The sequence below is a fragment of the Geodermatophilus sp. SYSU D00700 genome, from assembly GCF_054050255.1.
On record NZ_JBJGZA010000010.1, the window covers coordinates 1 to 114,318 of the forward strand.

Genomic DNA, 114,318 nt, shown 5'->3' on the forward strand with positions numbered 1-114,318 from the left:
CCCCCCCCCCCCCCCCCCCCCCCCCCCCCCCCCCCCCCCCCCCCCCCCCCCCCCCCCCCCCCCCCCCCCCCCCCCCCCCCCCCCCCCCCCCCCCCCCCCCCCCCCCCCCCCCCCCCCGGAACCCGTGGTGTGTCAGGAGCGGTGCACCTCGTCGTAGCCGAGGTCGCCGCCCGGGTCGTCGCCAGCCCGGGCCGGCGGCTCCGCGGGCGCCGGGGGTGCCGGCTGCCGCCCTGCCCCGGCGGTCGCCTCGTGCACGAGGTCGTAGCCGTAGTCGCCGTCGGACCGCTCACCTGACTGTGTCATGACCCCTCCTGGCCGCGCGTGGGCCCGATGCTGCGCGCCCGGCCGGGACGCGCACAAGGCCCCGCGCCGGTCCTCCCCGGGAGCGATGGTGGGCGTGACACGATCCAGCAGGCCACGCGCACGTCCAGGACGTCCTCGAATCCGCGCTCGTCGTCCGCGAGTCGAGCACGGTCTTCTGCGACAGGGAGGGGTCCCGGTGAGGGTCGCGTTGTTCGCCACCTGCCTGGTGGACACCCTGGTGCCGCAGGTGGCCCGGGCGACGGCGGTGCTGCTGCAGCGGCTGGGTCACGAGGTGGTCGTGCCGCCGACCCAGGCCTGCTGCGGGCAGGTGCACGTCAACACCGGCTACCGGCGCGAGGCGGTGCCGATCGTGGCCAACCACGTGCGCGCCTTCGCCGGCGCCGAGGCGGTCGTGGCGCCGTCGGGGTCGTGCGTGGCCTCGATCCACCACCAGCAGGCCGCCGTCGCCCGCCGGGCCGGGGACACCGGGCTCGCCGAGGAGGCGGAGGCGCTGGCCGCGCGCACGTACGAGCTGTCGCAGTTCCTCGTCGACGTGCTCGGCGTGACCGACGTCGGCGCCTACTACCCGCACCGGGTCACGTACCACCCGACCTGCCACTCGCTGCGCCTGCTGCGGGTGGGCGACCGGCCGCTGCGGCTGCTGCGCGCCGTCCGCGGGCTGGACCTGGTGGAGCTGCCGGGCGCCGAGTCCTGCTGCGGCTTCGGCGGCACCTTCGCGGTCAAGAACGCCGACACCTCGACGGCGATGCTCACCGACAAGATGGCCGACGTGCTCGCCACCCGCGCCGAGGTGTGCACCGCCGGGGACGCGTCCTGCCTGATGCACATCGGCGGCGGCCTGTCGCGGCTGCGCTCGGGCACCCGCACGGTGCACCTGGCCGAGATCCTCGCCTCGACGGAGGACGACGTGAGCCCCACCCAGACCACCCGGCCGGCGGTGCGGGCATGACCGTGCACGTCCGCGGAAGTGCACGGAGGAGAGCCGCGTGACGACGACGCCGCGGGACGACCGCACCGACCCGACGCCGCTGGCGCCGGGGGCTCCCCGCTCGGGCACGACGTTCCTCGGCCTGCCCACCGCGCCCCGCGGCGTGGGCCACCTGCGCGGCGACGTCCCCTTCCCCGACGCCGCGCGCACGGCGCTGCGCGACGGCCAGCTGCGCGCCAACCTCGGCCGCGCGACGACGACGATCCGCGGCAAGCGCGCCGCCGTCGTGTCGGAGGTGCCGCACTGGGAGCAGCTGCGCCAGGCCGGGAAGGCGCTGAAGGCCGCGACCATGGCCCGGCTCGACGAGCACCTCGAGGAGCTCGAGCGGCAGGTGGCCGCGCGTGGGGGCACGGTGCACTGGGCGCGCGACGCCGCCGAGGCCAACCGCATCGTCACCGGGCTGGTGCGGGCCACCGGCAGCGACGAGGTGGTCAAGGTCAAGTCGATGGCCACCCAGGAGATCGGCCTGAACGAGGCGCTGGAGACGGCGGGGATCAGCGCGGTCGAGACCGACCTGGCCGAGCTGATCGTGCAGCTGGGCGAGGACACCCCGAGCCACATCCTCGTGCCGGCGATCCACAAGAACCGCTCGGAGATCCGCGAGGTCTTCCGCCGCACCATCCCGGGCGTCGACCCCGGCCTCACCGACGACCCGCGGCAGCTGGCGATGGCCGCCCGGGCCCACCTGCGCGAGCGGTTCCTGCGCGCCCGGGTCGCGGTCAGCGGGGCCAACTTCGCCGTCGCCGAGACCGGCACGCTCGCCGTCGTCGAGAGCGAGGGCAACGGCCGGATGTGCCTGACGCTGCCGCAGACGCTGATCACCGTCATGGGCATCGAGAAGGTCGTGCCGCGGTGGACCGACCTGGGCGTCTTCCTGCAACTGCTCCCCCGCTCCTCCACCGGCGAGCGGATGAACCCCTACACGTCGCTGTGGGCCGGCGTCACCCCCGGCGACGGGCCGCAGGAGTTCCACCTGGTGCTGCTCGACAACGGCCGGACGGCGGTGCTCGCCGACGAGGTGGGCCGCGAGGCGCTGCACTGCATCCGGTGCTCGGCCTGCCTGAACGTGTGTCCGGTGTACGAGCGCGCCGGCGGGCACGCCTACGGCTCGGTCTACCCCGGTCCGATCGGCGCGGTGCTCTCCCCGCAGCTCACCGGGGTCGAGGACAACGCCTCGCTGCCGTACGCCTCGTCGCTGTGCGGTGCCTGCTACGACGTCTGCCCGGTGGCCATCGACATCCCGTCGATCCTGGTGCACCTGCGCGCCGAGCACGTGGAGGCGCAGCAGCGGCCCACCGCCGAGGCGGTCGCCTTCCGCGGGCTGTCCCGCGTGATGAGCAACCCGCGGCTGTGGCACCTCGCCCAGCGCGCCGCCGGGCTGGGCCGGCTGCTCGCCAGGGGGAGGCCGACGCTGCCGGCCGCGCTGCCGCCGCCGGCGAGCGCCTGGACCCGAACCCGGGACCTGCCCGCCCCGCCCGGGAGGACGTTCGTGCAGCAGTGGAACGAGGAGCACGGCCGATGAGTGCGCGGGAGGAGGTGCTCGGCCGGATCCGGACGGCGCTCGGGAGCGACCGGCCGTCGGTCGACGTCCCGCCCGTGCCCGGGCCGCGCGCGCTGCCGGCCGGTGAGCTGCTCGACCTGCTCGCCGAGCGGGTCGAGGACTACCGCGCCAGCGTGCTGCGCTGCGCCCCCGGGGAGGTCCCGGCGACCGTGGCCCGCGGCCTCGACCAGGCGCTGGGCGCGGGATGGGACCCGGCCGGCGTCGTCGTCGCCCCCGGCGTGCCGGCAGGCTGGCGGCCGGTGGGGTCGAGAGAGGACGACGGCCGGCCGGCGGTCGAGCTGGCCGCGTTCGCCGCGACGCTGACCGGCGTGGCGACGGCGATCGCCGAGACCGGCACGCTGGTCCTCGACGGGTCGCCGCTGTCGGGCCGGCGGGCGCTGTCGCTGCTGCCCGACGTCCTGGTCTGTGTCGTCGAGGCCGCGCAGGTGGTGCCCGACGTGCCCGACGCACTGGCCCGGCTGGACCCCGCCGCCCCGCTCACGATGGTCAGCGGCCCCTCGGCCACCAGCGACATCGAGCTGCAGCGGGTCGAGGGCGTGCACGGCCCGCGGACCCTGGTGGTCGTCCTCGCCGGCTGGTGAAGGACCCTCGTGCCCCCCAGCCCTCAGGTCAGAGGCTCGGGATAGGTGGCGCGCACCGCGCGCATGTCGAGGTCGCGGACGGTGGCCACGAGCAGGTCCACCGAGTCGGCGGGCATCCAGCCGGGCTCGGCGAACACCAGCACGCCGTCGCGGTAGACCATCAGCGTGGGCGCCGACCGCACCCGCAACTCCGCGACGAGCGCGGGCTCGACCTCGGTGTCGACGGCGGCGAAGACCAGGTCGGGGTGCCGCTCGGCGGCGGCGTCGAACACGCCGGCGAAGGCCCGGCTCGAGCCCGACCGCGACGTGCGGAAGTCGACCAGCACGATGCCCGGCGCGGAGACCGCAGCCGCGTAGTCGCGCCCGCGGAGAGGAACCGTTCCCATGCCTGCACCTCCCGTCCGCCGCCCAGTGTGCCCCGACACCGCGCATCGGCAGCAGCCGATCCGGAGGGATCCTGGGTGCCCCAATGATTGGTGCGCCACGGAGTTACCATGGGGAGGTGCAGTACCTCGACACGGCCCCGGCCGACGCCGGCCCGGACGTCGCCGACCCCCTCGCCCTCGAGCGGCAGGTGTGCTTCGCGCTGTCGGTCGCCGCGCGCAACGTCGTCGCCGTCTACCGCCGGTTCCTGGAGCCCATGGGGCTCACCCATCCCCAGTACCTCGTGATGCTCGCCCTCTGGCAGTCCGGGCCGCTCTCGGTCAAGGACCTCTCCCGGCTGCTGCAACTCGACCCCGGCACCCTGTCCCCGCTCCTCAAGCGGCTGGAGTCCGCAGGGTTGGTGCGGCGCGACCGCGACCCGCGCGACGAGCGGGCGCTGGCCGTCGCGCTCACCGACCGCGGGCGGGAGCTGCGCGCGCAGGCGGAGGCCATCCCGGCGGGCATCGTGGAGCACCTCGGCATGCCCCTGGACGAGCTCCAGGCCCTGCACGGCGCACTGACCCGGGTCATCGACGCCTCGCAGCACGCCCTGGTGGACCAGCCGTGACCGCGCCCACGGGAGCCAGGCAGCCCGACGCCGGCGCCGCCCCGGCACCGCCGCGGGTCCGCCCCGGTGTGCTGCGGTGGGTGGCCTACGCGATGGGCGCCGGGCTGCCCGAGCGGCACCGGACGTGGGTCCTGTACGACACGACGACCGGGACGTGGGTGCTGCGGCACGTGGCGCGCACCCTGGTGCAGCTCGCCGTGCCGATCGCCCTGGTCCTGCTGTTCGTGCCGGGCGCCTTCTGGATCCGCGGGCTCGCCGCGCTCGGCGGGCTCATCCTCGGCCTGGCGTTCTCGCTGGCCTACATGACCGAGGCGGTGGAGAACCGGGTGAAGAAGGCCGGCTACGCCCCGGGCTCGGCGCAGGCCGTCCGCGACCTGGCCGGCCGGGAGCGCGAGGCCCGCGACTCCGAGCGCCGCCGCGCCGCGGCCGCCCGGCGGGCCGCCCGCTACCGCGAGCGCCGCGGCGGCTGACCCGCCTCGCGGAACCGCTCGCCGGAGCCCCGGCCGAGGGTGCCCGCTCGCGTACGCTCCGTCCCCGACGCCCGGAGGACCTGGGCCGGGACGGAGCCGAGGTGAGTGGACCCACCCGGGACGACGCGCGCTCGGACGAGCGCGACCGCTACCGCTTCCTGGCCGAGGTCACCGAGTCCCTCGCGCAGAGCCTCGACACCGGGACCGCCGCCGAGCAGCTCGCCCGCCTGGTGGTGCCGCGGCTGGCCGACTGGGCCACGGTCACCGTCCTCGAGGGCGACGGCGCGCCCGGCACCGTGGCCCGCGCCCACCGCGACCCGGCCCTCCTCGACGCCGTCGACACCTACCTGGCCGGCCGGGTGACCGCGCCGCGTGACCACGCCGCCCTCGCCGCCACCCTCTTCGCCGGGGAGCCGGTGCAGCTGACCGCGGTCGAGCCCGACCTGGGCCCGGAGTCCCTGCCCGGGGGCGCGGTACGCCGCGCCTGGGACCGGTTGGACCCGCGGTCGAGCCTGTTCGTCCCGCTGCACGCCCGCGGTTCGGGGTTCGGTGTCCTGTCCCTCGTGCGCTGCGGCGACCGCCCGCCCGCCGGACCCGAGGAGATCGCGCTCGCCGTCGAGGTCGCCCGTCGCGGCGCGCTGGCCCTGGACAACGCCCGGCTCTACGGCCGGCAGGTGCGGGTCGCCGAGACGCTGCAGCACAGCCTGCTCACCCCGCCGCCCCGGCCCGCGGGCCTCGAGCTCGCCGTCCGCTACCGGCCCGCGGTCTCCCAGGACCTCGTCGGCGGTGACTGGTACGACGCCGTCGTGCTGCCCGACGGCGCCACGCTGCTGGTCATCGGCGACGTCGTCGGCCACGGCGTGGAGGCCGCCGCGGCGATGGCCCAGCTGCGCAGCGCGGTGCGGACGCTGGCCTACGACTCCCCCGGCGGGCCGGCCGCCACCCTCGACCGGGTCGACCGCGTGCTCGCCGGGCTGCACGTCGGCACGCTGGCCACCGCGCTCGTCGCCCGGCTGGAACCCGCGGCCGCCGGGGACGGAGGCCGCCTGCTGCGGTGGTCGTCGGCCGGGCACCTGCCCCCGCTGCTGCTGCGGGCCGACGGCGCGGTGCGCCTGCTCGTCACCCCGCCGGAACGCCTGCTCGGCACCCAGGAACCCGGCGAGCGCACCGACCACGTCACGACGCTGGCGCCCGGCGAGACGCTGCTGCTGGTCACCGACGGGCTGGTCGAGGTCGGCCGACGCGGCATCGACGAGGGCCTGGCCCGGATCGCCGGCGCCCTCCGCGGCCTCGAGCCGCTCGCGGCCGACGCGCTGTGCGACCGGCTGCTGACCCGGGTGCTCCCCGACCGCACCGACGACGACGTCGCGGTGCTGGCGGTCCGCGTCCTGGCCTGACGGCCCGCGCCGGGACGGCGTCGCGTGTCGACCTGGTGCGGTCTCGGGGCCTCGGAGACCGCACCAGGTCGACACCGGGTGCTCACCCCCAGAAGGCGCGGACCTCCCCGGCGACCCGCTCGCCCTGCGCCCGCCCGGCGCGCGCGGAGGGCGCGCGGCTGGCCGGGTCGAGCGGGTTGGGCCCGAACGCCGCCAGCGCGGCGTCGTCGGCGAGGACCGCGTGCGCCTCGCCGTCGCGGCGCAGGGTGGCCAGCTGCTCCTCCAGCGAGGGACCGAGCGGGCTGCCCGGGAACCCGCCGAAGGGCGCCACCACCAGCACCCGGTCGCAGCCGGCGGCGAGGTCGGCATTCGTGAGCGAGCGCAGGCCGCCGTCCATGAACCGCCCGCCGCCGACGGTGACCGGCGGGTAGACGCCGGGCACCGCGCAGGAGGCGGCGACGGCGTCCACCAGCGGCCAGCCGGTGTCGCGGTCGATCGCCAGGAACTCCCCGTCCGCGGTGTCGATCGCGGTGACGACCAGCCGGGCGGCCGGCCACTCCGGCGAGCCGATCCGCGCGCCGATGACCGCGAGCCGCTCGGACTCCGGCACCGTCTGCGCGCGCAACGCCAGCGCGCCGACCCGCGCCCGCGCCTCCTGCTGACCGGTCACGCCCTCCAGCGCCCGGGCCAGCGCTGCGGCGAACGCCCCGGCGTCGAAGTCCGCGACCCGCTCGGTCGCCGGCACCGGTCCGAGCTGGGCGGCGTAGGCCTCCTCCGGGTCGGCGCCGGTGCGCAGCAGCGTGCCCACGACCGAGCCGGCCGAGGTGCCCACCACGAGGTCGGCGTCGTGGACGTCGACGCCGGCCGCGGCCAGCCCGGACAGCAGCCCCAGCTCCCAGGCGATGCCGGCGACCCCGCCGCCGCCGAGGACGAGCGCGCGGCTCACCCGGCGTCTCCGCGGGTACGGGGCGCCGGCGACCGGCAGGAGGGGGTCGGTCATGCGGGCCAGTGTGCACGCGGGGCCCGGACGCGATACGCAGGACGCATGAGCCGGGACGTCACGACGACGGGCGCACTGCCGGAGGGGCTGGCCGACGAGGCGGTCGCCGCGCTGGGCGAGGCGGACGCCGACGCGTTCCTGGCCCGGGTCGAGCTGGCGCTGCCCGACGTCACCGCCGCGCTGGCCGCCCTCTACGGCGAGCCGGCCGGCGGGCTGCTGGACCGGGCGCTGCGGATCGCGCTGCAGGCCGCGGCCGGGCGTCCGGAGCCGCTGCGCCGGCTCGACCGCCGCCGCGAGATCGACCCCGGCTGGTTCCTGCGCTCCCGGATGCAGGGCTACGTCTGCTACGTCGACCGCTTCTGCGGCACGCTCGACCGGCTGCCCGACCACCTCGACCACCTGGCCTCGTTCGGCACCACCTACCTGCACCTCATGCCGCTGCTGCGGCCGCGCGAGGGCGAGAACGACGGCGGGTACGCGGTGGCCGACTACCGCTCGGTGGACCCGCGGCTGGGGACGATGGCCGACCTGGAGGCCGTGGCGACCGCGCTGCACCGGCGCGGCATGAGCCTGTGCGTCGACCTCGTCCTCAACCACACCGCCCGCGAGCACCCGTGGGCGCAGGGGTGGCTGGCCGGCGACCCCGCGTACGCCGGCTTCTACACCGCCTTCCCCGACCGGACCATGCCCGACGCCTACGACGCGACCATCCCGGAGGTGTTCCCCGACCGGGCGCCGGGGTCGTTCACCTGGGTGCCCGAGGCCCGCGGCGGGGAGGGCGGCTGGGTGTGGACGACGTTCTGGCCCTACCAGTGGGACCTCGACTACACCAACCCCGAGGTCACCCTCGCCATGCTCGGCGAGATCACCTGGCTGGCCAACCGCGGCGTCGACGTGTTCCGGATGGACGCCGTGCCGTTCATGTGGAAGCGGCTGGGCACCACCTGCCAGAACCAGCCCGAGGGCCACACCCTGCTGCAGCTGCTTCACGCGCTGACCCGGGTCGCCGCTCCGGGCGTGGTCTTCAAGGCCGAGGCGATCGTGGCGCCCGACGACCTGGTGCCCTACCTCGGCGCGCACGAGCGCTTCCGCCCCGAGTGCGAGCTGGCCTACCACAACTCGCTCATGGTGCTGATGTGGAGCAGCCTGGCCACCGGCGAGGTCCGGCTGGCCCGCCAGGCGCTGGGCCGGATGCGGCCGATCCCGCCGGGCACCACGTGGGTCACCTACGTGCGCGGCCACGACGACATCGGCTGGGCGGTCACCGACACCGACGCCGCCGCGGTCGGCCTCGACGGCTTCGCCCACCGGCGCTTCCTCAACGACTTCTACTCCGGGCGCTTCCCCGGCTCCTTCGCCCGCGGCGCGCTGTTCCAGGAGAACGAGGTCACCGGCGACGCCCGCATCTCCGGGTCGGCGGCGTCGCTGTGCGGCATCGAGGACGCCCTCGACCGGGGCGACGAGTCGGCCCTCGAGGCGGGGCTGCGCCGGCTGGTGCTGCTGTACTCGGTGGCCTACGGCTTCGGCGGCATCCCGCTGCTCTACATGGGCGACGAGCTGGCCCTGCGCAACGACACCGGCTACCTCGACGACCCGCGGCGCGCGCCCGACAACCGCTGGATGCACCGCCCGCCGATGGACTGGGCGGCGGCCGCGCGCACCGCCGTCCCGGACACGCTCGAGGGCCGCGTCGCCGGCGCGCTGCGCCGGCTGGGCGACGTCCGCCGCGCGCTGCCCGCCCTCGACGGCGGCACCGACACCGAGGTGCTCGACGCCGGCGACGACGCCGTCCTGGTGTGGCGGCGCCGGCACCCGCGGCACGGCACCTTCACGGGTCTGGCCAACGTCGCCGCCACTCCGCGGGCGGTCGACGCCGACACCGTCACCGGGTTCGGCGGCTTCGCCTTCGTGCACGGCAGCGACGGCCCGCTCGGGGTCGAGGACGGGCGCCTGGTGGTGCCGGCCCTCGGCTTCGCCTGGTTCGCCGAGCCCTGACCGGGCGGCGCCGCTCACCCGGACGGGTCATGCATCCCGGACGCCCCGGTGTCGATCAGACAGGGAACCCGCCCGCTCGACGGAAGCAGACCGGCATGGCCCCGTCCCCCACCGCAGCCCGCACCCTCGGCGCGCTGCTCGTCGGCCTCTGCACGGCCGGCGTCCTGGTCACCGCGGCCCTGCCCCCCTCGGGCGCGGCGCTGGTCTCCGACCTCACCCAGGCCCTGGCCTCGGGAGCGGCCGCCGCGGCCACCGCCGCGCACGCTGCCCGGTGCGGCGAGCTGCGGGTGCGCGTCGCGTGGTGGCTGCTCTCCGCGGCGTGCGCGGCGTGGTCCGCCGGGCAGGTGTACTGGACGGTCCTCGCGGTGCGCGGCGAGGCGCCCTTCCCGTCGCTGGCCGACGTCGGCTTCCTCGGCTTCTCCGTCCTCGCCGTGCTCGCGCTGGTCGTGCACCCGGCCCGCGGCGGGCGCACCGGCCCGTGGCAGCGGTTCCTCGACGCGCTCATGACCGCCGGCGCCGTGGGCCTGGTCAGCTGGCAGACGGCGCTGGGCGCGGTGCTGCGCGAGGACACCGGCCACGACGTCGCCGTCCGGATGCTGCTGGCCGCCTACCCGGTCGCCGACACCGCGCTGGTCGTGCTGGCCGTCCTGCTGGTCACCCGGACCTCCGGTGACCGCCGGTCGCTCAACCTGGTCGCCGCGGGGGTCACCTCCCTCGCCGTCGCCGACAGCGCCTTCACCTACCTCGCCGCCACCAGCAGCTACGACGGCGGCACCGCCGACGTCGGCTGGACGCTGGCCTTCGTGCTGCTGGCCGTCGCCGGGCTGTGCCGCCCGGGCCGCCCGGCGGAGGCCACGACCGCGGACCGCCGGGTCGGCCGGGCCGGTGCGGCGGCCTCGCTGCTGCCCTACGTGCCGGTCACGGCCGCGCTGGCGACCACCCTGGCGCTGAGCCTCGCCGGCACGCCGCTGTCGCGCGGCGAGATGACGGCGTCCACGGTGGTCATCGCCGCGCTGATCGCCCGGCAGTACATGACCGTCCGGGAGAACGTCCGCCTCGCCGACGACCTCGCCGCCCGCGAGGCGCAGCTGCGGCACCTGGCCTTCTCCGACCCGCTCACCGGCCTGGCCAACCGCTCGCTGTTCCTCGACCGGCTCGGGCACGCCCTCGCGCTGCACGCCCGGGACATGCGGCCGGTCGCGGTCGTCTTCCTCGACCTCGACGACTTCAAGTCGGTCAACGACACCCTCGGGCACGCCGCCGGCGACGAGCTGCTGCTGCGGGTCGCCGAGCGGCTCACCGGGGCGCTGCGCGGTGGCGACACGGTGGCCCGGCTCGGCGGGGACGAGTTCGCCGCCCTCCTCGAGGACGGCGGGGACCCGCTCGAGGCGGCCGCGCGCATCACCGCCGCGATGGCCGTGCCCTTCACCGTCGCCGGCCGCACCCGCGCGGTCGGGGCGAGCACCGGCGTGGTCGCCCTCGGCGCCGGGGACGCCGCGGTGGGCGCCGACGAGCTCATGGCCCGCGCCGACGCGGCGATGTACTCCGCCAAGCGCGCCGGCAAGGGCCGCGTGGTGCAGCACGGCTCCTCCGCTCTCGGCTGATCCGCCCGGGGCGACGTCTGCGGGCGGGACCCGGGGGTGCGACGCTGGCCCGGTGACAGACACAGCGAGGGCGGTGGCGCACCGCGACGGCCGCCGCACGGAGGCGGTCCGCACCTACCAGGGGCACGGCATCCACGCCGCGCCGGGGGTGCACGAGTACGCCGCCGAGCTGGTGCGCACGCTGCTGCCCGACGGCGGGCGGGTGCTGGAGGTGGGCTCGGGCTGCGGCGCGCTGGCGCTGCGGCTGCGCGACGCCGGCATCGACGTCGTCCCCACCGACCTCGACCCGCCGCACGAGTGGATCCACCGGCTCGACCTCGACGCGCCCGTGTGGACCGAGGAGACCCGCGGCCCGTTCGACCTCGTCGTCTGCGTGGAGACCCTCGAGCACGTGGAGAACCCGCGGCAGGTGCTGCGCTCGATCCGCGCGCTGCTGCGCCCCGGAGGGCAGCTGCTGGTGAGCACGCCCAACGTCACGCACCCGCACTCGCGGCTGCTCACCCTCGTGCGCGGCGCGCCCTACATCTTCGGCCCGCGCCACTACCACTCCCCCGGCCACATCACCCTGCTGCCGGACTGGATGCTCACCGAGCACGTCCGGCTGGCCGGGTTCGGCGGCATCGAGGTCACCACCGCCGGCGACACCCTCTACGCGGGGCCGATGCGGGCGGCCTACCGGGTGGAGATGGGGCTGCTCTGGCTGGCCGGCATCCGCCAGCGCGCCACCTCCGGCGACGGCGTCTGCACGTTCGTCACGGCCACCGCCGTCTAGGCACGGACCCTCCAGCCGCTCACCCGGGGTCGGCCGGCACGGGCAGGAACGGCGCCCACGACGTCGCGGTGCACGAGCCGTACCGGTGCGCGGTCAGCTCGCCGGCGAAGAGCTCGAGCGCGCTGGCGACCAGCCGCACCGTGCCGTCGGAGTGCGGGCACGCCCCGCGGGCGGCGACCGGCCCCGACCAGCGGGTGAGCTCGTCGAGCAGCCCCGGCGGCGGGGTCGCCGGCGCGGCGAGGACCGCCAGCGCCGCGGCGATGCGGGGCAGCCCCTCGAGGCAGGACCCGCACCGGCCGGCGGAGTCCCGGGCCAGGTGCTCGACGACGCGGGCGGTCTCCAGCAGGCCGCAGCGGTCGGCGGGCAGCGCGGCGAGCACGCCGGCGCCCAGGTGGACGCCGGCGACGGCGAGGTCGGCCGCGTCGAGGGTCAGGGACCGCGCGGTGGGGAGGGACACCCAGGTGCCGCGGTAGCCGCCGACCAGCACCGCCCGGGCCCCGGTCAGCGGCAGCACGTCGGCCAGCCGGCTGCCCGGCTCGACGTCGACGACGTCGGCGCGCGCGACCCCGGCGGCCTCCCAGCGGCGGGTGACCAGCGCGCGGTCCGCCGCGTCGGGGCACCCGCGGGCCAGCAGGGCCAGCCGGGCGAGGGTCTCGACGTCGAGCACGAGCGTCGGCCGGCCCTCGACGCCCTGGACGCGCACCGGCGGCTCCTCCTCGCAGGGCAGCGCCGGCCGGCCCTGCAGGCCCGCCACCAGCGCCGACTCCTCCCCCGCCACGAACGACGGCGCCACCGGGTGCAGCCGCACGGTGTCCCCGCGCTCGGCCAGCGCCCGCGCGACGGCGGGCAGCGTGGCCGGTGCGGCGGCCAGGACCAGCGTGGTCGCCCCGAGGGTGCGCCCGGCGAGCGCGAGCCCGTCGAGGACCAGGTGCGGCGCGCGGGTCAGCAGCACCCTGTCCTCGAGCGCGGCCGGCTCGCCCTCCGCCCCGTTGGCCACCACGACCGGCGCGCGCCGCGCACGCGCGACGGCCCGGGCGACCGAGCGGACCTTCACCGCGGTGGGGAAGGCGGCGCCGCCGCGCCCGGTCAGCGCGGCGGACTCGGCGAGCGCGGCGACGTCGGCCACCGGCAGCGGCCCGTGGGTGACCAGGTGGTCGGCGAGCGCCGGACCGGGGGCAGCGAGCAGGCCGGGAGGAGCCGGTGGAGCGGCCACGACGGGCGCCGGTACCACCGGGCGTGGCAGGGGCCGGTCGCGCCGCAGCACGGCGGTGGGTGCGGACATCGGTCCCTCCTCGGGACGTCCCGGGAACGGACGTCACGAGCAGACTGGGGAGCGCACCTGCCGTCCACCCGGGTGCTCCCTGGCAATCGCCTGGGAGCGTCGGGGGCTGCGCCGCCCGCACGGGTGCGCCATCGTTGGGCGCGGGCGCCCGCGCGGCCCGCACCCCGGTCCCCGGCCCCGGAGGTCGCCCCGTGTCCCTCGTGACGGTGCTCGCGACCGGCGGCACGATCGCGACCCGCGCCGACGCACGCGGGGTCTCGACCGCGCAGGACAGCGGCGCGGACCTCCTCGCCCGGCTGCCGGGCACCCACCACCCCCGGCTCCGGGTGCGCGACGTGCTGCGCGTCGGCAGCTACCGGATGACGCTGGAGCTCGCCCACGCCGTCGCGCTGGCCGTCGGCGAGGAGCTGGCCGACCCCGAGGTCGACGGCGTCGTCGTCACGCACGGCACGGACACCACCGAGGAGACCGGCTACCTCCTCGACCTGTTCCACCGCGACCCCCGGCCGGTCGTGCTCACCGGCGCCCAGCGGCCGGCCGACGCCCCCGACGGCGACGGGCCGCGCAACCTCGCCGACGCGGTCACCGTCGCCGCGAGCCCGGCCGCCCGGGAACAGGGCGTCCTGGTCGCCTTCGCCGGGCGGGTGTTCCCGGCCCGGGGTACGCGCAAGGTCCACACGCTGGCGGCCGACGCCTTCGGCGCGCCGGACTCGGGCCCGCTGGGCTGGGTCCGCGACGGGGTCCTCCACGTCGAGCGCGCGGTGCGCCGCCGCGAGCCCCTCGACCTCGCCCGCTTCGACCCCGCCGGGGTGCGGGTCGACGTCGTCGCCTGCCACCCCGACGCCGACGCCACCGCGCTGCACGCCTTCGCCGGCGCGGGCGCCCGCGGCCTCGTGCTGGAGGCCACCGGCGCCGGCAACGCCAACCCCGGCATCTGCCGGGCCGTCCGCGAGCTCACCGACGCCGGCCTCGTCGTCGCCACCTCGACCCGGGTGCCGGCCGGCCCGGTCGCCGCGCTGTACGGCGACGGCGGCGGCACCGACCTGCTGGCCGCCGGGGCGCTGCCCGCGGGCCTGCTCCGCCCGTCCCAGGCGCGCGTCCTGCTGGCCGTCCTGCTGGGGGTGCACCGCGACCCGGACGCCGTCCGCGCCGGGTGGCGGGCGCACACCTCCGGCTGACCGGCGCCGCCGGCCCGGAAGAGCCCGGAAGAGCCCGGGAGAGCCCGGACGAGCCCGGTCGCAGGTCGCGGCCCGGCAGACCCGAGAGGAGAAGGGCATGCCCAAGGAGATCCTCTGCGCCTTCGGCGTCGACGTCGACGCGGTGGGCGGCTGGCTGGGGTCCTACGGCGGCGAGGACTCACCCGACGACATCTCGCGCGGCCTGTTCGCCGGCGAGGTCGGCGTCCCGCGCATGCTGGAGCTGTTCGGCCGCCGGGACCTGCCGAGCACCTGGTTCTGGCCGGGCCACTCGATCGAGACCTTCCCCGAGCAGTTCGACGCGTGCGTCGCGGCCGGCTCCGAGATCGGTCTGCACGGCTACAGCCACGAGAACCCCATCGCGATGAGCCGCGAGCAGGAGTCCGCGGTGCTCGACCGCTGCATCGAGCTCGTCGAGCAGCGGGCCGGCCGGCGGCCGACCGGGTACGTCGCCCCGTGGTGGGAGTTCTCGCCGGTCACCAACGAGCTGCTGCTGGAGCGGGGCGTCAAGTACGACCACTCGCTCATGCACCGGGACTTCGAGCCCTACTACGTCCGGGTCGGCGACCGCTGGACGAAGATCGACTACTCGCAGCCGGCCGAGACCTGGATGACGCCGCTGGTCCGGGGCCGGGAGACCGACCTCATCGAGATCCCGGCGAGCTGGTACCTCGACGACCTCCCGCCGATGATGTTCGTCAAGGCGAGCCCGAACAGCCACGGCTTCGTCAGCCCCCGCCACCTCGAGGAGATGTGGCGCGACCAGTTCGACTGGGTCCACCGCGAGATGGACTACGCGGTGGTGACCTTCACCGTGCACCCCGACGTGTCCGGCCGGCCCCAGGTGCTGCTCATGCTCGAGCGGCTGATCGACCACGTGAGCGCCCACGAGGGCGTCCGGTGGATGACCTTCGACCAGATCGCCGACGACTTCGCGGCCCGCTCCCCGCGCCGGGCCTGACCACGGGCGGCCCGGCCGGGGTGCCGTCCCCGGCCGGGCGGGCACCTCAGGCGGGCTGGACGCCGAACGTGCGGGCCAGCCGCTCGATCTTGCGGGCGCGGCCGAGCCGGGGCAGGTCGCTGCCGTCGCGGATGACCTGGCCGCGGGCCTCGAAGTCGGCGAGGAACGCCTGGGCCCAGGCGACGTCGGAGGGCGCGGGGCTGATGACCTCGTTGATGACCGGCGCCTGCTCGGGGTCCAGGCAGAGCTTGCCGGTGAGGCCGAGGGAGACGGTGACCGCCGACTGCTCGCGCAGCACCGGGTGGCTGGTGCTCACCGTCGGCCCGTCGATCGGCCCGGGCAGGTCGCCGATGCGGCTGGCCACCACCAGCCGCGACCGCGGGTAGGCCATCGCCAGGTCGTCGGCGCTGGTGCCGGTGTCACGCCGGTAGTCGCCGCTGCCGAACGCCAGCCGGAACGTGCCGCGCGCCCGGGCGACGTTCACCGCCTCCTCGATGCCCAGCGCCGACTCCACCAGGGCCAGCACCGGGGTCGCGCCGCCGAGCCGGTCGAAGGTCTCGGTGACGTGCTCGGCGGCCTCGGTCTTGGCCAGCACCACACCGGCCAGCCCGGGCAGGCCGGCGAGCGCGGCCACGTCGTGCTCCCACCACGGGGTCGAGTGGTCGTTGATCCGCACCCAGGCCCGGCGGCCGGCGTCCCCGAGCCAGGCGACGACGCCGGCGCGCGCCTCGTCCTTGCGCGCCGGGTCGACGGCGTCCTCGATGTCGAGGACCACCTGGTCGGCGCGGGAGGCGTACCGCTCGTCGAAGAGCTCCGGGCGGGCGCCGTTGACCAGCAGCCACGACCGTGCGTCCGCCGGACCGACCCTCGTGCGTGTCGTCATGACGTCATCCTCGCGCGGCGCGCCGCGGCGACCGAGCCGACTCCCGGTGGGCGGGACGTGATGCACCCCACCCGACCGGATCGGACGGTCGACCGACCGGATCGGTCGGTCCCGGCGTAGCGTCGCGTCCCGTGGCACGCCCCTTCCGGCAGCAGATCGACGAGGGCATCCTCGACCGGGCCGCCGGCCTGTTCGCCCGCCGCGGCTACGCGAAGACCTCGCTGCAGGACGTCGCCGGTGCCGTGGGCCTGTCCAAGGCCGGCCTGCTGCACCACTTCCCGAGCAAGGACGCGCTGCACGAGGCGGTCCTGGCCCACGCCGACGCGCTGGGCCAGCAGGTGCTCGCCGCGGTGCGGCACCTGCCGCCCGGGCCCGCGCGCGACCGCCGCGCCGTCGACGTCCTCGTCGACGTCGCCCTCGGCCACCCCGGCTTCGTCGCCCTGCTGCTGGCCCCGGTGACCGAGCTCGCCGACGGCGGCGGGCGCGAGCCGGGCGCTCCGGAGAACGCGGTGCTCGAGTGCTTCGGCGTCCACCCCGGCGACGACGGCGCCGACCCCGAGCGCCTGGTGCGGGTGGTCGGCGCCCTCGCCGCGCTCGCCGTCCTGACCCTGACCGCCCAGCAGGCGGACCGGACCACCGCGTGGCGGCCGCTGGTCGTCGCCACGTGCCTCGACGCGCTCGGACACCGGCGTCCGCGCGCGCTCCCTTCCCACCCCACCCAGGCGGAGGCCTGATCGTCCATGGCAGTCCTGTTGTCCCGTCTCGGGACCTCCTCCGCGCGGCACCGGTTCGCCGTCCTCGCCGTGTGGCTGCTCGTCCTCGTGGCCGGCGGCGCCGGCGCGGCCACGCTCGCGGGCGAGACCTCGACCGAGTTCGCCATCCCCGGCCAGGAGTCCACCACCGCGCTCGAGCGCATCGACGAGGAGTTCGGCGCCGCGGCCGGCGGGGTCACCGCGCAGGTCGTCGTCGCCGCCCCCGAGGGCGCGCAGCTCACCACGCCGGAGAACGCCGCGGCGCTCGCCGAGCTGGTCGGCACGCTCGCCGCGCTCCCCGGCGTCACCTCGGCGACCGACCCGCTGGACCGGGCCGCCCCCACGGTGAACGCGGCGCAGGACACCGGCTACAGCACCGTCACCTACGGCGGCGACGGCGGGGTCACCCCCGAGCAGCGGGAGGCGCTGCTGTCGGCCGTCGAGGACGCCGGCGCGGACGCCGGCGCGGGCGGGCTGACCGTGGAGGTCACCGGCCAGGCGGTCGAGGAGGTGCCGGCCGTCGGCGGCCCGTCCGAGGTGGTCGGCGTCGTCGTCGCCCTGCTCGTCCTGGCCGTCACCTACGGCGCGCTGGTGGTCGCCGGCATGAACCTGCTGACCGCCCTGGTCGGCGTGGGCGTCGGCGTCCTCGGCATCACCATCGCGACCGGCTTCACCGAGCTGTCCTCGACGACGCCGATCCTCGCCGCGATGCTCGGCCTGGCCGTCGGCATCGACTACACGCTGTTCATCGTCACCCGACACCGGCAGGAGCTGCTGCGCGGCACCGACGTGCGCACCTCGATCGGCCTGGCCGTCGGCACCGCCGGCTCCGCGGTGGTCACCGCCGGGCTGACCGTCGTCATCGCGCTGGCCGGGCTCTTCGTCGCCGGCATCCCCTTCCTGACCCAGATGGGCCTGGCCGCGGCCGGCACGATCGTCGTCGCGGTGCTGGTCGCGCTGACCCTGGTGCCGGCGGTGCTGGCGCTGCTCGGGCACCGGGTCCTGCCGCGGCGGGCCCGCGCGGCGGTGGCGGCGTCGGCCCCGGCGCCGGCCCGCGGCCGCGGGTTCCTCGCCGGCTGGGTCGCGACCGTCACCTCCCGGCGGGTGGCCTCGCTGCTGGTGGCCGTCCTCGCCCTGGGCGTGGCCGCCGTCCCGGTCGCCTCGCTGCGCACCACGCTCATCCAGTCGCCGGCCGGGGACAGCACCGCCGCGCGCGCCGACGCGCTGATCGCCGAGGGCTTCGGCGAGGGCTTCCGCGGCCCGATCACCGTCCTGTTCGAGGGCGACGGGGCGGTCGAGGCGGCCGCGGGGGTCAGCGCGGAGGTCGCCGGGCTCGACGACGTCGCCGTGGTCTCCCCGCCGGTCCCCGCTGCCGACGGCACCGCGGCGCTGCTCACGGTGGTGCCGGAGTCCGGCCCGGCGAGCGAGGCCACCGAGCGGCTGGTCACCGACCTGCGCGCCGCGCTGGCCGACCTCGACGGCGTCGAGGCCTCGGTCACCGGGGCGACGGCGGTCAGCGTCGACGTCGCCCAGAGCCTGGACGAGGCGCTGCCGGTGTACCTGCTGCTCGTCGTCGGGCTGGCGCTGGTGCTGCTGGTCCTGGTGTTCCGGTCGCTGCTGGTGCCGCTGGTCGGCGTGCTGGGCTTCCTGCTCACCATCGGCGCCGCGCTGGGCGCCACCGTGGCGGTGTTCCAGTGGGGCTGGCTGGCCGGCGCGCTCGGCGTCGACAGCACCGGACCGCTGCTGAGCCTCACGCCGATCCTGGTCATCGGCATCCTGTTCGGCCTGGCGATGGACTACCAGGTGTTCCTGGTGTCGCGGATGCACGAGGCGCACAGCTCCGGCACCCCGCCGCTGGAGGCCGTCCGCACCGGGTTCCGGCAGGCGGCGCCGGTGGTCGTGGCGGCCGCGCTGATCATGTTCTCGGTGTTCGCCGGCTTCGTGCCGGGCGCCGAGCCGACGATCACCTCGATCGCCTTCGCGCTGGCCGTCGGGATCCTCGTCGACGCCTTCGTCGTCCGGATGGTGCTGGTCCCGGCCGCGCTGGCGCTGCTCGGCGGGCGCGCCTGGTGGCTGCCGCGCTGGCTGTCCTGGCTGCCGGTGCTCGACGTCGAGGGCGCGGCGCTGGAGCGGCACCCGGGCGCGCCGGCCGAGCGGGAGCTGGTCGGCGACCCGCGCTGACCCGGCGCCTCCCCGCGGCCCGCCTCCCCTCCCGGGGAGGCGGGCCGTGCTGTCTCATGTCGGGGTGGTCACGCCTCCGGTCACCCGTCCCCAGGTCCTGCGCTACGTCGCCTTCAGCGACGACCCGTCCGGCGGCAACCCGGCCGGCGTCGTCCTGGACGCGACCGGGCTCACCGACGAGCGCATGCTCGCCATCGCCGCGGAGGTCGGCTACTCCGAGACGGCGTTCCTGGTCCCGCAGCCCGACGGTCCGGTCGCGCGGTACTTCAGCCCGCTGGCCGAGGTCACCTTCTGCGGGCACGCCACGATCGCGGCCGCCGTCGCCGCCGCCGAGCGCTCCGGCGGCGGGACGCTGCACCTGCACACCCTCGCCGGCGAGGTGCCGGTGCGCACCGAGCGCACGCCCGACGGCGCCTGGACGGCGACCCTCACCAGCGTCGCGCCCCGCACCGCCGCCCTGTCCGACGACGACCTCGACCGGCTGCTGGACCTGCTGCGGATGTCGCGCGGCGACCTCGACCCGGCACTGCCGCCGCGGGTGGCCTACGCCGGCGCCTGGCACCCGGTGCTGCCGCTGGCCTCCCGCGCGCGGCTGGCCCTGCTCGACTACGACGTGCCGGGGCTCGGCCGGCTGATGGCCGACCGCGACTGGACGACGGTGGCGCTGGTGTGGCGCCAGGACCCGACCACGTTCGTCGCCCGCAACCCCTTCCCGCCCGGCGGCGTCGTCGAGGACCCGGCCACGGGCGCGGCGGCCGCGGCCCTGGGCGGCTACCTCCGGGAGGGCGGGCACGTCCCGGCGCCCTCCCGGCTGACCGTCCTGCAAGGCGCGGACATGGGCCGGCCGAGCACGCTGTCGGTGTACGTCCCCGCGGAGCCGGGCAGCGGCATCGAGGTCGGCGGCCGCGCCGTCCGGATCCCCGGCTGAGGTCCCCCGCGATCGGGGGTGCCGTCGCGCTCCTCCACGCGGCACAGTTCTCCTGAGCGCTCCCGGACGAGAGGACCAGCAGTGACCCAGCCAGCTCCGGGCCCGGCGACGGCGCCGGCCCTGCCCTCCTACGCCAGCGGCACCTCGACCCTCCCCCTGATCGGGGACACCATCGGGGCGAACCTGGACCGGACGGCGGCGCGGGTCGGCGACCACGAGGCGCTGGTGGAGTGCGCGACCGGCCGCCGGTGGACCTACCCGCAACTGGTCGCCGACGTCGACGCCTGCGCCCTCGGCCTCGACGCCCTGGGCGTGGCCACGGGCGACCGGGTCGGCATCTGGTCGCCCAACTGCGCGGAGTGGGTGTTCGTGCAGTACGGGACCGCCAAGCTCGGCGCGGTCATGGTCAACATCAACCCCGCCTACCGCACCCACGAGCTGGCGTTCGTGCTGCGCCAGGCCGGCATCTCGGTGCTGGTCGCCGCGCCGTCGTTCAAGACCAGCGACTACCGGGCGATGGTCGCCGAGGTCCGCGGCGAGTGCCCCGAGCTGCGCGAGGTCGTCTTCCTGGGCGACCCGGAGTGGGAGCAGCTGATGAGCACCGGCCGGGCCGCCGACCGTTCGCTGCTCGAGTCCCGCGCCGCCGAGCTCTCCCCCGACGACCCGATCAACATCCAGTACACGTCGGGCACGACCGGCTTCCCCAAGGGCGCCACCCTCAGCCACCACAACCTGCTCAACAACGGGTTCTTCGTGGGCGAGGGCTGCGGCTACACCGAGGCCGACCGGATCTGCATCCCGGTGCCCTTCTACCACTGCTTCGGCATGGGGATGGGCAACCTGGGGGCCACCAGCCACGGCGCGACGATGGTCATCCCCGCGCCGGCGTTCGACCCGGCGGCCACGCTGCGCGCGGTGCAGGACGAGCGCTGCACCTCGCTCTACGGCGTCCCGACGATGTTCATCGCCGAGCTCGCGCTGCCCGACTTCGGCACCTACGACCTGTCCAGCCTGCGCACCGGCATCATGGCCGGCTCACCGTGCCCGGTGGAGGTCATGAAGCGGGTCGTCGCCGAGATGGGCATGACGGAGGTGACCATCTGCTACGGCATGACCGAGACCTCGCCGGTGTCCACCCAGACCGGCGCCGACGACGACCTCGACCGGCGCACCTCCACGGTCGGCCGGGTGCACCCGCACCTCGAGGTGAAGATCGTCGACCCGGCCACCGGCATCACCGTCCCCCGCGGCACGCCCGGCGAGTTCTGCACCCGCGGCTACTCGGTGATGCTCGGCTACTGGGACGAGCCGGAGAAGACCGCGGAGGTCATCGACCGGGCCCGCTGGATGCACACCGGCGACCTCGCGGTGATGGACGACGAGGGCTACCTCAACATCGTCGGCCGGATCAAGGACATGGTCATCCGCGGCGGGGAGAACGTGTACCCGCGCGAGGTCGAGGAGTTCCTCTACACCCACCCCGACGTCGTCGACGCGCAGGTGATCGGCGTCCCCGACGAGCGCTACGGCGAGGAGCTGATGGCCTGGGTGCGGCTGCGCGAGGGCGCCGAGCCGCTCACGCCCGAGGCGCTGCGCGAGTTCTGCGCGGGCAAGCTCGCCCACTACAAGGTGCCGCGGTACGTGAAGGTCGTCGAGTCCTTCCCGATGACCGTCACCGGCAAGGTGCGCAAGGTCGAGATGCGCGAGGTGTCGGTCGAGGAGCTCGGCCTGCAGCAGGCCGCCGCGGTCCGCAACGCCTGACCCGCCACCCGCGAGGGAGTGCGCCGGCGCCGGGTCCCACGGCCCGGGACGCGGCGTCGGCGCACACCCTCGGGCGGCCCGGCGGCGATGACTCCCGGCGCGGTCCCCGGTCTGCACCCCACACCGGTCGACCGCACCCGAGGAGCGCCCACCGTGACCGCCACGTACACCTTCGACGTCCTCTGCACCCTCGACGGCTTCGCCTCCTTCAGCGGCGGCGACTGGGGCGGCTACTGGGGCAAGCACGGCCCCGAGTTCCTCGACCGGCGCCTGGCCCAGTACGAGCAGGAGCAGCGGATGGTCCTGGGCGCGACCACCTTCCGGCAGTTCGTGGAGTACCTGCGCCCGGCCTCGGAGGACCCGGGTGGCGGTGACCCGGTGAACACCGCGATGAAGAACCTGCCGACGACGGTGCTCTCGACGACGCTGGAGGGCCCCCTCGACTGGCCGGACGCGACCCTCGCGCGCGGCGACGCCGTCGACGTCGTCGCCCGGCTCAAGGAGGAGTCGGCGGTGCCGCTGCGCTCGCACGGCAGCCTGTCGCTGAACCGGGCGCTGATGGCCGCGGGCCTGGTCGACCGCGTGCAGGTGACGATCTTCCCCGTGATCACCGGCCGGACCGGGACCGAGCCGGTCTTCGCCGGCGCGGCCGACTTCGACCTCGAGCTGGTGGAGAGCCGGACGCTCGACGGCTCCACCCAGGAACTGGTCTACCGGCCCACCCTGCACGGCTGAGCGCGTGCGCCCCGGGAGCGTGTGCGCCGACGCCGTGTCCGAGCGCCCGGAACGCCGCGTCGGCGCACCCGCTCAGGCGGTCGCGGCGGCCTCGGCCATGGCGGCGAGCAGGGCGGCCATCTCGGCCCGGGACACCCGCCCGGCGCTGTGCGGGGTGGAGTTGACCAGCCCGAAGACGGCGTGCGCGCGGGCCCGGCTGGCGGCGGTGCCCTCCTCCGGGCGCAGCCGGGCGAGCACCTCGACCCACACCTCGACGTAGCGGCGCTGCAGCCGGCGCACCCGCGCGGCGTCGTCGACCGGCAGCGAGCCCAGGTCGCGGTCCTGCACGGTGATCAGCGCCGGGTTGTCCAGCGCGAAGTCCACCTGGAAGGCCACCAGCGCGCGCAGCTGGGCGGCCGGGTCGGGGCCGGCCGCGGCCGCCCGCTCCCGCGCGCCGTCGAGCAGCCGCCGGCTGATGCCCTCGAGCATCTCGGCGAGCATCGCGTCCTTGCTCGCGAAGTGCCGGTAGATGGCCGGGCCGGTCACCCCCACGGCGGCGCCGACGTCGTCGACCCCCACCGACCGGGAGCCGCGCTCGGCGAACAGCTGTGCGGCCGCCCGGAGGATCTGCTCGCGCCGCGACGGGCGGGCGGCGTCGGCGGACAGCGCGGTGTCGACCTCACCGCCGGTGACCGCGCCCGTCATGGGGGGATGGTAGCGGCGGGAGTGAACGTCGGTTAACGTGACCACCGTGACGTTAACTGCGGTTAACTCGACGGAGAGCGCCCTGGCAGGTGTCGACACCGGCGCGGTGCTGACCTCCCGGGTCGACGTCCGCGGCGAGACCTTCGCCCGCAACGCCGCCACCCAGGAGGAACTGCGCGCGCAGCTGCACGACAAGCTGGCGGCCGCGGCCCTGGGCGGGCCCGAGCGCACCCGCGAGCGGCACGTGGCCCGCGGCAAGCTGCTCCCCCGCGACCGGGTGGACACCCTGCTCGACCCGGGCAGCCCGTTCCTGGAGCTGTCGCCGCTGGCCGCCGACGGCATGTACGACGGCGACGCGCCGGGCGCCGGGATCATCACCGGCGTCGGGCGGGTCAGCGGCCGCGAGGTCGTCGTCGTGGCCAACGACGCCACCGTCAAGGGCGGCACCTACTACCCGATGACGGTGAAGAAGCACCTGCGCGCGCAGGAGGTGGCGCTGCAGAACCGGCTGCCCTGCGTCTACCTCGTCGACTCCGGCGGCGCCTTCCTGCCCATGCAGGACGAGGTGTTCCCCGACCGCGAGCACTTCGGCCGGATCTTCTTCAACCAGGCCACGATGAGCGCGCAGGGCATCCCGCAGATCGCCGCCGTCCTGGGCTCGTGCACCGCCGGCGGCGCCTACGTGCCGGCGATGGCCGACGAGGCGGTGATCGTCCGCGACCAGGGCACGATCTTCCTGGGCGGCCCGCCGCTGGTGAAGGCCGCCACCGGCGAGGTCGTCAGCGCCGAGGACCTCGGCGGCGGGCTGCTGCACAGCCGCACCTCCGGCGTCACCGACCACCTCGCCGACGACGACGCGCACGCGCTGCGGATCGTCCGCGACATCGTCGGCACCCTCGGCCCGCGCAGCCCGCGCCCGTGGGACGTGCGGCCGGCCGAGGAGCCCGCCCTCGACCCCGCCGAGCTGCCCGGCGTCGTCCCGGCCGACCCCCGCACCCCCTACGACGTCCGCGAGGTCATCGCCCGGATCGTCGACGGCAGCCGGTTCAGCGAGTTCAAGGCGCTCTACGGGTCCACGCTGGTCTGCGGCTTCGCGCACGTGCAGGGGCACCCGGTCGGCATCGTGGCCAACAACGGCGTGCTGTTCGGCGAGTCGGCGCTCAAGGGCGCGCACTTCATCGAGCTGTGCGACCAGCGCTCGATCCCGCTGCTGTTCCTGCAGAACATCACCGGCTTCATGGTCGGCCGCGACTACGAGGCCGGCGGCATCGCCAAGCACGGCGCGAAGATGGTCACCGCGGTCGCCTGCGCCCGGGTGCCCAAGCTGACCGTCGTCATCGGCGGCTCGTTCGGCGCCGGCAACTACTCGATGTGCGGCCGGGCCTACTCCCCCCGCTTCCTGTTCACCTGGCCCGGCGCCCGCATCTCCGTCATGGGCGGCGAGCAGGCCGCGTCGGTGCTCGCCACCGTGCGCCGCGACCAGCTCGGCGACGCGTGGAGCGCCGAGGACGAGGAGGCGTTCAAGGAGCCGATCCGCGCGCAGTACGAGCACCAGGGCAACGCCTGGTACGCGACCGCGCGCCTCTGGGACGACGGGGTCATCGACCCCCTCGACACCCGCACCGTCCTCGGCCTGGCGCTGTCGGCGTGCGCGAACGCGCCGCTCGCGCCGGTCTCCTACGGCGTCTTCCGGATGTAGTCGTGGCCATTGTCGCGGTAATGGCACCTCCTGAGATGAGCAGGTGAACGTGTTCGACACCGTCCTCGTCGCCAACCGTGGTGAGATCGCCGTCCGCGTCGTCGCGACCCTCCGCCGGCTGGGCATCCGCAGCGTCGCCGTCTTCTCCGACGCCGACGCCGGGGCCCGGCACGTCCGCGAGGCCGACGTCGCCGTGCGGCTGGGCCCCGCCCCGGCCGCGCAGTCCTACCTGTCGATCGAGCGGCTGCTCGACGCCGCGGCGCGCACCGGCGCCCAGGCCGTGCACCCCGGCTACGGGTTCCTCTCGGAGAACACCGCCTTCGCGCAGGCCTGCGCCGACGCCGGGCTGGTCTTCGTCGGCCCACCCGCGAAGGCGGTCGAGATCATGGGCGACAAGATCCGCGCCAAGCAGACCGTCAGCGCGGCCGGCGTCCCCGTCGTCCCCGGGCGCACCGACCTCGGCATGACCGACGACGACCTCGTGGCCGCGGCCGCCGAGGTCGGCTACCCGGTGCTGGTCAAGCCCTCGGCCGGCGGGGGCGGCAAGGGCATGCGGCTGGTGCACGCCGCGGCCGACCTGCCCGCCGCGCTGGTCTCCGCCCGCCGCGAGGCGGCCGCGAGCTTCGGCGACGACACGCTGTTCCTCGAGCGGTTCGTCACCGACCCGCGGCACGTCGAGGTGCAGGTGCTCGCCGACACCCACGGCACCGTGCTGCACCTGGGCGAGCGGGAGTGCTCGCTGCAGCGCCGGCACCAGAAGATCGTCGAGGAGGCGCCCTCCCCGCTGCTCACGCCGGAGCAGCGGGCGCGGTACGGGGCGCTGGCCTGCGAGGTCGCCCGCGCCGTCGACTACACCGGCGCCGGCACCGTGGAGTTCATCGTCGCGGGTGAGGCGCCCGACGAGCCGTTCTTCATGGAGATGAACACCCGGCTGCAGGTCGAGCACCCGGTGACCGAGCTGGTCACCGGCGTCGACCTAGTCGAGCAGCAACTGCGGGTGGCGGCCGGCGAGCGGCTCGCCCTCGGCCAGGACGACGTCGCGCTGACCGGGCACGCCGTCGAGGCGCGGCTCTACGCCGAGGACCCCGCGCGCGGCTTCCTCCCCACCGGCGGCACCGCGGTGGTCCTCGCCGAGCCGGCCGGGCCGGGCGTGCGCGTCGACAGCGGCCTGCTCGAGGGGCAGGTCGTCGGCACCAGCTACGACCCGATGCTGGCCAAGGTGATCGCGCACGGCCCCGACCGCGCCGCCGCCCTGTCCCGGCTGGACCGGGCGCTGGCGGGCACCGTCGTCCTCGGCGTCGGCACCAACACCGGCTTCCTGCGCGCGCTGCTCGCCCACCCCGAGGTCCGCGCCGGCCGGCTGGACACCGGCCTGGTCGAGCGCGAGCTCGACGCCCTGACCACCGCCGAGGTCCCGGTGGCGGCCTACGCCGCGCTCGCGCTGTCCCGGCTCGCCACGCTGCGCCCGGCCGGCCCCCTCGTCGACCCCTGGGCGGTGCCCAGCGGCTGGCGGACCGGCGGGCGCCGCGCGCCGCTGCGCTGGGACCTCGCCGGGCCCGGCGGGTCGCGGCTGACCGTCACGCTGACCGGCGGCACCCGGCTGCGGGTCGGCGACGGCGGCGAGCACGAGGTGTCCGGCGAGGCCGTCGAGGGCGGACTGCTGCTCACCGTCGACGGCGCCACCACGTCCGCGCGCACCGCCGTCGAGGGCGCCACCACCTGGGTGCACGTCGACGGCGGCACGTACGCGCTGACCGAGCTGCCGCCCGCGCGGCTGCACGCCGGCGCCGACACCGCCGACCGCACGGTGCGCAGCCCGCTACCCGGCACGGTCGTCGCCGTGCACGTCGCGTCCGGCGCCGAGGTCGCGCAGGACGCCCCGCTCGTCGTCGTCGAGGCCATGAAGATGGAGCACACGCTCACCGCGCCCGCCGACGGCACCGTCGACGTCTCCGTCCGCGTCGGTGACCAGGTCGCCCTCGACCAGGAGCTCGCCGTCGTCCACCCCCGCACCACCGACAGCACCGCGCCCGAGGAGTCCTGACGTGCTCGACACCCGCCTGACCGACGAGCAGCAGCAGCTGCGCAAGACCGTCGAGGAGTTCGCCCGCGAGGTCGTCGCGCCGGTCTCCTACCAGCACGACCGCGACGAGACCTTCCCGTACGAGGTGGTCCGCGGCATGGCCGAGATGGGCCTGTTCGGGCTGCCCTTCCCCGAGGAGTACGGCGGCATGGGCGGGGACTACTTCGCCCTGTGCCTGGCCATCGAGGAGCTCGCCCGGGTCGACCAGAGCGTCGCGATCACCCTCGAGGCCGGCTGCTCGCTGGGCGCGATGCCGGTGTACCGGTTCGGCACCGAGGAGCAGAAGCAGCAGTGGCTGCCGCTGCTGACCAGCGGCGAGGCCCTCGGCGCGTTCGGCCTGACCGAGGCCGGCGCCGGCAGCGACGCCGGCGGCACCCGCACCACCGCGGTGCTCACCGACGGGCAGTGGGTCATCAACGGCAGCAAGGCGTTCATCACCAACTCCGGCACCGACATCACCCGGCTGGTCACCGTCACGGCCGTCACCGGGGAGCTCGCCGACGGCCGCAAGGAGATCAGCTCGATCCTCGTGCCGGTGCCCACGCCGGGCTTCACCGCCGAGCCGGCCTACGACAAGGTCGGCTGGCACGCCAGCGACACCCACCCGCTGTCCTTCGACGACGTCCGGGTGCCCGAGGAGAACCTGCTCGGGCAGCGCGGCCGCGGCTACGCCAACTTCCTGTCGATCCTCGACGAGGGCCGGATCGCGATCGCCGCGCTGGCGGTCGGGGCCGCCCAGGGCTGCGTCGACGAGAGCATGAGGTACGCGCGGGAGCGCTCGGCGTTCGGCCGGCCGATCGCGGCGAACCAGGCGATCGCCTTCAAGATCGCCCGGATGGAGGCGCGGGTGATGGCCGCGCGGGCCGCCTACTACGACGCCGCGGCCAAGATGCTCGCCGGCCTGCCGTTCAAGAAGGAGGCGGCGGTGGCCAAGCTCGTGGCCGGCGAGGCCGCCATGGACAACGCCCGCGACGCCACCCAGGTGCACGGCGGCTACGGGTTCATGAACGAGTACCTCGTCTCCCGGCACTACCGGGACTCGAAGATCCTCGAGGTCGGCGAGGGCACCACCGAGGTGCAGCTGATGCTCATCGCCCGCCAGCTCGGACTCTGAGCCCCGCGCGCGACGGCCGCCGATCCCGCGGGGTCGGCGGCCGTCGGCGTCTCAGATGGGGAACTCGACGCCCTGCGCCAGCGGCAGCTCGCCGGAGAAGTTGATCGTGTTGGTGGCCCGGCGCATGTAGCCCTTCCACGCGTCGGAGCCGGACTCCCGGCCGCCGCCGGTGTGCTTCTCCCCGCCGAAGGCCCCGCCGATCTCCGCACCCGAGGTGCCGATGTTGACGTTGGCGATGCCGCAGTCAGAGCCGTCGGCGGCGAGGAACCGCTCCGCCTCGGCGTGGTCGGAGGTGAAGATCGTCGACGACAGCCCCTGCGGGACGTCGTTGTTGAGCGCGACGGCCTCCTCCAGCGTGCGGTAGGGCAGCACGTAGAGCACCGGGGCGAAGGTCTCCTGCCGCACGATGTCGGTCTGGCCGGGCATGCGGACCAGCGCCGGCTCGACGTACCAGGCGTCGGGCGCCTCGTCGGCCAGCCGCCGGCCACCGCCGACGACGACCTCGCCACCCTGCTGGCGTGCGGCCTCCAGGGCGTCCTGCATGCCCTTGTAGGCGGCGTCGTGGATCAGCGGGCCGACGAGCGTGCCGGCCTCCAGGGGCGAGCCGATCGGCAGGTTGCGGTAGGCGGCGGCGACCCGCTCGACCAGGGCGTCGACGACGTCGACGTGCGCGATGACCCGGCGCATCGTGGTGCAGCGCTGGCCGGCGGTGCCGGCGGCGGAGAAGACGACGCCGCGGGTGGTGAGGTCGAGGTCGGCCGACGGGGTGACGATGGCGGCGTTGTTGCCGCCGAGCTCGAGCAGGGATCGGCCGAAGCGGTCGGCCACCCGGGGGCCCACCGCGCGGCCCATGCGGGTGGAGCCGGTGGCGCTCAGCAGCGCGATGCCGGGCGAGTCGACCAGCGCCTCGCCGACGTCGGCGCCGCCGATCAGCACCTGGCTCAGGCCCTCCGGCGCACCGGTCTCGGCGATCGCCCGGTCGAGCAGCGCGGCCGAGGCCAGCGCCGACAGCGGCGCGAGCTCCGAGGGCTTCCACACGACCGGGTCGCCGCAGACCAGCGCGATCGCGGTGTTCCACGACCACACCGCGACCGGGAAGTTGAACGCGCTGATGACGCCGACGACGCCCAGCGGGTGCCAGGTCTCCATGAGCCGGTGGCCGGGCCGCTCGGAGCTGATCGTCTTCCCGTAGAGCTGCCGGGACAGGCCCACGGCGAACTCGCAGATGTCGATCATCTCCTGGACCTCGCCGGCCGCCTCGGAGGTGATCTTCCCGACCTCGATGCTCACCAGGGTGGCGAGGTCGGCCTTGTGCTCGCGCAGCAGCTCCCCGAGGCGGCGCACGAGCGCGCCGCGCACCGGCGCGGGGACGGTGCGCCACTCGCGGAACGCCTCCCCGGCCCGCGCGACGGCGGTCTCGACGTCGGACGCGGTCTGCCGCCGCACCGACAGCAGCCGCTCCCCGTTGACCGGGGAGGTCACCGGGTGGTCACCGGCGACGGCGTCGAGGTCGACCCCGCAGCGGCGGGCGGCGTCCTCGGCCAGTCGACGGAGCTCCTCGGCGGTGGGCAGGCTGGTCACGGTTCTCCTCTGTTGTGTCGGCCGCCCCGCAGGGGTCCGCCGCGAGCGTGCGAGGGGCGGGGGCGGGGTGGTCCTCCGTCTAGACGACGTTGAGCTCGGGGCGGGCGCCCGCTCCCCGGAAGCGTGCCGCACCCAGTCCGGACACGTCGACGAGGGTCTCCCGGCCCAGGTACAGGTCGCGCACCACCTCGCCGACGGCCGGCCCCATGAGGAAGCCGTGCCCGGAGAAGCCGGTGGCGTAGAGGAACCCCTCGACCTCGTCGGCGCGGCCGATGAGCGCGTTGTGGTCCGGCGTCATCTCGTACAGCCCGGCCCAGCCGCTCGCGACGCCGACGCCGGCCAGCGCGGGGGCCCGCCGCTCGATCGCCTCGCCCAGCCGGGGCAACCAGGCGTCGGAGCGGGTGAGCCGGAAGCCGGGGGTCTCGTCGGGGTCGGACATGCCCATGAGCAGGCCCCGGCCCTCCCGGTGGAAGTAGAAGGAGGTGTCGAAGTCGATCGTGAACGGCGTGTGCGGGTCGAGGCCCGGCACCGGCTCGGTGACCAGCACCTGCCGGCGCAGCGGGCTGACCGGCAGGTCCACCCCGGCCCAGGCCCCCACCTCGGCCGACCAGGCGCCCGCGGCGCAGACGACGGTGTCGGTGCGGACGGTCCCCGCGGCGGTGTGCACGGCGGTGACCCGGCCGTCGGTGACGTCGATGCCGGTGGCCGGGCAGTTCGGCAGCAGCGTCGCGCCGGCGCGGCGGGCGGCCGACGCGTAGCCGAGCACCACCGACTCGGGCGTGCAGTGCCCGTCCGTGGGCGACCAGGCGGCGGCCAGCAGCCCGTCCGGGGAGATGAGCGGCGAGAGTTCCCGCGCCTCGGCGACGTCGATCATGCGGCTGGGGACGCCGAGGTCGTTCTGCAGCGCGACGGCGGCCTCGAAGGCGGCGACGGCCTCGGGCGTGGACAGCAGGAACAGGTAGCCGACCTCGGCGAAGTCGATGTCCTGCCCGAAGCGCGCCGGGAAGTCGCGGAAGGTCTCCAGGCTGCGCGCGCCGAGGGTGATGTTGACCGGGTCGGAGAACATCGCCCGCACGCCGCCGGCCGCCCGGCTGGTCGAGCCCGCGCCGAAGGCGTCCCGGTCGACCAGGACGACGTCGCGCACCCCGGCCCGGGCCAGCTCGTAGGCCGTGGCCAGCCCCATGACGCCTCCGCCGACGACGACCACTCGGGCCGACGGCGGGAGCTGACGGGACGGTGCGGTCATCGAGGTCCTCCGGGTCACGGGGCGGGACCCCCCATCCTGGGCGAGGACCCCGCCCGGCACCATCCCCCGCGCCGGGCTCAGCCCCCGAACGCCGCGACGACCTCGCCGGTCGTGCAGCGGTGGGACAGCAGGCTGTAGTCCAGGCTCGCCAGCGACCGCTGCGCCGCCTCCTCGTCGACCACCCCGCAGGCGTCGTCCACGACGACGGGCAGGAAGCCGAGGTCGGCGGCGTGCCGGGCGGTGGGCTCGATGCCGATCTCCAGCACCGCCCCGACGAGCACCAGGGTGGTGACGCCGCGGTCGCGCAGCACCGTCTCCACCGGCGTGCCGACCAGCGCCGACATGCCGAGCTTGTCGAACACCGGCTCGCCGTCGGCCGGCGCGAGCTCCGGGGTGATGCCGGTGTGCTCGGCGCCGGGCGGGAACGCCGAGCGCACCGCGTCGGCCCGGTCGAGCCGCTGCCAGGCCATGGCGGTGCGCAGGGCGGCCACGCCCAGGTGCGAGGGCGGCAGCGACACGTGCCGCACGTAGAGGACGGGGACGCCGGCGGCCCGGGCGGCGTCCAGCACCCGGCGGATCCGCTGCACCAGCCCCTCGCGGTCGCGGACGTGGCGCAGGATGCCCACCTGCGCGTCGTAGACCACGACGGCCGCGGCCGCCGGGCGGCACATCTCGGCAACGGTCTCGGGCACGTCCAGGCCGAAGGCACGCTGCACGGCAGGAGCCTCCCAGCCGCAGGCCGCCGTCACCAGGCGCGGCGTGCGGTCCTCACCGCGGTCCGCCGTGGACCGGGTGCCGGTCGTACTCGTGCCGGGCCCGCTCGACGTCGGCGCGGTGCCGGACCGCCCAGCCGGTCAGCGCGTCCAGCGGCCCGGCGAGCTCGCGGCCGAGGTCGGTGAGCGCGTACTCCACCGACGGCGGCGTGGTCGGGTAGACCGTGCGCGAGACGAGCCCGTCGCGCTCGAGCAGCCGCAGCGTGCGGGTGAGCATCCGCCGGGACACCCCCTCGACCCCGCGCAGCAGCGCGGAGAAGCGGGCCGGCCCCTGCTGCAGGCGCACGACCAGCAGCACCGACCACTTGTCGCCGACCCGGTCGAGGACGTCGCGCACCGGGCAGGGGTCGGCCGCCCGCCGCGACGTCGCCGGCGCGGTCACACCCGTGTTCCCAGGCGTCACGGACGTGCCTCCTTGTGGCCGCCGACCGGGCCATCGACGATGACCTGGTTCCCGATCGTAACCAGAGAGGAGACAGCATGGACCTCACCGGACGCACGGTCCTCGCCTTCGGCACCGCGGGCTCGCAGAGCGCCGCCCTGCCCGCGGCGCTGCGACGGGCCGGCGCCGTTCCGCGGCGCGCGACGACGGACCCCGGCCGGGCGGCCGGGTGGACCGCCGCCGGCGAGGACGCGGTCGTCGCCGACCTGACCGACACCGCCTCGGTGCTCGCCGCCGCCGACGGTGCGGCCGCGGTCGCGGCCCACCTGCCGCTGCGGGTCGAGCCGGGCATGCCCGCGGTGGCCGCGTCGCTGGCGGCCCTGCGCCGGACCGGGTTGCCGGTCGCGGTCAACACCGGCACCCCGGTCCCTCCCCCGGGCACGCCGGACCCCTACGGCGCCCGGCCGCTGGCCGAGGGGCTGCTCGACGCCGGCGTCGCGGTGCTCACGCCCACCGCCTACCTCGAGAACCACGCGGCGCCCTGGGCCCTGGACGCGCTGCGCGGAGGCCGGCTGGTGTACCCGCGCCCGGCCGGCGACCGGCTCACCTGGATCGCCTCGCACGACATGGCCTCGGCGCTCGCCGCGGCCCTCGTGCGCGACGTCACGGGCGAGCTGCTCGCGCTGGCCGGGCCGGAGGTGCTCACCTTCGACGGGCTCGCCACCGAGATCGGCCGGGGCCTCGGCCGAGAGGTCGTCTTCACCCGGGTGACGCCCCAGGAGTACGGCGACCTGCTCCGCCCGGTGCTCGGCGACGAGGCGGCCGCCGGGGTGGCCGGTGCCTACGGGGCGATGCCGGAGGAGCCGAACCCGCTGATGGCGCCGGACGCGGCACCGCACTGGGCCCGCCTCGGCCTGTCCCCCACGCCGGCAGCGGTGTGGGCGCGGGAGGTGCTCGCCCCACTGCTCTGACCGGCCGCGCTGCCGTGCCGGGGCGCCCCGTCGTCGCACTGCCCGGGTTCCTCGTGCACTGCCGGTGCTGCGGCACCCGCACGGCGCGAGGAACCCCGGCACTCCTGGCTTCCGTCCCCTGACCCGCACGGCTCGAGCAACCCCAGCACTGCCGATGCGGACGGGCGTACGCATCGGTGTGTACGCTCGTCCGCATGACCTCGACGTCCGCCGCGGACGACACCCGGACGATGCGGGAGAAGTGGGAGGCCGCGGCGCCGATCACCATCGGCGACGACGTCTGGCTCGGCGGCGGGGCGATCGTGCTGCCCGGGGTGACCATCGGCGAGAACACGGTCGTCGGCGCGGGCTCCGTGGTCACCCGCGACCTGCCGGCCGACGTCGTGGCCGTCGGCAACCCCGCCCGGGTGGTCCGGACCCTGGAGCGCGGATGAGCACGGCCCCGGCGCCCGCCCGGCGACCGCGTCGGCACGACCCGGGACGCCGCGAGCGGCTGGTGGCCACCGCGCTGGACGTCATCGCCGACGTGGGCGTCACCGGCGCCACGCACCGGGCAATCGCCCGCGCGGCCGACGTGCCGCTGGGGTCGCTGACCTACCACTTCTCCTCGCTCGACGAGCTGCACGCCGCCGCGTTCACCCGGCACGTCGACGAGGTCGCGCCGCGCTTCGACGAGCGGATGCGCGGCGCCGCGGACCGCGCCGGGGCGATCGAGGCGCTGGTCGGCCACCTCACCGGTGACCTGCTCGGCTCCGGCCACGACTTCGTGCTCGCCGTCGAGCTGTACGTGGCCGCCGCCCGCCGGCCGGCGCTGCGCGCGGTGACGCAGGACTGGATGCAGCGCAGCCGGCGCAGCCTGGAGCGGCACTTCGACCCCGTGACCGCGCGGGAGCTCGACGCCCTGGTCGAGGGGCTGGTGCTGCACAGCGCCCTCTCGACCGACCCGATGGACCACGACCAGATCCGCGCGGCCGTCCACCGCTTCGCGCGCTGACCCCTCCCCTTCGACCAGGACAGGACCCCGTGTCGGACACCCTCCCGGCGACCGTCCCCGCGCGCCTGCGCGCCGCCCGGGCCGCGGTCGCGGCCTGCTTCTTCTCCAACGCCGTCCTCTACGCCAACCTCGTGCCCCGGCTGCCCGAGGTGAAGGACCGGCTCGACCTGACCAACGCCACCCTCGGCACCGCGCTCGCCGCCCTGCCCCTCGGCGCCCTGGTCTCCGCCCTGGCCTCGGCCGCCCTGATGCGCCGGTTCGGCTCGGCGCGGGTCGCCTCGTGGGGACTGGTCGTGCTGGCCGCCGCGGTCTGGGCTGCCGCCGTCGCGCCGTCGTGGTGGCTGCTCGCGGCGGCGCTGTTCGTCGCCGGTGCGCTCGACGCCGTCGTCGACGTCGCGCAGAACGCCCACGGGCTGCGGGTGCAGCGCGGCTACGACCGGTCGATCCTCAACGCCTTCCACGGTCTCTGGAGCATCGGCGCGGTCGCCGGCGGGCTGCTCGGCTCGGCCGCGGCCGGGCTGCGGATCCCGCTGGGGGTGCACCTGGGCGTCGTCGCGGTGGTGTTCGCGGGGGTGTCCCTGGCCGCCTACCGCCGCATGCTGCCCGGCCCGGACCACGAGGACACCGCGGCCGGCGCCGGCCCGCAGCAGGTCACCCGGGGCTCCGTGCGCGCCGCGCTGCCCGCGCTGGCGGCGCTCGGCGTCCTCGCCACGGCCGGGGCGTTCGTGGAGGACGCCGGGGCGTCGTGGGCGGCGCTGTACCTGCGCGGCGAGATCGGCGTGGGCGCGGCCACCGCGGGCCTGGGCTTCGTCGCCCTGCAGGGGGCGATGACGGTGGGCCGGCTGACCGGCGACCGCGTCGTCGACCGGTTCGGCCAGCGCCGGGTGGCCCGGGTCGGCGGCGCGCTCATCGCGCTCGGCACGGGGCTGGCCCTCGCGCTGCCGTCGCTGGGCACCACGCTCGTCGGGTTCGCCCTGGCCGGCCTGGGTGTGGCGACCCTCGTCCCCGCGGTCTACGCGGCCGCCGACGACCTGCCGGGCCTGCGCCACGGCGTCGGCCTGACCGCGGTCAACTGGCTGCTGCGGGTCGGGTTCCTCGCCTCCCCGCCGCTGATCGGCGCGGTCGCCGACGCCACCAGCCTGCGCGTGGCGCTGACCGCGGTCGTCGTCGCCGGCGTCGTCACGCTGGTGCTCGGCCGGGTGCTGCCCCGGACGGTGACCCGGTCGGCCTGAGCTCGGCCGACCGCCGTGCACGGGCGGCACGTCCTGGACACCGCTTCTTCACCCGCCCGACGCCCGCCGCGCCGGGTCGCTCCCTACGGTGCCGCCATGGACGCAGCGCACGGGTCCGGCCTGCGCGAGCGGCGGCTCGCCGAGGTCGACGGGCTGCTCACCGCTCGCGACGGCGCCGTCGGCGGTCCCACCGGACACGGCCTGTCGGCCCTGCGGACGCGGCTGCGGCACGTCCACGCGCGGTGCGAGAGCGTGGACGCGGCGGCCTGGGCCGGCTACGTCACCGACCTCGACCGCGGCATCGACGCGCTGCACGCCGAGGTGGAGAGGGCGGCGCAGCAGCCGGTCCCCGGGCCGACCGTCGACGACGTCCTCCTCGCCCGCACGGCGGAGCTCGAACTGCGGGCCTGGCGGGTCACCGTCGACGCCGGTCCGGACCGCCCCGGGGTGCGCGCGGCCCTGGCCGACGCCGAGGCCGCCCTCGCCGGGTACCGGGAGGAGCTGCGCTCGGCGAGCCCTCCGTCGCGGCCCGGGCTGGAGACGGCGATGGACCGGCTGCGGCGCGCCGGCTACGCGGTGCCCGCGCCCGCCCGGCCGGTCGAACCGGCTCCCTGAACCCCTCCGCGCTGCCCGACCCTCTGCCGGCAGTCCGTGCTCAGCCGTGGACGAGGGCCCGCACCGCCGCGAGGACCCGCTCGTGCGCGGCCGCGGGCCGGTCCCGGTCCCGCCAGGTCGCAGCCAGGCCGACCGCGGCGACGCGCCCGGTCGCCAGGACCCGGCCGACGGCCCCGAGGACCTCGTCGAGCGCCGGGCCGCCGGGAGCGGGGAAGAGCAGGTCCGGGAGGTCCCCGGGGTCGCACACGTCGAGGTCGACGTGCAGGTACAGCTCCCCGTCGGGGAGGTCCGCGGCGGTGAGGCCGGGCACCGGACGGCGCCGCACGCCCGCGCCCTCGAGCAGGTCGTGCTCCGGCGGGTCGGTGTCGCGGGCGTCGACGAGCACCACGCGCGAGGGCGGTGTCGGGCGCAGCCCGAGCGCGTCGGGGAGCGTGGGGGTCCCGACCCCTGCGGCCAGGGCCAGCGGCATGCCGCCCAGGTAGCCCGAGGTCGTCGTGGCCTCGGTGTGGAAGTCGGCGTGCGCGTCGAACCAGACGATCCCGACGTCCCGGCCGGCCCGCTGCAGGCCCGCGAGCACCCCCAGGCTCGTGGTGCAGTCGCCGGAGACGACCAGCGCCGGGGCCCGGGCTCCGGCCACCTCCCGGGCGACCTGCTCGTAGAGGACCGCCATGCGCTGCCACGGCGTCCCCGGGGGCAGGTCGGCGCTGAGCTCGCGGTCGACGGGGAAGCCGGTGGTCAGTCCGGGCAGCCGCTCGTCGAGGTGGTAGGGCACCACGAACGTCGTCATGCCGGGATCCTCTCTCCCGGCACGGGACGCGCGGTCTCAGTCCCGGCGCCGGCCGGTGACGATCTGCCGCAGTCGCTCCACCGGCAGCTTGGGCTGCCGGTACTCGTCGAGCAGGCCGTTGGCCTCCTGCATCGTGTCGGTGAGCTGGGTGTAGCAGAACCCGGCCAGCACGGGTGAGGCGTGCACGGCGGACAGCAGGTCCTCCAGCCGCCGGGCGAAGTCCTCGGCGTCCTCGGCGGTGGAGTAGCCCCAGGTGCGCTCCGCGGGGACCTCGTGGGGCGGCACGGGGGTGTACCGCACGCCGCCGAACTCGGTGAGCATCAGCGGCTGCTCCCGGTCGACGGCCCCGGGCAGCAGCACGCGGCGCCCCGCGGGCCAGAAGTCCTCGAGCGCCGTGAGCAGGTCGGCCGATCCGTACCGCTCGGCGAGGACCGCCCCGGTGTCGGCGTAGTCGTGCACCGTCCACAGGTCGCTGTCGGTGTGCTCCCAGCCGTCGTTGCTCACCACCGGCCGGCTCGGGTCCACCGCCCGGGTCAGGGCGGCGAGCGCGACGGTGTAGGCCTGCTGGGCCGGGTCGGTGGCGACGTCGTGCACGCCCCAGCTCTCGTTCATCGGCACCCACGTGACGATGCAGGGATGGCTGACGTCCCGGTGCACCACGTCCAGCCACTCCGTGGTGAGCCGCCGCACCGCCTCCGGGGAGAAGGCGAAGGCGTTGGCCGTCTCGCCCCACACGAGGACGCCGAGCCGGTCGCACCAGTACAGGAAGCGGGGGTCCTCGACCTTCTGGTGCACCCGCACGGCGTTGAATCCGAGCTCCTTGACCAGCTCGACCTCGCGGCACAGCGCCCCCGCGTCGGGTGCGGTCAGGTGGGACTCCGGCCAGTACCCCTGCCCCAGCACCGAGCGCACGTAGTACGGCAGGCCGTTGAGCAGGAAGGCCCGCCCTCCCACGGCGGCGGTGCGCAGCCCCAGGTAGCTGGCGACCTCGTCGAGCACCTCGCCGTCCCCGTCACCGGCGAGCACCCGCACGACGGCGTCGACCAGCCGGGGCGTCTCCGGCGACCAGGTCATGTCCTGCCGGGCCTGCCCGTTCTGCAGCGCGGGCACGGCCACGGTGGTGCGGGTGCGCTGCTCCGCCACGCGCACGCGGTGCTCGGCCAGCAGCTGCCCGTCCAGCTCCAGCCGCACCGCCACCGTGACCGGTTCGGCCGGTGTCTCGCGCAGCGTGATGCCCAGGTGCACCGCGGCGCCGGCGACGTCCGGGGTCCAGGCCAGGTGCTCGACGGAGACCGCCGGGACGACCTCGCACCACACCGGCTGCCAGATGCCGCTGGTCCGGGAGTACCAGATGCTGTGCGGCTCGTCGAGCCAGTCCTGCTTGCCCCGGGGCTGCGTCACGTCGCGCGGGTCGTCCTCCGCCCGCACGACCAGCACGTGCTCGGCGTCGGCGTCACCGGCCGCGAGCAGTGCGGTGACGTCGAAGGAGAACGGCGTCTGGCCGCCCTCGTGCTCACCGAGCAGCCGGCCGTCCAGCCACACGCGCGCGGTGTAGTCGACCGCGGCGAACCGGAGCACGACGCGGTGTCCCCGCTCGCGCACCGCGTCGGCTCCCGCGACGTCGGCCAGCCGCAGGCTCCGCCGGTACCAGACCACCGGGTGCGGGCGGGGGTCGGCGACCCCCGACGCCTCGGACTCCGGCGGGTAGGGCACCGTGACGTCGCGGTCGAAGACGGCGCGGTCGCCGAGGTCGGTCAGCTCCGCCCAGCCCCCGGCGACCCCGGCGCGGTCGTCGTCGAAGGCCAGCTGCCACGTCCCGCAGAGGTCCGTCCACTCCTCACGCAGCAGCTGCGGGCGGGGATGGGTGCCGTCCTGCTGGGTGGCGCGTGCGGGCATGGTCACTCCTCGGGTTCGGGTCGACGAGCGGGTCCCGGGGTCCGGGGGCGGGCTCGCCGCGGATGACCGGGTCGGTGGGCGATGGACACGCCGCTGCCGTCGATGCTGTCAGGTGCGAGACCGCGCCGGGCACCGGCGGGTCCGTCCCGGGGTCGTCGTGCACCGCGTACGGCCGGTCGGATGCCCGCACGGGTGGACCCCGTGGCGGCTCCCGGAACGAGCTCTCCAGCAGCTGTGCAGAACACCGAGTCGTCGTGTGCCTGCAATTCCGGAAATACGCTTCGGTCACGCCTGCCGATCGACGAGAAATCCTCGACTTGCCGTTGATCAGAAAGGCGTGAAACAGTCCTCGGGTCCGGCATTCCCGGCTACGACTGGACGTACCTCGATGACTGGTTTCTCGCGTCGCCAGTTCCTCGCCGCGGGGGGCAGCGTCTCGCTGGCCGTCGCGATGTCGGGGTGCGCGTCACCGATCGCCTCCAGCCTCACCGGGGCGCAGCCGAGGACGGCCGACGTCATCTTCTGGCACCTGTTCGGCGGCGGTGACGGCGAGAACATGGCGACCATGCTGGACACCTACCGCGAGTCGTCCGGCACGTCGGTCGAGTCCGCGCTGCTCTCCTGGGGCAACCCCTTCTACACCAAGCTCGCGCTGTCGACGTCGAGCGGCCGCCCGCCCGACGTGACCGTCGCACACCTGTCCCGGCTGCCCCTCCTGGCGCAGGCCGAACTGCTCGAGCCCGTCGCGGACCAGTTCGCCGCCGCGGGGATCACCGAGGACAGGTTCACGCCGGCCGCCTGGGAGAAGGCCACGGTGGACGGCACCACCTACGCGGTGCCGCTCGACACCCACCCGTTCGTCCTCTACTACAACACCGAACTGGCCGAGCAGGCCGGCCTGCTCGACGAGTCCGGCGAGAACCTCAGGCCCATGAGGAACAGCGACGACTTCGTCGCCGCCCTGCAGGCGATGAAGGACTCGACCGGCAACGAGTACGCGGCGGTCGCGTCGATCACGGTGGACCCCTCGACCTGCTGGCGCCTGTTCCTCATGACCTACTCCGGTCTGGCCGGACCGATCGTCGAGGACCTCGGCACCAGGGTCACGATCGACCGCGCCGCGATGGAGGAGTCGTTCGCCTTCCTGCAGGGCCTCACCGGGCAGCAGCTGATGCCGAGAACCGCCACGTCGACGACGGCGTCGACCCTCTTCAGCAACGGCGAGGTCGGTTTCCTGTTCGACGGCGTCTGGCAGATCCCGACGTACCGGGAGGTCGAGAGCCTCGACTTCAACGTCGTGCCCTTCCCCGCCCTCCTCGGTCCCGAGCCGGTCGCCTACGCCGACTCGCACGCACTGGTCATCCCGGCGAGTCCCGGACGCGCCGCCGAACGGACCGAGAACGCCGTGCGCTTCGTCCAGGGCCTGCTGGAGCAGAGCTCGACCTGGGCCGACGGCGGGCACGTCCCCGCCTGGCTGCCGGTGCAGGAGAGCGAGGAGTTCCTCGAACTCCAGCCGCAGAGCAACTACACGGAGGCGGCCTTCAACGCGGTCTACGACCCGGAGGGTTGGTACACCGGAGCGGGCTCGGACTTCCAGACCGCCATGGGCTCCGTCGTCGCCAGCGTGCTGACCGGTGCCACCGACCCCGCGGCCGGTGTCGACGCCATGACCAGCAGCCTGCAGACGTTCTCCACCGCCCGGCCACCCGTGTAGTTCGGAGACCGACATGACCGCCACCGCTCTCCCCGCGCCCAGGTCAGGGGTCGAGGTCAGCCACCGCGCCGCGACCGCGGGGAAGCCCCCGCGTCCGGAGAACCGGGCGGGCTGGCTGTTCGCCACCCCGTTCCTGGCCCTCTACCTCGCCTTCCTCATCGGCCCGGTGGTCATCGGCCTGGTGATCAGCCTGTTCAACACCACGACGGTGAGAGCCGGCATCGGCAGCTGGGTCGGCTTCTCGAACTACGCCGACGTCCTGACCAACGCCGACTTCTGGGCCTCGATGTGGCACTCGGCGCTGTTCACGCTGCTGACCACACCGATCCTGGTGCTGCTGCCGCTGCTGTTCGCCGTCCTCGTCTCGCGTCTGGCCCGCGGCCAGGCGTTCTACCGACTGGCCTTCTTCGCCCCGTACGTCGTGCCCTCGGCCGCGGTCTGCCTCATCTTCGCGTTCATGTACACGCCCGAGACCGGGCTCATCACCAACGCCTTCGGCTGGTTCGGGCTCACCGCCCCCGACTTCTTCGGCAGCACCTCGGGTGCCTGGTTCGCCGTCGTCCTGCTCACCGTGTGGTGGACGTTCGGCTTCAACTTCATCCTCTACACCGCGGCCATCCAGGAGATCTCGGAGGAGGTCTACGAGGCGGCGACGCTCGACGGCGCCGGGCCGTGGCAGCAGATCCGGATGATCACCGTCCCCCTGCTGCGCCCGACCATCGGCCTCGTGCTGATCCTGCAGGTCCTGTCGTCGCTGAAGGTGTTCGACCAGATCTACATCCTGCTGAACGGCGGCCCGAACTACACGACGCGCCCGGTCATCCAGTACATCTTCGACACCGGCTTCTCCGCCTACCGGGGCGGCTACGCGGCCGCCGCGACGATGGTCTACTTCGTGGTCCTGGTCGTCGTCAGCGTCGGCTGGTTCCTGGTCCGGCGGCGCAACACCTCCGCGAACGCCTGAGGGGAGCCCGACCATGTCGACGGCGATGGCCGCGCCCGCGGCCGACACCGAGAGTCCCGGCACGAGGCGCTCGCGCCGGCGGGGCGAGCAGGACCAGGGCACGAAGCTGTTCAACCGGCTCACCGCCACGTGCGTGACGCTCTTCGCCCTGATCTGGCTGGTCCCGTTCCTGTGGGCGCTGATCACGTCGCTGCGGCCCAACGAGGAGATCGCCGCGAACCCCACGAACCCGTGGGGGAGCAGCTGGAACCTCGACGCGTACAGCTACGCGTGGGAGACGAGCCCCATCGGCTGGTGGTACGTCAACAGCTTCATCATCTCCACCCTCACGGTCGTCTTCACCGTGGTGGTCTGCTCGATGGCCGCCTTCGCCCTGGTCAACCTGAACTTCCGCTGGAAGTACGTGGTGTTCGGGCTCATCCTGGCCGGCCTGATGGTGCCCGTGGAGGCGCTCGTCCTGCCGCAGTTCCTCGAGTTCCGGGCCCTCGGCCTGCTCGGGACCTACTGGGCGGTCATCCTGCCCTCGGTCGCCCTCCCCGTGGCCCTCTTCGTCTTCCACTCGTTCATCAAGGCCATCCCGGTGGCCCTCATCGAGGCCGCCCGGCTCGACGGTGCCAGCTGGTGGCGGATCTACTCCCGGATCGCCATGCCGCTGTCCCGGCCGGCGATCTCCGCGGTGGCGATCCTGACGTTCATCACGTCCTGGAACGCCTTCCTCTGGCCGCTGCTGGTCCTCACGCAGACCAAGTCGCAGACGATCCCGGTCGGGCTCAGCAGCCTGGTCGGCGGCTCCGCGATCCAGTACGCCGAGACCATGGCCTCCGCCGTCCTCGGCATCCTGCCCCTGCTCGCCGTCTTCCTGGTCCTCCAGCGCCAGATCGCCCAGGGCGTCGCGAACACCGGCATCAAGTAGCGCGGGAGCAGCGTCTCCTCCGGGGACCACCCGGTCTACGCGCGGTCCCCGGTCGGGCCGCCACCGGTCAGGGGTCGTTCCCACCGCCACACGGGACCGACCTCCGGGTCCTCGAGCCGGGCGACCCGCGCGAACCCGAGCCGGGCCAGGACGGCCGTCGAGGCGCTCTGCTCGGCCAGCGTGTGCGCCCGGGCCCGCGAGGCCCCGTGCGCCGCGGCGGAGGCCAGCCAGAGCCGCACCGCCGCGGTGGCGTGGCCGCGACCGCGGTGGCCGGGAGCCACGCTGTAGCCCACCTCGACCACGCCGTCGGAGGGCGGTCCGGTGAACCCGCCGAGCCCGACGACGACGCGGTGCACCGGGTCGACGAGCAGGTGGCTGGACCACTCGGGCGGCACGCCCGAGCGGAGCGCCTCGACCGTCGCCGGGAGCGCCTCGGGGAAGACGAGCCAGCCCTCCGCGAGGTCGAGCCCCGAGCGCGCGCGGAACGCGTCGGCCGACTCCAGCAGCGCCTCCGCGTCCTCGAGCGTCAGGGGTCGCACCTCGGTCGCCGCGGTGCCGCTGTCGGTCACCGTCAGGCCGGTGACGCCGCGGCGGGGGCCAGCACCGCCGTCGCGGCGATCTCGATCAGCTGCTCGGGGAGGGCCAGCTCCACCACGCCGAAGGCGTTGCTGGCGGGGCGGTGGTCGCCGAAGTACCGCTTGCACACGGCCATCGCCGGCGCGAAGTTCGCCCGCAGGCCCACCAGGAAGACGTTCATCTCCACGATGTCGGTGCGCTGGGCGCCGAACCGGCTCAGGACGGCGTCGAGGTTGGCCAGGGTCACCTCGGTCTGGCCCTCGACGTCGCCCTCGTGGAGGAACGTCCCGTCCGCGTCGTGTGACAGCTGCCCCGAGACGTACAGCCGGTCGCCGGCCCGCACGGCCTGCGAGTAGTTGGCCAGGTCCTCCCAGGGGACGCCGAAGCCGAAGGTCTCGAACCTGCCCATGTCTGCCTCCTCGTGGTGTCGGCCGGTCAGCTCCGGTAGCGGCCCTCGAACCGGGCTCCACGGTCGAGCACGGTGAACCGGGTGGACCGGCCCCGTCGGCGTCCACGACCTGGGTCGCCCCGTCGACGACGACCAGCTCTCCCGCCGCCAGGGACTCCGGGCACGTCAGCTCCGCTGCTCGGGGATCCGGGGCGTGCGCAGCGACCGGAAGCCGTCCCGGAGCTCGTCGACGAACAGGTACGGCTGCTCCCAGGCCGCGAAGTGCCCGCCCTTCTCGACCTGGCGGTAGTGGACCAGGCCGGGGTAGGCGCGCTCGGTCCAGCTGCGCGGGGCCTGGTACTGCTCGCCCGGGAACACGCTGACGGCGACGGGGACGGTGACGCCCTTCGCGTCGAAGAACCCGCCGCGGTACTCCCAGTACAGCCGGGAGGCCGAGACCCCGGTGTTGGTCAGCCAGTACAGCGTCACGTTGTCGAGGACCTCGTCGCGGGTCAGCTCGCCGGTGTCGCTCGTCGTGCGCTCCAGCGCCGCGAGCACGGCCGCGGCCGGCTGCCCGTCGGCGTCGTTGTGGTCGAGGAGCCAGGCGGCCAGGCCGACGGGCGAGTCGGCGATGCCGTAGAGCGTCTGCGGGCGCGCGGCCATGTAACGGGCGTACTCGACCTGCCCGAACGTCCGGACGAGCTGCTCGTAGGCGCGCCGCTCCTCGTCCGACAGCCCGTCCGGCGGCGGCGCGCCGGCCAGCGCGGCCGCGTTGACGTCGGCCGGCACGGTGGCCGGCATGTTGGTGTGGATGCCGAGCAGTCCCTCGGGTGCCTGCAGCCCCATCTGGTCGACGACGAAGGCGCCCCAGTCCCCGCCCTGCGCGACGTACCGGTCGTAGCCCAGCCGGCCCATCAGCTCGGCCCAGGCCCAGGCCATCCGCTCGGGCCCCCAGCCCGGGCCGGTCGGCTTGCCGGAGAACCCGTACCCGGGCATCGACGGAACGACCACGTGGAAGGCGTCCGCGGCGTCCCCGCCGTGCGCCGTCGGGTCGACCAGCGGCTCGATGATCTTCAGCTGCTCGACGACCGACCCGGGCCAGCCGTGGTTGACCACCAGCGGCAGGGCGTCCTCGTGCCGCGAGCGCACGTGCAGGAAGTGGATGTCGAGCCCGTCGATCCCGGTGACGAACTGCGGCAGCGCGTTGAGGCGCGCCTCGCAGCGGCGCCAGTCGTAGTCGGTCGCCCAGTGCCGCGCCAACTCCTGCATCGTCGCCAGCGGCACTCCCTGGGAGGTGTCCGGGACCGTCTCCCGGTCCGGCCAGACGGTCTGCTCGACCCGCCGGCGCAGCTCGGCGAGCGCGGCGTCGGGGACCTCGATCCGGAACGGGCGGATCGCACCCTCCTCCTGGGCGGCTGCCGGCGTCGCGGGGACGGTCGACCGGGACATGGGTGCCTCCTGGTGGTCCGGGCGGAGCGGGGCTCGCCGTCGACCCTGCGCCGCCCCGGCCGGCGCTCGCGCCAGGGAGACCCCCGGGTCCTCCTGCCCGGGGCGTCAGGCGTCGACGGCGCCGTACAGGCCGGCCGAGGCGCTCCGGCCGGTGACGACCAGGTCGGCCACCACGCCGGAGGCGACCCAGGCCTGCACGTGGCCCGTGCCGTTGTAGCCGCCCAGCGCCAGCACCCGGCCGTCGGTGTCCGGTACCGGCCCGCACCGGGGCATCGGGTCGTCGGCGAAGCCCACGACGCCGGCCCACCGGTGCGTCACCTCCGCGCGCACCCCGAGCTCCTCGACCAGCCACCGGTCGAGCCGGGCCTGCACCGGCCCGGAGACCTCGGCGCGGTCGGTCCAGCTCGCCGCCCCGTCGAGATCGGAGAACCCCCCGAGCGCGATCCGCCCGTCCGCCGTCTGGTGCACGTACTCGTGGCCGTGGCGGGAGTAGACCGGGGACGGGAGCACCGTCCGCCCGAGCGGTGCCGTGGCGAGCATGTTGAGCCGCCGCGGCCGGACCGCCGCCGCCGACGGCACCAGCGCCGCCAGGTCGCCGTCCACGGCCACGACGGCGCGGTCGCACCGCACGGCACCGGACGCGGTCCGCACGCGGACGCCGTCGCCGTCGACGGCGGGCGGCCCGACCACCGGTGACCGCTCGAACACCCGCGCCCCGCGGGCCTCGAGGGCGTCGGCCAGCGCCCGCAGCCACCGGACCGGGTGCACCGACCCGTCGTGCGGCAGGTACAGCCCGGCCCGCTCCGGCCGGGCGAGCGGGCCGGGCAGGTCGTCGCCGGCCACCAGCTGTCCCGGGAAGCCGTCCTCGGCGAGCGCCGCGGCGTGCCGCCGGACGTCGTCGGCCTCGGTGCCGTCGACGGCGAGCCGCAGCATCCCGTCGAGCCGGAAGTGCCGGCGGGCGCCGACGGCCTCGGCCACCTCGAGCATCTCCCGCTGGGCGTCCAGCGTCGCCCGGTGGACGGCGACCGCCCGCTCGCGGCCCCACAGGGCGCGGGTGTCGTGGTACATCGGCGCGGCGCCGGCGATGAAGAAGCCGCCGTTGCGGCCGCTCGCGCCGGAGGCCACCGCGGAGCGCTCCAGCACGACGACCGACAGCCCGGCGTCGAGCAGCCGCCGGGCGGTGGCCAGCCCGCCCACGCCGGCGCCGACCACGCACACGTCCGCGTGCGTCTGGCCCTCCAGCGCGGGCCGCGGGCGGGCGGGCTCGTCCTGCCACAGCGGGACCGAGCTGCTGCTCATGCGGGTCCACCTCTCGTGCGCTCTGCCGCCCGACGGCGGTCCCGTCCGGCACCGCCACCCTGCACACCGCCGTCGTCCCGGATCGCGCCGGGGTGCGCCGACCGGTAGGACGGGGGCGGGACGCCGGGCCCCGGCGTCCGTCCCGTTCCCGGACGACGCAGGTGAGGACCCCCGTGAGTGCCCCGACCCTCGACACCGCCCCGTGGACGGTCCGCGAGCCGCGGGTGGACCCCGGGACGCTCGACGTCGCCGAGTCCGTCTTCAGCCTGTGCAACGGCTTCCTCGGGGTCCGGGGGACGCTCGACGAGGTCGAGCCCTTCGGCATGCGCGGCACCTACCTGTCCGGGGTCTACGAGACCCACCCGCTGTCCTATCCCGAGGGTGGCTACGGGCACCCCGAGGAGGGGCAGGCGATGCTCACCGTCGCCGACGGCACGCCGCTGCGCCTGCTGGTCGACGGGGTCCCGCTGGACGTGCGCGAGGTCCCGCCGCAGGTCCACGAGCGCACCCTCGACCTGCGCGCCGGGACGCTGGACCGCCGCGTGCACTGGACGTCGCCGTCGGGCCCGACGGTGGAGGTGTCCTCGCGGCGGCTGGTCTCCCTGGCCGAGCGGTCGGTCCTCGCCGTCCGGTACGAGGTCCGCGTCCTGGACGGGTCGGCGCACGTGGTCGTGCGGTCCGAGCTCGCCGCCGGCGTGGTGACCCCGGCGGGCGTGGACAACGACGACCCGCGCGTGGCGGAGGCCCTCGACGAGGCCTTCGAGCCCCGGGCGCAGATCGGCAGCGAGACCGGCGGCGCGCTCGTGGAGCGGACGCGCCGGTCGGGCATCACGGTGGCGGCCGCGGTCGGGCACGAGGTCGACGGCGGGCGGGTCGGCACCCACGTCGACGAGCAGCACGTCGTCACCACGGTCGCGGCCGACCTGTCCCCCGGGGAGCGCCTCACGGTGGTCAAGGTCGTCGGCTACGGCTGGTCGCGCGACGCGGGGTCCGACTCCGTCCTGGGCCAGGCCTCGGCCGCGGTGAGCTCCGCGCTCGACCTCGGGTGGGACGGCCTGGTCGCCGCCCAGCGGGCCGTGCTCGACGAGCTGTGGGCCACCGCCGACGTCGAGGTCGACGGCGACGCCGAGCTGCAGCAGGCGCTGCGCTACGCCGTCTTCCAGCTGTTCTGCTCCGCCGCCTGCATCTCCGGTGCCCCCGTCGGCGCCAAGGGGCTGACCGGCGTCGGGTACAGCGGCCACACCTTCTGGGACGTCGAGGGGTTCGTCCTGCCCGCCCTGTCGCTGCTGCGCCCGGACGCGGCCGCCCGCCTGCTGCGGTGGCGCGCCGACACGATCGGCCCCGCCCGCGACCGTGCCCGCACGCTGGGGCTGGCGGGGGCGTGCTTCGCGTGGCGCACCATCAGCGGGCCCGAGACCTCGGCGTACTGGCCCGCGAGCACGGCGGCGATGCACGTCAACGCCGACATCTCCCGCGCCTTCTGGCTGCACCAGAACGTCACCGGCCGCGACCTCGACTCCGTCGGCGGGCTGCCGGTGCTGGTCGAGACGGCGCGGGCGTGGGCGTCGGTGGGCCAGCAGGACGCGGACGGCGCCTGGCACCTGTTCGGCATGACCGGCCCCGACGAGTACACCGGCGTCGTCGACGACAACGTCTTCACCAACCTCATGGCCCGGCGCAACCTCCGGTGGGCCGCCGACGCGTGCGAGCGGCTGCCCGAGCGCGCGGCGGAGCTGGGCGTGGACCACGCCGAGACCGCCGCCTGGCGGGCCGCGGCCGACGCCGTGCACGTCCCGTGGGACGAGCGGCTCGGCGTGCACCCGAGCAACGAGGACTTCACGACCTACCGGGAGTGGCCCTTCGAGGACGAGCGCGACCGCTACCCGGTGCAGGAGCACCACCACTACGCCGACTTCTACCGCCGGCAGGTGCTCAAGCAGGCCGACCTCGTCCAGGCGCTGTGGTGGTGCCGCGACGAGTTCACCGACGAGGAGGTGGCGCGCGACCTCGAGTACTACGAGGCGCGCACCGTCCGGGACTCCTCGCTGTCGGCCGCCGTGCAGGCGGTCGTGTGCGCCCAGGCCCAGCACCCCGACCTCGCGCTGCGCTACCTGCGGGAGGCCGCCCTGGTCGACCTGCGCAACCTCACCGGCGGCACCGCCGACGGCCTGCACATGGCGTCGGTGGCCGGGACGTGGCTGGCCCTCGTCGCCGGCCTGGGTGGCATGCGGGAGGACCACGAGGACCTCGAGCTGGCGCCGCTGCTGCCGTCCGCGCTCTCGCGCACCGCCTACCGGCTCACCTGGCGCGACCGGCTGCTCCGCGTCGAGACGACCCGGGAGGGCACCACGGTCACGCTCGAGCGCGGCGAGCAGCCGGTGACCGTCGTCGTCGACGGCGCCCGTCACCGGGTGGCGCCCGGCGAGCCGGTGCGCGTGCCGCTGCGCGCCCCCACCCCGCTGCTCGACGAGCCGCGGCAGCCGGCCGGTCGCGAACCGCTCAGCTGACCCATGCCCGGACCCTGCGCTCTGCCGGCTGGTTCCGGGCGCTGAGGGCGCGATGGGGCCGGCAGAGCAGGGAACGAGCCGGCAGAGCCCGCTCAGCGGGCCTGCTGCACGAAGCGCGTCAGGTCCGCCAGCAGGGCCGGCCGGCGGCGGGTGCGCCACATCGCCACCAGCCCGGCCACCACCGGGGGGTCGAACGGGCGGATCACCAGGCGCCGCCCGTCGAGGTCCGGCGGGTCGTCGCCCACGCAGAGGGTGAAGCCGCCGAGGTCCTCGACGGCGTCGAGCATCGCCGCCTGCGCGTCGTCCAGGACGGGCACGTGGGTGACCTGCGGCAACCGCCCGTGGGGGTCGGGGAAGCAGGACAGGAAGAAGTCGTAGAACGGCCGGGTCTCGAGGCTGGGCGAGTAGACGACCAGGCGCCGGCCGGACAGCTCCCGCCGGGAGAGCCGGTCGCCCGCGGCCAGCGGGTCGTCGACCCGGACCACCCCGTGCAGCACGACGGGGGCGAACGGCGCGGACTCCAGCGAGTCGGCGCCCGCCGGCGGGGCGGTCCAGCCCACGGCCAGGTCGAGACGGTCGTCGAGCAGGTCGCGGACGACGTCGTCCTGCTGCTGGAGGTGCAACCGGAGCTCGACGTCGGCCCGGGTCGCGCCGAACAGCCGCACCCTCCGGACCACCGCCTGGGGACAGTCGATGTCGACGCCGACCCGCAGCGGCGTCCGGACCTCCGCCGCGCGCCGGGCCTCCCGGACCGCCAGGTGGGCCGTGGCGACCGACTCGCGGGCCCCGGTGAGGAACGCCTGGCCGGCCGCGGTCAGCCGGACGTGGCGGGTGTCCCGCTCGAACAGCGCCACGCCGAGCTGGCGCTCCAGCCGGCGGATCTGCTGCGACAGCCCGGACTGCGTGACGTGCAGCCGGGACGCCGCGCGCCCGAAGTGCAGCTCCTCGGCCAGGGCGACGAAGGGCGCCAGCAGACGGAGGTCCAGCTCCCCCACGGCGCCTGCGTACATCCATGACGGCCCGTCATCAAGACCGGGGGCACCCGTCATCACCGACGCCTTCCCCACCGCCCGCCGCGCCCGGGACGCTCTGGGTGCCCCGCACCACCCGTCACGAACGAGAGGACCGACCCGTGGAACTGGGCAGGCTCCGCGTCAACCAGCTCAGTGCGGCCGGCTGGGAGTGGTACCAGCAGTACCTGGCCGCGCTGGACGCCTACGACCTCGAGCGCTACTCGTCCTTCCTGTCCCCGGACGTCTCGATCCAGTTCGACAACGACGAGCCGATGGTCGGCCGGGAGGTCGCCGCCAAGGGCCTCGACCAGTTCTGGGGGTCGGTGACCGCCATGGGCTACACGCTGGTGCACGAGCCGCTCAACCTCTACGGCGACGACCACCGCTTCGTCCTCGAGGCCCTCAACCACTACGACGGCGCGGACGGCCGGCGGGTCACCGTCCGGGCCACCGCCTGGACCGACCGCGGGGACGACGGCGCGGTCACCTCCGTCCGCCTCTACCAGGACCTCTCCCCGCTGTACCGCACCGCCGGCTGAGGGGCAGCCGGCCCGGTCTACCGTCGGGAGGCCGGACCGACCCCGTCGACGGAGGCCCCAGGTGACCAGCGACCCGGAGGGCACCGGCACGGCGCACGACTGGCTGGCCACTGCCGCGGTCGACCCCGCCGTGTTCGACCTGCGACCGGACTACCGGGCGCTGCTGCTCACCGCCGACGGCCTCCTCGGCGGTCCCGGCGACGCGGTCAGCGAGCGGGTCCTGGCCGCCGCCGAGGACGACGCCCGGCGGCTGCTCGCCGGCCGGTCACCCGAGGAGCTGCCGCACCCGGCCGCCTGGCGGGAGGCCTACCGGGCCTTCGGCGCCCGGCCGCAGCGCACCCGCCCGAGCGTGGAGGCCCTGCTGCGCCGCCTCGACCCGGACGGCCTGCCCCGCATCGACCGGATCACCGACGTCTACAACGCCGTCTCCGTCGCCCACCTGCTGCCGATCGGCGGGGAGGACCGCGCCGCCTACGCCGGGCCGCCGCGACTGGTCCGCGCCGAGGGCGACGAGCCGTTCGACACCACCGCGGGCGGTGCGGCGGTCGTCGAGCACCCGGAGGCCGGCGAGGTCGTCTGGCGCGACGACGCCGGCGTCACCTGCCGCCGCTGGAACTGGCGGCAGTGCACCCGCACCCGGATCACCACCGGCACGAGCAGCGCCGTCTTCGTCCTCGACGTCCTCGACCCGCTCACCGACGACGACGCCACCGCCGCGGCCGACGCGCTCACCGAGGCGCTGCTGGCGACCAGCCCGGACGCCACCGTCCACCGGCGGGTCCTCGCCGGCCCGGGACGGGCTCCGGGAGGCTGACGGGTCGCCGGCGGCTCACCCCCCGGCCCGCGGGGACCGGACCACCGCCACCGGGCACGGCGAGTAGGCGATGCAGCGCAGGCTCACCGAGCCCAGCAGCAGACCCGACCAGGCGGTCCGGCCGCGCGACCCGACCACGAGCAGGTCGGCGGAGTCGGCCACCTCGGTGAGCACGTCCCACTCCACGCCCTCGAGGATCTCCGCCCGCAGCTGCACACCCGGGGCCTCGCCGTCCCACGCGTCGTGCACCGCCCGGCGCAGCGTGCCGTCGGCCTGCTCCCGCAGCGTGGTCTCCGGCACCGCCCACGGCGGGCCGCCGTAGCCGGAGACGGTGTCGGTCCAGGCGTGCACGACGTGCAGCTCCGCGCCGCGCAGCCGCGCCTCGGCCGCGGCGAACCGCATCGCGGCCACCGACTCCGCCGAGCCGTCGACCCCGACGAGCACCCGGCTCGCGGTGCCCTGCCGGGGCACGGCGCCGTGGGTGGACTCGTCGTCCCGGACGACGACCACCGGTCCCCGGGCGTGCTGGGCGCACTGCTGGCCGACCGAGCCGAGCAGCGCCCCGCGCAGGGGCCCCCGGCCGCGGGAGCCGACGACGAGCAGTCCGTCCTCGCCGGCGGCGTCGACCAGCTGCTGGACCGGGTGCCCGTGGCGCACCTCGGGGTGGACCGGGACGGCCTCGCTCCCGGTCGAGGCGGCGACCTCGGCGGTCTCCACCTCCATGCGGGACCGCACCTCCGCCTCGAGGTCGGCGACGTCCGGCCGGCCGAGGCCCCCGTCGTGGGCGTGCGGCGGCCGGTCCTGCGGCCAGACGGTGACCAGCCGGACCGCCGTCCCGTGCAGCCGTGCCTCCTGCAGGCCCCAGGCCAGGGCGGTGCGCGCGCCGGCCGACCCGTCGGTCCCCACCACGACCTCGCGCGGCCTCGTCGTGTCGTCCACGGTGCTCCCTCCTGTGTCCCGGTCCCGCTCCCCTACCCGCCGTCGACCCGGACCACCGGCGGCTGGGAGCATCCCCCGGGTGTGCACGGTGGTCGTGCGCTGGTCGGCGGGCCACCCGGTCCGCATCCTGGCGCTGCGCGACGAGCTGACGACCCGGGAGTTCGACGACCCGGGCCGGTGGTGGCCCGAGCTGCCCGACGTCGTCGGCGGGCGGGACCGCGTCGCCGGTGGCACCTGGGCCGCCACCGACGTCGGCACCGGCGTCACCGCGCTGGTGCTCAACCGGCCGCAGAAGCGGACCGCCGACGCGGGTGCCGCCAGCCGCGGCGTCCTCCCCCTGCTCGGGGTGGCCCACGGCGCGGACTGGCCCGCGCGGGTGCGCCTGGACGGGATGGCGAGCTTCCTGCTCGTCCTGGCGACCCCGGAGGGCCTCACCACCTCGGACTTCGACGGCGCGACGCTGACGACGACCGCGCACGGCGAGGGCACGACGATGATCACCTCGGGCGGCCCGGAGGACCGCAAGGCCGACCGCCACCTGTCCGCGTTCGCCGCCGCCGAGGTCCCGGAGGGGTGGCGCGCGCTGGTCCGCAGCGCGCCGCCCCAGGACGACCCGGGCGCGCTGGTGGTCCGCCACGAGGAGGACGGACTGGTCTTCGCGACCGTGTTCGGCGAGCTGATCGAGGCCCGCCCGGGCGCGCTGCGGCTGGAGCACAGCCGGCGCCCCTGGACCCCCGAGCCCTGGCAGGCACTCGACCTCACCGCGCCCCGGCCCCGGTGAGGACGCGCCGCTCGGTTCTTGACTCGTTCAAGAGAGGGCGGGAGGATCGGCGGCGTGCCGGACGCCGCAGACCTCGAACGCGCACTGCGCGCGGCGGGTCTGCGGGTCACCCGCCCGCGCCTGGCGGTGCTCGCCGCCGTCCACGCGCACCCGCACGTCGACACCGAGGCGCTGATCGGCGCCGCCCGCGCCCGCATGGGGGCGGTCTCGCACCAGGCGGTGTACGACGTGCTGCGCGTCCTGACCGACCGGGGTCTGGTGCGGCGCATCCAGCCGCAGGGCTCGGTCGCGCGCTACGAGGCGCGGGTCGGTGACAACCACCACCACCTGGTCTGCCGGTCCTGCGGCGCCATCACCGACGTCGACTGCGCCACCGGCGAGGCTCCGTGCCTCACCCCCTCCGGCGACGGGGGCTTCCTCGTCGACGAGGCCGAGGTCATCTACTGGGGCCGCTGCCGGTCCTGCGCGACGGCCCCGGCCACCTCTTCGCCATTCGACCGTTCCGCACCAGAGAGAGGCACACCGTGAAGGACGAGCGCAACAAGGTCGAGACCGAGAGCACCAGCGAGAGCGAGAACCCGGCGATCCCCTCGCCGACCCAGGTCACCAACCGGCGGCCGCAGAGCAACCGCGACTGGTGGCCCAACCAGGTCGACCTGTCGGTGCTGAACAAGCCCTCGAAGGACTCCGACCCGCTCGGCGAGGACTTCGACTACCGGGCGGCCGTCGCCGGGCTCGACGTCGAGGCGGTCAAGCGCGACCTCGTCGAGGTCATGCGCACCTCGCAGGACTGGTGGCCGGCCGACTGGGGCCACTACGGCCCGCTGTTCATCCGGATGTCCTGGCACGCGGCCGGCACCTACCGGATCGCCGACGGCCGGGGTGGCGGCGGGGAGGGCGGCCAGCGCTTCGCCCCGCTCAACAGCTGGCCGGACAACGCGAACCTCGACAAGGCCCGCCGCCTGCTGCTGCCGGTCAAGCAGAAGTACGGCCGCAAGCTCTCCTGGGCCGACCTGCTCGTGCTCGCCGGCAACGTCGCGCACGACGACATGGGCCTGCCGACCTTCGGCTTCGCCTTCGGCCGCGAGGACACCTGGCAGCCCAAGGAGACCTTCTGGGGACCCGAGGACACCTGGCTCGGCGACGAGCGCTACGCCGGCGACGCTCCCCTCGACCTCGACGAGGGCCCGCTCGCGAACGTGACCATGGGGCTCATCTACGTCAACCCCGAGGGTCCCAAGGGCCAGCCCGACCCGCTCGCCTCCGCGCACGACATCAAGGTCACCTTCCGCCGGATGGGCATGACCGACGAGGAGACCGTCGCCCTGATCGGTGGCGGCCACACCTTCGGCAAGACCCACGGCGCGGGCAACCCCGAGCTGGTCGGCCCGGAGCCCGAGGGCTGCCCGGTGCACGGCAACGGCCTGGGCTGGATCAGCCAGCACGGCACCGGCAAGGGCGCCGACACCATCACCAGCGGTCTCGAGGGCGCCTGGACCCCGACGCCGACCACGTGGGACAACTCCTACTGGGACACGCTGTTCGGCTTCGACTGGGAGCTCGTCGAGAGCCCGGCCGGCGCCAAGCAGTGGCAGCCGAGCAACCCCGAGGCGCAGGAGCTCGTCCCCGACGCGCACATCGAGGACAAGAAGAACCCGCCGATGATGTCCACGGCCGACATGGCGCTCAAGGTCGACCCCGAGCTGCGCGTGTACGCCGAGCGCTTCCGGAACGACCCGGAGTACTTCGCCGACCAGTACGCCCGGGCCTGGTTCAAGCTGCTGCACCGCGACATGGGCCCGAAGACCCGCTACCTCGGTCCCGACGTGCCCGCCGAGGACCTCATCTGGCAGGACCCGGTCCCCGCCGTCGACCACGAGCTGGTCGGCGAGGCGGAGATCGCGGACCTCAAGCAGCGCCTGCTCTCCTCCGGCCTGACCGTGTCGCAGCTGGTGCACACCGCGTGGTCGGCCGCGGCCTCCTACCGCGGCACCGACAAGCGCGGCGGGGTCAACGGCGCCCGGCTGCGGCTCGAGCCGCAGATCGGCTGGGCGGTCAACGCGGGCGTCCGCGACGTCCTGCCGGTGCTCGAGCGGGTCAAGGAGGAGTTCGAGCAGCAGACCGGCACGCGGGTCTCGCTGGCCGACCTGATCGTCCTCGGCGGCTCCGCGGCGGTGGAGAAGGCCGCGGCCGACGCCGGCGTCGAGGTGACCGTGCCGTTCCACCCGGGCCGCACCGACGCCTCCCAGGAGCAGACCGACGTCGACAACTTCCGCTGGCTCGAGCCGCGGGCCGACGGCTTCCGCAACTGGATCGCGCCGGGCAGCAAGCTCCAGCCGGAGACGCTGCTGGTCGACCGCGCCTACATGCTCGAGCTGACCGCCAAGGAGATGACCCTCCTGGTCGGCGGCCTGCGGGTGCTCGGCGCCAACACCGGCGGCACGACGCACGGCGTCTTCACCGACCGGCCCGGCGTGCTGAGCCAGGACTTCTTCCGCAACCTGCTCGACCTGGGCATCTCGTGGCGCACCTCGGTCGACACCGAGGGCGTCTACGAGGGGCTGGACGCCGACGGGAACGTCGTGCGCACGGCGACCGCGGCCGACCTCGTGTTCAACTCGAACTCGATCCTGCGGGGCATCGTCGAGGTCTACTCGGCCGACGACGCCCAGGAGCAGTTCGTGCGGGACTTCGTCGCCGCTTGGGTGAAGGTGATGGAGCTCGACCGCTTCGACCTGCGGTAGGCACTGCCCTCCGGATGCCCCGGCCCGCACCGCGCGGGCCGGGGCATCCGGCGCTGTCCCCGCCGACGACCAGCCGGCCCTCGCTGCCCGGCCGGGACCCGGTTGGCCAGCCGCCGGGTGAGGCCGTCGTAGCTGTCGAGCGTGCCGGTGACGTGCCCGCCGTCGTGCAGGTACACCGCCACGCCCACCGGCCGACCGCTGCCGCTCCAGGAAGGCGGCAGCCTGCGGGTGCAGGGGCATGCCCCTGCACCCGGGCGGTGCACCGGTCGCTCAGCGGTAGGCGCGGAAGAACCGCCGCATGTCCTCCGCCACGAGCTCCGGCACCTCCCACTCGAGGAAGTGCCCGCCGTGCGGCAGGTCGGTCCAGGAGGCCACGTTCCACTGCCGCTCGGCCCACTCCCGCGGCGTGGGGAACATGTCGGCGCCGGACATCGCCATGCCCGTGGGCACCTCCACCCGGCCCCAGCCGGCCGACGGGCCGCGCACGGTCTCGTAGTACAGCCGCATGGACGAGCCGATGGTCTGCGTCGCCCAGTAGACCGTGAGGTTGGTCAGCAGGTCGGCGCGGTCGTAGACGGAGTCGAGGTCGCCGCCGCAGTCGCTCCAGGTGCGGAACTTCTCCAGCACCCACGCGGCCAGTCCGGCGGGTGAGTCGTTGAGCGCGTGCGCGAGGGTCTGCGGCTTCGACGAGTGCTCCATCGCGTAGGCCATCTCGTTCTGGTTCCATTCCTGCGCCCGGGCGACGAACTCGCGCTCGGCGTCGCTGAGGTCCTCGGGCACCCAGCCGAGGTAGGGGTTGGTGCCCGACACGTGCAGGGCGACGAGCCGGTCCGGGGCGGTCAGGGCCAGCTCGCGCAGCACGCCGGCGCCCAGGTCGCTGCCGCGCCCGGCGAAGCGTGGGTAGCCGAGCTCCTCCATGACCCGGACGACAATCCCGGCGATGCGGCCGACGCCCATCCCCCGCTCGGCCGGCCGGTCGCTCAACCCGTAGCCCGGCAGGGACAGCGCCACGACGTCGAAGGCGTCCCCCGGCTCGCCGCCGTGCTCGTCGGGACGGGTCAGCATCGGCACGATCGGCAGCATCTGCACGAACGAGCTCGGCCAGCCGTGCAGCAGCACGACCGGCAGCGGCTCCCCCGCGCCGCGCCGGGGGGCCCGCTCGTGGACGACGTGGACCCCGAGGCCGTCGACGTCGACGCGGAAGTGCGAGACCGCGGCCAGCCGCTCCTGCTGCCGTGCCCAGTCGAAGTCGTGCAGCCACGTGTCGACGAACGACCGCAGCACGTCGGTGTCCATGCCGTAGTCCCAGCCCGCGCCGGGGATGGCGTCGGGCCAGCGGGTGGCGCGCAGCCGGGCGCGCAGGTCCTCCAGGACGGCGGGGTCGACGGTCGGGGTGAACGGGGTGACGGTCATGCGCTCCTCCCGGGGGCGTCGGGGCGGGACGGGTCCGCCTGACTGCTTCCGGTGGTGAGGTGCCGGCGGATGCGGGGTCGGCCGGAGCGGCCGGACCGCGATCGGGCCCGCCCCCGGCCAGGGGGCGGGCCCGACGCTCCAGGGACTAGCGGGACCTGCCGCTGTTGCCCACGGTGTACCGCGTCTGCGACTGCGGGTTGAGCGTGCCGGTCCTGTCCGACCCCGCACCGGCGATGGCCGGGTCGTTGAGCTTCAGGACGTCGAAGCCCTGCTGGATGTCGCTGCTGTAGACGAGGCCGTCGTAGAAGTACGCCGACCACGACCCGCCGAGCACCAGCTGGTCCGCACTGACCGGGCCACGGTCGAACCAGGCGATCTCACGCGGGTTCGCCGAGTCGGTGAAGTCCCACACCGAGATCCCGCCCTGGTACCAGGCCTGCACCATGATGTCGCGCCCCTGGGTGTTGGGGATCAGCGAGCCGTTGTGCGCGACGCAGTTCTCCTCGTTGGTCTGGGTCCGCGGGATCTTGAAGTACGACCGCTTCACCAGCTGCCCGTCGACGATGTCGTAGACGGCGTTGGCGCCGAGCTCGTCGCCGATGGTCGGGTTGCAGGTGGGGGCGCCGCCGCCGCCGAGCTCGTCGGTGAAGACGACCTTGGTGGCGTCGTTGTCGAAGGTCGCCGAGTGCCAGAAGGTGAAGTTCTCGTCGGTCACCGAGGACGTCACCTGCGGGTTCAGCGGGTCGCTGATGTCCATCAGCACGCCCTGGCCCATGCACGCGCCGGCGGCGATGCCCTTCTCGGGGTAGGCGGTGATGTCGTGGCACCCGCTGGTCGCGCTCCGCACCCGACCGGTGGGGAAGGCCTCGTCCGGCGCGGTGGTGGCCCCGGCGAAACCGCCGTCGGGGAACAGCACGGGCTCGGCGACGACCGCGGCCGACGCCGGGTCGGCGTCCGGGACGGCGACGATGCTGATCTTGTCGTGCGGGGTCTGGCAGTCCTTCTGAGCGGCACTGGGACCGTAGGAGGAGACGTACACCAGCATGCGGCCGTGGGCGGGGTCGGGGACCAGCGTGTTGGTGTGCGAGCCGCAGTCGGTCTCGACGCTGGTCAGCAGCTGGGGGTTCGACTTGTCGGCGATGCTCCAGACCCGGATGCCCTCCCAGTAGTCGGCGGTCGGGTCGGAGGTGGCCGGGCGGGTGAGCGCCGGGGCGTCGCAGTCGTCGCTGACGCGACGGGAGTCGGTCGAGGTGATGACGATGTCGCCGTAGACGGAGACGTCGTTCTGCGCGCCGAGGCAGGCCGCCTGACCGACGAGCGTCGGGCTGCCGGGCCGGCGCACGTCCCAGACGGAGAAGCCGTTGTAGTTGCCCTGGATCGCGTAGCCGTCGACGAAGGCCAGGTCGGAGTTGTAGGCGTCCTGTCCGGCGGCGATGCCGCTCTTCGGCGTGCTGCTGATCAGGCGCAGGTTCGGTGAGCTCGCCATCTGACCGGGCGTGGCCAGCGGCGCGCCGGAGTCGTCGAACTCGGCGATCTGGGAGTCGGTGAAGCACTCCGACTCGTCGACCTCCTCGCTGTCCTTGGACACGCAGTGGTCCGGGTGGGCCGTGGCGGGCGGCGCCACCAGCAGGCCGGCCGCCAGCCCCCCGGCGGCGGCCAGTCCCACGATCACGGACCGGCGGCGGGTCGTTGACCTCACGTACTGCTCCTCTCCGCGCCCCCCACGTGTCCCCCGTGGACCCGTCTGGAGGCGGCCGGACGGTATGCAGTTATCAACCCGTTACGGAAGGCCCACGCGGCGTGTCGCAACGCCGGGTTCCGTGTCGCTGGAGTCCCTCCAGACCGGCCGCCGGTGCCGTGGAGCCCGGTCGGCCGTCACCGCCGTCCCTCGCTCCTCGCCTCGATCCCCTCGGCCTCGGCCGCCAGGTAGCGATCGGTGAGGCGGCGGTAGAACCGTCCCACCACCGCGCCCACGGGCCCGGCCTGCTCGACCGACAGACTCACGCGGCTGCCGCCGGCACCGAGGTCCTCCACCCCGCTGCATCACGCGGACCGTGAGGTCCCGTCGTGGCCCCCGCCGGCCCGCTCCGGCGGTGCCGGGAGACGGTGACGCCGGGGTGACGACCTGGTGACGGGGCAGCGCCTAGCGTGCTCGCGCCCGGTGGAGCGGGTCCCCGCAGCGGTGGGGCGAGCCGTGACCACCGGGCCGTGACCACGTCGGCCGCCGTCGCCACGACGGTCAGGAGGGAGTCCAGGTGTCCGAGGACAGGAGCTTCTTTGCCGGACTCGGTTCAGGACTGGAGGGGGTCGAGGTCGAGGAGGTGTACGACGCCGTGGCGGACCCCACCGTCGCGAAGCGCATCGCCGACACCGACAACCCGTTCCACATCGAGGTCCGGTTCCTCGGCGGCCTGACGGAAGAGCAGAAGCAGGCGTTCAGGACGGCCGCGGACAGGTGGGCCGAGGTCATCGTCGGCGACCTTGAGGACGTCCGGCTACCGGACGGCACGGTGGTCGACGACGTCCGCATCGACGCTGCGGGGGTGTCCATCGACGGCCCCGGCCGGGTCCTCGGCCGGGCCGGACCCCGCCTCCTGCGGCCGGCCGGCAGCACGCACGAGTTCCTCCCGATCACCGGCATCATGGAGTTCGACGTCGCCGACATCCCCACCATGATCGCGCAGGACCTGTGGAACACCGTGATCATGCACGAGATGGGCCACGTCATCGGCATGCTCGACTTCGTCTGGAGCGCGAAGGGCTTCGTGGCCAACCGCAACACCCCGCAGTGGTCGTTCACCGGGCCGACCGCCATGGAGGAGTTCGGCAGACTGCAGGACCCGTGCGCCAACGCCACGATGGCCCAGCTCGCCGGCCTCCGGTCGGCGGCCGCGGACGGCGCGGACGGCGGCGTCCCCGTCCCGATCGAGGACGACTTCGGTCCCGGCACCATCGGCAGCCACTGGCGGGAGAGCGTCTTCGGCGCCGAGATGATGACCGGCTTCGTCAACCAGGGCGCGAACCCGCTCAGCAGGGTGACCGGCGGCGCGCTCGAGGACCTCGGCTACCAGGTGGACCTCGACGCCTGTGACGACTACAGCCTCCCGTCCGCCACGACCCTGGCCGTGATGGGCGTGCTCACGGCCGGGCGGATGCACGAGGTCATCGGCGAGATCGGCGGCACCGGTGGGTACGTCGAGCACCCGACACCCGAGGTCGCCCCGGACTCGGTGTTGACCGACCGGGGGTGAGGGCCGGTGCAGCCGCCCGGCGAGGAGGACTGGAGGTGGATCGACGAGCACGTCGAGCACCCCACTCCCGAGGTCGCCGGTGACGAGGTCCGCATCGTCGGACACGAGGAGCGCACCCTCCCCGGCGCGGACGCGGCCGCCGGGGAGGAGAGGCGGAGGGAGCCATCCCGGACGGATCCGGACCGGCCGGCGGAGACGCAGCAGGAGGACCGCTGAGACCGGGCGCGGACGGGCCTCCTCCGCCGTCCCGCGCTGACGATGCGGTCCCGCGGCAAGAGGAGCGACGATGGGCCCACTGACCGACGCGGTCGTGTACTCCGACATCGGCGGCACACTGGCCTCGGTCACGCTGTCCGCCGACGGGGAACGGATCGAGGAACTCGCCGTCTACCCGTACGTGCGCGGGGTGCTCGCCGAGCTCCGGCAGCGCGGCGCCCGTCTGGGCGTCCTCTCGGATCCCGGCCCGCTCCCCACGGACGAGCTCGACCGGGCGCTCGAGGACGCCGGCCTCTGGAGCGCCCTCGAGCCCGAGCTGGTCCTCCACGGGTCGAAGGACTCACCCCGCGTGTTCCAGCAGGCCCTGGAGCGCGCGGGCACCGCGGACCGCGTCCTCTTCGTCGGGGAGGACCCGGACGAGCGCGCTCAGGCCCTGCGGGCCGGGTTGCTGGTCGCCCCGCACCCCCTGTTGGCGACGGCGGTGCTCGACGACCGGGCGCACCTGCGCTACGTGCGGGTCACGGTCCCGCCGGACCACGCCCGCGAGGACTGGCGGAGCGCGCTCCGCGACCTGCCGCTGGTGCCCGTGCACGTCACCGGCCGCGACGGCACCACGGTGTACGCGATCGGCACGACGACGGCCGCCGCGCGGCTCGACGACCTGGGTTTCCGGGTCGACCGCCTCGGGGTCGAGGACGAGCCGCTCACGACGGAGCTGTACCTGCTGCGTGACGACCGCCAGGTCGACAGCGGTTTCCTGGCCCTCGACGGCAACTCGAGGGACTTCTTCCGGACGGGGGCCGCGGCCCGCGCCGTCCTCACCTCCACCGACGACGGCCTCGTCGTCGCCGTACCGGCGGGCCGGTCCGTGGAGGCACTGCACTTCGACGGCACCCGGCACGGGCACAACCTGAAGCTGGCACCGACCGCCCCGGCGACCGGGTGGGCCGACGACCGCGCCGGAGCGGCGGAGGTCGGCTCCGCCCCACCGACCGTCACCCCCGAGGAGAGGGAGGTCCTGGACGCCAGGATCGGGCCGCAGGCACTCACCGAGCACCTGGCGCGGTACACCGGGGCCACGCCGGTCTCCCCGGCCGGTGACGTCATCACCAGCAGGCACATCCACCACCGGCACAACGCGCTGGCCGTGTCGACGCTCGTCGCGGACCTCGCGCGGATCGGGTGCGGGCGCTTCGTCGTCCGTCGGCACCGCTTCGCGCACGAGGGTCGTCGACTGGAGAACGTCGAGGCCGAGTTCCCAGGGAACGGGCTGGACGGGGTCGTGCTGGTGACGGCGCACATGGACTCCACCGGCGCCCTGCACCGGGGATACGACCCCGCGACCGATCCCGCTCCGGGAGCCGACGACGACGGCAGCGGGGTCGCCGGGGTGCTCGCCACGGCGGACGCGTTCCAGGCGCTGGACGCGACCCTGAGCGTGCCCCGCCGGACCGTACGGTTCGTCCTCTTCAACGCCGAGGAGCACGGCCTCGTCGGGAGCCTGGCCTACGCCCGCGACCAGGCGCTCCTCGGGACCCCCGTCGTCGGCGTCTTCCAGCTGGACATGATCGGCTGGGACGTGCTGCCCGACCCCACCTTCGAGCTGCACGCCGGCTTCAGCGACTCCGCCACGATCGAGCGGCGGTCGCTGGCCCTCGCGCGGAGGATCGCCGCACTCGTCCCGCAGGTGTCCCCCTCGCTGCCGCCTCCGCAGCTGTACCCGCCCACCGGGGACACCGACCCGGCGGAGGCCCGCAGCGACCACTACAGCTTCCAGCTCAACGGTTACACCGCGTGCCTGGTCTCGGAGGACCTCTTCGCCGGACCCGGGCCCGGCGCGCCGCCGGCCGAGATGAACCCCCGCTACCACACGCCCGCGGACGCCTCCGTCAACGCCGGGTACGCGGCGGACATCACCCGCCTGGTGGCGGCCGCTGCCTGGTTCACCGCCACGCACTGAGCCGGGGTGTCATGGGGCACCGGGTCGAGGGCACGCTGCTGGTGTCCGGCCCCAGGCGCGGCGCCGGGCGGGGAGCAGGCCGGCGAGAGGCAGGTGGTGGGTCGTGGCGGTGCTGAGCATCGCGCTCGAGGAGGGGTTCGAGGGTGACTCCGTCGTGGTCGAGGTGGACGGCCGCAGGGTCCTCGAGCAGGAGGAGGTCCGGACCCGCGTGCAGATCGGGTTGGCCGACACGGTGGAGGTGCCGGCCGACGACGGGGTCGACGTCGACGTCGAGGTGCGTCTGACGTCGCGCCCGGCCGTCGGCCGGCTGCGGGCCCACGTCGCCGACCGGCTGTACGTCGGGGTCTCCGTCCACGGCGACGCCGTGGTGTTCCGGACCTCGCCGACGCCGTTCGGCTACGTCTGATCCCCGGTCACCCCACCGTGGTCTGCGAGTACCGGTCCCGCTTGCGTGCCAGCTCCTCGAGGACCGACGAGAGGACCCTCCGCCGGCCCACCACGCGGCGCGACAGGGTGTCGTGGGCCGCGCCCATCAGCCGACCGGCGACCTCCGGGTCGTCGGAGGTGCTCAACCGCTGCGAGGCCGTCTCGGCCTCCTGCGCGAAGCGGATGTGGCCGAGCGTCACGGCCGCCTCGTCGGCGCGGTCCACCAGGGCGTGCTCCAACAGCCGCCGGGCCTGCTCCGGCCGTGCCCTCCGGACGTCGACGGCCAGGCCCGCCGGGGAGTCCGAGCGTGCGGTCGCCAGCTTGTAGTCCGCTGCCGCGGGCAGGCCGAGGGCGAGCGCCGCGTGGACGGCGACCCGCCGGTCACCCAGGCGGTCGACCACCTCGGAGAGGGTGTCGTTGGCCTGCTCGAGCACCGCGGTGCCGCCGAAGGTCAGGGACCTGGCGACGTCCTCGGTGAAGACGTCCGGGGCGAGGGCCTCCTCCTCCCGGCTGTCCGGGGCCGCCACCCGCAGGGTCAGCGGCTCGGACACGACGTCCTCCTCGCCGTGGCGGAGGGCCGCCTGCACCCGGTAGGTGCCCGGCTCGGCGATCGCCTGGCCCTCGATGCCGGCCGAGACCAGCAGCGAGGAGTAGAGCGACTCGCCCGGTGCGAGCACCACGGTCTCCGGGGAGCGGCAGTAGCGCGCGAACGGGACGTGGCGGCGGGCCGGCCCGCGCGGCGGCTGGACGACCAGCGTCATGTCGTCGACGGAGTCCAGCACGTGGGCGTCCACCAGCTGCGGGCTCCCGGAGGTGTTGGTCAGCTTGGCCTCCACGACCACCGGCTCGAGGAACTGGTAGACGGGGCGCTCCCGGTTGACCCGCAGCTGCAGCCGGAGAGCCGGCTCGAGGGACACCTGGGCCTCGCCGAACCCGTGGTGGTCGAACCACGCGGCGTCGCCCATCCGGACGAAGCGCTCGGGGGCGTGCCGCAGGAACAGCAGCTCCGGGTTGCTGAACCGGAAGGCGAAGTCCGCGAAGAACGCCGTCTGCCCACCGGCGACCCGGAACGGGTAGTTCATGAAGCTGCGGGCCTCCGGTTCGTCGGGGAGACCGGGCACCCACGGCGTCCCGAGGGACTTCTGCCACGAGTGGGCCAGGTTGAAGGCGTGGCCCATCTCGTGGCAGGCCGTCCAGAAGACCATCCGCCGGACCCAGGCCTGCGGGTTGGCGTCGCCCGCAGGCGCCTGGGAGATGAACGAGTCGTTGAAGATCGCGGTGCCCTGGCGGTGGTTCGGGCCGATGTCGTCGAACATGATGCCGCCGAGGCTGGTCCCCTGTTCGTGCAGCGAGGCGAAGAAGACCCACATGGCCCACTGGGCGCTCGACGAGAAGCGCGACCAGAACACCTGCATGGCGTCGTGCATCTCCGCGTCGCTCCAGCGGGCGTCGGACCCGGCACCGGTGAGCGGCACGGTCCCGCCGGGGGACTCCGTGGCGTCGAAGCCGGCGCGCTGGAAGACGGTCCGGATGGTGAGCTGTTCGCACGGCAGCGACCCGGGCCGGTTCGGGTGGGCGCAGGTGTTGATGCTGGTCGTCGCCGACTCCCCGGTCGCGGCGTCGAACTCGAAGTCGACCGTGTGGAAGTACCGCGACGAGTACCGGTAACGGCGGGTGCGGCGCAGGCCCCCCGGGGCCTCGAACCTCGCCGTCGCCCGCATGTCGCCCGGGTCGCCGTGGCCGCCGACGTGGACGGTCACGGTCGTGTACGGGAAGGCCGAGGTGGCGCCGTCCTTGTAGTGGATGGGGCCACGCCACCGGTGGGGACCCATCGGCGTGAGCGCGGCGATCCAGTGCACCCGGTCCAGGCCGAGGCCGGCAACTCCACTGGCCACCTGCTGGGCGTGGGGGCCGTCGACGTCGAGGCGCAGCTCCTCACGCCCGGCCTGTGAGACCAGGAGCACCGGCGCCACGCGAGCCGTCCCGTCCAGGGCCCCGTCCACCGCGCCGTCCAGGAACGGGACGCCGTCGGCCGCCTCGCGGACGTCGACGGAGACGTCCTCGGAGTCCTTCGGATGGGCCGTGTACAGGCCACTGACCTGTTTCTGCTGTGGCTCCTGCCCGCTCTGGAAACGGATCTCGGGCAGCCCCTCGACGCTGACGTCGGTCGTCGAGGCAGCATCCGGCTTGACGATCATGTCGCTCTCCTCCGAGGTGGGCGCAGTGCAGGCCGAGCCTCTCCAGGGGGGCGTCACCGATGCGTCATCGGGGCGTCACCCCGGGCGGTGCCGCGTGGTCCTCGGTCCCGACCGGACATCCGCCTCGGGACCCGCATCGCACTGTGCAGTCACTCACGAGCTGTGGTGATGCGGCAGTGACGCCGCGGTGACGACCTGTGGGAACCCTTGCTCCCCAGGGTGCTGATCGGCCTCGCCGAACCGGCCTCTCCGTCGGCAGGGAGCGTCATCTGCGTGGAGCAGGGGCGCTCAGCACCGTCTTCCCGACGTGCCGGGCGCCATCGCCCCACCGACTCCCACCCACTGCACCTCGAGGAGAGCCGTCATGACGGAGACCGGGACCGCTCGCCCGCGCCGGACCTGCGCGACCATGCCGCACCACTTCCACCTCGCCGACACCGATCCGGTGTACCGAGAGAACAGACGTGCCATCGAGACCGACACGAGAGCGGCTCGGGTGGCGATGCGCACGGGCGTCATCCGCATCCCCGTGGTGGTCCACGTCGTCCACCACACGGAGACGGAGAACATCGACCAGAGCCAGATCGACAGCCAGATCGCCGCCCTCAACCGCGACTACCGCCTGCTCAACCCGGACAAGGGCCAGATCCCAGCGCCGTTCGGCGTCTTCGCCGCAGATGCACTCGTGGAGTTCGCACTGGCAGTACGGGACCCACAGGGCAACCCCACGTCGGGGATCACGCGCACGTGGACCTCGAAGGGAGCCTTCCCGTTCGACCCGTTCGATCCGCTGGCGACCGAGAAGCTGGACGCGATGATCAAGTTCGACCAGTTCGGCAAGGCCGCATGGCCCCGCGACTCCTATCTGAACGTCTGGACCTGCACCATCGGCGGTGGGCTGCTCGGGTACGCACAGTTCCCCGGCGGCCCCGCTGCGACGGACGGCGTGGTGATCAACAACGCGGCATTCGGCTCCGGTGGCACCGCCGAGGCGCCCTACGACCTGGGCCGGACCGGAGTGCACGAGGTGGGACACTGGCTGAACCTGTTGCACATCTGGGGGGACGACGGCGGCGGCTGCAGTGGCTCCGACAACGTGGACGACACCCCCAACCAAGCCGACTCCAATGGGTCCGAGGTCCGGCTGTCCGACTTCCCGCACATCACCTGCGACAACGGGCCGAACGGCGACATGTTCATGAACTACATGGACTACGTCGACGACGACACGATGCTCATGTTCACCAAGGGCCAGGTCCGGCGGATGAACGCGACCCTGGCGGGTCCCCGGGCGCCGCTCGCGAACTCGACCGGACTGACCCCCGTGGCCACCCCTCGGCTCGAGACCAGCAGCGACGCCGGCACCCGTTCGGCCGTCAGCGACGAGCGGGGCACCCGTCCGACCCTGGAGTTCGACGGGGTCTCATGGGTCCGCGTCGACTAGGATGACATCCGCTCCGAGCGGGGGGTTCACGTTGGGCGGACCGGTCGACACCCGTCTCCTGTGCCAGTCGTGGCTCCGTTCGCGGCAGGAGGACTCCGACACCGAAGAGGTCTACCGGCCGGCCGGGTTCGACTTCCCGCGGCGAGAGCGCAGTCGAGCGGGGTACCGGTTCGAGGCGGACGGCACGGTCAGGCGCGTGGGCATCGGGGCCGCGGACGTTCCCGAGGTCACGACCGGGGTGTGGCAGGTCGATGAGGAGAACCCGCATCGGGTACGCGTCGTCGTCGGCGGCTCGCCGCAGGTGCTGGAGATCACCGACCTCACCCCGGATCGTCTCGCCGTCCGACGTCCCTCGTCGATGGACTCCGGGTGAGGGCCGGACAGCTCGTGGCGCGACCGGTCACGGAAGCGTGTCGAGCTCAGCGGCGATGAATGCGACGTTCATCCGCAGGATCTCGAGCGCGAGATCGAAGGAGATGGTGTCGATGCGATCTCTCTCGGAGTGTTCGCGCTCGTTCGCCTGGTCGGCGCCTTCGATCGTGAGCACAGCCGGGAGGTCCGCCTCGATGAAGGGCAGGTGGTCGCTCCCCCAGGGGCTCAGCGACATCTCGACGACCAGCCCCGTGTAGGTGGCGGCCGCCAGCGCCAGGCCGTCGATGACGGCCTGCGAGACGGCGGCGCCCTCGAGCAGAACGCTGGTGGGTGTTCGGTTCAGACACCCGATCATGTCCATGTTCACGACGGCGCGGAGTCGAGCCCGCTCGGCGGTGTCGAGCCCGGAGACGTAGTGGCGGCTGCCGAGGAGACCCTGCTCCTCGCCTCCGAACACGATGAACCGCAGGTCCTCGGCGGCCGGGTGGTCGCGCAGCGAGCGGGCCAACTGCAACACGCCCGCGCTGCCCGAGGCGTTGTCGTCCGCTCCGGGGGCGGGCACGTCCGGCCCTCCCCCGGCGTCGTGGTTGACCGAGTCGAGATGGGCGGTGGCCACCACCAGCCCCCTGCTGCCCGATCGCCGTCCTGGGCGGTCAGCGATGACGTTCAGGCTGGCGCGTCCGTCGACGGTGATCGCCTGCGTCCACACCCCGTATCCCATGTCCTCGAGCTGACGGCCGACCCAGGCAGCCGCCTCGCGGAAGGAGCCGGACGTCGAGTGCCGGGTCGGGTAGGAGGCGAGGTGCGCCACGTCAGCCTCGTACGGAGCGCGGCTGACGCCGTCCACGAGCGCCTGGATCCAGGGGACGGGGGTACCCCGGCCTCGGCCGCTCGGCGACGAGGTGAAGACGACCTGTCGGTCGGCGAGGGATCGAACGACGAAGCGGGTTCCGCTCCCGTCGTGGAGGGCGGACTCGCGCGAGGGGTCGACGGCGACGACCAGGAACCTCCCGTGGTCCAGGAGCACGGGCACGTCGGGGTGCGCCTTCTGGAACGAGCGGCCGCACTGGATCACCAGGCGCAGATGGTCTCGTGGCACCTCCTGTGCTCGCCGTGGCGTCGTGCCGGCGTGGCGTCTCCCGCCGGTCGGGTCCGGTGGATCGACGAGGAAGACGTCGTCGCCGAACCTGGCCCAGCTGTGGGCGTCACCGCCGTCGACGTCGACGGCCCTCCATGGCGCGATCCCGGTGACGACGGGACGCGGCGAGGACGCGAAACCGTGCACGAGGGGGATCAGATCGGTGAGCGTCGTGATGTCACCCGACGCGCCTGGGGCGGTGGCGAGGTGCACGGCACGCATGCCGAGTGACCGGGCCGTCAGCACGTGGTCCTCGTTCTCGGTGACGAACAACGCGGACCCGAAGGACAGGCCGGGGCTGAACTTGTCCAGCGCCGCTCGGAACACGCGCGGGTCCGGCTTGTGCACCCCGACCTCGGTGGAGAGGGTGACTCCCACCTCCACGGGCTCGAAGAAGTCCCGGATGTGGAGTTGGTCCAGGATGGCCAGGTAGCGCCGCCGGATGGCCGGGATCTCGGCGGGGCTGCGCGGCATGTCGAAGTCGGACACCAGCCCCCTCCTCACCGGCTGGTGCTCCTCGTCCCGGATCCGGCCGATGGCCGTCAGGGTCTCGACGGCGCCGGGGAGCAACGTGTTCTCGTGCTCGAGGGTGTCTCCCAGGTCGAACAGGACCACCTTCATGGCGGATCCTCCCCATCTTCGCCGGCACCACGCCCGGAGTGCTGCGCGGGGCAGTCGGGTCGTTCAGCGGCGTACCGGCGGATCGGGCGCGAACGTGAGCTCCTCGGGCAGGTGCACCAGTCGGATCCCCTCGGCGGTCAGGTCGTAGAGGTCGTGCAGGTTGCCGAGTTCTCCGGTGGGCAGCAGGACCCGGTCGTCGCGGTCGATCGGGTCGGCACGCAGCCAGGTGTCGAAGGACGTGAGGTCACGGTGACCGGCCTTGAAGTACCTCACCAGTCGCCGGTACAGCTTCGGGAACATGATCAGTGTGGACAGATCTGCCACGCCGAGCGGATCGACACGGGTGGTGGTGGTGAGGTCCTCCCCGGGCCAGAGCCCGACACCGTCGGCGCGGGCGGTCGTGGTGAGCTGGCGCATCCGGTGGATCACGTCCAGGGGCGTGGTGGCGTACAGCTCGGCGTAGGCCAGGCCGGCGCGCACGAGTTCGGCGTTGACGCTCGACTCGAGGAGTTCGTCGTCGACGAAGGCGCGATCGCCGTCACCGACGCCCTCGAGCCCCGGCAGGGCCGGTTCGCCGGTGTAGACCAGGCCGAGGACGCGTCCGTTGCTCTCGACTCCGATGGCCAGCAGGAAGCCGCGGAGCGGGTGGTGCTCGGCGGTTCTGACCTTGTTCGGCCGGTCCGCCCAGAACGTCACCTCACCGAAACCGATGGTCTGCAGCATGTGGTCGCGCGCTGCCTCAGCGAACTCCAGATCCTGGTGCTGGTTCTCGAAGTGGATCTCCAGGGTGTCGATGCCCTCGAACCGGGTGCTGTACGTCCCCAGGTGGCGTCGATCCGGTCCGACGGCGCCGAATCGAGGTAGGCCGCGGACCAGGTCGTCGTTGTCCGGCAGGAAGTTGACCGTGTCGCCGTCCGGTTCCGGTCCGTTGCGGGGGAGATCCGGGTAACGGATGTAGAAGTCGCCCAGGACCAGCGTGTAGCGCGGCGCTGCCATCGAAGCCCCTCCCCTGCGTCCATCGACGCCGTTCCCGAGATCCATGGCCTCGTCGACGATCCCGACCCCTCTCGTGGTGGCGCGTTGGAGGTCCCGCGGCTCCTGGAACCGGTGCGCATGGACGAGGGCAGGCGTCCGCATCGCTGACGTGCACGAGCCGGCGGCAGGCGGGTCACCCGGCGGCGCGGTGCGACTGCACCCACGCTGCGAGGCCGGGGTTGCGGGGACGGTACGGCGGATCGGCGTCATCCCAGCGGCGCAGGACGCTGCGGTCGAGCGTCTCCTCGACCGTCTTGCCGACCGGTCGCAGGAGCGGCTCGTTCAGCGGCCACAGGCGGGCGAGGCGGCCGAGGGCCGTCTTCTGGAAGTCGTGGATCGGCCCGTTCCACTCGGTTCCCCTGAGCGGGGCGTCCGGCGGATCGACGACGAGCCCTGCCGCGACCGCCCGCTCGACGATCCACTCGCGGGCCAGCAGCGACAGCGGGTTCTCGGTGGCGGGCGTGAAACTCCCGCCGCCACCGATGTTGCCGTGTGCCCCGACGAACCAGCGCTGCTCGACCTCGGTCCGGTGGCCCGGGACGGGTTTCGGCACATCGGTCCACAGCGTCGGCTCGAACTGCCTGCGGTGCTCGTCGACGGCGACGGCGTGACAGGCGACGTCGACCAGCCCGCTGAGGTTCGTGTCGTGGAACTGGTACTTGCGGCGGGTGAGGAAACGTCCCAGGCCGGCGGGGATCCCGAGGCTGCCGACCGTGTCGAAGACCCCGATGAAGCGGATGCGCACGAGCCGTGAGCGCTGCAGGACGAGTCGATCCTCGGCCGTGCGCGCCGGCTGCTCACCGGTCTGCATCTCCCGCAGACCGGGCGTCTTCCTGTTGCGATAGCGCTCGAAGACCCTCTCGGCGGACAGGTCATCGGGGTCCAGCAGCCCGCACTTGGCGATCATCCCCGCCAGGCTCCGCGCGGTGAACGCCCCGCGGCTGTAGCCGATCAGGAAGATGCGGTCGTCGTCGGAGCGGTGGTGCCGCGCGACGTGGCCGTAGGCCCGGCGGATGACCTTCTCCAGGCCGTGGCCGAACAGGCCACCCCGGATCCGGTCCAAGCGGCCGGTGCCGACCCCCTCGAGGTAACAGCGCTCCTGCGCCAGGCCGGCCGCGTCGGGGGGCACCCGCCCGTGGATCTGCCCGACGTTGGTGTTGGTGTTGGTGTCGCTCCACGTGCCGTCGAGCAGCACGGGGATGTTGATGCCGCGGCGTCCTCCCCGGCTCGCCGTCCCTCGTGCGTCCGCGTTCGTCACGGTCATCCCCCTCGGACCGGGGTCGTCACCCGACATGGCCGTCGGCGTCCACCCGATCGTCGCGGTGCGGCGTCACGTCGGCGTCACCGCGCCGTGAAGGGTCTGCCAGCGACCACCCCGCATGCCCACGGTGACGACCCGCGTCGGCGATCGGTCTGGTGCCACGACGCCCTGGAGCGCCACCGGCCGGCCGGACGCCGGATCCAGGCCTGTCCCGAGCCGGACGTCACCACCACGGGGGCCGCTGTCCGGCGCCGCCTCGGTCACGGTCACGGTCGCCGGGCTCGACGCAGTTGGGCGGCGAACGCCCCCGGATCGGCCCTCGTCACCCGGTGTACGGCCGAGACGATCCGAGCCACGTCCAGCCGCTCGACCTCCCCTCCGGTCTCGATCGGGAGCGTGCCCAGCACCTCGCTGCCGTAGCCGAACTCGATGCGGCCGATCAACGGCACGTCGGTCGGGAAGTAGGCACGCAGCGACGTCCCGTCGTCCGACACCTCCGTCATCAGCGCCCCCGTGGACGACTGCCCGTCGCTCAGCCGGACGAAGGGCACCACATCCCGCTGGGGGAACTGCGGCCCGAGGACGTCGAGGCGCAGCAGCAGGTGCGGCCGGGCCGCGACCTCGCGCACGGTCTCCCGGGCGCGCCACCTGACACCACCGTCCGGCACGGGGACCACCGACATGATCCGTCGCCCCTTCCGTCGATCGCCGTCTAGTCACTGAACTCGACGTTGTCGAGCGCGATGTCGCCCGTCGGCACTTCGGTGAAGGAGAACGTCACCGCCACGACGTCGCTGAGGTCGACCGGTTCGTCGCCGTCGGAGGCACTCGTGTACGCGGCGAGGGGGATGCGGACGGTCGTCATCGCCGACTTGACGTTCCCGGGTTCGTTCGCGGCCGCCTCCACCGGGATCGAGCCGAATGCGCTCACTCGTACCGAGCGCTCGTGGCCGCTGCCGTCCTCCAGCACGACACGCAGGTCCTGCGGACGCGTCGCCGGGTTCGACGGGCTCTTCGCCACCCTGGCGACGCTGAAGCTGAGCACCGCGAACGTCCGCACGTCCCGCGCCGCGGACGGAACCGACATCGACAGCGCGTCGGAGGTGCTGTTCCAGGCGAGACGCAGCCCGCCGGTGTCGTGCGGTGAGCGGTCGTCGTGCGGGTACAGCTGGGCCTCGACCGGGTCGGCCGGCAGGCCCACCTGGGTCACGGCGCCACCCAGCGTCCCGGTCTTCCAGCTGGACGGGGTGTGCGCACCCTCGAAGTCGTCGAGCGTCCGGCGCCGGGTGGAGCGGTACTGGTGGTGGATCCTGGCGCCGGTCGACGCGACGCTGCCCGGGACCGAGTCACCGCGCAGCACGCCCGTCCACTCCGGCTCCTGACGCAGCGTCGCCCGGAAGAAGGCGTTCGCGTCTGCGAGCAGGATCGTGCGCTGGGCCGAGGTGGGGAGCAGTGGAGGCGGCGAGGCCTCGTTCGTGGTCACGAAGCCGTTGTGGGTCGCGTTCTCGACGAAGCTCATCGACTTGTCCCGGCCGTCGGCCCGGTCGTACAGCGAGAAGCCCGACTGGCGCACGTCGTAGCCCGCGTAGGGCGGCCATCCGGAGACGTCCGCGTCCTTGGCCCCGTACAGCACGTGCAGCGGCACGGCTCTCAGTCCGACGAGCGTCTCGCGCCCGTACTGATCGGTCGGCGCGAGGGCGAGGACTCCCTTGAGTCCGATGGCCAGCCCGAGGGACCGGTTGAGGCGGGCGATCTTGAACACCGCCTCCCCTCCCCGGCTGTGCCCGAGGACCCCCACGGAGTTCTGCAGCACGGCTCCGAACAGCACTCGGAGCAGGCCGAGGTGGTCGAAGAAGGCGTTCGCACGGGCCAGGCCGTGCACCCCGTTGGGCATGTGTATGGAGGCGCTCACGAACCCGTTGGCGGCCAGGTGCTCCAGGAGGAACGCATAGCTGGTGAACTGGTGGCCGTTGCCGTGCACCACCACGACGACCGGGTAGTCGGGCCGCGCCGTGCTGACCTGGGCGGGCGTGGTCGCCCCCGGGGCATCGGCCGGGAACCGGACGATCGCCTGGCGGCGGAAGGTGCGGCTGACCGGGGTGAACGCCCCCGGCTCGAAGTACGCGGTGTTCTGTCCTCGACGGTCAGCGAGGTGCTGAGGCCCTTCGCGAGGAGCAGTGACGCGTCGATGGTGAACGCCCCGACGTGCCGGAACTCCCTCAACGTGCCCGGATCGGGCAGCACGCGCGAGCCGGACGCGACGCCTGCTCCGATGACCTCTGACACGGCTGTCCCGGTCACCTGCGCGGACGGAGCCACGGCCTGCCGGACAGGCTGGTCGACGAGGGTCTGGTCGCGCACCAGGAGGCCCGGGGCGAACCGGCCGACGACGAGGTCGTGCCGGCTCAGGGCAGGCAGCTCGTCAGCCTCGAAGCCGTACCGCACGGGGCGGACGACCAGGTCGAAGGAGCCAGGAACCAGCCGGTCCGCCTCGATCAGTCGGACGGGTTCCTCCGGCCCCGCGACGACCGTCTCGACCACCAGCGGTCGGCCGTCGATGTCCGTCACCGGCTCGATGGCATCACCGACGACCCACTCCGACTGCGACGGCACGACGGACACCCTGATGACCGTTCTCTCCCGGACGCCGTCGAGGCGGAGGAACAGGAGGTCAGCCGTACCCGTGACCACGTCCGACGGCCGGCCGGCCGCATCGCAGACGAAGCCGGACGGCGTGCCGCCGGTGTCCACGATCGGCAGCGTCGCGCTCGCGACGGTCCGGCCGGCCGCGTCCACCGTGACGGACAGGGCACGGCCGGCCCACCGCCGGGCTGCCTCCGCCGGGGTCGGCCCACCGTCTGCGCCGGTGAGGCCGAACCGCGGCGCGACCACCGTGGGCGGCAGCGCGCCGAGCTGGTCGGCCACCAGCCGGTGAGTGGCGTACGGCTCGCCGTCAACGGTGAGCGCGACCGTGTGCACACTGCCGGGCCGCAGGCGGGCGGCCGACAGCAGCAGGGTCTGCCCCACCGCGAGCCGGTCTCCCGCGCCGCCGTCCGTGATGAGGACGAGTTCCCCGCGCGTCAGGACGGATGCGAGGTCGGCGCCGGGGACGGCGATCTGCAGGTCGTCCGAGGCGAGCTCGGACAGCGGGACGGGGGCAGTGCGGTGGACGGGCGGGCCGTCTCGGTCCAGGCTGACGACGAAGCTGAGGGAGGGGTCGTGCGCAGGGGACACGCCGGCCAGCGGGGCCTCCAGTCGGAAGGCTCCGTCGCCGTCAGAGACCGTCCCTGGCAGCGGAGACGACGATCGCGTGATGGCCGTGACGGCCATGCCGGCCAGTGGTGCGCCGCTGTCGGCGTCGACCACCCGGCCGTCGAGGACCAGATGCGCCACCATGTCGCCTCCGACGGATCGAGACCAGGCGATGGCATCGCCAGGAGATGTCACCGATCAGGGATCTGTCCGGGAACGCAACCGGCCCCGCTCGCTCAGGAGCAGAGCGGGGCCGGGTCACGCAGGTGCCGGTGTCGTCGTGGATCAGGGCAGGATCACAGCCAGGTGGAACGACCGGTCCTCGACTTTCCCGGTGCTGTCGTGCGTCAGCACGAAGACGCCGTTGCTGGTGCCCACGCGGAGGTTGACGATGACCTCGCCGGGCGGGGAGGCGCCTGCGTCGGCAGACAGCCCGATGGTGCAGAGGAAGGCACCCCGGCGGATGTTGCGGTTGAAGATGACCTCGTACGCACCGTCGGCGAGCTTGGTCGCCGACACCGCTCCGGAGCCCCTGGCCAGGGTTCCGTTGCCGTCCACGACGGCGAAGACGACTCCCGCGGCCAGGGCAGCGGACTCGTCGATGGCCTGGCGGGCCTCGGCCTGGGCCTCATCACTCAGTGGCGGCTGCTCGTACGGCTGCTCGGTCATTCGTTGCTCCCCTCTTCCCGGTTGAGCGGCACCGCTGCCTCACTTCCTGGGTCCGCTCGGTCGAGCGCGAGCATGCTCAAGCCCCGTCACGCACCCGTCACTGATGCGTCACGGCAGCATCTGGCCGGACCAGCGTGGTCAGCCGGAGCGCCCGGCGGGTCGCCCAGTTGCCGCCGCCCGGTCCTCCGGCACGGCCGCGGCCCACACGACCGGGTCCCGGACTGCACCCGGGTTCGGCGTCAGCTACTGGGTGCCGTGGGTGCAGCCGCCGCCCCGCGGGCTGTGGAGCGGTCGCGGCGCCGCGGTGATGACGACCGTCGCTGCCCGGCTGGGCGACCGTCCGGCCCCCGGGGACGTCGCTCGAGGAGCTCGTGATCCGCTACCTGGCGGCGTTCGGGCCGGCCACCGTGCGCGACGTGCAGGCGTGGTGCGGGCTCACCCGGCTGCGTGAGGTGGTGGACCGGCTGGGTCCACGCCTGCGCCGGTTCCGCACCGAGGAGGGAGCGGAGCTGGTGGACCTGCCCGACGCGCCGCGGCCCCATCCCGACACCCCGGCGCCGGTCCGCTTCCTGCCCGAGTACGACAACGCGACCCTGTCCTACGCCGACCGGAGCCGGGTGCTCGCCCCGGGCGACCACGTGCCGCTGCAGGGTGGTCCCGGCGGATGGGTGGGCTCGGTCCTCGTCGACGGCCGGGTGCAGACCATGTGGGCGGCCCGGCCGGGGAAGGCGGCCGCCGTGCTCACCGGCTCAGCGCTGCGTCGTCTCCCGCCGCCGGGCCGGACCGACACGACCGTGGACGCTCCCGGCCGGCGGCGGGTCGACGAGGCTCTGCATCCCGACCAGGACCAGCGAGTACACGAGGAAGGGCCGGGGCCCGACCAGGACCAGCGCCCGGCCCCGGCTGCGGGCGAGGGACTGCGCCCGGGCCAGGACGCGGATGCCCTCCACGTCGCAGAAGGTGATGCCCGCGGCGTCCACGGTCCAGGTGTGGTGACCGCTGAGGGTCAGGGCCTCGAGGACGTCCAGCAGGTGGTGGGCGGTGGCCCGCTCGAGCTCGCCGGCGACCGTCACCCGACCGGCTCGCAGGTCGGTCGAGATCGCCAGCGGGCGCCCGAGGTCCTGGGCGGTGGGCACTGCGAGGATCGGTGCGGTCATGGCATCCCCCGGCGGGACGCCGGGCCGGTGGGCCGACGGCGTCCCGTGGACGTGCGCGTCAGGCCGGACTCTCGACCGGTCGCCAGATTATCAGCGCCTCGCGCTACATGCTGACCGGTCAGGAGGTCGTGTGCAATCGGATGCGCCGCGAGACGGTCGTCCCGTCACCGCCGTCCCTCGCTCCTCGCCTTGATCCCCTCGGCCTCGGCGGCCAGGTAGCGATCGGTGAGGCGGCGGTAGAACCGTCCCACCACCGCGCCCACGGGCCCGGCCTGCTCGACCGACAGCGTCACGCGGGTGCCGCCGGCACCGAGGTCCTCCACCACGTGCCGCGCGGTGGTGCGGACGCCCGGGCCGGTGGCCACCCAGGTGAACGAGCGCCCCGGCTCGAGCTCGGTCACCACGTACTCGGTCGGGGGGATCCGGGGCTGCTCCACCCGGGCCCGGGACCCGACCGCGAGCGGGCCGTCGTCCAGGCGCCGCACCGCGGTCACCGTCGACGCCCACTCCGGCCACCGCTCGACGTCGAGCAGCACCTCCCAGACCCGTTGGACCGGGGTCTCGACGTCGATCGTCTCGCGCTGCTCCTCCGCGCCATCCTCCTGCCTCACGTCGGGGTGGGATGTCGACCGGAGGCCTCCAGGGTCTGATCGATGTCCTGCGCCCGGTATCCGGGTCTGGTGCGAGTGCACGACTGCTCCAGTCGACCCGGGTCGACGACATCACGAACTGAGGCCCTCTGGCCGGCGTCCGGACGAGCGCTGGTGCGGTGTCAGTCGCGGCCGGGGCCGGTCGCCGCGGCGGTCACGGCGTCCGGACCGGTCCCACTGCGGCCGTGGAGACGTCCTCGGGGAGCAGGTAGGCCGACTCGTCCGGGAGGTCGCGGCCCCGGGTGTGTGTCGTCCGCTGCGCGTCGGCCGGCCCACCAGCCGTATCCGCCGGTGACGACCAGGGTGACGAGGAAGGCCGCGTAGCCCCACGCCCATGGGTCACCGGCGCTCACCTCGGCCCGGTAGCGGAGCAGCACGAGCAGCTCCAGCACCCCGAAGACGGTGTAGGCGACCGCGGGGATGACCAGTCGGGTCAGATCCCGCTCCCGGATGCTCAGCGCGGCAGCGACTCCGAAGGCGATCAGCCAGGAACCGACCACCTGGCCGCTCAGCGTCCCCAGCTCCCACGGCCAGAAACCGGTCATGTCGTCGAGCGTGTGGTGGACAGTCGCACCACCGAGGTACAGGACCACACCGGCCGCGGCCATGGCGGCGCCCTGGACGGCGAGCAGCGCCATCAGCCAGGCCGGCATCGGCCGGCCGGCCGGCTCGGCCCGGACCCGGCGGGCCTCGTGCCGGAGGTAGACGGCGAGGCAGCCGGCGGGGACCACGAGGTAGACGACGAGCCAGAACCACGCGGCGAACTGCGCGGACGGTCCCCCGGCCACCAGCCGCAGACCGTGGTTGTGGATGAGCGTCGCGACGAGGGTGAGGACGGTGTACACGGCCACCGTGAGGACGGTGATCCGGGCCCGGCTCCACCGCCGCTCCCGCAAGGAGAGCAGGGAGAGGACGAAGCCCGCGGCGAAGGCGGCGCCGAGGAAGGCCGCCGTCAGCTCGTTGTGGATGCGCCAGGCGAAGTCGTGGTGGGCCGAGGCCCCGACCAGCAGTCGCAGGACGGCCAGCGCCGTCAGGCAGCTGAACGCGGCCAGCAGCAACCGGCCGCCGACCCCGACCTCGTCCGTCCGAGCCCGCCCCTCGGATGGCTCTCCCGAGGCCTGCACATCGGGTTCGCGTGGATCCATCGGTGCGCCACCCTCGTCGACCTGCTCCCCCGCACGGACCCGGCGACGGGCCGGCTGCTCGGTCCGAGGCCTGTGCGCAGGATCGTCCTCGGCCGAGAGCCAGACAAGGGGTAGGACCGGTCGACCGCGCAGGCCGGCGACGACCGACGCAGAGCGAGGGTCCTCGATCACCCGGTGCGACCGGCCTCCCGCCCCGGACCTGCGCGACCTGTCCACCCAGGTCCGCTGGTCGGGTGCGCTGATCGAGGAGAGGCACGGAGCCCCTCCTCGAGATGACGCGGCTACCGCTCGGACGTGCGTCCGGTCTCCGCGGCGGGAGCGCCGGTGGGCGGCCCGGAGTCCGCCGAGGCGTCGCGCGCCCTCGGCACCGACGTCGTCGTCGCACGACCGCTCGGGGTGAACCGCTGGACGAAGTCCAGCGCCGTCTGGGCGACCTCGCGCCAGCCGTGGTCGATCGTGAGGGCGTGGCCCCGGTTCGGCATCCTCACGATCTCCGTCACGGCAGGATTGCGCCGCTGCCGCTTGTAGGCGGCGTTCGCGATCGCCCACGGCACCGTGTGGTCCTTCTCGCCCTCGATGATCAGCAGCGGACCGCGGTCGGGGTTCTTCGTGTCGACCCTCGCCTCCGTCCGGGGATTGAGGTTCGCGTTGCCCATCTGCACGAGCGAGAGCCCGGAGCCGGCGACGTGGTACCTCTCGTAGAGCTCCCTCGCCTCCTCCTCGTCGAGCGCGTTCGCCCAGCTGTACCTGAACTGGTCGAAGGTGAGCGTGAGCGCTCGGCCGCGGGTGCGCGGGTCGACCAGGAACGGGCCCGCCGACCGGAGCGTGGCAACCGGCAGCGGCAGGACGCCGCGGAAGACCCCGGGGTCGATCGCCACCGTGGCCGCCGAGAGGCCTCGGCCCGCGAGCATCTGCGCCAGCAGACCCCCGGTCGAGTGCCCGATGAGGGCCGGCTTCCTGTCCAGGGCCTCGATGACCTCGGTGGTGTGATCGGCGATCTGCCTCAAGGACTTCCGGGCGAGGACCTCCGGCTCCGCCCGGGCGGCTTCGATCGTGTCCGGATCGTCCGGCCAGTCCGGTGTGAGCGGTGCGTAGCCGGCCTGCCGGAAGAGGTCCGCCCAGTTGGCCCAGCTGCTCGGCAGCAGCCAGAGGCCGTGGATGAAGACGACCGGGGTGCCGCCGGAGGCGTTGGCGGCCTCGATCTCCCGGATCTCCCGCTCGGACGTCGATGCCATGACGAGTCTCCTCCGGTCGGAGTGGATGGGTCAGGGAGTGCTGGGACCTGACGAGGGCCTGGGCAGGCGGCCTCCTGCGCCTCGGAACCGTCCTGCCGCGGGTGGCTGCTGGTCGGCTCGACCTCGCACGGCTGCCACCGGGTCCTCGCGCGGATCGTCCCGGCACGTCCTGGCCCGCACCAGTGCTCTTCGTCCCTCGGGCCATCCGCCTCGTCGACGACGACCGGTCCCACGGCGGTGTGGTGTGCACCGGTGTGATCGCGGAACCGGCCCGTGACGTCACCAGCGCTCGGCGAGCAGGTCACGCACCGGCCGGTCGGCCTCCGCGTGGATGAGGGCCGCACTCTCGGCCGCCCCCAGCCGCTCGGCGAGCACGGCGCGGGTGCGCACCCAGCCGGTGCGGTCGGGCGGGAAGACGTCCGCGCCGATCGACCGGCGGATCCCCTCCGCCGCGCCGGTGAGACGGGCGGCGCGCTCCGGCTCGCCCGCCGCCACCGCCTCAGCAGCCATGCCGTCGAGGGCCCGCGCGGTGGTCTCCCGGCTGTCCATGGACCGGCTGCGCTCGAGCGCCTCGGACAGCACCCGATGAGCCGTGTCGAGGTCACCGCGGGCGGTGTGCGCCAGCCCCAGGTTCACCAGCGCGTTGCCCAGGAAGACGTCTGTCCCGGCCGTCCGGGCGAGCGCGGCGCTCTCCTCGAGCAGCGGGACGGCGTCGTCCGGGAGGTCGCGGAGGAGCTTCGCCCCGCCGAGGGAGAGCAGGGCGAAGGCGAGGCCCCACCGGTCACCGAGCTCCCGGAGGGCGGCCACGGCTGCCTCGAGGAGACCCTCACCTGCCGCGGTGTCGCTGCGGGCCACGAGGAGTCCGAGCGGGATCCTCGCCAGCGCGGCCGACCGGTCGTCACCCAGCTCGCCGGAGAGCTCGACTGCGGTCCGCAACGCCGGGAGAGCGCGGCCCTCCTCACCCAGCTCGAAGCTGAGCATCCCGAGGACGAACGACGCGTCGGCACGCACCGCCGGCGTGAGGTGTGGCTGGTGCGCCAGCAGCTCCTCCATCCAGTCGATGCCCGGCCGGAGCAGGCCGTGTACCCACCAGAACTGCCACAGCGCCCGGCCGAGCCCCGCTGCCTCGTCGAGGGCGCCACCGTCGAGGAACGTGCGCATCGCGGCACCGAGGTTCCCGGACTCCGTGACGTACCGGTCGACCGTGGACCGGTCGAGGGCGCCGTGCTCCGCCGTGTGCACACCGGCCGCGAACCGGAGGAAGAACCGCGCGTGGTCTCCGCGGACCTGATCGGCCGCCCCGCTGGCCTCCAACCGCTCGAGCGCGAGTTCCCGGACGGAGTCCAGCATGGCGAAGCGCGGCTCGCCCGAGGCGCCGGGAGCCACCTGGACCAGGCTCTTGTCCACGAGCGAGGCCACCGAGGAGAGGACGTCGGACACCTGCTCGTCGCCGCACACGGCCTCCGCCCCATCCAGGGAGAAGCCCCCGACGAACACGGCGAGCCGGGCGACGACCACCTCGTCGTCGTCGTCGAGGAGGTCGAAGCTCCACTCGACCGTCCGGCGGAGGGTCCGCTGCCGCTCGGGCAGGTCCCGGGACCCACCGGTGAGGACGCCGAGCCGCGAGCCGAGCCGGCCCAGCAGCTCGACCGGCTGGAGCAGCCGGACCCGCGCAGCGGCCAGTTCGATGGCCAGCGGCAGCCCGTCCAGCCGCCGGCAGATCTCGGCGATCGCCCGCAGCTGGTGGTCGTCCAGGTCGACGTCGGCCCGCGCGGAGCGCGCCCGGTCGACGAACAGCCGCACCGCCTCCGACCGGGCGAGGACGTCGATCGGCTCCTCCGCTCCCACGGTCCCCAGTGACGGGACGACGACCACGTGCTCGCCGGTGAGGTGGAGCACCTCCCGGCTGGTGGCGAGCACCGTGAGGCCCGGCGCCGCACCCAGCAGCTGCGTGATCAGCGGCGCCCCGCCGACGACCTGTTCCATGTTGTCCAGCACGAGCAGCATCCGCCGGGGGGCGAGGAACGCCGCGAGTGCCTGCTCCGGGAACCGCCCTCCGCCGTCGGGCAGGCCGAGGGCGGTCGCGACGGCATCGGCCAGCAGCTCGGGAGCCCGGACACCGTCCAGCGGCACGGCGACCACGCCGTCGGGGAACGAGCCGCGCACCTCGGCGGCGACCTGCACCGCCAGCCTGGTCTTGCCGATCCCGCCCGGTCCGACGAGGGTCACCAGACGGGTGGCGGCGTCGGACAGCACGCCGCGGAGCTGGGTGCGTTCCTGCTCGCGGCCGATGAACGAGCTGACGGGTGCAGGCAACCGCCACTGCCCGATCGGCTCGCCGGCGGGCGAGGGCTCCGGCAGCTCGAACCGCTCGCTGAGCAGGAGGGCGAGGTCGTCGGCCACGAGGACGGCGAGTTCCTCGGCCGTGCCGAAGCTGCGGTAGGAGAGCCCGTCGGAGCCGATCCGGTCGATCAGCTCCACCAGACGGGGATCCCGGTCGGGAGCCGGCGTCTTGAGGTAGACCAGCTTGGGCTTGCCCGCGGCGGCCAGGTACTCGTCCTCCAGGCCGGACACGGACCGGCCCGGAGCCACCCAGCCGTACGACTGCCAGTAGACGCCGACGAAGACGTCGCTCTGCTGCAGGTAGGCGAGGTACAGCTCTCGGGGCGGGTGCGGCCGGGCGCCGAGCTCGAAGAGCACCGGCGTGAGGCGCAACCGCTCGACCGCGCCGCGCACCGCGACGCGTTCGTCGGCCAGCTCCCGCATGGTCGAGCTGACGAACACCCGGAGTCTCTGGTCCGGCGTCCGGATCGGCACGACTGCCCCCTCGCACCCCAGGTCGGGCGACCGGTGGGCCGATCCCCGGGTCGATCGACCCGCTCACGAGGACGGCACCACCGGCACGCACCGGGACGACCACGCTCCTGTTCGGTGGCGGACGTGGCGTGCGCGCATGATCCCGCCCCGCTGCGGCTGCGTCACCGGCCGCCGACCCGGTGTCGGGCGACGGCGCGACCACCGGGCCGGGCGGTTGGGGGGTGAGGATGGCGCGGTGGCTGACACGGCGGCCACCCGGGCGGACCGGCAGGTGGCCCGGGTGCGCGACGACCCAGCCGGGCGCTTCGAGCTGGCCCGGCGGTTCTACCGGCACGCCGACGGGCCACGGCGGTGGTACGGCCGGGCGGAGCTGAGGTTCCTGCGCTGGGAACTCGCCCGCGGTGTGCTGGCGCCGCTGCACGCGGATCCCCCGGGCAGCCCCTGGTGGCGAGCGGTCAACCAGCGGCTGCTGCGCGACAAGGTCGAGGCGGACCTCCTGGTCGACGGGGTCCCCGGGACGGCCGACGCGGCCGGCGTCGAACTGTGGACGGCGTTCATCCGGCGACCGGACCCCGCGGCCTGGTACCGCGCCCACAACGCCAGCGTCGTCGCGGCCTACCTGGAGCACGAACCGCTCGCCGCGGAGGAGCTCCCGGTGGAGCGGTTCATGATGAACGTGGCGCTGCTGCGGCTGCTCTTCACCCACGCCCTGGTGGCCCGGCCGCGCCTGGCCCTGGGTCCTCTCGCGCGACTCGGGCCGGCCCTCGTCGACCCCCGGGGCCCCACCGTGGGGCTCTTCCTCGACCTGCGCCGGTCCTTCCCCACCCACTACCCGCTCCGGCTGTCCCTCGGGCAGGCCATCGCGGCCGAGCAGCCGCTGGCCCGAGCTCTCGACTACGGGGTCATCGCGCCCCGGTTGCCGGAGCTGTACGCGTTCTCCGCCGCATGCCTCGGCGAGCCGCGGCTGACCGGCCTGCTGGACGAGGGAGGAGCCCCGGCGTACGCGTGGCCGCCGGAGGACCGGGACTTCTGGAGGACCGGCAACACCGGGCGACACCTGCGCTCGATCGCCCGGTTGACCGGTGCGCGCACCGGCTACGACCGGCAGTTCCGCTCCTGACGCCGCTGGGCCATGGTGCCGTCGTGATCGCCGTGCCGGCGGGGCCCGGTGACCTCGACGCACCTCCCGTTGCGGACTCACGTGCGCCGGGATGCCTGCGTCACGTACCGGTGGACCTCCGAGATCGCCGTCGCTCCCTCGCCGACGGCGGCCGCGACCCGCTTGACCGACCCGGAGCGGACGTCGCCGGCGGCGAAGACGGCGGGCACGGAGGTCTGCAACGACAGGACCTCAGCGCCCAGCCCCGTGGGCCCCTCGGCGGACCGACCTGTGAGGACGAAACCGTGGTCGTCGAGGCGGATCTGCTCCGGGAGCCACGCCGTGTCGGGAACCGCGCCGATCATGACGAACAGGGCGGTGGCCGGCACCTCCCGGCGCTGGTCCGTCCGCCGGTCCCGGAGGACGAGCGTCTCGAGGCGGACGGAGCCTCCTCCGTCGACGACCTCGGTGTGCGGGGTGACGGTGATGTTCGGGACCGCACCGATCTCCCGGATCAGGTAGTCCGACATGCTGCTGGTGAGCGTGTCGCCGCGGACGACGAGGGTGACCCGGTGGGCGAAGCGGGCCAGGTAGACGGCTGCCTGGCCTGCGGAGTTGCCGGCACCGACGATGTAGACCTCGGCGCCGCGGAGCACCGGTGCCTCGGAGACCGCCGACCCGTAGTAGACGCCCGCTCCGACGAGGGCCTCCAGCTGCGGGAGGCCGAGCCGCCGGTACGTCACGCCGGTGGCCAGCACCACCGAGCGCGCGCTCACGGTCGTACCGTCGCTCAGTCCGACCCTCGTGCTGCCCCCGTCCGGAGCGAGCGCCGCGACGCCGATGGTGAACAGGAACTCGGCGCCGAGCATCCATGCCTGGGCGAAGGCGCGGGTGGCCAGGTCGTGACCACTGACACCGCGCGGGAAGCCGAGGTAGTTGCGGATCCGGGAGCTGGTCCCTGCTTGACCACCCATCGCCGTCCGCTCCACGACCAGGGTGGTGAGTCCTTCGCTGGCCCCGTACACGGCGGCGGCCATGCCGGCCGGGCCGGCCCCGACGACGACGAGGTCGTAGCACGCGTGCTGGGGCACGGTGTGCGCGCCGACGGCCTCGGCAATGTCCGCGCGGGTGTACCGGGTCAGCACCCGGCCGTCGCGCAGGAACAGCACCGGCCGGTCCGGGTCGCGGTCGGGCACGGAGGACAGCAGTTCGACCCCCTCCGGGGTGTCCTCGTCGACGAAGCTGAACGGGATGCCGTTGAGCTCCAGCGCCTCCCGCAGCTCGTAGGCAACGGGATCCAGCCGTCGACCCACGATCCGGAGCAGCTCGAACGGCGGGGTGTTGCGTCGGGCCCAGGCCTCCACCGCCTCGGAGACCACGGGGTACAGCAGGTGCTCCCGTGGACGCCACGGCTTGGTCAGGTGGTGCTCGAGGTAGCCGAGTCCCATCCCCTCGACGATCACCGGCTCGCAGCGCCGGTCGCCGTAGTCGATCAACAGGGCCCGCTGGGCCTCGGGGAAGAGCTGCTTGCTGCGGGCCAGCAGCATGGCGCCGGTACACTCCCCCAACCAGTGCTCGGCGACGATCAACGCCACGTCCCGGCCGTCGTCGCGGAGCCGGGCCAGCAGGGCCGAGGCCTCGTCGAACGACGTGGCCGTCGCGGTCGCGAAGTCCGCGCCGTACCGGCGCAGCAGGTCGGCGCTGAGCTGGTCCACGGTCGACCGGTCCCGGTCGACCACGACGAGCAGCGGTCGGTCCATGCCGGGCACCCCCCAGTCAGGACGGCACGACCCGGCCGAGCCGGCCGGGTGCCTCACCGCGGCGACCGGCACCCGGCGTCGGGCGGGCGCTCATGTGAGGAACAGGCCGATCCCGAGCGTGACGGTGGCCACGGCGAGCGCCAGCCCGCCCAGGATCGTCAACCACAGCACGCCGTTGGGCTTGTCGGCGTCGGGTCGGAGGATCGAGAGGAAGAAGCCCAGGGGCATGAGGATCGGCGCGATGGCGAATCCCGTGCGGACCACGGCCTTCCAGCCGTCGGACAGGTCGGTCTGGTCGACGTACAGGAGACCGACCAGCGCGAAGACGATCCAGACCCCGGCATGAGCGTGCCCGGCGCGGAACAGGTGCCGGCGCACGGGGTTGTCCAGGTACCCCGGGATCTTGCGACTGATCATGGCCAGGAGCGAGACCCCGCCGATCTCGACGGTCGGGACCGCCACCAGCAGGACGGCGGCCACCAGTGTCGACGCCTCGGACATGCTGCTCCCCTCTCCGGGCCCGCCCCGCGCACCCCGGGCCCGGACCGCCGTCAGGGCCCGGGGTGCCGTGGAGCCGGATGGTCCCTGCTGGTCGAACCTCCCGGGCAGCGGTTCAGCGCCCGGAGCACCGCAGCCGGTGTCCCGGAACTGGCCACGCGACGCGGTCAGGACAGCCCGGCGCCGGACGGGACGTCCTCGAGCGAGCCGCTCTGCCTGGTGATGACGAGTTCGTCGACCTGCAGCCGGGCCAGGCGGAGATCACGCACCTCGGCACGACCGATGACGAGGCGGCCCACGGCCAGGGACCCGATCGCCGCGGCCCCGACCGCCAGGGCACCGACCGCGGCCGCGCCGGCCGCCGCCGCTCCGATCGCCAGCGAGCGGACGGCCACCGCACGCACGGCCATCGGGCCCATCGGGCCCACCGGCCGGACAGCGGCGCGACGCTTCGTGCTCAGGCGTGCCCTTCCATCGTGTGTGCGCATCGGACTGTCCTCCTTCCGCAGCGGCAGCCGGGTGCCGCTGCCACGGTCCAGCGAGATGGGAGGAACGTCGCCGCCTCGACGGGCCTCCAGCGGCCGGCCCCGTCGCGACTCAGGAGCGGGATCGCGAGCACCGCCCGCTGCCCGGGCCGGCCGAGCTCCACGCGTGGGTGGCCGGGAGCGACCTCCAGCGGGCCGAGGATCGGGAACCGCACGGCTGGCACCTCCCCGCTCGCCCTCCCAGCGGATGGGGATGGAGTCAACTCCGGTCGTGTCGGTTCCGCCAGGGACTGTTGGACGGATCGTGGCAGCCAGGTCAGGCGCGGCGAGGTCGAGCGTTCCGGCGTGGTCGCGGGCGTGTCCTGTCGTCGCCGGTGGCAGCCTGTGCCTCGCTCGGCCTGGCAGGATCCGCGTCACCTCACGGCGCTCCTCGGCTCCAGCCGCGAACAGGTCCCTTGCCGCTCGCGGGGCCCAACGGCACGCGCACGTCGACCACCCTGCGCCTCGTGCCGGGGCTGGACCGGCCGACCTCCGGCACTGCGACCGTCGCCGGCCGCTCACCTGGACGCTCGGCTGCGCACACGCCGCCGCCGTGACTGCGCACGACGCCGACCCGCCGGTGCTCCGCCGCAGTCCGCAGGGCCGGCTGCGGGATCCGAACAAGACGAGCGGCGACCTGCGCCGCGCCCTGGACCGGGCCGGCTCCGACTGGGTGACCTCGCGCACGCCCCGCGAGACCGTCGCCACCGGGCTCGACGATGCCGGGCTGTCCGCCCGGCAGATCGCCGGCCACCTCGGCCACCGCCGGCCCAGCCTCACCCAGGACGTTCACACGGGCCACCGGCTCGCCAGCCGCAGAGCGGCCACCGACCTGCAGCCACGCTCTGACGACGAACCGGCTCCGGGCCGCCCGCGGCGACTCTCCCGTCGGCGCGCCGTCTCCGGAATGGCCCTACAGCGGTCGTACCGGGCTGGGCGGGAGAGGGACTGCTGGTCGTGGGCCACGCTTCGGAGTGCGCGTCAGGCCGCTGACCTGCGGTGTTGCTCCCCCGATCGGACTCGATCCAATGACCCTGCCAGTTGATCTCGAGGTGCTGGGCAGCGAGTGGACAGCGACGACCGCGCAGGTCAGAGCCTGGTCGCATGATGTGCCGGTGTTGGTCATCGTCGGGCGCCGGGAGTGGTTCGTTGGTCGTTGATCGGTCGCCTCGTCGACTCGGACCAACCCCGCCCGACTCCACCACCCGCCTCGCGGCGGCTGGCCCGGTGCAGTCGTTCGGTTCGCACTCTTGACCATGACGACGTTGTCCCTGGCGGACGCGAAGGCTCACCTGTCGAAGCTGGTCGCCCGCATCAGCGGACGGCACGGGTGCGTGTACGTGACCGTGCACGGCAAGTCCTCCGCCGTGCTGCTCGCCATCGAGGACCTCGAGTCGCCCGAGGAGACCACGAGATCCTCGCCGACGCCGATGACATGCGGCGTCGGCGCGCCCCTGAGGCCGAGCTCGCCCGCGGAGAGGCCGAGAGCCGCGATGAGCTGGACACGGCCGTGGTCCGCCCTACGGTCGGGGTGACGAGACGACCCGAGGAGCGGCGCCATGGCCGAGGTGGAGTTGCGAGTCAACGGGACCAGCCGGCGGATCCAGCTCGAGCCGAGGGTCAGCCTGCTCGATGCGCTGCGCGAGCGCCTGGAGCTGACCGGCACGAAGAAGGGCTGCGACCAGGGCGCCTGTGGCGCGTGCACGGTGCTCGTCGACGGCGAACGCATCCTCGCCTGCCTCGCCTTGGCCATGCAGTACGGCGACCGCGAGATCACCACCGTCGAGGGCCTCGGGGAACCTGGACGCCTGCACCCTCTGCAGGAGGCGTTCATCCGTTCGGACGGCTTCCAGTGCGGCTTCTGCACGTCCGGCCAGATCTGTTCGGCGGTCGGCATGCTGGCCGAGCACCGTGCGGGCGTCCCGAGCGTCGTCACGCCGCATCTCGCGGCGACCGCGATCCCCCTGTCCGAGGCCGAGATCCGGGAGCGGATGAGCGGCAACCTGTGCCGCTGCGGCGCCTACGACGGCATCGTCGACGCGATCCAGCACGTCGCCGCCGCCGGGGTCGACGACCGTGCCCGAACTGCGGACCCGGCGGCGGACCGATGAGGCCCTTCGCCTACCTGCGGCCCCTCGACGTCGCCACCGCCCTGCGGGCGATCGCCACCGAACCGGGCGCCAGGCTCCTCGCCGGCGGCACCAACCTCGTGGACCTGATGCGCCGGGACGTCGAGCGCCCGACGACCGTCGTCGACATCTCCACCCTCCCCTTGGCCGATGTGCAGGAGCTGCCCGCCGGCGGCCTGCGGATCGGCGCCCTGGTGCGCAACAGCCACCTCGCCGCCCACCCGGTGGTGCGCAGCCGCTACCCGGTGCTGTCCCAGGCGGTGCTCTCCGGCGCCTCCGGGCAGCTGCGCAACATGGCCACGGTCGGCGGCAACCTCCTGCAGCGCACGCGCTGCCTGTACTTCGCCGACGGCACCGTCGCCTGCAACAAGCGCGACCCCGGCAGCGGGTGCGCGGCGATCGGCGGGTTCCACCGGGGCAGCGCCGTCCTCGGCACCAGCGAGCACTGCATCGCCACGCACCCCTCGGACATGGCCGTGGCGCTGGTCGCGCTGGACGCCGTCGTCGAGGTGCGGAGCCTGGGCGGCACCCGCCGCATCCCGCTGGCCGAGCTGCACGTCCTGCCCGGCGACACCCCGGACGTCGAAACGGTGCTCGACCCCGACGAGCTCATCACCGCGGTCGAGCTGCCGACGCTGCCGGTGGCCGCCTCGTCGCGGTACCGCAAGGTGCGCGACCGGGCCTCGTTCGCGTTCGCGCTGGTCTCGGTCGCCGCGGCGCTGGAGCACGCGAACGGGACGATCACGGCGGCCCGGCTGGCCCTCGGCGGCGTCGCACCCCGGCCGTGGCGGGCATCCCGGGCCGAGCAGGTGCTGGTCGGCGCGCCGGCCACCGAGGAGACCTTCCGCCGGGCGGCCACCACCGAGCTGGCGGCCGCCGTCGGCCGACCGCAGAACGAGTTCAAGATCGAGCTCGCGCGGCGAACCGTCGTGGCCACGCTGCACCAGCTGGTGACCGAGGGAGGTGCGGCATGACTCGGGCACCAGAGCGCATCCGGCCTTCCCCGCCGACGGCTGGACCCGTCCACGCAGTCGGGCGCCCGCTCGACCGTGTGGACGGGCCGGCCAAGACCTCCGGGCTCGCCCGGTACACCGCCGACCACCACGTCCCTGACCTCGCGCACGCCGCACTGGTGCACGCCACCGTCGCCCGCGGCCGCATCACCGGCCTCGACACCGTCGACGCCGAGGCCGTCGGCGGGGTGCTGGCGGTCCTGACCCACCACAACGCCCCGCGCATCACGCCGCCGGCGCCGGTGAGCGCGTTCGACCTGAGCACGCTGGCGTCGGGCACCACGGTGAACTACCTCAACACCGACCAGGTGCACTGGAACGGCCAGCCGGTCGCCGTCGTCGTCGCCGACTCGCCCGACACGGCCCGGCAGGCCGCCCGGCTCGTCCGCGTCACCTACGAGGTGGAGCCCGCGGTCACCGACTTCGCCGCCGCACAGGACGACGCGGTCCCACTGCGCGGCACGCTTCTCGTCCTCGGCGAGGCGCGGACGGGCGACGCCGAACGCGCCCTCGCCACCGCCCCCGTCGTCGTGGACCACCGGTACACCACACCCGCCCAGAACCACCACGCCCTGGAGCCGCACGCAACCATCGCGGTCTGGAACGGCGACCGGCTGACCGTCCACGAGAGCTCGCAGGATGTCGACTGGGCCCGCCGCCACCTCGCCCGGCGCTTCGGGGTGCCGCTCGCGGGCGTGCGCGTTCTCGCCCCGCACGTCGGCGGCGGTTTCGGCGGCAAGGCCCCGGTCTGGGCGGGGACGGTGCTCACCGTCCTCGCTGCCCGGGCCACCGGCCGGGCGGTGCGGATGGTGCTCAGCCGCGAGGACGTCACCCGCACCGTCGGGGGACGCACCCCCACCGTGCAGCGCATCGCGCTCGGCGCACATCGGGACGGGACCCTCACCGCGCTCCTGCACACCGCTGTCTCGCAGGTCGGCCGGGTGGGTGGGACATCGGAGCCGGCGGGCTCGCAGTCACGCCACCTCTACGCGGCGCCGAACATCTGGATCCGGCACGCCACGACCACGCTCGACGTCCTCCCCACCACCCACATGCGGGCGCCGGGGGAGGCGGTCGGCACGTTCGCCCTCGAGTCGGCGGTCGACGAGCTGGCCGTGGCGCTGGGGATGGACCCGGTGGAGCTCCGGATGCGCAACGAGCCCGACCGCGACCCGTTGGACGGCAAGCGGTTCTCGCGGCGCGACCTGCGGAAGGCCTACTCCCGCGGCGTGGAACGGTTCGGTTGGGCCGAGCGCACCGCGAGGCCGCGGTCGATGCGCGACGGGCACTGGCTCGTCGGCTGGGGGGTGGCCACCGCCTTCCACCTACCGGTCCGCCTGCCCGCCGACGTCACCGTGCGGCTGCACGCGGACGGCACGGTGCTCGTGCGCTGCGCGTTCCACGAGATCGGCGTCGGCGTGGCCACCGTGCAGACGCAGATCGCCGCGGACGCCCTCGGCGTGCCGGTCGAGGCGGTCACCGTCGAGCACGGCGACACCGACCTGCCGGTCGGGCCGCAGGCAGGCGGCTCGGGGCAGACCGCGAGCGTGGCGACCGCGCTGCTGGAGGCGTGCGAGGAGCTCACGCGGTCCGCGCTGGCGCTGGCCCGGCGCTCTCCGTCGTCACCGCTGCACGGTCGGCGGCTGTCGGAGCTGCGGGCCGGGCGCGGAGGGTTGTACCGGGCGGACGCGCCGGACCAGGGCGAGACCTACGGCGTCATCCTGAGCCGCGCCGGACGACCGGCGATCGAGGTCCGCACCGCCCCGGGGACGCGGGCCGGGCGGACGCTGCAGCAGGCCCGGGCGGCCGCCGGCTGGTTCCGCGACCGCAGGCGCTGGGTGCGCGCCGCCACCGGCGCGCACTTCTGCGAGGTCCGCGTCGACGAGCACACCGGCGAGGTGCGCGTGTCGCGCTGGCTGGGGGTCTTCGACGTCGGCCGGGTGATCAACCCCAAGACGGCGACCAGTCAGCTGCGCGGCGGGATCGTCATGGGCATCGGGGCCGCGCTGTGCGAGGAGACGCTGGTCGACCCGCGTACCGGGCGGATCGTGAACCCCGGCCTGGCCGACTACCACGTGCCGGTACAGGCCGACACGCCCCGGATCGACGTCGACTACCTCGACGAGCCCGACCCGACGACCCCGCTGGGGCTGCTGGGTGTGGGCGAGGTCGGCATCACCGGCGTGGCCGCTGCCGTGGCCAACGCCGTGCACCACGCCACCGGTGTGAGGATCCGGGACCTCCCCGTGACGCTGGACCGGCTGCTGTGACACTGCTCAGCACTCCAGTCCGGTGACGGCGCCAGCTGCAGGTGAGTGGCGCGCGTACCGCAACGACCATCTGCACGATCCGGCCGGTGTCATCGGGCGGGCGTCATCGGGTGAGGGTCTCGTCGAGCCAGTCGAGGACGCGCTGCTCGAGCAGCGAGCGAGCCATGGGTTCGCAGTGGCGGTCGGCGCCCTCGGCGGCAGTGAAGCGGACCAGCTGCTTGGGCCCGGGCAACGCGTCGAAGAGCCGCCGGGACTGGCCCGGCCAGAACTGCTCACCGTCGGGATCGGTGATCAGCATCGGGGTGGTGATCCGGTCGGCCACACCCTCCAGGGTGTACCGGCGGGCCTCGGTGACCACGTCGTACGCCGACGTCTTGCCGTAGGGCTTGGCGCGCCACTCCCAGTTCTGCCGCTCGCCCGCGGTCGCCTGCTGCATCCCCGCGGCCATGAGCTGGTCGAACCGCTGCTGGTCGCCGGCGTCGAGGCAGTCGCGCAGCGGCTGCGGCAACGCGTTCCACCAGGGCTCGAACGCGTCGTACACGCCGGGGTCGGCGATGCCGGCGGCGATGCGGTGCTCGAAGGCCAGCGCGCGGGGCACCCAGTAGCCGCCCTGACTGACGCCGTGCAGCGCGATCAGCTCCGGATCGACGTCCGGCCGCGCCGACAGGTAGTCGACCACCGGGGTGATCACCGCCTCCCAGTCGTACCGGAAGGGCACCTGCCGCTCGAACAGCATGGACTGCTGACCGGGACCGTCGAAGACCAGCGCGTTGTACCCCCGGTTGACCGCGCCCGCGCCGAGCGGCGGCCACAGGGTGGTGACGGGGCCGTCGCTGCCGTTGTTCACCACCAGCGTCGGGTGCCGCCCGTCCGTGCCTGGAGGGGTGAAGAAGTAGCCGGGCATGGTGGTGCCCTCGTAGGGGATCTCGACCCGCTGGCCGGCCGGCTGCAGGCGGTCGACGTGGTCGTCGAAGCAGCGCCGGTGCGCTCGGAACGTCGACTGCAGCAGCGCTTCGGGGTCCTGGGTGCCATCCACCGCGGACAGGGCCTGTGCGTAGTAGGCGCTCGCCCGCAGGTACGCCGACCGGGCACTCACCGGATGACCGGCGGCGGCGCACCCGTCGGCGATCGCGGCGACGCGGTCGGCGGTGGCGACCCACTCGGTGCACCAACTGGTCGCGTCGCCGTCGACGATGCGGGCCGCGGTCGCCAGCATCTCCCCGACGTCCCCGCACCCGGAGAACACACCGCCCAGACCGAGCTGGAACTGGAAGTCGAACTGCTCGAAGTCGAAGAACCGGCGCGCCATCGCATCCTCCATCCGAACGCTGGCCGGGCCTGTTTCCACGGTGACCAGTCCACGTCGGGAAGGAAAGAGGATGGCGCCTCAGCCGATCCCAGCTCGCGAGCTCCTCGTACCGGGCCAGTGTGGCGGCGAGGGCGAGGAAGGCGAGCAACAGCCGGGCGAGGCCCTCCTTGGCACAGGGTCGACGACCTGGAGTTGGCCAACGAACGTGCAGGTCAAAGCCTGTCCGCAGGATCGGCGGTGTTGGTCATCGTCGGGCGTCAGGGGTGTTCGTTGGTCGTGGGTTGGTCGCGTCGCGCCCACGGCGGAGGTCAGCGCACACCGCCCACCGGCCGTGCGCCGGCCCCGGCGCCGGACGTCCATCCGGGCCGCCGCATCCCCGGACGCCGCGCCTTCTCCGCGAAGGCCAGGTCGCATCCCCGCCCCGCGGGACGACCGAGTACGACCTCGGGCTCACCCGCCGGACCGGGTCGTTCGCCCCTGTCTGCGGCCGTTCGTCCTTTCTACCGTGCTCGGGGTGACACTGACCGTCGGGAGCGCCGCCGTCGAGCAGTACGCCGCGGCCTGGCGCGAGACCGATACCGCCGCGCGCCGGACGCTGCTGGACACGTGCTGGGCCGAGGACGGCGTCTACTGCGACCCGCTGAACCGCGTCGAGGGCCGCGACGGGCTGTCGTCGCTGATCGGGTCGTTCCAGGAGGGGAGCCCAGGCGCGCGCATCGACGTCGTCAGCGGCGTCGACGAGCACGACGGCTACCTGCGGTTCGCCTGGCGGATGCTGGCAGCCGACGGCTCGGTCGCTCTCGAGGGGACCGACTTCGGCGAGGTCGACGGCGCGGGCAGGCTGCGCCGGATCGTCGGCTTCTTCGGCCCACTGCCGACCTGAGCCGGCGTCCTCGGGCTCTGCCGGGCGGGGGGCAGTGGAGCCGGACGGCTGAGCCAGACGTCGCGGAAGCAGGTCAGCCCAGGCTGCTGGCCATGTCGTCGCCGGCCTCTTCCCCGCCGCCGCGTCTGATCAGTGTCGAGTTCCGGTGCGCAAGCCGGCTGTACACGGCCGCACCGTGGGTGGCAGGGAGCTGGAGCCGTCGAGTCTCTGGGCGCGAGATGCCTGCGAACAGCCCGTCGGCCATCTCCCATGTCCACTCGACGACCTGGAAGTGACTCGTGCGACGTCCCTGACGTCGCCGCTCGCGCCTCTGACCCCATGGCGACGTCGTGCAGTTCCGAGTGGACCTGACTCGCGCGGTCCGGCGAGGCCGACTCAGAGGCGCGGGCGGCCACCGGGCGGCGGTGATGGCCTTGAGGCGACGTCTGCAGGTGCGACGTACGCCCAGACGTACTTGCGGCCGTCGCGAGGGAACCACCCGTGCGCGGCACAGAGCCGCGCGACCAGGTGCAGCCCGTGGCCACCGCGGGCGGGGTCCCGGCCGGTCGCGGGGGTGGGCGGTCGGTCGGCGGCGGCGTCGCTGACCTCCAGCAGCCAGCCGGCGCCGGCGGCGGTGACCATGACGTGTACGGGCGGGCGGCCGTGGCGGAGCCCGTTGGAGGCCAGCTCCTCGAAGGTCAGCAGCGCGGTGTCGACCGCATCGTCGGCGGCGTCGGCGGCGGTGAGGGCGTCGGTGGCCAGCGGCCCGTCACGCAGGGCGTGGTGCAGGTCCGCGCGCAGCGCGGTGAGCTCGGCGGCGGTGCGCGGTGTGCCCTGCCACGCCGCGCCGGTGGCGAGGTCGGGAGGTGGTCGCTGCTGCCAGTGCGCGTTCATCTGCCTCGTTCGGTCCAGGGGTGAGCTGCCCTGTGCGCAGTGGGCCGCGGCCGGGGAGGCCGTTGCGCTACCGCGTGGAACGAGCCGGTTCCGTCTGCTTCGTTCCGCGGCGCCCGCCGTACCCGGCCGCGACCTGCGCCAACCGGCGCGACCGGCCGGATCGGCCTGCTGGAGCAGTGCCGCCGCGGGCCGTCGCCGCCCGGCTAGGGTCGGCGCGTGGGTGGACCGGGCGGGGGTCGGCTGGATGTCGGTGGACTGCTGCACGAGGTCGAGGCGGCCGCGCCGGTCGACGCGGTGCCGGCGGTCGCGGCCGCGCTCGCGGAGATGGTCGACGCCCGCCAGGTGCACCTGCTCCTCGTCGACTTCAGCGGCCGCGCGGTCGTGCGGCTGACGTCGGCCGACCGGGTCGACGGCGCCCGCAGCCGGGGACCGGAGCAGGCCGAGACGCTTCCGCTGCCGGGCACCGTGTACGACCGCGTCCTGCGGACGCAGCAGGCCGATGTGCAGCGGGTCACCGGCGGCGCCCGGCTCGTCGTTCCGGTCACCGACCGCGGGGACGCCATCGGGCTGCTGGAGCTGACGCTGCCCCGGTTCCCCTCGGCTCGGGAGGTCGCCGACATCGGCGACGCCGCGCACGCGCTGGCCTACGTCCTGGTCGCCGCCCGCCGGCACACCGACGTGTTCGAGTGGGGCATGCGCACGACTCCGTTCTCCCTGGCGGCGGAGATCCAGCGCCGGCTGCTGCCGGCCGCCTACACCTGCGAGGCCGGGCAGTTCACCCTGGCCGGCTGGCTGGAGCCGGCCGCCGCGGTGGGTGGGGACACCTTCGACTACAACCTCGACCGCGACTTCCTGCAGCTGTCGATCACCGACGCGGTCGGTCATCAGGTCGCGGCAGCCCTGCTGGCCACTCTGCTGGTCGGCGGCCTGCGCAACGGCCGCCGGAAGGGGCTCGGCCTCGCCGCGCAGGCCGGCTACGCCAACGACTGCCTGGCCGAGAACGCGCCCCCGGGCCAGTTCGTCACCGGTCAGCTCGTACGCGTCGACCTGCACGCCGGCACCGCCGAGATCGTCAACGCCGGGCACACCCTGCCGCTGCGCCTGCGCGGCGGGATCGTGGAGGAGATCGCCCTACGCGTCGAGGCACCCTTCGGGGTGCTGCCCGGCAAGGCCTTCGACGTGCAGCGCCTCCCTCTCGAGCCCGGCGACCGGATCGTCTTCCTCACCGACGGCATGCTCGAGCGCAACGCGGCATCCCTCGACGTGGCCGCGGCGCTGGCCGACACCGCGGACCTGCACCCGCGGGAGGTCGTGCACGCCCTCGGGGCCGCCGTGCTGACCGCGACCGGCGCGGAGCTCCGCGACGACGCCACGATGCTCTGCTTCGACTGGTACGGCGGGCCGCCGCGCGCCCGCACCACCGAGCAGGGGGCCGATCCCGACCGCACCTCGCCGAGCGCCTGATCCGCACCTCGGAAGCCCGCAGCTCCGGGACGGCTTCCGGAGACGGGTCCCGTCGGCAGGGCGTGACCGCACGTGTCCGCGGTCTCGGCGCGGTCACCGAGGGTGCGACACGAGTGTGAACGGGTAGCCGGGGCAGCCGCCGGGGCGATGCTGGGGTGGCGCACCAAGCCAGCCCGGGCACGAGACGGCATGAGACGGGGAGGGACGGGCCATGCAACGGATCCGGCCCCGAACCGCACGGGAGACGGCGATCGTGCTCCGGCTGCGGAGCAGGTCCGTGCGTGACCGGGCGGAGGCGATCCTGCTGGAGGCGCAGCTGACCTGCGCTGATGCGGCCCTGCAACACGTGCGGTGCCGTGTTAACCGGGAGGCCGATCATCGCCGATGGCGGACTCAGGTTCGCCGTCCTGACCGGCTCCGCCGGCGTCGCCGTCCTCGCCGTCCGCCGCCTCCCGGTGCCCCGGTAGGCCCACCGTCGACGGCATGCCGCCCGGGTGCCTTCAGCCGGTCGGACGTCCTCCGGCCGACTCCGGCGGTCCGGCGAGTGGCTCAGGCTCGACCGGCGGCATCTGGTCGGCCTCCCGCTCCCGCGGCGACACGGCCGGCACCGGTAGCAGCCGGCACGGATGCCGGGCGCGCGGAGGGGGGATCGGAACGTCCTCGAGGTCGACGAGCGGCAGCAGCCGCCGCAGGAACGGGCGCGCACCGACGAGGACGCCGCGGCCAGGTGCCCGCAGGTCTTCCGGCGGTGCTCCGGCGCCGGTGAGCCGGTCCGGCCGGCGAGCCCGCCGATGCGTCGACGTCGCCGGGTCGATGCCGTGGGCTCGACGGCGCTCTCCGCATCGGCACGGCCGGCCGTACGCTCGGTGGCGCACGAGCTCCGCGCTGACATCCCGCCTCGCGGGGAGGGCACCGTGGCCGAACCGCCGACGCAGGTGGACTCCGCCGTCATCGCCGCCGCGCTGGGACGGCTCCGGGGCGCTCCGCCGGCGCCGGAGGAACAGCTGTCGGAGGCGCTGACCGAGCTCGAGGTCGCCTACGAGGAGCTGCGGGTCGCCGAGGAGGAGCTGCGCACCCAGCAGGAGACCATCGCCGAACTGCTGGCCACCGACCGGCGGCGCCGGGAACACCAGCTGGCCGACACGCTGCCGGTGGCGCTGCTGCGGACCGACGCCGAGGGGCAGATCCTGCACGGCAACCCCGCCGCGGCCCAGCTGCTCGGCCTGCCCGCCGCCCGGCTGGCCCGGCGGGTGCTGCTGGCCTCGGTCGAGCTGGCCGACCGCGGCCCGCTGCGCCGGGCGCTGTCGGTGCTGGCCACCGGCGAGCGTGGCGAGGCCCAGGTCGACGTCACCTTCCATGGCCGGGACGGGCGGGCCCGGCCGGTCCGGCTGTTCGGCTGGCCGGAGGCGACCTCGCCGGGACCGGCGGTGCTGCGCTGGCTGGGCATCGAAGCGCCCGCCATCGGCAGCCCGGCCGCGCTGCCCCCGGCCGGCGAGGCGGCAGCCACCGAGCCGGTGGCCACGGAGGCGGCCGGCGAAGCCGGCGGCGCGGGGATGGCGATGGCCCAGGCGTTCGCTGAGCTGGTCCTGCTGCCGCTGGACGCCGGTGACGAGCAGCGGCTGCTGCACCGGATCGTCACCGTCGTCCGCGGAGCAGTGCCCGGCGCGACCGCGCTGAGCATCAACGTCGGCCCGCCGATGGAGCCACAGCTGCTGGCCAGCGACGACACCGTCGCGCAGGTCTTCGACGGCCACCAGATGGTCGCCGGGGAGGGCCCCTGCCAGGACGCCTACGAGCAGCGAGCCGTCGTCGTCACCGCCGACGTCACCACCGACGCCCGCTGGCCGCGGCTGCGCGGCCTGCTCACCGATGCCGGCGTGCGCAGCGTGCTGGCCGTGCCGGCGCAGCTGCCCGACCAGCGGTGGATGGTCCTCAACGTCTACAGCGACCGCCCGGGCGTGTTCACCGGCGGCAGCGTCCGGCTGGGGGAGATGGTCGCCGCGGCGGTCGCCGCCATCCTGCGCGAGGTCGCCGAGCGGGCCGCGCTCGGACAGCTGGCGGCCAACCTGGAGCGGGCGCTGACCTCCCGGGCGGTCATCGACCAGGCGAAGGGAGTGCTGATCGCCCGCACCGGCGGCTCCGCCGAGGACGCGTTCGACCGGCTGTCCCGGCTCAGCCAGGCGCTCAACGTCAAGGTCCGCGACCTGGCCCCGATGGTGGTCGCGGGCAATCCGGACGTGCTGACCATCCTCGACCGCATCTGACCGGGCCGCAGGTCGCCGTCGTCGTCCACCTCGCCGAGGCCCGGGCACTGGAGTGCTGTGGCGGAGCCCCGTCCGATGTCGGCGGCCCTCTGGCGGCGTGCTTCGTTTCCGGGCGAGTCCGCGGGGTGGACCGTTCGTCGGCAGGGGTAGCCGGCCGGTGGCGGGCTGCGCACGCTCCCCCCGTGACGGCAGCACCCGAGCGGTCGCCGCTCAGCTGTAGGCGGGCCGCGGCCGTGCGCCAGTCCGCTGAAGCGATCCGGGCGGCCGCCGCGACGGCCGCCGCCGCGGCGTTGAGCTACGACGCCGTCGCGGACGCCGCGGACGCCGCCGCCGGCACCACCGATGAGCCCGAGCCGCACCGGAACCGGGCGGCACGGGCGCGCACACGGGCCGACGCGCAACGCCGCCTGGCGCTGCGGATGTGGGCGCGGGCCGACGCGCTCGAGTCCGCCGCGCGCTGACCGGCGGTTCCCCGGCAGGCGAACCGACACCCCCACGAAGCGCAGCCGCGGGCCGGCTCGGTCGGCGCCGTCCGCGGCCGGGGAGTCCACTGACCGCGGGTCGCCGCGTGCGGCCGGTTTCTCGGACGAGCAGCGCCCCGCTGAGCCCAGGCGGTGGCCCTCCGCACGCGGCGCCCCACGAGCAGGCAGCGAGGGCACCGGTGGGCGCGATGGCCGACGGCTGGGGGCACGCGCAGCGCGGAGGGCCGACGAACCGGTCCGCGGTAGCGGCGCGTCGCGCCGCTGCGGCCGAGCGGGCCCGGCGCTCCGCGGCCGAGCTCGTCGCCGAGGCACGTGCCTGCTCCCAGCGCGCCGAGGTGCTGCGCCGGGCGCTGGAGCGCCGTCGGCTGCGGGCCGCACAGGACGGGTCAGGTGCGCAGGGTGCGGCTGGGCAGCACGCCGTAGGCGGCCCGGTAGTGCTCGGTGAACCGGCTGGGGGTGAAACCCCAGCGCGCCGCGACGGCGGTGACGGTCACCCTGTCGCCGGGCGTCGCGTTGCGCAGCTGCCGGTGGGCCTGTTCGAGACGGACTCGGCGCAGGTAGGCCATGGGCGTCGTGCCGAGGTGCCGCCGGAACGCCAGCTGCACCGCTCGTGGGGTGACGTAGGCGGCCCGGGCGATGTCGGCGACGGAGAGATCGAGGTCGGGATTGGCCTCGATGTAGGCCACGGCTCGGCGCAGCGTGCCGGGGTGGGCGTCCACCCGGTCGGCAGGCACCAGCGCCGGCAGCAGGGTGTGGGGGAAGACGGTCACGGCGGTCGCGGCGAGCAGCCGTCCGGCAGGACCGAGAACCAGCGGGGATGCGGCCATCTCGGATCCGGCGAGCAGGTCGTCGACGAAGCGGGTGACCTGCCGCCATCGAGCAGCTCCGCCGGGAGTGGCCTGCGAGGCGGTGAACCGCCACGGCTCGTTCGTGGCGGGAGTGCCCCGGGCGACGTCCGTGAGCAGTGACTGTGGGAGGGCGACGCTGAAGGTCCGAGCTTCATGACTGTCGGCGACGGCTCGGGTGTCGGGGTGATTGGCGATGAACACGTCCCCGGGCACGTACCGCTCGAGGTCGTGCCCGCGGTCGTACCCGATGGCACCGGCGACGGCTACGGAGATGAGGACGTCGTCCTGGCCGGCCAAGTCGAACGTGAGGTCGGCCGGCACCCTGACATCGCTGATGCTGAACGCACCCGCGTCCAGCATCCTGACGCTGGCCTCCCATCTGGTGTCCGGGGAAGCCTTCAGCTGCAGCCGGCCGCCGAAGAGGTCGTCGATGAGCTCTCGCGCCTCGCCCGGGTCAGACGTGGCGTACTGATGCCGCCGTAGTGCTCCCGGTGTGGGGGTTTCCATGCCGCTCTCCTCCCCCGCTCGTGAGGCGATGTCAACTCGCAGGGCGATGTCAGTCCGAGGACCATCAGGTGCGCAGGGTGTGGGCGGGGGTCACCCCGTAGGCGGCGCGGTAGGCGGCGGCGAACCGGTCGGGCTTGGCGAACCCCCAGCGGCGTGCGATCGCCGCCACCGTGTCCCCGGCGGTGGGGTCGGCGGCCTGCAGCTCCCGGTGCGCACCCTCCAGCCGCACCCGCCGCACATAGCCCATCGGGGACAGCCCGAGGTGGCGGGTGAAGGCCAGCTGCAGTGCCCGCGGGCCGACCCCGGCGGCGCGGGCGACGTCGGTCACGGTGATCCGCAGCGAGGCGTGCCCGTCCACGAACGCCACCGCCCGGCGCACCACCGCCGGCGCCACCGCGCCGGCGCCGGGCAGGTAGCCCGACGTCATCGTCGTGTTCGGGAACGCCGCCAGCGCGGTCGCCGCCACCAGCTCGGCCAGCTGCGCGGCGACCAGCGGCTCGGCCAGCCCGCTGCCGGGATCGGCCACCTGCTGGTGCACGAACCGCATCAGCCCCACCCACGTGCGGCGCATCGGCTCGGACACCGGTCCCATCCCGTCGAACCGGACATCGGTCCCGGGGACCCCCAGCCGCTCCTCGGCCACCCGCTCGATCACCGCCAGCGGCAGCCGCACGATGCCCACGTCCACGTCGTCCCACTCGTTCGTGAACGGCACGCCGGTCGGGCACCGGAACACCACGCCCGGTCGCGTGATGACCTGCTCCCGGCCCGCCACGTACCGGCACCCACCGCTCACCGGACTGGCCACCACGAGGTCGCTCAGCGGAGCGACCGCGCAGCGCATGCCCGCGGTGAACCGCAGCCGGTCCGCGGTCAGGTGACCGGCCGTTGCCGACCGGAGCTCGCAGGTGAACGACCCGCGGACGCCGGAGAACGCGAGCGGACGCTCCGAGCGGTAGAGGTCGGTGAGCACGGCCTGGGCGACGTCCGGCTCCCGGATCGACAGCTCGACGACCTCGACCGGCATGACGCGACTCCGAGGGTGCGCGTTCCAGGGGCCGTGGCTGGGCCGCCACCGGCAGCGCCGGCCCGGCCGACGGTAGCCGCCGACACCCGCGGTGCGAAGCCCTTCGCCCCGCAGCGCAGTGGATGCCGCTTCGCGCACGCACTCGACGGAGTACGGATGGGGCTACCCAGGTGGCCGCCGCGGTCACGCTCGCCGCCGCAATCTCACGCACGCCACCGCGATCACGCCCACGCACCCCGCCGCGATCTCAGGCTCGCATGACGCAATGGTGGCGCTCGCCGACAAGGGCGGAGTGGCCGACGAAGCTGCCGGCGCGCACGGTCGCCGGCCCGGGCACCCGTGGAGAAGCCTGGTGAGGACGGGCCGATCGGCCGCTCACCGTGTCCGTGCGGTCAGCCGCTTGGTGAACAAGACCAAGTCGTCACCGTCGGTCCACCAGTCCGGGACCTGGGCGATCCGGTCGTAGCCGCACCGGTGGTAGAAGGCGCGGGTACCGGCGTACTGCGGGGTGCCCGAGGTCCGCACGGCCAGCAAGCGCCCGCCGCGGGCGGACAGGTCGGATTCGGCGTAGCGCATCAGCATCCGTCCGGTACCGCGACCCTGCACATCCGGATGGACCGCGATCATGGTGAGGTCCCAGACGCGGTCGGCGGCCTCTTCGGGCCGGTAGTACACGACCGCCGTCACCGTCCTCGCCGCAGGTGGGCCGGCGAGCGCGGCGGGATGCACCGGCAACTCGGCCTCCTGGACCAGGCAGGTCCGACCATCGCCATCACCATCGCCGTCGCCGTCGCCCGGTCTCGGCATCCGGATGAGTGGTCCGAGCTCGTCGTCGAGGAAGGCCGCCTCGTCGGCCGTGAACATGCCGGCCGCGACGACGAGGTCGCGCACCGCCGCAAGGTCACTCGCGCGTAGTGGTCGCAGCACGACGGCCAGCCTCGACCATGCGATCCACACGGCGAAGCCCATTTCGGAGTCGTCGGTCATCGCCGACACGCGGGCGCGGCGCGCGGAGCGGAGGCCGAGTGGTTGGCGAACACCCACCTCGCCACGCCCGCCTCCACTCCGGTGGGCCGGTGGCCCTCACCGCGGCGAGTCCCACAGCACCGCCGGCGTCTGGGGGTCACGACCACCCGGGGGAGCTGCGGAAGCCCCGCCGACTGGCTCGGGGCCACCGACGGCGTGGACGCGCTGTACGTCGTCCTGCCCATCCGCGCCGACGCCCCGGAGCTCGTCGGCGCCCTGCTCGAGGCGACGCCGCCCGGGGCACACGTCGTCCTGCTCTCCGAGAGGGACGCCGATCAGGCCGGCCCCGTCGGGTGGTCCGTGCGGGCCGAGGACGTCGTCCGCAGCAGCGGCCACAGCCGGTCGATCCTGCGGCCGAGCTGGTTCATGCAGGTCTTCACCGACGCGCGCTCCTACGACGAGCACGGAGTCCCGGACGAGATCGACGGTCATCCGACAGCGGGCGACGCGGTGGGTGTGGAGCGCGGCCACGATGCTGGCGTCGAGGTCGACGACCCGGGACCGGCCGGGCTCCCGACCAGCCGCTGGCCGGGGCCCTCGCCCTCCACCACCCCGACACTGGGCCGGACCTGCAGCCGAGCGGTACGGAGGTCGAGGTCCCAGCAGCGCAGAGCGAGCGCCTCGAGGCGACGCATCCCGGTGGCCGCCGGCATGAGCTCGCGAGCGCGTCCTCAGCGTCTGCCCGATCGAGGAACCGGGGCCCCTGGGGGTCGCCGTGTGACGCGGTCTGCCGGGTCGGATCACCACGGGTCGGCCACGGCGCTCCGTGCTGCCTCGCCGATCCCGTCGAGGGAACCGGTCGAGGCAACCGGGAGCCTCCGTCACGGCCCCCTATGCGGAGCCACGCTGGAGGTGGTGAACGACCTCCTCGAGCTCGGCGGACGGCGACACGTCGAGGTACTCGCAGTCCTCGAGAGCCTCCGGCGCATGCCCGGGGGCCCAGTAGAAGGCCTGTCCCGCCTCGTAGGTCGAGTCACCGTCCTTGGTGTGCATGACCAGGCGACCGGAGATCATGTAGCCCCAGTGGGGGCAGGAGCAGAGGTCATCCGGAAGGCCGGCCAGACCCGACCGGAGGTCCGCCCCGGCCGGTAGGCGCACCCAGGCGATGTTGTTCTCACCGGCCCGGTCGGTCCGGAACTCCACACCTCCTCCCTCGATTGCCAGCGGCAGGTCCGTGCGGTCGAACGCGCGCATGGTGTCTCCTCGGTTCGAGTGGTCCGCGGGGCCGGATCAGGGCTCGATGTTCTGGTTCAGCCGGAACAGGTTCCCGGGGTCGTAACGCCGCTTCAGCTGCCGCAGGCGGTCGTAGTTGTTGCCGTAGTTGGCGCCGGCCCGTGACTGGTCGTCGGCCGAGGCGAAGTTGACGTAGCCACCCACTTCTGAGTGGGGGGCGATGGCCGCGTAGTAGTCGCGGACCCAGGCCGTGTTGCGCTCGTTGTCCGCCGGGTCCGGCCACATCCCCGCGATCACCGGCGCGAAGGACGCATCGCGGTGGCCGAACGCCGTGGCGTCCCCCGCCACGTCGTGGACGGCACCGTTGATCGGGTACAGGTGCACCGTCGAGTTGACGGTGGGCACCTGCGGCCCGTGCTCCATGTGCGCGGCGATCGCGTCGTCGGTGAGCTCCCTGACGAAGGCGGCCTTCCAGTAGTGCTGCAGCCCCGGCGGCACCAGGGCGTCGAACGCGCTGTTGAGCGCCGCGTACGGCATCTCCCCGATGTGCTCGGCCACCGGACGGGCCACCTGCCGGAAGCCGTCGAGCAGGCGCTCGCCCTCGGCCGGGTCGCCCGTCCAGCAGGACACCAGCGCCACGAACGGCTCCCCGACCCGGTTCTCCGGTACGAAGGGCAGCGGTGGCGCGATCTGGAAGGCGGGGAAGCCGCCGTACTCGCGCGGCGCCGTCCGGATGAACTCGCGGAAGTGGGTCAGGAGGGCCGTGCCGTCAGAGAGCTCGAAGAACATCGGACCGCCGTAGACCGTGGTCACCGGGTGCAGCCGGTAGGTGAACCGGGTGACGGCACCGAAGTTGCCGCCGCCACCGCGCAGTGCCCACAGCAGCTCGGGGTCTTCGGACTCACTCGCGATCACGACCGCCCCGTCGGCGGTCACCACCTCGGCGGACAGCAGGTTGTCGCAGGAGAGTCCGTAGCCGCGGCAGAGGTAGCCGATACCCCCGCCGAGCGTGAGGCCACCGATCCCGGTGGTGGAGATGATGCCACCGGTCGTCGCCAGGCCGTGAGCGGCGGTGACGTCGTTGAACCGGCCCCAGGTGGTGCCGCCCCCGGCGGTGGCCGTGCGGGTCTCGTCATCGACGTCCACCGCCTGCATGGCCGAGAGGTCCGCCACGAGCGCGTCGTCCGCGGTGCCGAAGCCCGGCACGCTGTGCCCGCCGCCGCGTACGGCCAGCGGGATCCCCGTCTCGGCGGCGTGCCGCACCACGGCCACGACGTCGGCCGTGTCCGCGCACCGGACCACCGCCGCCGGACGGGCGTCGATCATGGCGTTGTAGACGTGCCGGACGTCCTCGTAGTCCTCATCCCCCGGACGGACCAGGGGTCCTCGCACGCGATCGGCGAGGGCGTCGAACGCTGACATGACCATGGCTGCTCCTCGGATGGGTCGCGTTCTTCCGCTCGGGCGGGATGCGATCGACGGTAGGGACGTCGCGGCACCCGCACATGACCAGAAGTGCGCATCGACTCGCGGCCGCTCATGACCAGATCTGGTCATCGACGCGGCGGGCGTGCGCGGTCTAGCCTCGCTGTCGTGTCCGGCTGGGCACCACCGTCGCTGCCGGCGCGCTGGTCCTCACCGGCGCGTCCAGCCTTCGTCGGCCGGTGGTGCGAGCTGGCCACGTTCGAGGAGGTCTGGACCGCGGTTCTCGCCGGCAGCCGGCAGGTCGTCTTCGTCGGGGGCGAGCCCGGAGCAGGCAAGTCTCGCCTGGTCGCCGAGGTGTCCACCACCCTGCACCGGCACGGGGCCGCCGTGCTGGTGGGCACGTGCGCGGCGGAGTTCGGGCCGCCCTACCAGCCGTTCGGCGAGCCGCTCGCGGCACTGCTCGGCGCCCGGGGCGAGGCCAGGCAGGACGAGCGGCTGTCGCTCCTCGCGGGACGGAGCACAGTGGTGCATGCCGACGGTCCGTCGCACGAGCACCGCCGAGTGCTGTACGACGCGGCGGTCGAGGCCCTGTGCGACGCAGCCGCCGACCGACCGCTCGTCCTCGTGCTGGAGGATCTCCACTGGGCCGGGGCGTCGTCGTTGCAGCTGCTCGCGCACCTCGTGGAACGCACCGCGGACGCGCCGATCCTCCTGCTGGCCACCCACCGCACCACGGCGCCGGACCGCTCGGCGGGGCTGGTTCGCACCATCGCCCAGCTGTACCGGCTCGACGGCGTGCGACGGCTCGACCTCGCCGGCCTGGCGGCGGAGGACATCGCTCAGTACCTGGTCGTGGAGGGACACCTCTCCCCACGTGCCGCGCGCAGCGCGGCGACCGTGCTGCGGGACCAGACCGGTGGCAATCCGTTCTTCCTGCGCGAGCTGTGGCGGGACCACCTCGCGCGCGGCGGGGCGGGCCTGGCGGGAGGGAAGGCGCCGGCCTCGGTCCGGGACACGATCCTCAGCCGCCTGGAACGCCTGACGTCCCCCGGGCGACAGACCGTCGAGCTGGCCGCCGTCGTCGGGGAAGACGTCGATGTCGCCACCGTGCTCGCCGCGGCCGAGTGGAGTCGCGAGACCACCCTGGCCGGGCTGGACGAGGCCGTCGCGTTCGGTCTCATGGAGCTCGTACCGCCCTCGGACGACACGCTGCGGTTCCCGCACGCCCTGTGCCGGCAGGCGGTCCTCGACCTGATGCCGACCTCGCGTCGCCTCCACCTGCACGCCGGTGTGGCACAGGCGGTCGAGACCACCGTCCCGGATTCCGAGCGACGGACCCAGCGGCTGGCCTTCCACTACGCGCAGGCGCAGGCCCTCGGTCACGCCGCCGAGGCGCTGCGCTACCTGACCGACGCAGCCCGGGCGGCGGAGCGGAGTCTGGCCCACGAGGACGCGGCTGGGTGGTTCGAGCAGGCCGCTGGCCTCAGCGAGGACGACGCCGAGCGCAGTCGGCTGGTACTCGCTGCGGCGGGCAGCCACCTGCTCGCCGGCGACTTCGCGCGGGCCCGGGCAGTCGCCGAGCGAGTGGCGACCGACGCGGGATCCTCCGCTGAGCGGCTGGCCGGCGCGGTGGCGTACGAGGACGCGTCCTGGCGTCCGGGCCTCCCGGGGCACCGAGCGGTGGAGCTGCTCGTCGACGCCCTGGCGGGGATCGAGCCCGACCCGACCGACCCGCGCTACGTGCGGGGCCTGGCCAGCCTCGGCCGGGCGATGGCCTTCACCGGTGCCACCGCCGAGGCCGGCGCCCTCGGTCGTCGAGCGGTGAGGCTGGCGCGGGAGCAGGGGGACGACGACCTACTCGCCCACGCGCTCCAGGCCAGTCTGTGGAACGGCCTGCGCCCCAAGGACGCGCCGGACAAGCTGGCCCGCGCGGGAGAGCTGTCCCGGTTGGCCGACCGGACGGGCGCGCTGGGGCACCTGGGACCGGCGGCCTACTACCGCGGCGTCATCTCCTACCTGCAGGGCGAGCCCGTTGCCCTCGCACAGGCCCACGACGACCTCGTCCGGATGGCGCGGGCAACGGGCCAGACGTTCTTCGACTACATGGCCGGCTGCATCAGTTGCGCCCGGCAGTTCATGGCCGGGGACTTCGCCGCGGCGCACCGCACCTGTGGGGATCTGCTCGATCTGGGCACGTCGTTCGGCAGCGACGACACCGAGGGCCCGTGCGCCGTGCAGAGCTACATGATCCGGCGGGAGAGCGGGGCGGTCGGCCAGGTCCGCCACCTCATCAGCGGTGAAGAACGGCCCGAGGAGCACTGGGCACCGGGTCTGCTCGCCCTCTACACCGAGCTCGGGCTGGCCGTGCCGGCGGCGCGGCTGCTCGCGTGGTTGTCCGAGGGCCGGCTGGCGGGCTACGAGGACTCGGCGCAATGGCCGTGCGTCCTGGTGTACGCGGTCGAGGCGGCCCTCTTCCTCGAGGACCGGGCTGCGGGGCGGGCACTGCGCCCGCTGGTGGCCGAGTACGCCGGGACCAACCTCGTGGCCGGTCAGTTCGTCGCCGTGTTCGGCAGCGCCGACCGGTACCTCGGCGCCCTCGACTCACTGCTGGGCGAGCCGGCGGACGAGGAGCTGGCCTCGGCCGTTGAGATGGACACCCGCATGGGGTCCGCTGTGCACCTGGCCCACAGCCTCGCGGCGCAGGTGGTGCACGGTCGCCGGACGGGTGCCGACTCCAGGGTCATCGACGAGCTGGCCGGACGGGTCCGCGGGCTGGCGGAGCCCCTGGGACTCCAGCGCGTCCTGCGGATCCTCAGGGGGACGCGCGCGTCCGTGCCGGCACCCCGGCGGCCCGGGGGCCTGACGTTCCGCGAGACGGAGGTGCTCCGGCTGCTCGGGGAGGGTCTGCTCAACCGGGAGATCGCCGAGCGTCTGTTCATCAGCGAGAACACGGCCGCCAACCACGTACGCAGCATCCTGGTCAAGACCGGGTCGGGGAACCGTACCCAGGCGGCGGTGTTCGCCGCAGCTCACGGGCTGCTGGACCAGCAGCCACCCCTCAGAGCGGGGCCAGGGAACCGTCCGGCCGGATCGACGCGGTCATCTCGACGATGACGTCGGCGGGCAGCCCGGCGCGGGCGGCGGCACGGCGGATGGCCTCTGCGGAGGGCGCCTCGTACAGGCAGTAGGTCTTGCGCTTGTCGGCGGAGAGGAACGAGTAGAGCCACTGCACGCCTTCGTCGGCGTTGATCCGGTTGACCCCGTCCACGTCCTCGGCGCTGAGGTCCAGGTCGTCGGCGAATCGACGTTCGATCATGAAGACAGGCATCGGCCGGCCCTTCGACGGGCGTCCGACGGTACTCGGGCACGCCCACGATGGACCGACCGCACGCACGCATCCGGCGGGAGTCCGCCGCACACGGGCACCCCCGCAGTCCGCGACGAGCCACCGCGCACGACTCTCGGATCGGGAAGTTCCGTGTGCGTGCGGAGCCAGTCGCCTCTCGGACGCAGCAGACCCGAGGGAGCACCGGCCCGATGCTCGGCGCGGTCATCAGCGTCGGCAGGAACCGGTGCTCGGCTCCCTCGCGGCGCAGCGCGGCCTCGCAGTCGTCGATCTCGCCGTCCAGGACGTCGATCAGCGGCAGCGCGGCGGTCACGTCGCCGGCCCACGGCTCGGGCGGCCCCAGCCCCTCGAGCAGCCGCCGGCCGGCCACGCCGAACAGATCCGATACCGGACACGGGTGGCCAAAGGCCAGCAGGGTGGCGGGCCACCCGACGGCGTGGCGCCTGTGCGACGACGGGTTCGGCTGGCGCGCCGCGGTCACCTGGCGGCAGCTGCACGACTACGGCTGGGGCCGTCACCTCACGAGTGTGCCGCCGGAGCGCGTCCGCCTTCGGGCGCGGTGAGGCGCTGCACTCCCGATGAATGCCCCGGGATGTCGACCGCCGCGGCGTCGGGAGTCCTCGTCGTCCACCCGCTCGATGACCACCGCCGCGGAGGGATGCCCTCGGCCGAGGTGGGCGGTCCGCTCGTTGTTGATCGCTGATTGGTCGCGGGCCCGGCCCCGCGACCGCGTCAGGCCGCTGACCTGCGGTGATGCTCCCCCGATTGGACTCGAACCAATAACCCTGCGAGTTGATCTTGACATCGTCGGCAGCGGTTGGTTGGCGACGAACCTGCAGTTCAGCGGCCGTCCATGGCATCGGCCGACGTTGGTCATCGTCGGGCATCGAGGGTGGTTTGTTGGTCGTAAGTTGGTCGCGTCATCGCGGGCTCCTTGAAGCACTGAACCGCTGACGATTCGCCCGTGTGGACTTGACGCACCGTTGAGGGAATCGAGCCGCCGGAGCAGGATTCGGACACCCCCTCCAGGAGGCAGCCATGAGTCGCAGACACCAGCTGCTTCGCTCCGCGATAGCAGCGGCCGCGACCGTCGCGGCCGGCCTGTTGACCCGGGCAATGACCAAGGCCGCGAGCGCTCCCTAGGACGAAACTGTCGGCCCTCCCGGGTCCTCGAGTAGTGACCCTGGCTGACCGACGGGCATGGTCCACGCCATAGGGCACCACCTCACGGGTGGAGGACGACTGGCGCTCCCTGCTGGGCGGGCTGCCGCTCGAGCAACGCCCCAAGGCCTCCGCGGTGTACGAGCCACTCCACACCTCCCGACTTACACCTTCAGCAGCGTCGAGTCGAGCCCCGGGCATGAGACGCTCATGCTGTCCTCGTGGCGAAAGCCATGACGACGACGATCGACTTCGCCGCCCTCGCTGCCGGTGCCACCGTGGCCACGACCGCCGAGTTCCCCACCGCGACGACGCCGCGCACCCAGGCCGCGGACCCCGCGCTGGTCAAGCTGGTCGAGCAGGCCCGGAAGGAGGCAAGCGCCGCGAGCTGCCTGGTCGGATCTCGACGCAGCCGTTCGAGGGCCGCAAGGGCGCCAGCGAGTACACGACGATCGCAGGCGCACTGCACAAGGCCGCTCGCCAGGTCGGCTGCAAGGTCCAGGTCCGGCGGTTCGACGCCGACGCGACCAGCGCGCGGGTCACCTTCCGCGTCGCGCCGTGAGGCTGGTCGCCTATCTGCGTGTGTCCACGAACGTCCAGGCCGAGCGAGGATTCGGCCTGGACATTCAGGACGCGCAGGTTCGCCAGTGGGCGCAGGCCAACCACCACGAGATCGCGGCCGTGTGCAGGGACAAGGGCGTCTCGGGCACCACGGACGCGGTCGATCGGCCCGGCCTGGCGTGCGCCCTGGCGGGGATCCCTGGCGATGCTGACGCGGTCGTCGTCGCCAGGCTAGATCGGCCGGCGTCTTCGCGGAGCTGGATCGCAACATGATCACCAAGCGGCTGCGTGACGGTCGACGCGCCAAGGCTGCACAGGGCGGCAAGGCCGTCGGGCGCTATCCGTTCGGCTGGTCCAAGGACGGCGAGGTCGTGCGCGAGCAGCGCGTGCTCGTGGCCATGCGCGACCTCCGCCGAGACGGGCTGCGCTGGCAGGACGTCGCCGAACGGCTCAACGCCGGCGGCGCCGCCTACCGGCCCCGCAACGCCGACGCGTGGACGGCCGCCGGGCTGGCGAAGGTCGGTCGTCGGGCTGGCATCGGTTGAGCCCACCCGTCAGGACGGCGAGCGCCCGTCCAGGCCAGCGACGACGCCGACTGCGAACGAACCCACAGTCGGCGTTGCCGTCCCGCTCCCAGGCCATTGCAGCCGGTGATGCGAGAGCCGCCGAACTTGGGTAAAGCGTGCATCACCCACCGATGCCGACGCACGGACTGGCGACGACCAGCGCGCCCCGTTCCGGATGGGAGAGACACGTATACCGACGGTCAGGGGCGTGCGCACCCCCTACTGCCTAACGTCGGGGCCAGGGCTGGTGGGTTGGGCTTTGAGTCCCTCAGGTCCTGCCCCATTCATAATCGAGTTTTCGCAGGCGCTCCCACAACCTTCGTGCTCGCTCCGGGTCGTAATTCTTCGTCGTCAGTCCTTCCAGTTGTGGCGGGTGTCCGTGTTGCGCTCCTGGTGGTCGCCCCGGTCGCCGTCACCGAACCAGTCGCACAGGTCGACCAGGCGGGGTGCCCTCACGTCGGCGGTCTCGGACACGGCCAGGCCGGTCTCGGTGTCGATGACCAGGTCGAAGTAGACGACACCGTGCTCGAAGTACGCCAGGTCGGGAATGCCGGCCGCTTCGAACGCGGCGGCGTCCACCGGCCCGAGCGCGGGGTACGGGTACAGGATCGACGGCCCGTGGTACCACGCGTCGTACTCGGACGCGTCGGCGGAGATGATCTCGTGGTACGGCCCGGAGACGTCGAGCTCATCGATGGTCTCGCCGGTGTCGGCGCGCGTCAGGTCGATGGTGTAGTCGCCGCGCATCTTGAACAGCGTCGAGCCGTCGCCTCGCGTGGTCTGGCGCCCCACGCGTTCGCGTACGTCGCCGCTCGTGATCGTGACGGTCGTGCCGCACGCCTCGACCTCGACGGCGGCATCGTAGAAGTCGGGGCGCAGTTCTTCGATCGGTACCCATGGGCCACTGCTCTCGGGCGTGTCGTCGTGCGCCAGAGCCGGTGATGCCGTGAGGCTCAGACCGGCGCCTGCGACGATGACCAGGCTGCCGCGTACGAAACGGTTCATGGGGGGCTCCTCGCTGAGAGGTGTCAACCTGCAGTTGTTGGTGGTTTGACCTGCGCAGGGCCCTGATGAGCCTCCCCCTGACCCCGGGCAGGACTGTGAATTGCGCCACAGCGCATGTCCAGGGTCTTGCAGCGGATATTCAGGTCACCGTCGTCGTCGACCCGCCAGTCGTCACGACCCGCAGGCGGCCATTCACGGGGTCAGTGCGGCTGGTCCGCGCCATGAAGCGGCCGGAATGATCCAACTTCGCCTCTTGGCTTGAGGCCATCGCGGCGCTCTGGGATCACGAAGACCCACCCGCTGGTGGCGTTCTCGACTCAATCAGTAGCACGTCGGGGGAGCCAGCGGCACCAGCGGGTAGGACTTGAGGTGCTCAGACGTAGAACAGGTTGTTGTCCGGGTTCCCGTCCGCCAGGTTGCGCTTCGTGCACTCCTCCCACGGCACGTCGTAGGACACGTGGATCTCCGAGTAACCACCATTCGAGTAGGAACACGACTCGTCCGGCCCCCATGCGGGCACGTAGGCCACCGACGACGAGCTCGATGAGCTGACGGTCGTCGGCTGGTTGCCCTTCTGGGTGTAGGTCGTACGCGTCGTGGTCGTTCGGTCGATGTAATAAACGGCTCTGTAGGACTCGCCGTACCCGTCACCGTCCGTATCCACGACCGGTGACCAGTCGAGGAATGGAAGTCCCCCCATCCTTCTCACGCACGGTCGTGCTGCTCTGCACCGTGCAGGTGCGCGTGCCCCTGCTCTCGGTGTACGTGCCACCCTGCGCGGCGCACCACTCGGGCGAGAGGCGGTCGGGCTTTGGCGGCGGAGCCGCCTGTGCCGGGGTTGCGCCGGACAGGACGATGCCGACGCCCACCGCTGCGGCGGCACCGATGGTGCATGCAAGGCTGGTCTTCATCGGTTCCCACCACCCGCGATGTTGTCGATCGCGTTGAAGCTCCCGCGGTTCTGAAACAGCAGACAGAGCGTCCGGTCGCCGTTCTTGTCGAGCCTGTCGAGCGTCTCCTCCCGGACCTGGATCAGGAACTCCTCGGACGTGCCCGGCTCGAAGAGCGAACGGATGATTTCGAGCTGCTCGTTCTCGTCGGCGGCGGAGAACGGAGCGGGGCACGCTCCGACGGGTGGCGCCGCGGACGCGATCGGCGCAGCGACTAGCACGAGACCGGCGCCCACCGCGGCAGCTGCGGCGAGTTGAGTAAGGCGGTTCATGGCGATCAGTCCTTCCAGTCATGGTGGTAGCGACGCGACAGGTGGCCCGAGACCGTAGCGAAAAAGTCGAGCTTGTGGCGCGATGGCGTCGGGCGAGTTCGGCTAGAGCGTTTCGCTCGAAGGTTTGGATCAAGATTCATTACTCGACGTGTATAGGAGATGTCATGGCGCGACGCATTCCGCGTATAGTTTGCGCAGAGCGACGGCCCGGCGCCTATCTGCGAGGGCAGCAGCGGTGACTCCGACGGCGCGACCTGGCGCCGTGGCGGCCCTCCCGATGTGCGAGTCGATCACCACCGTGATGACGCACCGGAGCGCCACCCATGGACCGGATCAGGACACTGCTCGGCCGCGTCACCGAGCTCAGCGATGACGAGCTTTAAGCGCTGAAGAACCTCGTCCTCGAAGAGTTCGACGCCATGGGCTCGGACCCGGCGAAGGTCATGGGCGTCAACGAGGCCGAGCAGCTGGAGTCGCTGGCCGCCGCCGCGACGACCGTCAAGAACGAGGTCCGTCGCCGCGAGGACGCCGTTCTGCGATCGCACGAGGCGACGCGCGTGCTGGCGTCGTTCCGGACAGAGCCGGTCACGGTCTCACCGCGCGTCCCCGACGACCGGCTGCCCGTCCCCCGGCGGATGAGCACTGGCGGGGGCCGAGCCCTCACGGCCAGCGGCGTGGAGCTGTCCAACAGCGACGACTTCACCCAGGAGTTCCTGACCCAGCTACGCACCTACACCGTGGCGAGCAGGTCAGGAGCGTCGTGGACCGGCGCCCCGTCCGACGCGCCACACCGGGTCGTGGACCTGCGCCGGGTCAGCACCGTCTGCACGCGCCCCCAGAGGAGACGACCGTGGCGACTTCCTTCATCGCGCCACCGGCTCGCGGAACAACCTGAGCCCCTCATGGTCGACCGATCGGCGCCACCGAGGGCCGCCCGTTCTCACTGGAGATGCACAAGATCGAGAGGGACACACCTCTTGCTCGTAGGGACGGTGCTGAGGTGCACGACTCACGAGCGTCAGCCGCGCGTGATGGTGCGCCGTGGGGAAACTGCTCAGCGTCGTTGTCGGCGGCTACCGTCTGACGCCATGAGCGAGCGTGGGGCGGTCGAGGACCCCCTGGCCGGATGGGACCCTCGCCGTCGTGCGTCCCTGGAGCGCCTCTGGCAGCGGTTTCACGAGGCCGCCGGCGACGCCCGCCTCAGTGACGAACTGCTGGCCGAGCGCCGACAGGAGACCCGCGCAGCTGGCCGTGCCGGCCCCCACGGAGAGGTCGGCGTCGATCGGCGCCCCGGTTCCCGCCCGACTGACGGCGGCCCGAGCGGCGAGTGATCGTCCTTGACGCCTCCGCCCTGCTGACGCTGATCAACCGCGAGCCCGGCTGGGAGGTCGTGGCCCGCGCCGCGGCCAGCGACGATGCCACGATCAGCGCGGTCAACTACTCCGAGGTCCTGCAGAAGGCCGCCCGTGTCGGGATCGCCGCCGAGGAGATCGATGCCGCGCTCGACGAGCTGGCCATCTCCATCACGCCCTTCGGGCGGCTCGATGCCCGGCTCGCGGCGTCCTTCTACCGGCACCGGTCCGACCTGCTGGCCGACCGGGTCTGCCTGGCCCTGGGACGCAGCCTGTCCAGCGTCACCTACACCGCCGACCGATACTGGCTGAACTGGGCGGACGACCTCGATGTGCACGTGGTCGTCATCCGCTGACGCCGAGGACAGCGGGCTCGTGCGACCTCGACGCGCCTCGCCGACGCCGCTCGGAAGGCAGGATCTCCAGTCCTCCTCCGGTACGGCGCCCGACTCAGGAACGGGCCCCCGCCTCAGCACGTGACCTCGGCCTGCACAACGACCGGAGTCCCGTCGACAGGCTGGCTGAGGACCGGCGGCCACCGGAACCGGACCTTCAACAGCCGGGGCACGGCTCGCACGTGTCAACCCGGCGTCCACAGGTCCCGGTCGTCCCCAGCCGGCCCTCGCCTCGCCGGTCTCATACCACGGCGGCCCGGAGGCTGGCCACGGCTGCGGTGCCGACCTCCGCAGCGCAGCCCGCGGGAGCGCGAGGAGTCGTCATGGGAAGGCCGCCACTGCCGGTGGGGACCTTCGGCAAGATCGACTTCCTCGTGGTCGGCAAGGGCCGGGTGCGGGCCCGGGCCAGCTTCCGCGACTTCGACGGCCGGCGCCGCTTCGTGACTCGCTACGGCCTCACCCGCGCGCACGCCGAACGCCGTCTCCGCGAGGCCCTGCGCGACCGAGGCGGAATGACGACCCCGGCCGCGACCGCCGACAGCCGGCTGGCCACCGCCGCACAGCTGTGGCTGGCCGAGGTCGAGACCAGTGAGCTGGCCGCGGGCACCAAGCGGCTCTACCGCTTCGTCGTCGACTCCTACGTCCTGCCCGGCCTGAGCGAGCTGCGGCTGCGCGAGATCACCGTCCCCGCGGTCGACCGGCTGCTGACCGCCGTCCGCAGCAGCCACGGCGCCGGCGCGGCCAAGTCCACCCGCAGCGTCCTGTCCGGGATCCTCGCCCTCGCCGTCCGCCACGGTGCCCTGCCCACCAACCCGGTCCGCGAGACCTCCCTGCGGCG

At 74.1% G+C, this 114,318-nt stretch carries 102 protein-coding genes and 1 pseudogene (1 of these 103 only partly in view); 54 read left to right on the forward strand and 49 right to left on the reverse strand.

Features of this window, described 5'->3' with window-relative positions; translation table 11 throughout:
- Window positions 1-132 precede the first annotated feature (132 nt).
- Entirely contained in the window at window positions 133-303 is a 171-nt protein-coding gene (locus tag ACI79V_RS09955; RefSeq protein WP_456888794.1) for a hypothetical protein, read from the reverse strand.
- 196 nt (window positions 304-499) lie between these two features.
- Here ACI79V_RS09955 and ACI79V_RS09960 point away from each other — a divergent pair, with 196 nt between their 5' ends.
- From ACI79V_RS09960 to ACI79V_RS09970, 3 genes are read left to right on the forward strand one after another with little or no spacing between them, the layout of a single operon-like run.
- Window positions 500-1,273 (forward strand): (Fe-S)-binding protein, encoded by a 774-nt coding sequence (locus ACI79V_RS09960; RefSeq protein WP_456888795.1) that lies wholly within the window; start codon window positions 500-502, stop codon window positions 1,271-1,273.
- Between the two features lie 37 nt (window positions 1,274-1,310).
- Complete coding sequence (locus ACI79V_RS09965) at window positions 1,311-2,834, forward strand: LutB/LldF family L-lactate oxidation iron-sulfur protein (RefSeq protein ID WP_456888797.1); 1,524 nt, start codon at window positions 1,311-1,313, stop codon at window positions 2,832-2,834.
- Window positions 2,831-3,454: a LutC/YkgG family protein gene (locus tag ACI79V_RS09970; protein WP_456888799.1), complete on the forward strand. Its 624-nt coding sequence runs from the start codon at window positions 2,831-2,833 to the stop codon at window positions 3,452-3,454. The genes ACI79V_RS09965 and ACI79V_RS09970 overlap by 4 nt, the downstream gene beginning before the upstream one ends.
- A 23-nt stretch (window positions 3,455-3,477) precedes the next feature.
- On the opposite strand, the gene ACI79V_RS09975 is transcribed toward ACI79V_RS09970, so the two are convergent.
- Entirely contained in the window at window positions 3,478-3,840 is a 363-nt protein-coding gene (locus ACI79V_RS09975) for a thioredoxin family protein (protein ID WP_456888801.1), read from the reverse strand.
- A gap of 116 nt (window positions 3,841-3,956) precedes the next feature.
- On the opposite strand from ACI79V_RS09975, the gene ACI79V_RS09980 reads away from it, so the two are divergent.
- The 3 genes from ACI79V_RS09980 to ACI79V_RS09990 all read left to right on the forward strand — a co-directional run bounded on the left by ACI79V_RS09980 (window position 3,957) and on the right by ACI79V_RS09990 (window position 6,312).
- Window positions 3,957-4,445, forward strand: a complete 489-nt coding sequence (locus tag ACI79V_RS09980; RefSeq protein ID WP_456888802.1) for a MarR family winged helix-turn-helix transcriptional regulator — start codon at window positions 3,957-3,959, stop codon at window positions 4,443-4,445.
- Window positions 4,442-4,915, forward strand: a complete 474-nt coding sequence (locus tag ACI79V_RS09985) for a DUF5313 family protein (protein ID WP_456888803.1) — start codon at window positions 4,442-4,444, stop codon at window positions 4,913-4,915. The genes ACI79V_RS09980 and ACI79V_RS09985 overlap by 4 nt, the downstream gene beginning before the upstream one ends.
- 101 nt (window positions 4,916-5,016) lie before the next feature.
- The gene (locus ACI79V_RS09990; RefSeq protein WP_456888804.1) at window positions 5,017-6,312 is read left to right on the forward strand and encodes a PP2C family protein-serine/threonine phosphatase; all 1,296 of its coding nucleotides are present in this window, start codon (window positions 5,017-5,019) and stop codon (window positions 6,310-6,312) included.
- Window positions 6,313-6,394: 82 nt separating this feature from the next.
- On the opposite strand, the gene ACI79V_RS09995 is transcribed toward ACI79V_RS09990, so the two are convergent.
- Window positions 6,395-7,291, reverse strand: coding sequence for a patatin-like phospholipase family protein (locus ACI79V_RS09995; RefSeq protein WP_456888805.1), 897 nt, complete (start codon window positions 7,289-7,291; stop codon window positions 6,395-6,397).
- Window positions 7,292-7,336: 45 nt separating this feature from the next.
- On the opposite strand from ACI79V_RS09995, the gene ACI79V_RS10000 reads away from it, so the two are divergent.
- The 3 genes from ACI79V_RS10000 (at window position 7,337) to ACI79V_RS10010 (ending at window position 11,662) form a co-directional block, all read left to right on the forward strand.
- Complete coding sequence (locus tag ACI79V_RS10000) at window positions 7,337-9,286, forward strand: alpha-amylase family protein (protein WP_456888807.1); 1,950 nt, start codon at window positions 7,337-7,339, stop codon at window positions 9,284-9,286.
- 95 nt (window positions 9,287-9,381) lie between these two features.
- Window positions 9,382-10,890, forward strand: coding sequence for a diguanylate cyclase domain-containing protein (locus ACI79V_RS10005; RefSeq protein ID WP_456888808.1), 1,509 nt, complete (start codon window positions 9,382-9,384; stop codon window positions 10,888-10,890).
- A gap of 52 nt (window positions 10,891-10,942) precedes the next feature.
- Window positions 10,943-11,662 (forward strand): class I SAM-dependent methyltransferase, encoded by a 720-nt coding sequence (locus tag ACI79V_RS10010; protein WP_456888809.1) that lies wholly within the window; start codon window positions 10,943-10,945, stop codon window positions 11,660-11,662.
- 19 nt (window positions 11,663-11,681) lie between these two features.
- On the opposite strand, the gene ACI79V_RS10015 is transcribed toward ACI79V_RS10010, so the two are convergent.
- Complete coding sequence (locus ACI79V_RS10015) at window positions 11,682-12,944, reverse strand: NADH-ubiquinone oxidoreductase-F iron-sulfur binding region domain-containing protein (protein ID WP_456888810.1); 1,263 nt, start codon at window positions 12,942-12,944, stop codon at window positions 11,682-11,684.
- Window positions 12,945-13,135: 191 nt separating this feature from the next.
- Here ACI79V_RS10015 and ACI79V_RS10020 point away from each other — a divergent pair, with 191 nt between their 5' ends.
- A complete protein-coding gene (locus ACI79V_RS10020) occupies window positions 13,136-14,122 on the forward strand; it encodes an asparaginase (protein ID WP_456888812.1) in 987 nt (328 codons plus the stop codon).
- Between the two features lie 97 nt (window positions 14,123-14,219).
- Window positions 14,220-15,101 carry a polysaccharide deacetylase family protein gene (locus tag ACI79V_RS10025; RefSeq protein WP_456888814.1) on the forward strand — a complete coding sequence of 294 codons (882 nt, stop codon included), beginning with the start codon at window positions 14,220-14,222 and terminating at the stop codon, window positions 15,099-15,101.
- Window positions 15,102-15,147: 46 nt separating this feature from the next.
- On the opposite strand, the gene ACI79V_RS10030 is transcribed toward ACI79V_RS10025, so the two are convergent.
- Window positions 15,148-15,984, reverse strand: coding sequence for an HpcH/HpaI aldolase/citrate lyase family protein (locus ACI79V_RS10030; protein ID WP_456888815.1), 837 nt, complete (start codon window positions 15,982-15,984; stop codon window positions 15,148-15,150).
- Between the two features lie 131 nt (window positions 15,985-16,115).
- On the opposite strand from ACI79V_RS10030, the gene ACI79V_RS10035 reads away from it, so the two are divergent.
- The 5 genes from ACI79V_RS10035 to ACI79V_RS10055 all read left to right on the forward strand — a co-directional run bounded on the left by ACI79V_RS10035 (window position 16,116) and on the right by ACI79V_RS10055 (window position 22,341).
- Window positions 16,116-16,718, forward strand: coding sequence for a TetR/AcrR family transcriptional regulator (locus tag ACI79V_RS10035; protein ID WP_456888816.1), 603 nt, complete (start codon window positions 16,116-16,118; stop codon window positions 16,716-16,718).
- A 6-nt stretch (window positions 16,719-16,724) separates the two neighbouring features.
- Entirely contained in the window at window positions 16,725-18,917 is a 2,193-nt protein-coding gene (locus tag ACI79V_RS10040; protein WP_456888818.1) for an MMPL family transporter, read from the forward strand.
- A 64-nt stretch (window positions 18,918-18,981) separates the two neighbouring features.
- Window positions 18,982-19,845 carry a PhzF family phenazine biosynthesis protein gene (locus ACI79V_RS10045; RefSeq protein ID WP_456888820.1) on the forward strand — a complete coding sequence of 288 codons (864 nt, stop codon included), beginning with the start codon at window positions 18,982-18,984 and terminating at the stop codon, window positions 19,843-19,845.
- A gap of 81 nt (window positions 19,846-19,926) precedes the next feature.
- Window positions 19,927-21,606 (forward strand): AMP-binding protein, encoded by a 1,680-nt coding sequence (locus tag ACI79V_RS10050; RefSeq protein ID WP_456888822.1) that lies wholly within the window; start codon window positions 19,927-19,929, stop codon window positions 21,604-21,606.
- Between the two features lie 153 nt (window positions 21,607-21,759).
- Window positions 21,760-22,341 carry a dihydrofolate reductase family protein gene (locus ACI79V_RS10055; RefSeq protein WP_456888823.1) on the forward strand — a complete coding sequence of 194 codons (582 nt, stop codon included), beginning with the start codon at window positions 21,760-21,762 and terminating at the stop codon, window positions 22,339-22,341.
- 72 nt (window positions 22,342-22,413) lie between these two features.
- On the opposite strand, the gene ACI79V_RS10060 is transcribed toward ACI79V_RS10055, so the two are convergent.
- Window positions 22,414-23,025, reverse strand: coding sequence for an SACE_7040 family transcriptional regulator (locus tag ACI79V_RS10060; protein ID WP_456888825.1), 612 nt, complete (start codon window positions 23,023-23,025; stop codon window positions 22,414-22,416).
- A 46-nt stretch (window positions 23,026-23,071) separates the two neighbouring features.
- On the opposite strand from ACI79V_RS10060, the gene ACI79V_RS10065 reads away from it, so the two are divergent.
- Genes ACI79V_RS10065 through ACI79V_RS10075 form a run of 3 tightly spaced genes read left to right on the forward strand, consistent with a single transcriptional unit; the run spans window position 23,072 to window position 27,921 of the window.
- Window positions 23,072-24,724, forward strand: coding sequence for a carboxyl transferase domain-containing protein (locus tag ACI79V_RS10065; protein ID WP_456888828.1), 1,653 nt, complete (start codon window positions 23,072-23,074; stop codon window positions 24,722-24,724).
- 43 nt (window positions 24,725-24,767) lie between these two features.
- Window positions 24,768-26,768 carry an ATP-binding protein gene (locus ACI79V_RS10070; RefSeq protein WP_456888829.1) on the forward strand — a complete coding sequence of 667 codons (2,001 nt, stop codon included), beginning with the start codon at window positions 24,768-24,770 and terminating at the stop codon, window positions 26,766-26,768.
- 1 nt (window position 26,769) lies between these two features.
- The gene (locus ACI79V_RS10075) at window positions 26,770-27,921 is read left to right on the forward strand and encodes an acyl-CoA dehydrogenase family protein (protein ID WP_456888831.1); all 1,152 of its coding nucleotides are present in this window, start codon (window positions 26,770-26,772) and stop codon (window positions 27,919-27,921) included.
- A gap of 51 nt (window positions 27,922-27,972) precedes the next feature.
- On the opposite strand, the gene amaB is transcribed toward ACI79V_RS10075, so the two are convergent.
- The 4 genes from amaB to ACI79V_RS10095 all read right to left on the reverse strand — a co-directional run bounded on the left by amaB (window position 27,973) and on the right by ACI79V_RS10095 (window position 31,924).
- The gene (amaB, locus tag ACI79V_RS10080) at window positions 27,973-29,502 is read right to left on the reverse strand and encodes an L-piperidine-6-carboxylate dehydrogenase (RefSeq protein ID WP_456888832.1); all 1,530 of its coding nucleotides are present in this window, start codon (window positions 29,500-29,502) and stop codon (window positions 27,973-27,975) included.
- A 79-nt stretch (window positions 29,503-29,581) separates the two neighbouring features.
- Entirely contained in the window at window positions 29,582-30,748 is a 1,167-nt protein-coding gene (locus ACI79V_RS10085) for an NAD(P)/FAD-dependent oxidoreductase (protein ID WP_456888835.1), read from the reverse strand.
- Between the two features lie 77 nt (window positions 30,749-30,825).
- Window positions 30,826-31,464 carry an isochorismatase family cysteine hydrolase gene (locus tag ACI79V_RS10090; protein WP_456888837.1) on the reverse strand — a complete coding sequence of 213 codons (639 nt, stop codon included), beginning with the start codon at window positions 31,462-31,464 and terminating at the stop codon, window positions 30,826-30,828.
- A gap of 52 nt (window positions 31,465-31,516) precedes the next feature.
- The gene (locus ACI79V_RS10095; protein ID WP_456888841.1) at window positions 31,517-31,924 is read right to left on the reverse strand and encodes a winged helix-turn-helix transcriptional regulator; all 408 of its coding nucleotides are present in this window, start codon (window positions 31,922-31,924) and stop codon (window positions 31,517-31,519) included.
- Between the two features lie 77 nt (window positions 31,925-32,001).
- Here ACI79V_RS10095 and ACI79V_RS10100 point away from each other — a divergent pair, with 77 nt between their 5' ends.
- From ACI79V_RS10100 to ACI79V_RS10120, 5 genes are all read left to right on the forward strand, one after another.
- On the forward strand, window positions 32,002-32,874 hold the full coding sequence (locus ACI79V_RS10100; RefSeq protein ID WP_456888842.1) for a hypothetical protein: 873 nt from the start codon (window positions 32,002-32,004) through the stop codon (window positions 32,872-32,874).
- A gap of 194 nt (window positions 32,875-33,068) precedes the next feature.
- Window positions 33,069-33,308 carry a DapH/DapD/GlmU-related protein gene (locus ACI79V_RS10105; RefSeq protein ID WP_456888844.1) on the forward strand — a complete coding sequence of 80 codons (240 nt, stop codon included), beginning with the start codon at window positions 33,069-33,071 and terminating at the stop codon, window positions 33,306-33,308.
- A complete protein-coding gene (locus ACI79V_RS10110) occupies window positions 33,305-33,868 on the forward strand; it encodes a TetR/AcrR family transcriptional regulator (RefSeq protein ID WP_456888845.1) in 564 nt (187 codons plus the stop codon). The genes ACI79V_RS10105 and ACI79V_RS10110 overlap by 4 nt, the downstream gene beginning before the upstream one ends.
- A gap of 29 nt (window positions 33,869-33,897) precedes the next feature.
- The gene (locus ACI79V_RS10115) at window positions 33,898-35,100 is read left to right on the forward strand and encodes an MFS transporter (RefSeq protein ID WP_456888849.1); all 1,203 of its coding nucleotides are present in this window, start codon (window positions 33,898-33,900) and stop codon (window positions 35,098-35,100) included.
- 96 nt (window positions 35,101-35,196) lie between these two features.
- Window positions 35,197-35,715, forward strand: a complete 519-nt coding sequence (locus ACI79V_RS10120) for a hypothetical protein (protein WP_456888852.1) — start codon at window positions 35,197-35,199, stop codon at window positions 35,713-35,715.
- A gap of 40 nt (window positions 35,716-35,755) precedes the next feature.
- Here the strand turns inward: ACI79V_RS10120 and ACI79V_RS10125 are convergent, their stop codons facing one another.
- Both ACI79V_RS10125 and ACI79V_RS10130 read right to left on the reverse strand, forming a co-directional pair.
- Window positions 35,756-36,502: an arginase family protein gene (locus tag ACI79V_RS10125; RefSeq protein ID WP_456888853.1), complete on the reverse strand. Its 747-nt coding sequence runs from the start codon at window positions 36,500-36,502 to the stop codon at window positions 35,756-35,758.
- Window positions 36,503-36,538: 36 nt separating this feature from the next.
- A complete protein-coding gene (locus tag ACI79V_RS10130) occupies window positions 36,539-38,398 on the reverse strand; it encodes a glycoside hydrolase family 2 protein (protein WP_456888855.1) in 1,860 nt (619 codons plus the stop codon).
- A gap of 388 nt (window positions 38,399-38,786) precedes the next feature.
- On the opposite strand from ACI79V_RS10130, the gene ACI79V_RS10135 reads away from it, so the two are divergent.
- Genes ACI79V_RS10135 through ACI79V_RS10145 form a run of 3 tightly spaced genes read left to right on the forward strand, consistent with a single transcriptional unit; the run spans window position 38,787 to window position 41,989 of the window.
- On the forward strand, window positions 38,787-40,112 hold the full coding sequence (locus ACI79V_RS10135) for an extracellular solute-binding protein (RefSeq protein WP_456888857.1): 1,326 nt from the start codon (window positions 38,787-38,789) through the stop codon (window positions 40,110-40,112).
- 13 nt (window positions 40,113-40,125) lie between these two features.
- A complete protein-coding gene (locus ACI79V_RS10140) occupies window positions 40,126-41,076 on the forward strand; it encodes a carbohydrate ABC transporter permease (RefSeq protein ID WP_456888859.1) in 951 nt (316 codons plus the stop codon).
- A gap of 13 nt (window positions 41,077-41,089) precedes the next feature.
- Entirely contained in the window at window positions 41,090-41,989 is a 900-nt protein-coding gene (locus ACI79V_RS10145; RefSeq protein WP_456888860.1) for a carbohydrate ABC transporter permease, read from the forward strand.
- Between the two features lie 35 nt (window positions 41,990-42,024).
- Here ACI79V_RS10145 and ACI79V_RS10150 read toward each other — a convergent pair whose 3' ends face one another.
- The 4 genes from ACI79V_RS10150 to ACI79V_RS10165 form a co-directional block, all read right to left on the reverse strand.
- Window positions 42,025-42,558, reverse strand: a complete 534-nt coding sequence (locus tag ACI79V_RS10150) for a GNAT family N-acetyltransferase (protein ID WP_456888863.1) — start codon at window positions 42,556-42,558, stop codon at window positions 42,025-42,027.
- 2 nt (window positions 42,559-42,560) lie between these two features.
- Window positions 42,561-42,974 carry a RidA family protein gene (locus tag ACI79V_RS10155; RefSeq protein WP_456888867.1) on the reverse strand — a complete coding sequence of 138 codons (414 nt, stop codon included), beginning with the start codon at window positions 42,972-42,974 and terminating at the stop codon, window positions 42,561-42,563.
- A gap of 165 nt (window positions 42,975-43,139) precedes the next feature.
- Window positions 43,140-44,402 (reverse strand): epoxide hydrolase family protein, encoded by a 1,263-nt coding sequence (locus ACI79V_RS10160; protein ID WP_456888869.1) that lies wholly within the window; start codon window positions 44,400-44,402, stop codon window positions 43,140-43,142.
- 105 nt (window positions 44,403-44,507) lie between these two features.
- Entirely contained in the window at window positions 44,508-45,701 is a 1,194-nt protein-coding gene (locus ACI79V_RS10165; RefSeq protein ID WP_456888871.1) for an NAD(P)/FAD-dependent oxidoreductase, read from the reverse strand.
- 173 nt (window positions 45,702-45,874) lie between these two features.
- On the opposite strand from ACI79V_RS10165, the gene ACI79V_RS10170 reads away from it, so the two are divergent.
- A complete protein-coding gene (locus ACI79V_RS10170; RefSeq protein WP_456888872.1) occupies window positions 45,875-48,208 on the forward strand; it encodes a glycoside hydrolase family 65 protein in 2,334 nt (777 codons plus the stop codon).
- A 92-nt stretch (window positions 48,209-48,300) separates the two neighbouring features.
- On the opposite strand, the gene ACI79V_RS10175 is transcribed toward ACI79V_RS10170, so the two are convergent.
- A complete protein-coding gene (locus tag ACI79V_RS10175) occupies window positions 48,301-49,203 on the reverse strand; it encodes a LysR family transcriptional regulator (protein ID WP_456888874.1) in 903 nt (300 codons plus the stop codon).
- Window positions 49,204-49,340: 137 nt separating this feature from the next.
- Here ACI79V_RS10175 and ACI79V_RS10180 point away from each other — a divergent pair, with 137 nt between their 5' ends.
- Entirely contained in the window at window positions 49,341-49,760 is a 420-nt protein-coding gene (locus ACI79V_RS10180; protein WP_456888875.1) for a nuclear transport factor 2 family protein, read from the forward strand.
- A gap of 61 nt (window positions 49,761-49,821) precedes the next feature.
- Complete coding sequence (locus ACI79V_RS10185) at window positions 49,822-50,574, forward strand: B3/B4 domain-containing protein (protein WP_456888877.1); 753 nt, start codon at window positions 49,822-49,824, stop codon at window positions 50,572-50,574.
- Window positions 50,575-50,589: 15 nt separating this feature from the next.
- On the opposite strand, the gene ACI79V_RS10190 is transcribed toward ACI79V_RS10185, so the two are convergent.
- Window positions 50,590-51,513 (reverse strand): universal stress protein, encoded by a 924-nt coding sequence (locus ACI79V_RS10190; RefSeq protein WP_456888878.1) that lies wholly within the window; start codon window positions 51,511-51,513, stop codon window positions 50,590-50,592.
- A gap of 79 nt (window positions 51,514-51,592) precedes the next feature.
- Between ACI79V_RS10190 and ACI79V_RS10195 the strand changes: the two genes are divergently transcribed.
- From ACI79V_RS10195 to katG, 3 genes are read left to right on the forward strand one after another with little or no spacing between them, the layout of a single operon-like run.
- Window positions 51,593-52,294 (forward strand): NRDE family protein, encoded by a 702-nt coding sequence (locus ACI79V_RS10195; protein ID WP_456888880.1) that lies wholly within the window; start codon window positions 51,593-51,595, stop codon window positions 52,292-52,294.
- Window positions 52,295-52,348: 54 nt separating this feature from the next.
- The gene (locus tag ACI79V_RS10200; protein ID WP_456875075.1) at window positions 52,349-52,822 is read left to right on the forward strand and encodes a Fur family transcriptional regulator; all 474 of its coding nucleotides are present in this window, start codon (window positions 52,349-52,351) and stop codon (window positions 52,820-52,822) included.
- A complete protein-coding gene (gene katG / locus ACI79V_RS10205; RefSeq protein ID WP_456888882.1) occupies window positions 52,819-55,038 on the forward strand; it encodes a catalase/peroxidase HPI in 2,220 nt (739 codons plus the stop codon). The genes ACI79V_RS10200 and katG overlap by 4 nt, the downstream gene beginning before the upstream one ends.
- A 270-nt stretch (window positions 55,039-55,308) precedes the next feature.
- Here the strand turns inward: katG and ACI79V_RS10210 are convergent, their stop codons facing one another.
- The 3 genes from ACI79V_RS10210 to ACI79V_RS10220 all read right to left on the reverse strand — a co-directional run bounded on the left by ACI79V_RS10210 (window position 55,309) and on the right by ACI79V_RS10220 (window position 58,455).
- Entirely contained in the window at window positions 55,309-56,451 is a 1,143-nt protein-coding gene (locus ACI79V_RS10210; protein ID WP_456888884.1) for an epoxide hydrolase family protein, read from the reverse strand.
- Window positions 56,452-56,596: 145 nt separating this feature from the next.
- The gene (locus ACI79V_RS10215) at window positions 56,597-58,150 is read right to left on the reverse strand and encodes an LVIVD repeat-containing protein (RefSeq protein WP_456888886.1); all 1,554 of its coding nucleotides are present in this window, start codon (window positions 58,148-58,150) and stop codon (window positions 56,597-56,599) included.
- 176 nt (window positions 58,151-58,326) lie between these two features.
- Window positions 58,327-58,455 carry a hypothetical protein gene (locus tag ACI79V_RS10220; protein WP_456888888.1) on the reverse strand — a complete coding sequence of 43 codons (129 nt, stop codon included), beginning with the start codon at window positions 58,453-58,455 and terminating at the stop codon, window positions 58,327-58,329.
- Window positions 58,456-58,706: 251 nt separating this feature from the next.
- Between ACI79V_RS10220 and ACI79V_RS10225 the strand changes: the two genes are divergently transcribed.
- The 4 genes from ACI79V_RS10225 (at window position 58,707) to ACI79V_RS10240 (ending at window position 62,284) form a co-directional block, all read left to right on the forward strand.
- Window positions 58,707-59,702: a leishmanolysin-related zinc metalloendopeptidase gene (locus ACI79V_RS10225; RefSeq protein ID WP_456888889.1), complete on the forward strand. Its 996-nt coding sequence runs from the start codon at window positions 58,707-58,709 to the stop codon at window positions 59,700-59,702.
- Window positions 59,703-59,708: 6 nt separating this feature from the next.
- Window positions 59,709-59,918, forward strand: a complete 210-nt coding sequence (locus ACI79V_RS10230; RefSeq protein WP_456888891.1) for a hypothetical protein — start codon at window positions 59,709-59,711, stop codon at window positions 59,916-59,918.
- A gap of 70 nt (window positions 59,919-59,988) precedes the next feature.
- Window positions 59,989-61,878 (forward strand): M28 family peptidase, encoded by a 1,890-nt coding sequence (locus tag ACI79V_RS10235; RefSeq protein WP_456888892.1) that lies wholly within the window; start codon window positions 59,989-59,991, stop codon window positions 61,876-61,878.
- A gap of 103 nt (window positions 61,879-61,981) precedes the next feature.
- Window positions 61,982-62,284, forward strand: coding sequence for a hypothetical protein (locus tag ACI79V_RS10240; protein ID WP_456875044.1), 303 nt, complete (start codon window positions 61,982-61,984; stop codon window positions 62,282-62,284).
- A gap of 7 nt (window positions 62,285-62,291) precedes the next feature.
- Here ACI79V_RS10240 and ACI79V_RS10245 read toward each other — a convergent pair whose 3' ends face one another.
- Complete coding sequence (locus tag ACI79V_RS10245; RefSeq protein WP_456888894.1) at window positions 62,292-64,502, reverse strand: hypothetical protein; 2,211 nt, start codon at window positions 64,500-64,502, stop codon at window positions 62,292-62,294.
- Between the two features lie 364 nt (window positions 64,503-64,866).
- Between ACI79V_RS10245 and ACI79V_RS10250 the strand changes: the two genes are divergently transcribed.
- Entirely contained in the window at window positions 64,867-65,946 is a 1,080-nt protein-coding gene (locus ACI79V_RS10250; protein WP_456888895.1) for a M43 family zinc metalloprotease, read from the forward strand.
- Between the two features lie 196 nt (window positions 65,947-66,142).
- Window positions 66,143-66,319, forward strand: coding sequence for a hypothetical protein (locus ACI79V_RS10255; protein WP_456888897.1), 177 nt, complete (start codon window positions 66,143-66,145; stop codon window positions 66,317-66,319).
- Window positions 66,320-66,346: 27 nt separating this feature from the next.
- On the opposite strand, the gene ACI79V_RS10260 is transcribed toward ACI79V_RS10255, so the two are convergent.
- The 7 genes from ACI79V_RS10260 to ACI79V_RS10290 all read right to left on the reverse strand — a co-directional run bounded on the left by ACI79V_RS10260 (window position 66,347) and on the right by ACI79V_RS10290 (window position 74,294).
- Window positions 66,347-67,945: a M20/M25/M40 family metallo-hydrolase gene (locus ACI79V_RS10260; RefSeq protein WP_456888898.1), complete on the reverse strand. Its 1,599-nt coding sequence runs from the start codon at window positions 67,943-67,945 to the stop codon at window positions 66,347-66,349.
- Window positions 67,946-68,140: 195 nt separating this feature from the next.
- Window positions 68,141-69,118, reverse strand: coding sequence for a thermonuclease family protein (locus tag ACI79V_RS10265; protein ID WP_456888900.1), 978 nt, complete (start codon window positions 69,116-69,118; stop codon window positions 68,141-68,143).
- Window positions 69,119-69,245: 127 nt separating this feature from the next.
- The gene (locus tag ACI79V_RS10270; RefSeq protein ID WP_456888902.1) at window positions 69,246-70,370 is read right to left on the reverse strand and encodes a DUF2235 domain-containing protein; all 1,125 of its coding nucleotides are present in this window, start codon (window positions 70,368-70,370) and stop codon (window positions 69,246-69,248) included.
- A 269-nt stretch (window positions 70,371-70,639) separates the two neighbouring features.
- Window positions 70,640-71,002: a hypothetical protein gene (locus ACI79V_RS10275; RefSeq protein WP_456875037.1), complete on the reverse strand. Its 363-nt coding sequence runs from the start codon at window positions 71,000-71,002 to the stop codon at window positions 70,640-70,642.
- Between the two features lie 83 nt (window positions 71,003-71,085).
- Entirely contained in the window at window positions 71,086-72,360 is a 1,275-nt protein-coding gene (locus ACI79V_RS10280) for a hypothetical protein (RefSeq protein WP_456888904.1), read from the reverse strand.
- Complete coding sequence (locus tag ACI79V_RS10285) at window positions 72,282-73,769, reverse strand: hypothetical protein (protein WP_456888906.1); 1,488 nt, start codon at window positions 73,767-73,769, stop codon at window positions 72,282-72,284. Before ACI79V_RS10285 ends, ACI79V_RS10280 begins: the two co-directional genes overlap by 79 nt.
- Before the next feature lie 141 nt (window positions 73,770-73,910).
- Window positions 73,911-74,294: a hypothetical protein gene (locus ACI79V_RS10290; RefSeq protein WP_456888909.1), complete on the reverse strand. Its 384-nt coding sequence runs from the start codon at window positions 74,292-74,294 to the stop codon at window positions 73,911-73,913.
- Between the two features lie 371 nt (window positions 74,295-74,665).
- Between ACI79V_RS10290 and ACI79V_RS10295 the strand changes: the two are divergent.
- A pseudogene (locus ACI79V_RS10295) lies at window positions 74,666-75,019 on the forward strand (DNA glycosylase AlkZ-like family protein); the annotation flags it as partial.
- 24 nt (window positions 75,020-75,043) lie between these two features.
- Here ACI79V_RS10295 and ACI79V_RS10300 read toward each other — a convergent pair.
- The 5 genes from ACI79V_RS10300 to ACI79V_RS10320 form a co-directional block, all read right to left on the reverse strand.
- Window positions 75,044-75,451, reverse strand: coding sequence for an STAS domain-containing protein (locus tag ACI79V_RS10300; RefSeq protein ID WP_456888910.1), 408 nt, complete (start codon window positions 75,449-75,451; stop codon window positions 75,044-75,046).
- Window positions 75,452-75,615: 164 nt separating this feature from the next.
- A complete protein-coding gene (locus ACI79V_RS10305; RefSeq protein ID WP_456888911.1) occupies window positions 75,616-76,062 on the reverse strand; it encodes an SRPBCC family protein in 447 nt (148 codons plus the stop codon).
- A gap of 161 nt (window positions 76,063-76,223) precedes the next feature.
- Window positions 76,224-77,159, reverse strand: coding sequence for a hypothetical protein (locus tag ACI79V_RS10310; protein ID WP_456888913.1), 936 nt, complete (start codon window positions 77,157-77,159; stop codon window positions 76,224-76,226).
- 368 nt (window positions 77,160-77,527) lie between these two features.
- Window positions 77,528-78,481 carry an alpha/beta hydrolase gene (locus ACI79V_RS10315; RefSeq protein WP_456888915.1) on the reverse strand — a complete coding sequence of 318 codons (954 nt, stop codon included), beginning with the start codon at window positions 78,479-78,481 and terminating at the stop codon, window positions 77,528-77,530.
- Window positions 78,482-78,760: 279 nt separating this feature from the next.
- Window positions 78,761-81,298 carry an ATP-binding protein gene (locus ACI79V_RS10320; protein WP_456888917.1) on the reverse strand — a complete coding sequence of 846 codons (2,538 nt, stop codon included), beginning with the start codon at window positions 81,296-81,298 and terminating at the stop codon, window positions 78,761-78,763.
- 235 nt (window positions 81,299-81,533) lie between these two features.
- On the opposite strand from ACI79V_RS10320, the gene ACI79V_RS10325 reads away from it, so the two are divergent.
- Complete coding sequence (locus ACI79V_RS10325) at window positions 81,534-82,418, forward strand: hypothetical protein (protein WP_456888919.1); 885 nt, start codon at window positions 81,534-81,536, stop codon at window positions 82,416-82,418.
- Between the two features lie 77 nt (window positions 82,419-82,495).
- Here the strand turns inward: ACI79V_RS10325 and ACI79V_RS10330 are convergent, their stop codons facing one another.
- The 3 genes from ACI79V_RS10330 to ACI79V_RS10340 all read right to left on the reverse strand — a co-directional run bounded on the left by ACI79V_RS10330 (window position 82,496) and on the right by ACI79V_RS10340 (window position 85,065).
- On the reverse strand, window positions 82,496-84,157 hold the full coding sequence (locus ACI79V_RS10330; protein ID WP_456888921.1) for an FAD-dependent oxidoreductase: 1,662 nt from the start codon (window positions 84,155-84,157) through the stop codon (window positions 82,496-82,498).
- 90 nt (window positions 84,158-84,247) lie between these two features.
- Entirely contained in the window at window positions 84,248-84,658 is a 411-nt protein-coding gene (locus ACI79V_RS10335; RefSeq protein ID WP_456888923.1) for a hypothetical protein, read from the reverse strand.
- Window positions 84,659-84,822: 164 nt separating this feature from the next.
- Window positions 84,823-85,065 (reverse strand): hypothetical protein, encoded by a 243-nt coding sequence (locus ACI79V_RS10340; RefSeq protein WP_456888925.1) that lies wholly within the window; start codon window positions 85,063-85,065, stop codon window positions 84,823-84,825.
- A gap of 1,370 nt (window positions 85,066-86,435) precedes the next feature.
- Here ACI79V_RS10340 and ACI79V_RS10345 point away from each other — a divergent pair.
- The 4 genes from ACI79V_RS10345 (at window position 86,436) to ACI79V_RS10360 (ending at window position 90,591) form a co-directional block, all read left to right on the forward strand.
- On the forward strand, window positions 86,436-86,714 hold the full coding sequence (locus tag ACI79V_RS10345; protein ID WP_456888927.1) for a type II toxin-antitoxin system Phd/YefM family antitoxin: 279 nt from the start codon (window positions 86,436-86,438) through the stop codon (window positions 86,712-86,714).
- A gap of 24 nt (window positions 86,715-86,738) precedes the next feature.
- Window positions 86,739-87,290, forward strand: coding sequence for a 2Fe-2S iron-sulfur cluster-binding protein (locus ACI79V_RS10350; protein WP_456888929.1), 552 nt, complete (start codon window positions 86,739-86,741; stop codon window positions 87,288-87,290).
- Window positions 87,287-88,282 (forward strand): FAD binding domain-containing protein, encoded by a 996-nt coding sequence (locus ACI79V_RS10355; protein WP_456888931.1) that lies wholly within the window; start codon window positions 87,287-87,289, stop codon window positions 88,280-88,282. The genes ACI79V_RS10350 and ACI79V_RS10355 overlap by 4 nt, the downstream gene beginning before the upstream one ends.
- Window positions 88,283-88,359: 77 nt before the next feature.
- Window positions 88,360-90,591 (forward strand): xanthine dehydrogenase family protein molybdopterin-binding subunit, encoded by a 2,232-nt coding sequence (locus tag ACI79V_RS10360; RefSeq protein WP_456888933.1) that lies wholly within the window; start codon window positions 88,360-88,362, stop codon window positions 90,589-90,591.
- A 103-nt stretch (window positions 90,592-90,694) separates the two neighbouring features.
- Here ACI79V_RS10360 and ACI79V_RS10365 read toward each other — a convergent pair whose 3' ends face one another.
- Complete coding sequence (locus ACI79V_RS10365) at window positions 90,695-91,900, reverse strand: alpha/beta hydrolase family protein (protein WP_456888935.1); 1,206 nt, start codon at window positions 91,898-91,900, stop codon at window positions 90,695-90,697.
- A 514-nt stretch (window positions 91,901-92,414) separates the two neighbouring features.
- Here ACI79V_RS10365 and ACI79V_RS10370 point away from each other — a divergent pair.
- Window positions 92,415-92,783 carry a nuclear transport factor 2 family protein gene (locus ACI79V_RS10370; RefSeq protein ID WP_456888937.1) on the forward strand — a complete coding sequence of 123 codons (369 nt, stop codon included), beginning with the start codon at window positions 92,415-92,417 and terminating at the stop codon, window positions 92,781-92,783.
- A gap of 375 nt (window positions 92,784-93,158) precedes the next feature.
- On the opposite strand, the gene ACI79V_RS10375 is transcribed toward ACI79V_RS10370, so the two are convergent.
- Window positions 93,159-93,656: an ATP-binding protein gene (locus tag ACI79V_RS10375; protein WP_456888939.1), complete on the reverse strand. Its 498-nt coding sequence runs from the start codon at window positions 93,654-93,656 to the stop codon at window positions 93,159-93,161.
- Window positions 93,657-93,872: 216 nt separating this feature from the next.
- Between ACI79V_RS10375 and ACI79V_RS10380 the strand changes: the two genes are divergently transcribed.
- The 3 genes from ACI79V_RS10380 (at window position 93,873) to ACI79V_RS10390 (ending at window position 97,845) form a co-directional block, all read left to right on the forward strand.
- Complete coding sequence (locus ACI79V_RS10380) at window positions 93,873-95,120, forward strand: PP2C family protein-serine/threonine phosphatase (RefSeq protein WP_456888941.1); 1,248 nt, start codon at window positions 93,873-93,875, stop codon at window positions 95,118-95,120.
- 914 nt (window positions 95,121-96,034) lie between these two features.
- Window positions 96,035-97,384 carry an ANTAR domain-containing protein gene (locus tag ACI79V_RS10385; RefSeq protein WP_456888943.1) on the forward strand — a complete coding sequence of 450 codons (1,350 nt, stop codon included), beginning with the start codon at window positions 96,035-96,037 and terminating at the stop codon, window positions 97,382-97,384.
- Window positions 97,385-97,566: 182 nt separating this feature from the next.
- Window positions 97,567-97,845, forward strand: a complete 279-nt coding sequence (locus tag ACI79V_RS10390; RefSeq protein WP_456888945.1) for a hypothetical protein — start codon at window positions 97,567-97,569, stop codon at window positions 97,843-97,845.
- Window positions 97,846-98,252: 407 nt separating this feature from the next.
- Here the strand turns inward: ACI79V_RS10390 and ACI79V_RS10395 are convergent, their stop codons facing one another.
- The 5 genes from ACI79V_RS10395 to ACI79V_RS10415 all read right to left on the reverse strand — a co-directional run bounded on the left by ACI79V_RS10395 (window position 98,253) and on the right by ACI79V_RS10415 (window position 103,875).
- Window positions 98,253-99,221 carry a helix-turn-helix transcriptional regulator gene (locus ACI79V_RS10395; RefSeq protein ID WP_456888947.1) on the reverse strand — a complete coding sequence of 323 codons (969 nt, stop codon included), beginning with the start codon at window positions 99,219-99,221 and terminating at the stop codon, window positions 98,253-98,255.
- A 64-nt stretch (window positions 99,222-99,285) separates the two neighbouring features.
- A complete protein-coding gene (locus tag ACI79V_RS10400; RefSeq protein WP_456888950.1) occupies window positions 99,286-100,248 on the reverse strand; it encodes an AraC family transcriptional regulator in 963 nt (320 codons plus the stop codon).
- Window positions 100,249-100,623: 375 nt separating this feature from the next.
- Complete coding sequence (locus ACI79V_RS10405) at window positions 100,624-101,235, reverse strand: GNAT family N-acetyltransferase (protein WP_456888952.1); 612 nt, start codon at window positions 101,233-101,235, stop codon at window positions 100,624-100,626.
- Between the two features lie 870 nt (window positions 101,236-102,105).
- Window positions 102,106-102,468 (reverse strand): hypothetical protein, encoded by a 363-nt coding sequence (locus ACI79V_RS10410; protein WP_456888955.1) that lies wholly within the window; start codon window positions 102,466-102,468, stop codon window positions 102,106-102,108.
- 36 nt (window positions 102,469-102,504) lie between these two features.
- On the reverse strand, window positions 102,505-103,875 hold the full coding sequence (locus tag ACI79V_RS10415; RefSeq protein WP_456888957.1) for an FAD-binding oxidoreductase: 1,371 nt from the start codon (window positions 103,873-103,875) through the stop codon (window positions 102,505-102,507).
- A gap of 165 nt (window positions 103,876-104,040) precedes the next feature.
- Here ACI79V_RS10415 and ACI79V_RS10420 point away from each other — a divergent pair, with 165 nt between their 5' ends.
- On the forward strand, window positions 104,041-106,986 hold the full coding sequence (locus ACI79V_RS10420; protein WP_456888959.1) for an ATP-binding protein: 2,946 nt from the start codon (window positions 104,041-104,043) through the stop codon (window positions 106,984-106,986).
- Here ACI79V_RS10420 and ACI79V_RS10425 read toward each other — a convergent pair.
- Window positions 106,931-107,200, reverse strand: a complete 270-nt coding sequence (locus ACI79V_RS10425) for a DUF4242 domain-containing protein (RefSeq protein WP_456888960.1) — start codon at window positions 107,198-107,200, stop codon at window positions 106,931-106,933. The genes ACI79V_RS10420 and ACI79V_RS10425 overlap by 56 nt on opposite strands.
- A gap of 1,387 nt (window positions 107,201-108,587) precedes the next feature.
- A complete protein-coding gene (locus ACI79V_RS10430) occupies window positions 108,588-108,728 on the reverse strand; it encodes a hypothetical protein (protein WP_456888962.1) in 141 nt (46 codons plus the stop codon).
- Window positions 108,729-108,937: 209 nt separating this feature from the next.
- Between ACI79V_RS10430 and ACI79V_RS10435 the strand changes: the two genes are divergently transcribed.
- On the forward strand, window positions 108,938-109,213 hold the full coding sequence (locus ACI79V_RS10435) for a recombinase family protein (RefSeq protein ID WP_456888964.1): 276 nt from the start codon (window positions 108,938-108,940) through the stop codon (window positions 109,211-109,213).
- Window positions 109,210-109,485 (forward strand): hypothetical protein, encoded by a 276-nt coding sequence (locus ACI79V_RS10440; RefSeq protein WP_456888966.1) that lies wholly within the window; start codon window positions 109,210-109,212, stop codon window positions 109,483-109,485. The genes ACI79V_RS10435 and ACI79V_RS10440 overlap by 4 nt, the downstream gene beginning before the upstream one ends.
- Window positions 109,486-109,857: 372 nt before the next feature.
- On the opposite strand, the gene ACI79V_RS10445 is transcribed toward ACI79V_RS10440, so the two are convergent.
- From ACI79V_RS10445 to ACI79V_RS10455, 3 genes are all read right to left on the reverse strand, one after another.
- The gene (locus ACI79V_RS10445; RefSeq protein ID WP_456888968.1) at window positions 109,858-110,511 is read right to left on the reverse strand and encodes a hypothetical protein; all 654 of its coding nucleotides are present in this window, start codon (window positions 110,509-110,511) and stop codon (window positions 109,858-109,860) included.
- Window positions 110,512-110,884: 373 nt separating this feature from the next.
- Window positions 110,885-111,031, reverse strand: coding sequence for a hypothetical protein (locus tag ACI79V_RS10450; RefSeq protein ID WP_456888971.1), 147 nt, complete (start codon window positions 111,029-111,031; stop codon window positions 110,885-110,887).
- A 387-nt stretch (window positions 111,032-111,418) separates the two neighbouring features.
- Complete coding sequence (locus ACI79V_RS10455; RefSeq protein WP_456888973.1) at window positions 111,419-111,733, reverse strand: hypothetical protein; 315 nt, start codon at window positions 111,731-111,733, stop codon at window positions 111,419-111,421.
- A 1,327-nt stretch (window positions 111,734-113,060) separates the two neighbouring features.
- Here ACI79V_RS10455 and ACI79V_RS10460 point away from each other — a divergent pair.
- Window positions 113,061-113,441, forward strand: a complete 381-nt coding sequence (locus ACI79V_RS10460) for a PIN domain-containing protein (protein ID WP_456888976.1) — start codon at window positions 113,061-113,063, stop codon at window positions 113,439-113,441.
- Between the two features lie 362 nt (window positions 113,442-113,803).
- Window positions 113,804-114,318, forward strand: the start of a protein-coding gene (locus tag ACI79V_RS10465) for a site-specific integrase (RefSeq protein WP_456888978.1). The gene runs 628 nt beyond the window's last position; 515 of the gene's 1,143 nt are visible here — the first part of the coding sequence; its start codon is at window positions 113,804-113,806; the stop codon falls past the right edge of the window.

Excerpts from the sequence above, each read along its gene's own strand:
- ACI79V_RS10315 (WP_456888915.1), bottom strand. The coding sequence starts at position 78,481 with ATGGCATCGACGTCCGAGCGGGAGATCCGGGAGATCGAGGCCGCCAAC.
- ACI79V_RS10425 (WP_456888960.1), bottom strand. The coding sequence starts at position 107,200 with ATGCCTGTCTTCATGATCGAACGTCGATTCGCCGACGACCTGGACCTC.
- ACI79V_RS10005 (WP_456888808.1), top strand. The coding sequence starts at position 9,382 with ATGGCCCCGTCCCCCACCGCAGCCCGCACCCTCGGCGCGCTGCTCGTC.
- ACI79V_RS10105 (WP_456888844.1), top strand. The coding sequence starts at position 33,069 with ATGACCTCGACGTCCGCCGCGGACGACACCCGGACGATGCGGGAGAAG.
- ACI79V_RS10340 (WP_456888925.1), bottom strand. The coding sequence starts at position 85,065 with ATGGCCGTGCGTGCGGTGGCCGTCCGCTCGCTGGCGATCGGAGCGGCG.
- ACI79V_RS10000 (WP_456888807.1), top strand. The coding sequence starts at position 7,337 with ATGAGCCGGGACGTCACGACGACGGGCGCACTGCCGGAGGGGCTGGCC.
- ACI79V_RS10300 (WP_456888910.1), bottom strand. The coding sequence starts at position 75,451 with ATGACCGCACCGATCCTCGCAGTGCCCACCGCCCAGGACCTCGGGCGC.
- ACI79V_RS10030 (WP_456888815.1), bottom strand. The coding sequence starts at position 15,984 with ATGACGACACGCACGAGGGTCGGTCCGGCGGACGCACGGTCGTGGCTG.
- ACI79V_RS10210 (WP_456888884.1), bottom strand. The coding sequence starts at position 56,451 with ATGACCGTCACCCCGTTCACCCCGACCGTCGACCCCGCCGTCCTGGAG.
- ACI79V_RS10365 (WP_456888935.1), bottom strand. The coding sequence starts at position 91,900 with ATGGCGCGCCGGTTCTTCGACTTCGAGCAGTTCGACTTCCAGTTCCAG.
- ACI79V_RS10145 (WP_456888860.1), top strand. The coding sequence starts at position 41,090 with ATGTCGACGGCGATGGCCGCGCCCGCGGCCGACACCGAGAGTCCCGGC.
- ACI79V_RS10155 (WP_456888867.1), bottom strand. The coding sequence starts at position 42,974 with ATGGGCAGGTTCGAGACCTTCGGCTTCGGCGTCCCCTGGGAGGACCTG.
- ACI79V_RS10250 (WP_456888895.1), top strand. The coding sequence starts at position 64,867 with ATGACGGAGACCGGGACCGCTCGCCCGCGCCGGACCTGCGCGACCATG.
- ACI79V_RS10400 (WP_456888950.1), bottom strand. The coding sequence starts at position 100,248 with ATGCCGGTCGAGGTCGTCGAGCTGTCGATCCGGGAGCCGGACGTCGCC.
- ACI79V_RS10100 (WP_456888842.1), top strand. The coding sequence starts at position 32,002 with ATGGACCTCACCGGACGCACGGTCCTCGCCTTCGGCACCGCGGGCTCG.
- ACI79V_RS10285 (WP_456888906.1), bottom strand. The coding sequence starts at position 73,769 with ATGGTGGCGCATCTGGTCCTCGACGGCCGGGTGGTCGACGCCGACAGC.
- ACI79V_RS10140 (WP_456888859.1), top strand. The coding sequence starts at position 40,126 with ATGACCGCCACCGCTCTCCCCGCGCCCAGGTCAGGGGTCGAGGTCAGC.
- ACI79V_RS10120 (WP_456888852.1), top strand. The coding sequence starts at position 35,197 with ATGGACGCAGCGCACGGGTCCGGCCTGCGCGAGCGGCGGCTCGCCGAG.
- ACI79V_RS10245 (WP_456888894.1), bottom strand. The coding sequence starts at position 64,502 with ATGATCGTCAAGCCGGATGCTGCCTCGACGACCGACGTCAGCGTCGAG.
- ACI79V_RS10160 (WP_456888869.1), bottom strand. The coding sequence starts at position 44,402 with ATGTCCCGGTCGACCGTCCCCGCGACGCCGGCAGCCGCCCAGGAGGAG.
- ACI79V_RS10375 (WP_456888939.1), bottom strand. The coding sequence starts at position 93,656 with ATGAACGCGCACTGGCAGCAGCGACCACCTCCCGACCTCGCCACCGGC.
- ACI79V_RS09975 (WP_456888801.1), bottom strand. The coding sequence starts at position 3,840 with ATGGGAACGGTTCCTCTCCGCGGGCGCGACTACGCGGCTGCGGTCTCC.
- ACI79V_RS10350 (WP_456888929.1), top strand. The coding sequence starts at position 86,739 with ATGGCCGAGGTGGAGTTGCGAGTCAACGGGACCAGCCGGCGGATCCAG.
- ACI79V_RS10445 (WP_456888968.1), bottom strand. The coding sequence starts at position 110,511 with ATGAACCGTTTCGTACGCGGCAGCCTGGTCATCGTCGCAGGCGCCGGT.
- ACI79V_RS10455 (WP_456888973.1), bottom strand. The coding sequence starts at position 111,733 with ATGAACCGCCTTACTCAACTCGCCGCAGCTGCCGCGGTGGGCGCCGGT.
- ACI79V_RS10235 (WP_456888892.1), top strand. The coding sequence starts at position 59,989 with ATGGGCCCACTGACCGACGCGGTCGTGTACTCCGACATCGGCGGCACA.
- ACI79V_RS10290 (WP_456888909.1), bottom strand. The coding sequence starts at position 74,294 with ATGACCGAGCAGCCGTACGAGCAGCCGCCACTGAGTGATGAGGCCCAG.
- ACI79V_RS10410 (WP_456888955.1), bottom strand. The coding sequence starts at position 102,468 with ATGCGCGCGTTCGACCGCACGGACCTGCCGCTGGCAATCGAGGGAGGA.
- ACI79V_RS10345 (WP_456888927.1), top strand. The coding sequence starts at position 86,436 with ATGACGACGTTGTCCCTGGCGGACGCGAAGGCTCACCTGTCGAAGCTG.
- ACI79V_RS10395 (WP_456888947.1), bottom strand. The coding sequence starts at position 99,221 with ATGGAAACCCCCACACCGGGAGCACTACGGCGGCATCAGTACGCCACG.
- ACI79V_RS10130 (WP_456888855.1), bottom strand. The coding sequence starts at position 38,398 with ATGCCCGCACGCGCCACCCAGCAGGACGGCACCCATCCCCGCCCGCAG.
- ACI79V_RS10405 (WP_456888952.1), bottom strand. The coding sequence starts at position 101,235 with ATGACCGACGACTCCGAAATGGGCTTCGCCGTGTGGATCGCATGGTCG.
- ACI79V_RS10040 (WP_456888818.1), top strand. The coding sequence starts at position 16,725 with ATGGCAGTCCTGTTGTCCCGTCTCGGGACCTCCTCCGCGCGGCACCGG.
- ACI79V_RS10415 (WP_456888957.1), bottom strand. The coding sequence starts at position 103,875 with ATGGTCATGTCAGCGTTCGACGCCCTCGCCGATCGCGTGCGAGGACCC.
- ACI79V_RS10265 (WP_456888900.1), bottom strand. The coding sequence starts at position 69,118 with ATGGATCTCGGGAACGGCGTCGATGGACGCAGGGGAGGGGCTTCGATG.
- ACI79V_RS10085 (WP_456888835.1), bottom strand. The coding sequence starts at position 30,748 with ATGACCGCACCGTCCCGTCAGCTCCCGCCGTCGGCCCGAGTGGTCGTC.
- ACI79V_RS09995 (WP_456888805.1), bottom strand. The coding sequence starts at position 7,291 with ATGACCGACCCCCTCCTGCCGGTCGCCGGCGCCCCGTACCCGCGGAGA.
- ACI79V_RS10165 (WP_456888871.1), bottom strand. The coding sequence starts at position 45,701 with ATGAGCAGCAGCTCGGTCCCGCTGTGGCAGGACGAGCCCGCCCGCCCG.
- ACI79V_RS10125 (WP_456888853.1), bottom strand. The coding sequence starts at position 36,502 with ATGACGACGTTCGTGGTGCCCTACCACCTCGACGAGCGGCTGCCCGGA.
- ACI79V_RS10330 (WP_456888921.1), bottom strand. The coding sequence starts at position 84,157 with ATGGACCGACCGCTGCTCGTCGTGGTCGACCGGGACCGGTCGACCGTG.
- ACI79V_RS09970 (WP_456888799.1), top strand. The coding sequence starts at position 2,831 with ATGAGTGCGCGGGAGGAGGTGCTCGGCCGGATCCGGACGGCGCTCGGG.
- ACI79V_RS10060 (WP_456888825.1), bottom strand. The coding sequence starts at position 23,025 with ATGACGGGCGCGGTCACCGGCGGTGAGGTCGACACCGCGCTGTCCGCC.
- ACI79V_RS10355 (WP_456888931.1), top strand. The coding sequence starts at position 87,287 with ATGAGGCCCTTCGCCTACCTGCGGCCCCTCGACGTCGCCACCGCCCTG.
- ACI79V_RS10025 (WP_456888814.1), top strand. The coding sequence starts at position 14,220 with ATGCCCAAGGAGATCCTCTGCGCCTTCGGCGTCGACGTCGACGCGGTG.
- ACI79V_RS10440 (WP_456888966.1), top strand. The coding sequence starts at position 109,210 with ATGATCACCAAGCGGCTGCGTGACGGTCGACGCGCCAAGGCTGCACAG.
- ACI79V_RS10110 (WP_456888845.1), top strand. The coding sequence starts at position 33,305 with ATGAGCACGGCCCCGGCGCCCGCCCGGCGACCGCGTCGGCACGACCCG.
- ACI79V_RS10015 (WP_456888810.1), bottom strand. The coding sequence starts at position 12,944 with ATGTCCGCACCCACCGCCGTGCTGCGGCGCGACCGGCCCCTGCCACGC.
- ACI79V_RS10135 (WP_456888857.1), top strand. The coding sequence starts at position 38,787 with ATGACTGGTTTCTCGCGTCGCCAGTTCCTCGCCGCGGGGGGCAGCGTC.
- ACI79V_RS09955 (WP_456888794.1), bottom strand. The coding sequence starts at position 303 with ATGACACAGTCAGGTGAGCGGTCCGACGGCGACTACGGCTACGACCTC.
- ACI79V_RS10335 (WP_456888923.1), bottom strand. The coding sequence starts at position 84,658 with ATGTCCGAGGCGTCGACACTGGTGGCCGCCGTCCTGCTGGTGGCGGTC.